Here is a 113,254-nt window from a genome sequence, read left to right as displayed (position 1 = left end):
GGCGAGGTACGAAACGCCTCGTCCCGTGGGTAGGAGGCGTCGATGGCGAGCTCGTCGAACACCCGGCCAGGCCGCGCCGCCATGACGACGACGCGGTTGGAGAGAAACACGCTTTCAAACACGCTGTGGGTGACGAAGACGACGGTGAAGCGTTCGTCCTGCCAAAGCTCCAGCAGATCGTTGTTGAGCTTGAAGCGGGTGATCTCATCAAGTGCCGCGAACGGCTCGTCCATCAGCAGCACCCGCGGCTTGGTCACCATGGCGCGCGCGATCGAAACGCGCATCTTCATGCCGCCCGAAAGTTCGCGCGGCACCGCGTCCTCGAAGCCGGTCAGATGCACCCGCGCCAGCATCTGCGTGATCGCCGGGGCGGCCTTGGCGCGGGAAATGCCTTTCAGCCTGAGCGGCAGCCAGACATTGTCGAAGACGCTGGCCCAGGGCAGCAGTGTCGGCTCCTGGAAGACGAAGCCGATATTGGCGCGGTCGAGCGAACCGCCGCCGCGCCAGTCGAGCACGCCGGAGGTCGGCGTCGACAGGCCAGCGATCAGCCGCAGCGCCGTTGACTTGCCGCAGCCCGACGGCCCCAGCAGGCTGAGGAAATCGCCTTCCCGGATCGTAAGGTCGACAGAACTCAGCGCCGTCACGCCGTTGGAAAACACCTTGCCGACGCCGCGCAGCGCCAGCAAGGTCGGAGCGACGTCCGATGCCGGCGCTTGCGCCACCTTTTCCCTTATCATGCCGGGACCGGCCTATTTCTTCAGGTCCAGCCCGACGCCCTTGTTGACGAAGGCAAGCGTGTAGGCCTTCGAGATGTCGATGCCGTCAGGCGTGACCTTGGCCTTGACCATCTTGTCGTAAAAACTCTTGATCCGCGCATCGGTCATGGCGCCGATGCCGAGCTTCTCGGTGTCGCCGGAATCGGCAAGGCCGAACTTCTTCATCTGCTCGATCGAGAAAGCGATTTGCTCATCGCTCATGTCGGGATTGTCTTTCTTGATCATGTCGTTGGCGGCCTTGTTGTCGCCGTAGAGGTACTTGTACCAGCCCTTGGCCGAGCCATCGACGAAGCACTGGACCACCTCCGGCTTCTTGTCGATCGTGTCCTGCATTACCTCGATCGTCGTCGAATAGGTGTCCCAGCCATAGTCGGCGAGCAGGAACTGGTTCGGCACGAAGCCGCCTTCCTTCTTGACCGCGAACGGTTCCGAAGTGACGTAGCCCTGTTGGATCGACTTCTTGTTGGCGAGGAAGGGAGCGGTGTTGTAGGTGTAGGGCGCGCGCTTGGCGGCGTCGAAGCCGAGTGCCGTGACCATCCACTGGAAGAAGGTCTGCACGCCTTCGTCGCCCAGAATGTACTGGTCGGCGTTCTTCAGATCCTCCCATTTGTCGAGCCCCTCTCCGGGGTGGGACATGATGACCTGCGGATCCTTCTGGAAGTCGGCGGCCACCACGCGCATCGGAATGCCTTGCTGGACGGCATCGAAGGCCGACAGCAGATTGCCGCCCATGTAGAAATCGATCTTGCCGGCCAGGAGCATCGGCCGGCCGCTGACCTGCGGACCGCCCTGCATGATGGTGACGTCGAGGCCGCAGGCGGCATAGGTGCCGTCCGCCACGGCCTGGTAATAGCCACCATGTTCCGGTTCGGCCAACCAGTTGGTGCCGAAGGTGACTTTCTCGTTCGCCGCGGCACCCAGCGTGCTCGCCGCCATGAGCGCCACCACCGCCACCGAAATCTTCTGTTTTGCGTACATAGACACCGCCCTTTGTTTGCTCCGGCGCCGCGCGCCAGGCTTCGACACCAGAGATTCAAGAAGCAAGACACATGCCACCGGCGTCTCGCGCCGGGACCCGCCCGCCTGCACCACAGCCATCTGCGAAAGCCGGAAAGGTCGTGCTGCACCGGAGAGCATCGTGCCTATTTTTTGAACGCATGTCCACAATCGCACCGGCGACATCCCACGCCATCTTGAAGCTGTAGTGAATCCGGTCTTAGGCTGGCGGCATCCAGGAGATTGCCATGTTCAAGTTCCTCACCCCCAAGTCGATCAAGCCGCCCTTTGCCCGGTACAGCCACGGCGTCGAAGTGCCCCCTGGCAAGCGACTGGTGCTGTGCTCCGGCCAGGTTGCGATCACGGCGCACGACCAGATTCCGGAGGATGCCGGCGCGCAGGCCGAGCTCTGCTTCCGCAACATCGAGGCAATCCTTGCGGAAGCGGGGCTGGGGCTCGGGGATATCGTGCGAATCAACGCCTATGTCACCGATCGCGCACATCTGCGGCCCTATATGGATGTCCGCGACCGGCTGTTTTCAAGCCCGGCGCCGGCTTCGACGCTGATGATCGTTTCCGGCTTTGCCCGCCCCGAATTCAAGGTCGAGGTGGAGGTCATCGCGGCCGGGTGATCGACAGCAGGCCCTTCCCGCGCTAGGTCTCACCGATCACCGAGAGGCATGACATGACTGTTGCGAAAAGACGCGTGTGGTGGGGCGATTACCGGACCACCGAATATGCCTCGATCGATCCGGAGGCGACGATCGCCGTGCTGCCGTTGGCGGCGATCGAGCAGCATGGACCGCATCTGCCAGTCTCGACCGACACCTCGATCATGAACGGCATGCTCGACACCGTGATCGCCCGCCTACCCGACGATCTCGATATCCGTATCCTGCCTGTGCAGGCGGTGGGCAAGTCGAACGAGCATCTGCACGCGCCGGGCACGCTCACTCTGCCGGCAACGACGCTGGTCGACGCGTGGACCGAGCTTGGCCTGTCGATCGCGCGCGCCAGCGTGCGTAAGCTCGTCGTCGTCAACTCGCATGGCGGCAACGAAGAGATCATGGGCATCATCACGCGCGAATTGCGCGTGCGCGAAAAGATGCTTGCCGTGAAGACCAGCTGGCAGCGCTTTGGCCGCCCGGCTGGCATGTACACCGAACTCGAGGACCGCCACGGCATCCATGGCGGCGATGTCGAGACGTCGCTGATGCTGCATTTCCGACCTGAACTGGTCGACATGGCCAAGGCGGACAATTTCGTTTCCAACGTCGCCAGGGCCGAAAAGGAATTCTCGCTGCTGCGCCACACCGGCACCCACGCCTTCGCCTGGATCGCCAGCGACTTGAACCCGAACGGCGTGGTCGGCGATGCCAGCATCGCGACAGCGGAGAAAGGCCGGCTGACGGCAGAACATCAGGCCGACGGTTTTATCAGCCTGCTCAGGGACGTGCGCAAGGCGAAGCTCGCAGAGTGGCTGAAGTAGGCCCTACCCTTCGAGCTTCAGCGCGAACGGCGTGCCTTCGAAGGCATCGGCGCCACGGCCGATCGACTGGATCGCCTCGATCATGCGGCCGTTGCGATCAAGCAGCGCATCGGCCACCGCGATCAGTCGGGGGTTGGGCGTTGCCGAAGGCGACAATGCCCTCAACGTTTGCGCCAATTCCATCTCATCGCGTTGCGGCGCCAGCGCCGCGGCGATGATGTAGGCCGAAGCGGTCGAGCGGCTGATGCCGGCGTAGCAATGCACCACCATCGGCTTGGCCCGATCCCAGCCGCGGGCAAAATCGAGCAGGCTGCGCACATGTTCCTCGCCCGGCATGGTCATGCCGTCCTGCGCCACGGCGATGTCGTGCATGACCAGATGCAGATGATTTTCCCTCGCAATCGAGGCCGGACGCGTCACATCGGTTCCGACCGAGAGCAGCGACAGCATGCGGTCGGCGCCGGTCCGGGCCACCGTTTCCTCGATCTTCGCCAGGGAGCAGACATGGATCATTGTTCGCAACCTTTCGACCGATCCTCGCGCCGCGCGGCCCATCCGGCAAGAGCGGATTCGAGCCGCTGCCATTCCTCCTGACATCCCGGCAAGCCGGCACGCAGGACATGCGGCCGGTCGGGAAAATGCCGCAGCAGGACGCCGCGCTCGCCAAGCGCTGAAAACAGGCCGGCGGCATCCGGCAGTTGAAGGTAGCGGAACAACGTCGTGCCCCCTGCAACGGGAACGCCGAAACGGCCGAACAGTCCGTCGAGCCGCGCCGCTGCCTCGGTTAGCGATGCCCGCATCGCATCCTGCCAGCCAATGTCGGCAAGCGCGCGGATGCCGTATTCCAGCGCCGGTCCGGCGACGGCCCAGGGCCCGAATTGCGTTTCCAGAAATTCCACCGTCGCTGCATCCGAAAGCGCGAAGCCAAGCCGCACCCCGGCCAGGCCGAAGAATTTGCCGAACGAGCGCAGCACGACAATGCCGCCTCGATCGACATCGCCAGCGAGGCTGTGCTGGCGCGGGCCGACATCCATGAACGCCTCGTCGACGACAAGCCGCCCGCCCCTGGCGCGCAGTCCGGCGGCCAGCGCCAGCAGCCGGTCGCGCTCGATGACGCGTCCATCGGGATTGTTCGGATTGACCACGATGGCAAGATCGGCCTCTGCCAATGCCGCGAAATCCCCGACTTCGCTCACCTCATGCCCGGCAATCGCCGCGGCGCGGGCATGTTCGGCATAGGTCGGGCCCAGAACAAGTGCCTTGCCGGGTCGGACCAGCGATGCCACGCGCGGCAACAGTATCTGCGTGCCGGGCGCCGCGACGACATTGGCCGGCGATGGCGCGCTATAGGTTCTGGCGGCGATCTCTGTCAGTTCGCGCCCGCGCGCGGCTTCCGGCAATCGCGCCAACGAGGTGGCGGGCAGGTCGAAAAGCGGGTAGGAGTGCGGATTGATACCGGTCGAGAGGTCGACGAAAGGCAGCAAGGCGTTGGGAAAAAGCGCCCTCGCCCGGCCGAGACTTCCACCATGGTCCACCGCTCCTTCAAGAAGCCTCATGTCAGTCCTTATCGCTTTCCTGTCACTGGCCGTCGAATCGGTCCTGGGTTATCCGGACTGGCTGTTCCGAGCCATCGGCCATCCGGTGACGTGGTTCGGCAGGCTGATATCCTTTCTCGACATCAGGCTCAACCGCGCCACCGATCCCGATGCGCTGCGTCGCCAACGCGGCGTCCAGGCGCTGCTGGTCATCGTGCTTGTGCCGGCGGTGATCGGCCTCTGCATACAGCTTGTCCTCATCTGGTTCGTTCCCCTGGGACTGGTTGTCGCGGCTCTCCTGGCGACATCGCTGCTGTCGCAGAAGAGCCTTTACGAACATGTCGAGGCGGTGGCCGACGCCCTCGACTCGGGCGGCCTCGCCATGGGCCGTGTCGCCGTCTCGCGCATCGTCGGCCGCGACCCCGAAGCGCTCGACCGCGCCGCCGTCTGCCGCGCGGCGATCGAAAGCCTGGCCGAGAACTTTTCCGACGGTATCGTCGCCCCTGCCTTCTGGACCGGTGTCGGCGGACTGGCCGGCGGCGCTGCCTACAAGGCCGCCAACACCGCCGATTCGATGATCGGCCACCGCACCCCGCGCCACGAGGCTTTCGGCTGGGCGGCGGCGCGTTTCGACGACTGGATCAACCTGCCGGCATCGCGGCTGACGGCGCTGCTGATCGTGCTGGCGGCTTTCCTGGTCAAGGGCGCTGATCCCGGCAGCGCCAGGCAGGCCGTGTGGCGCGATGCCAAGAAGCACCGCTCGCCCAATGCCGGCTGGCCAGAAGCGGCTATGGCCGGCGCGCTTGGTCTAGCACTTGCCGGGCCACGAAGCTATGGCGGCATCGTCGTCGACGACGTCTTCATGGGCGAAGGCGGCCGCCGCGACGTCGACAGCGGCGACATCAGGCGGGCGCTGAAGCTCTACCGCGTCGCCGACTATCTGCTGATCGCGTTGTTTGGCGTGGTTTCGGCAATCGCCGTTCTTGCGTTTTAAAGCGCGTCGCGCGGCAAGGGATTCAGGCGGCGCGCTTTAAGTCTTTGTCTTGATGCATGTCGTTGTCCCAGAACCGCTGCACACTTCTGGGCGACATGCATTAGAACTCTATTCCCTGCTGCGCCTTCACGCCCGCCGAAAAATGATGCTTGGTCACGCCCATCTCGGTGACCAGGTCGGCTGCCTCGACCAATGCCGGCTTGGCATTGCGGCCGGTGACGACGACATGCAGGTCCTCGCGGCGGCTCTTCAGCCCCGCAACCACCTTGTCGAGATCGAGATAATCGTAGCGCAGGGCGATGTTGAGCTCGTCGAGCACGACGAGGCTGATCGAGGGGTCGGCGATCAGCTCCAGCGCCTTGGCCCAGGCAGCTTCCGCCGCCGCGATGTCGCGCTTCAGATCCTGCGTCTCCCAGGTAAAACCCTCGCCCATCGCATGCCAGACGACACGGTCGCCGAAGGCAGCAAACGCATCCTTCTCGCCCGTATGCCACTTGCCCTTGATGAACTGGACGACGCCGACACGCTTGCCGTAGCCGAGCATGCGAAGCGCGAGGCCGAAGGCGGCAGTGGTCTTGCCCTTGCCGGGTCCGGTGTTGACGATGAGCAGCCCTTTTTCGATCGTCTTGGCCGCCACCTCGGCGTCCTGCACCGCCTTGCGCTTGGCCATCTTGGCGCGGTGGCGCTCTTCGTCCCGGTCTTCTGTGGGCTCGTTGTCCAGGTCGGTCATCTCATTTCACCTTGAGCGGCAGTCCCGCCACCATCAGCAGCACCGTGTCGGCAATCGCCGCAATCTGCTGGTTGAGCCGTCCGGCGTCATCGCGAAAACGGCGCGCCAGCGCATTGTCAGGCACGATGCCTTGCCCGACCTCGTTGGAGACAACGAACCAAGGCCCGCGCGTCCGCGACAGCACATCCGCCAGCCGCCGGCACTCGGCGCCAACGTCGTGATCGGCCAGCATGTGATTGGTCAGCCACAGCGTCAGGCAGTCGACCAGCACCGGCTGGTTGTCGGGCAAGGCCTCGAGCGCGCCGGCAAGGTCTAGCGGTGCGTCGATGGTCGTCCAGCCCTCGCCACGCCGCGAGCGGTGCAATGCGATACGCTCACGCATCTCGTCGTCATAGGCTTGGGCCGTGGCGATATAGGTCCAGGGCGACGCCAACGCCGTCGCCAGGGCTTCGGCATGCGCGCTCTTGCCGGAGCGCGCACCGCCGACGATGAAGGTCAGCTTGCCTTGATCAGGCAAAGCTGTCGCGCAGGCTGGTCGCGCTGCCGGTGAAGCGTCCGCGTACCACGCCGACGACAGCGCCAAGCACCAGCCAGAACACCAGATTGGTCACGGTCACCGCCACCACGAACTGGTGGTGCAAGCCTTCCGGGATCGGCGTCTCGAAGCTGTCCGGCTGCGGCGCGCCGACGATGTGCGGGGCAACGATCAGCGCCACGCCGAGAATGGCCAGCGGCAGCGACTTGCGGAACGCGATCAGGCCGAGCCCGATGGCGGTCGCGACGACGGTTGCCACCCACCAGATCTGTCGCTGCGTCAGGTCGGCGGCAGGCATGGCCGGCAGTTCCGGCGGCAGGCCGAGCCCAGGCGCCAGCGTGAACACGGCAAAGCCGGCCAGCCCCCAAAACACGCCCTGGCGCCAATTGCCGATGCCGCCGGCGAATTCCGAAACCGCGACCAGGATCAATGCGAAGCCGATGCCCGTGACGACGTTGGAGACGACGTTGAACGCAAAGCGCTCGAAGCCGTCGGCCGGCGCCCAGCCCTCGTCTTCGGCCGGAGCGGCAGCTTCGGCCGGTGCCGGCGTGGCAGTGCTCATGGTATTTGATGCCGCCGGTGCGGCGGAGCTCATTGCGTTGCCGCTGGCGGCATCAGCCGGCGCCGCGGCGTGTTCATGCTTGTGGCCGCCTTCAGCCTGTTCGTAGACTTCCGCCTTGAGGATCAGCGGCACGGTGGCATAGGCCTGCATGCAGGCAAGAGCGACGCCGGCCACGAGCCCTGCGATCGCCGCGATGAACACGACGTTGCGAAACAGATTCATGATGTCAGACCCTCGTCAGTGGCAGGGAAACGCCATCGAATGCCGGTTGTCATGACCGGCATTGTGGACCGCATCGATATGCGAGAAGCCGACAAAGCCGATGATGAACGTGCCGAGCAGCGCGGCGAGCGCCAGCTGCATGAAGCGCGACTGCGAGGAGACGGAAGCGCCGAGGGAGACGGAAGCGGTATTCATGTCTTGTCCTTTCACCCTCCACCCGAGGGCCTGTCAGTTTTGCCGTCGTCGGCAGGTCTCCTGGCTCACGGATCAGCGCCCTTCTCCACCTTCCCGAAGACGAGTCTTCAGTGGCATATGGAGAGGACTACCGCACACAGTTGCGGGGGCAGCCGCGGCATTGGGCAAGACTTTTGCCCGCACCACATTCCCTCTTGGCTCCAAAGTGGAACCGACGACCGGATGACTATAGGGAAAATCACGAGACGCGGCAAACCAAATTCCGCCGGCGAACAGCGAGATTGCGCCATGCCGTCTCCAGGCACGACAATTGACAATTCGCCCGGCCAGGTGTCGGCTGGCGCCTTCACAGGAAGCCAGCCATGCATCCCACTGCCAGCGAGCGCGATCCCTATAATGGCCTGACCCAGGCCGAACCGACCCTGCCCTCATCTGCCTATTGGGACGGTGCGAGCTACCAGCGCGACCTCGATGCCATCTGGTACAAGAGCTGGCTGCTCGTCTGCCGAGAGGCCGATCTGGCCCAGCCGCTGGCCTTCCGCCGATTCCGCATCGGTACGCAGGACATTGTCGTGCTGCGTGACGACACCGGCGAACTGCGCGCCTTCCACAACACCTGCCGCCATCGCGGCTCGCAGCTTTGCCAGGAAAGCGAGGGCCGGCTGAAGGCGCGGCTGATCACGTGCCCCTATCATGCCTGGTCCTATTCGCTGCGCGGCGACCTCGTGCGGGTGCCGTCGAAATCGCTGCCGGACGGCTTCGACAAATCAGACCATCCGCTCTACCGCGTCGCGCTCTCGGTCTGGCGCGGCTTCGTGTTCATCAATCTGCAGGAGGGCGCGGCGGGCTCCGCGCAGGCATCCTTCGACCCCACCTCCGGCAATCTCGGCAACTGGCCGCTGGAAACGCTGGTGACCGGCCATGTGCTGCGCAAGGTGATGCACTGCAATTGGAAGATATTTTGGGAAAACTTCAACGAGTGCCTGCACTGTCCGGGCGTCCACAAGGACCTGTCGCGGCTGGTGCCGATCTATGGCCGCGGCCTGATGAGCCGGCATGACGACCCCGAATGGACGCGCCACGCCGACAATGACGCGCCCGAGTTTTCCGGCGGCCTGCGCGCCGGGGCCGAGACCTGGTCGCGCGACGGCCAGACGCATGGGCCGGTCTTTCCGGGGCTGACACCAACCGAACGCGCCTCCGGCCAGACCTACGCCACCAGCCTGCCCTCGATGTTCATCGTTGGTCATGTCGACTATGTCAGGACCGTGCGCCTGGTGCCGCTCGACCCCGAACAGACGGAGCTTGTCGCCGAATGGCTGTTCGCGCCCGAGGCGCTGGCCACGACCGACATCGACAATATCGTCGCCTTCGGCACACAGGTGCTGGAAGAGGATGCAGCGATCTGCGAGGTCAACCAGAGGGGCCTGCGTTCGATGCGGCACGAAGCCGGCGTGCTGATGCCCGAGGAATATGAGCTGCACCGCTTCCACAATTGGGTGCGCGAAGGGCATGCGACGCTTTCGCCGTGATCCTCACAGCGACTTCGGCAGATACCGCCATGTCACGAAGCCGCATACGGCCGCCAGCAGGCCGAGCGTGACGAACACCGAGCCCAGGCCGAAGAAGATCAGCACGACGGAGTAGACCAGCGGCGGGGTCAGCTCGGAAAAATCGAGATAGGTGCGGTAGACCGCCGCCATCTGCGCCCGTTCATAGGAGCGCACCGAGCGCATGAAGGCGGTCGAACCCAGCGCGTCGAGCGCGATGGTGAAGAACGCGCCGCCAAGCAGGAAAGCCCCGGTCAGCAACGGTGCGCTCGCTCCCACCGTGCCCGCGGCCAGCAGCATTGCCGACATGGCGAAATAGGCAAATGTCATGGTGCGGCGGCCGCCGAAGCGCTTCCCGGCCTTGCCCCAGAAGATGGCCATGAACAAAAGCGCGTTGCCGGCCGAGACCAGCAGGCCGCCGGCCAGCTTGCCCTCGCCCGTGATGACCATGAACAGTGGCCCGTAGACGAAGAAGGTCGTCCAGAAGCAGGAGCGCCCGAAGGCGATCAGCCAGGCCAGCCTCAATCTGGGCTGTGCGATGAAGCGACCGATATTGGCGAGCGGATTGGCCGGCCGGGTCTTGCCTGGCCGTATCGACTGGTTGTCGCCCAGCCGATAGGTCCAGAACAGCGCCAGCAGGGCCAGCGCGAAAACCGCCACCGCACCATGCGCGGCGTAGATGCCGAAGCGCGTGTAGAGGAAGATGCCGAGCGTCGGCCCGCCGGTCCAGGCGAGCATCGACCACGCCATGCGCAGCGATTCGGCCTGCATGAAGTCGGTCTTGCGGATGTGGTCCATGATGTAGAGGTTGAGCGTGATCGACAGCGCGCTGGCGCCCATCACCCGGCACAACATGCCCGCCAATTGTCCGGCAAGCGTATGGGTGACGAAGAACAGCGAGCCGATGGCGAGCAGGCAGGCGCCGGCGGTATAGACCCAGCGCCGGGCAAAGCGGCGGATCAGCAGCGGCATGAATAAGGTCACAGACAGGCCGAGCAGCGCCACGATCGTGTAGAGGATCGAGACGATCTGCTCGTTATGCAGGATCTCGTAGGCCTGGATCGGAATGACGCTCGACACCGTGGCGCGGGCGAAGGATTCGACCGCGTAGAGCGAGGCGAAGGTGCGCGCATCCGCGGCCTTGAGGGCCGGGAGCCAGATCGGGTGGCGCACATGGGTGGACATTGCTTCCCCAAAGCAGAATCACCGGTCGAATCTGCCGTGGTCAGTCCCGGTCCGATAAGAGGAAACCGACGCCTACCCGGCCAAAAGCGAAGCCGGTCAATGTCTTCCCGGCTCTGGCCTAAAGCGTCGCTTGATCCGATGGGCCGGCCTTCATCTGTCCCGTCCAACCGTGATAGTCCTCACGCAGGGCTGAATCAGATCGCGAGCACATGACCATCCAAACGCCGACCGCACCCGTTCCGGGCCAAACCAGGCGCATCGTCGCCATCGATGTCGTGCGCGGCATCGCGCTGCTGGCCATGGCGAGCTACCATTTCACCTGGGATCTGGAGAATTTCCACTACACCGATCCGGGCTTGACCGCGTTCGGCTGGTGGAAATTCTACGCGCGCTGCATCGCCTCGACCTTCCTGTTCCTGGTCGGCGTCAGCCTGTTTCTTGCCCACGGCAAACAGATCCGCTGGACCGGCTTCTGGAAGCGTTTCGCCATGGTCGCGGCGGCGGCGATCGCCATATCGGTCGTCACCTGGTTCGTCACGCCGGGCGGCTTCATCTTCTTCGGCATCCTGCATGAGATCGCGATCGCCAGCCTGCTCGGCCTCGCCTTCCTGCGCTTGCCGGCACTGCTTACCTTGCTGGTCGCGGCGGTGGTTATAGCTGTTCCCTTCTATGTCAGCCTGGAGTCCTTCGACCATCCCTGGCTGTGGTGGGTCGGCCTTTCCGCAATCAACCCGCGTTCCAACGACTACGTGCCGTTGTTCCCGTGGTTTGGCGTGGTGCTGGCCGGTCTTGGGGCGGCCAAGCTTGCCTCCACATCGGGTCTGCTGGGGCGGCTGGCCAGCCTTACGCCCGGCCGCTGGGCCAATCCCCTGCTCTTCATCGGCCGGCACAGTCTTGCTTTCTACCTGATCCACCAGCCGCTGCTGTTCGGCTGCGTCTGGCTGTTTTCGCAAGTGATGCCCGCACCCGCCGAAACCCCTCAGGTGGAATTCCTGAAAACCTGCCAGGTTTCATGCGAGCAGACGCGCAACGCGACCTTCTGTTCGAGCTATTGCGGCTGCATGCTCCAGACGCTTCAAGGCGAAGGCTCTCTTGATCGGCTCTACAACAACGACCAGACTGCGGATTTCAGGGCGCATCTGGGCGATCTGGCCGGCAGTTGCACGGCCCAGACCGACGAGAAGCTGGACGAGGGAGGAACGCAGTGACCGAAAAGCAGCCGAAGCCCGGGCTGATACCCTGGCCGCCGGTGATCTACACCGCGGCGATCGCCATCAGCGTCATCCTCGGCCTGGTCTATCCCCTGCCCTGGATCGGCGACCTTCTGGGCGACGTCCTGTTCGCTGCCGGCTGGGTGGCCCTGTTCGGTGTCGCCGCACTCTGGTTTACCGCCATCCGCACCATGATGCGGGCCAGGACGACGCTGAACCCCAACGGGGTGCCGGACCACCTCGTCACCACGGGTCCCTTCGGCATCACCCGCAACCCCATGTATCTCGCCAACACGCTGCTGCTGATCGGCGTCGCCTTTGTCACCGGCATCGTCTGGTTCCTGCCGCTAGCCTTCATCGCGGCGTTCCTCACCCAGAAACTGGCGATCGAGGGCGAAGAAAAGATACTGGCGACGAAATTCGGTAAGAAATACCGGGACTACGCCAAGAGGGTGCGACGCTGGATTTGAACGGCGTCAGGTATTCACGCCGAGTTCCACCAGCCGCTCGACACAGGATTCCTCGGCCTGGTCGAGTTCGGCCAGCGTCTCTTCGAGGTCGCGGCGTTTCTGCCTGAGATCCTCGCGCTTTTCCTCGATGCGCTTGATCATCAGCTTGAGCTGCCCGACCTCGCCCGGCGGCTCTTTGTACATCTGGATGATTTCGCGGATCTCGTTGATCGAGAAGCCGAGCCTTTTGCCGCGCATGATCTGCCGGATGAGATGCCGGTCGGACGGACGAAACAGTCGCGTGCGGCCGCGCCGCACCGGCTGCACCAGCCCCTCGTCCTCATAGAAACGCAGTGTTCGCGTCGACACGTCGAATTCGCGGGTCAGTTCGGTGATCGAATAATATTCCCGCATTGTCACTCCATGCCGAAATCCCGGGCAACGCCACGTGGCGCCGCCTCCCCGTCCCGAACCAACCTTTGCCCGTCGGAATCGACACGGCCCCCGCGCGAGCCTCGCACGGCATTTACGTAAAAGTCAATTGAGACCGATCACCGGACGCTGAACCACCAGGTTGCCAGGCCGAGGAAGGCAAAGAAGCCGACGACATCGGTGACTGTGGTGACGAAGACCGCCGACGCCACCGCCGGATCGATCTTGAACCGGTCGAGCAGCAGCGGGATCAGGATGCCGGCAAGTGCGGCGACGAACATGTTGATGATCATCGCCGCCGCGATGATGCCGCCCAGATTGGGATCATGGAACCAGACTGACGCGACAATGCCGATCAGGATGGCAAAGACAATGCCGTTGATGAAACCGACGCCCATCTCGCGGCGGATGATGCGGCCGGCATTGTAGATGTCGAGGTCTTTCGTCGCCAGCGCGCGCACGGTGACGGTCATGGTCTGCGACCCCGCATTGCCGCCCATGCCGGCCACGATCGGCATCAGCACGGCGAGCGCCACGATGCGCTCGATCGTGTGGTCGAACAGGCCGATCACCGATGCCGCCAGGAATGCGGTCAAGAGATTGATCAGCAACCAGGGGACACGCGAGCGCGATGTCGAAAGAATGCTGTCGGAGAGCTCTTCGTCGCCGACGCCGCCCATGCGCAGCAGATCTTCCTCTGCTTCCTGCTGGATGACGTCGACGACGTCGTCGATGGTCAGCACGCCGACCAGCCGCTCATTCTCGTCGACGACGGCGGCTGAAAGCAGATCGTACTGCTCGAATTCGCGCGCGGCCTCTTCCTGATCCATGGTGGCCGGGATGAGATGCCGCGTCTCATGCATGACATCCTCGACCTTGACGGCGCGCTTGGTGCGCAGGATCTGGTCGAGATCGATGGCCCCTAACAGCTTGAAGGTCGGGTCGATGACGAAGATCTGGCTGAAGCGGTCGGGAAGGTTCTTGTCCTCGCGCATATAGTCGATGGTCTGGCCGATGGTCCAGAACGGCGGCACCGCGACGAACTCCGTCTGCATGCGCCGCCCGGCGGTCTCTTCGGGATAGTCGAGCGAGCGGCGCAGCCTGATTCGTTCGGTGAACGGCAGCTGCGACAGGATCTCGTCCTGGTCTTCCTTTTCGAGATCTTCGAGAATGTAGACCGCGTCGTCGGAATCGAGTTCCTGCACCGCCTGCGCGATCTGCGCATTGGGCATATGATCGACGATCTCCATGCGGATCGCCTCGTCGACCTCGGTCAGCGCGGAAAGGTCGAAATCGGCGCCCAGGAGTTCGACCAGGGCCTGCCGCTGCTCGGGATGCAGCGCCTCGATCAGGTCGCCGAGTTCCGACTGGTGCAGATCGTCGACTTCCTGCTTGAGGGTCAGCGGATCGCGGTCGGCGATCGCAGCCCCGATCTGGGCAAGGAAGGACGAGAGGACCGCACCGTCCTCGCCATAGATATCGGCGTGGGCGTCGTCGGTCGCTTTGGCGGAGGCCGTCTGCTTGTCCTCCACCGCCGCCTCCCGCCATCCCGGAAAAAATTGCGTCTCAGATTCAGAGCATCGGACGTTAACGCGGAAACCGGTTTCGCGGAAATCCGATGCATCTCGCGTGCAGGCGCGATTCGATTTGAGAACTTATCGCCCTAAGGCACGGGATATCAAACGAAACGCTTGTTGCACGCCACACGGCGAACGCATCGCGGATGCCTGACTCTGCGATGTCTGACCCATCAAGAACCGGCGAACCCCTGCTTCAGACGGCGCGACAGCCGATGTCGCTGGGGAAAGAGCACCCCGGCGCGATTGGGGCAGAATTGTCATGATACGGGTCCAGGCCTGAAGCCTGGCCCTTGAGTTGCGGCACAATCAGCTCAGGACAAAAACGGCCCTTGAACAGCAAGCCCGGGAAAACGAGCAATGCAGTTGGCGACCGGCGCATGCGCATTGTCGTCGCCGAGCGCAATCCGTTCGTCATATCGGCGCTGCGCGAAATGCTCGAATGCGACGGCCGTTTCGACTTGCTGAGCACCGTTCAGAGCGGCAAACAATTCCTGGATCTAGCGGCGACGGGCGGATTCGACGTCGCGGTCATCGGCTGGAAGCTCGCCGACATGGACGGGGCCGATGTGCTGGCCGAGGTCCAGAGCCGCAAGCTCGATGTGCGCATCACCGTCTTTTCCAACGACCATGACATCGGCATCCTGAAGCAATGCGTGCGGCTGGGGGCCCAGGGCTATTGCTTCCAGTTCGACGACCCGGCCATCATCTTCGACACCATCCTGGCAGTCGCGCATGGCCGCATCTGCATCCCCTATATCGACATCAACAAGGTCAACGACACGCCCCTGGCGCAGCTCACGGTGCGTGAGCGCGAGCTGCTGGCGGTGCTTTCCGACGGCTGGACCAATCTGCAGATCGCGACGCGGACGGGCATTTCCGAGAACACGGTGAAGTACCACCTGAAGAATCTCTACGACAAGCTCGACGTCCGCAACCGGGCGATGGCCGTCGCGCTCTATTCCCGAGAGAGGCGCACCCAGAAGCAGCCCTTCGGGTAGGCCGACCGGGTAGGCTTCTCCCACCCGCGCGCGGCGAGATGTTACCCGCTGAGGTGTTGTTGGCTTTGGCCGTAGAAACGAAACTCCCCTCACCGCTTTGCTGGATCAGGAGGAGTTCGCATCATGGCCGGTTTCACCCATCTTTTCATTCCCGGACCGACCAACATTCCCGAACAGGTCCGGCAGGCGATGAACCTGCCGATGGAGGACATGCGCGCCGCGTCCTTCCCCGATCTCACGCTGCCGCTGTTCGAGGACATCAAAAAAGTCTTCAAGAACGAGACCGGCCGCGTCTTCATCTACCCGTCGTCGGGCACCGGCGCCTGGGAAGCGGCGATGACCAATGTACTCAGCCCCGGCGACAGCGTGCTGATGTCGCGCTTCGGCCAGTTCTCGCATCTGTGGGTCGACATGGCCGAGCGCCTCGGCTTCGAGGTCGAAGTCATCGACTGCGAATGGGGAACCGGCGTCCCGCTCGAGCTCTATGCCGAGCGGCTGAAGGCTGACAAGGCGCACCGCATCAAGGCCGTCTTCTGCACGCAGAACGAGACAGCGACCGGCGTGACCAGCGACGTCGCGGGCTGCCGCGCCGTCCTCGACGAGGCAAACCACCCTGCCCTGCTCTTCGTCGACGGCGTGTCGTCGATCGGTTCGATCGACTTCCGCCAGGAAGAATGGGGCGTCGACTGCGCCGTCTCGGGTTCGCAGAAAGGTTTCATGCTGCCCGCCGGCCTCGGCTTCCTCTCGGTCAGCAAGAAGGCGCTCGTCGCTTCGAGGAGCGCCACCCACCGGCGCTGCTTCTTCTCCTTCGAGGACATGATCCGCGCCAACGATGCGGGCTATTTCCCTTATACGCCGGCTACCCAGTTGCTGCGCGGCCTGCGCGCTTCGCTCGACCTCATCGCCGAGGAAGGGCTCGAAAACATCTTCGTCCGCCATCATCGCCTGGCCGAAGGCGTGCGCAAGGCGGTCGACGCCTGGGGCCTAAAGCTCTGCGCCAGGGCGCCGAAATGGCACTCCGATACGGTCAGCGCCATCCTGGTGCCGGACGGCATCGACAGTGGCGACGTCGTCAAGCGCGCCTACCGCAGCTACCAGACCTCGCTCGGCGGCGGCCTCAACAAGGTGTTCGGCAAGGTCTTCCGCATCGGCCATCTCGGCTGGCTGAACGAGGTGATGGTGCTGGCCTCGCTGTCGGCCGCCGAAATGGCGCTGCTCGATTGCGGCGTCAGGCTGGCGCCCGGCTCCGGCGTCGGCGCCGCCATCCAGCATTTCCGCGCGTCGGCCGCCCTGCCGGTCGCCGAAGCCGCCTGACGGAGCCGACGATGAGCCACACCATCAACCATTTGAAGAAACTGCGGCTGCAGCGCAGCGAGCTGGCGGTTCCCGGATCCAGCCCGGAGATGATCGACAAGGCGGCAAACAGCGCCGCCGACTTCGTCTTCCTCGACATCGAGGACGCGGTCGCGCCACCGGACAAGGAGCGCGCCCGCAAGAACATCATCCAGGCGCTCAACGACATCGACTGGCGCGCCAAGGGCAAGACCGTGTCGGTGCGCATCAACGGCCTCGACACCCACTACATGTACCGCGACGTGGTCGACGTGATGGAGCAGGCCGGGGATCGGCTCGACACCATCCTGGTGCCGAAAGTCGGCGTGCCGGCCGACCTTTACATGGTCGAGGCCATGGTCAACCAGATCGAGATGGCCAAAGGATACAAGACCCGCGTCGGGCTGGAAGCGCTGATCGAGACCGCGCTCGGCATGGCCAATGTCGAGGCTATCGCGGCAACCCCGGGCCGACTGGAAGCCATGCATTTCGGCGTCGCCGACTATGCGGCAAGCTGCAAGGCGCGCACCGTCAACATCGGCGGCCTCAATCCCGACTATCCCGGCGACCAGTGGCATTTCGCCCTGTCGCGGATGACCGTCGCCTGCCGCGCCTACGGCCTGCGCGCCATTGACGGCCCGTTCGGCGATTTCTCCGATCCGGAAGGGTATATCGCCGGTGCCAGGCGCGCCGCGGCCCTCGGCATCGAAGGCAAATGGGCGATCCACCCCTCGCAGATAGCGCTCGCCAACGACGTCTTCTCGCCGCCGGAGAAAGAGGTGACGCGCGCCAGGCGCATCCTCGAAGTGCTGAAGGAGGCCGAGGCGGCGGGCAAGGGAGCGGCAGCCCTCGACGGCAAGATGATCGACGCCGCGTCGGAGCGCATGGCGAGGAATGTTCTGGTGGTCAACGAGGCCATCGAACGCGCCGGCCAACTTGATAACAAAAAAGAGCCGCGCGTCGCGGCGCACTGACAATATCCGGGAGGACAACAATGGACATCCACGAATATCAGGCCAAGGAACTGCTCGCCCGGCACGGCGTGCATGTGCCGCGCGGCGGGCTGGCCTACAGCCCCGAGCAGGCAACCTACAGGGCGCGCGAGATCGGCGGCGGCAAATGGGTGCTGAAGGCGCAGGTTCACTCCGGCGCCCGCGGCAAGGCCGGCGGCATCAAGCTATGCACGAACGACGACGAGATTTCCAACGCCGCGGAAGCCATGCTCGGCCGCAAGCTGGTGACCAGTCAGACCGGCCCGCGTGGCAAGCTGATCTCGCGCCTCTATCTCGAGGAAGCGGTCGACATCGCCCAGGAACTTTATCTCGGCTTTGTCCTCGACCGTAAGGAAGAGCGCGTCATGATCGTGGCATCGGCCGCCGGCGGCATGGAGATCGAGGAGATCGCCGAGACGGCCCCGGATTCGATCATTCGCGCGGCGGTCGATCCTGGCGTCGGCATGCAGCGCTTCCAGGCGCGCGAGATCGCTTTCGGGCTTGGGCTCGAGGACAATCTGATCGGCAAGGCGACCGAAACCATCTTCAGCTGCTACCAGGTGTTCCGCGACTACGACGCCTCGATGCTGGAGATCAATCCGCTGGTCGTCACTCGCGACGGCAATCTGATCGCGCTCGACGCAAAAATGTCGTTCGATGAGAACGCGCTGTTCCGGCGCCCGGAAATCTCCGAACTGCGCGACAAGAGCCAGGAAGATCCGCGCGAAACCTTCGCCAGCGACCGCGGCCTCTCCTATGTCGGCCTCGACGGCAACATCGGCTGCATCATCAATGGCGCGGGCTTGGCCATGGCGACGATGGACATGATCAAGATCGCCGGCGGCGAGCCGGCCAACTTCCTCGACATTGGCGGTGGCGCTTCGCCCGAGCGGGTGGCGAAATCGTTCCGTGCCGTGCTTGGCGACAAGAATGTCGAGACCATCCTCGTCAACATCTTCGCCGGCATCAACCGCTGCGACTGGGTGGCCGAAGGCGTCGTCAAGGCGATCCGCGAGGTCGGCGTCACCGTGCCGCTGGTGGTGCGCCTCTCAGGCACCAAGGCCGAGGAAGGACGCCGCATCCTGGCCGATTCCGGGGAAGCGGTGATCGTCGCCGACACGCTGGCCGAAGCCGCCGAAAAAGCCGTCGCCGCCTGGCACGCGGCCGCCAAGAAAAAAGCAGCCTAGAGCCGAATGATTTCAGGTCGAACGGCCTGAAATCTGAATCCGTCTCTAAAATCAAACAGATAGAGCATGATGCCTGGACAGACGGAAACCTTTGTCCGCGAAAACCGCTTCACACTTTTCGGCATCATGCGCTAGGGAGGTCTAAAAAATGGCAATCCTGCTCAACCGCAGCACCCGCGTTATCGTCCAGGGTTTCACCGGCAAGATCGGCAGTTTCCACGCCGAGGACATGAAGCGCTACGGCACCAAGCTGGTCGGCGGTGTCACGCCCGGCAAGGGCGGCCAGACACATCTCGGCCTGCCCGTCTTCAACACGGTCAAGGGCGCGGTGCGCGAGACCCGCGCCGAGGCGAGCATCGTCTTCGTGCCGCCGCCCTTCGCCGCCGATTCGATCATGGAAGCGGCGGACGCCGGGATAAAACTCTGCGTTTGCATCACCGACGGCATCCCCTCGCAGGACATGATGCAGGTCAAGCGCTACATGCGCCGCTACCGCTTCGAGGACCGCATGCGGCTGATCGGGCCAAACTGCGCCGGCGTCATCACGCCCGGACAGGCGCTGATGGGCATCATGCCGGGCAGCATCTACCTGCCTGGACGCGTCGGCATCGTCGGCCGTTCCGGCACGCTGGGCTACGAGGCCGCCTCGCAGATGAAGGCGCTGGGCATCGGCGTTTCGACCAGCGTCGGCATCGGCGGCGACCCGATCAACGGCTCGTCCTTCAAGGACATACTGCAGCTCTTCGAGCGCGACGAGGATACCGACGCCGTGGTGATGATCGGCGAGATCGGCGGACCGCAGGAAGCCGAAGCCGCGATCTGGGCGCGCGACAACATGCGCAAGCCGCTGATCGCCTACATCGCCGGCCTTTCCGCCCCCAAAGGCCGCCGCATGGGCCATGCCGGAGCCATCATCTCGGCCTTCGGCGAGTCGGCGCAGGAGAAGGTCGAGATCCTGAAGGAGGCCGGCGTCGTGATCGTGCCGACACCGTCGTCCTTCGGCGAAGTGGTGGCGGATACGTTGGCGCGGATGAAGAAGGCTGCGTGATTTCCGCGCCTCTCCGCGTTGGGAGGCCGTCACATACGCCCGCGCGAACCTTCCGGGTCATAGGGAGAGCCGGCGATCACCCTTGCCGGGCGCCGCTCGCCGAGAATTGAAACTCCAGCGCCGTACCGGGCGTGCCAAGCCCGGCGGCAGTGCCAATGTTATGTCATGGCCCAAATGCGTGGGCGTAACCTGTCGCCTGAGGCGTCACCATGAGCTTAGTGCGCGCATTCGCGTAGCAGGGTTGTGATTTTCGCATCAAGATCGCGAGCGACGGCAAGAGCCTCCAAACTGCCATAAGGAAGCAGACAACTCTCCATTTTGTCGTAGGAGACATGAACGCCATCGAGACGTTCATCAACAAGGACTGTGACCGGAGCGTAAGATCCAGCATCGGGAACGTGCTTGACCATTTCTTTCATGATCAGTGGATTGCCCACCAGGAAGCGCATGCTCTTGGGAGTCTCGGTTCCAGTTTCGCGGCGCAGAATGGCGCCCAAGTCGAATTCCGCGAAAAGCATGAGACCTGTTCGACCTAGGCCGCTTTGCACAACGCGCTCCAAATCCGAGAAGGAATTTGCAGCCCTCGTCGCCTTGAAAAATTTCGACCATGGCAGGTTGCCCGACCGCTGACTTGAGCGCGGCCACAACGGCGTCGAATGGTTTGGAACACGTCAGGCTGAAACGCTCAACCTCGACCTTTGCGATTGTCATTTCTTTCTCCGCAACAGCTCTCAAGAAGAAAGGCGCGACCGATCGCGCCGGGATTGTGCACCGCCGATTAGGCTTCCAGGAAGGTCCGGACGTGGCTGACGAACAATTCGTGGTACTGAAACAGGGCGCCGTGGCTGGAATCGGGATAGAGGATCAGCTGGGCGCTGCTTAGCGCCTTGAACATTGCGTAGGCGTTGTCCGCCGGCAGCATCGTGTCGTGGTTGCCGCTCACCACAAGGGCGGGCTGGTGGATGGCGCGCAGAATGGTGTGCTCGGGATCAGGTGTGGCGCACCAGGTAATAAGCGCCTTGGCCTGTGGATCCGTCACCGCGCCGCCATTATCGGTGTCCCGATCTTCCTTACGCACCTTCGCCCGTTTCAGGAACGCCAGGCCGGCCGACTGGCTGGCGGACGACTTCGTGAAGAACAGCGGCAGGCGAACGTCCGGCGCCTCGGTTTGGGAAAACGCGTCTTGCAGAACCGCCAATAGGTGTTCCTCTCCGCCCTTCGGAGCGGTGCCGACGAGGATGAGCTTGCGGACCAGCGTTCCATGCTCGGCGGCGATCTGCTGCGCGACGCAGCCGCCGAGGGAAAAGCCCAGCAGGTCGACTTGGGAGAGGCCGAGCAGGTTGATAAAAGCGACCGCGTCTCGAGCCATTGCCCCGATATTGTCCGGCGTTTGGCCTGTAGAGCGGCCGACGCCGGCGTTGTCAAAAGCGATCACCGGGCGATCGGCGGCCAGGACATTCACGACGGCGGGATCCCATGCATCGATGTTGCCCGAGAAATGCTGCAGGAGAACCAGCGGCGTTCCGGTCGATGGGCCAAGGCGGCGATATGCGAAACGGATTCCGCCGCCTTCGATGTATCGGGTGGGCGCCGTTTCTAGCGTGGCGGCGTCATGGCTCCCAGGGTCGGACTCAGTCATGTCATCCTCCGGATGCTTGGCATCAAATAATTGAATGGGAGTAGCTGGCGGGGTTTTGGCTAGGTCTGAGCCGCTCGCGGTCCAAGCCATTCCGTGGTCCGTCGAGCACGCGTGGTGCTCCCGGCACGAAGGTGCCGGGAGCGGTATCGTCACTTCACGAGTGCGGCCTTTTCAATCACCGCGGCGACTTCCTTGGCGTGGACGACCAGGGAGGCATGGCTGCCGGCGACCTCCGTCGTCTGGGCCTTCATCCTTTCGGCGAATATGTTCTGGACCTCGGGTGCGATGACCTTGTCCTTCGTGCTGATCACATAGAACGTTGGCTTGTCGTGCCAGGCTGCCGTATCGACCGGAGCCTCGAACGCTGTGTGGTTCAACGGGAGCTGATGGTTTGCCAGGGATTCGGCGATCTCCGGAGGAAGGTCAGCCGCGACTGCCGAAGGGAACACTTTGGGATCGATGTAGAGGTTGCCCTTTTCGTCGGGATGAATCGCCGCGCCGCCTTCGGTTGCCGGACCACTCTGTGCCAGGATCGCCAGTGATTGCCCTACGTCGGGAGCGAATGCGGAGACATATACGAGCGCCGAGACTTTCGGATCGTCACCTGCTTGCGTAATGACAACGCCGCCCCAGGAGTGGCCAACGAGAACGGTCTTGCCGTTCAGTTTGGCGAGCGCCTGTTTGGTGGCATCGACGTCCGCTGCGAGGGAGGTGAGCGGGTTTTCGACGAGCGTGACGTTATACCCCTTCTTCGTGAGGATATCGGCAACCGGCTGCCAGCTCGTCTGGTCGACGAATGCACCATGGACGAGCACGATATTGTGAGCCGCCCCCTTCGGCAGTTGAGCCGATTGGGCGGGGGCCGCAACTGCTGCTCCGGCCATGAGGACGGTGGCGACCGAGAGTAGAAGATTTCGCATTGATTGCTCCTGTTGAGATCACGGACGACGCGGTCCGGGGAAGGCGTGTAGGCAGAGTTCCGGATCTTCCATCTGCCGATTTGCGAAATGGTTTGCCGCGCGACCTGTCGCCTCGCCTTGAGATCACCTAGTACGTGGAGCTCTCGGACGTTAGGCCTCAATCGTCCGAATATTGTGTCTGATCGTCCGTCGTATTAAGATCGGGAGGATGGACATCCTCGCTGAAGTGCTCGATCGAGTTCGTCTCGGCGGAACCTTGCTGTTCCACTTCGAGCTCGGCCATCCTTGGAATCTGGCGTTGCCACAGCGCCCCTACGCCCTGTTCCACTATCTCAGCCGTGGCTCGGCTACCCTCGCGCTCGAACAGGGACGAGAGCTCCACATGAACGAGGGCGACTTTGTTGTCGTCACGCGTGGCGAGCCCCATGTGATCTACTCGGACAGCCGGGCGGAGCCGTTACCGATTTTCGACATCGATCGATTAGCCGGGCGTCTTGGCCTCGTTCGTCACGGAGGCGGAGAGCAGCCGCTCGCGACGATGATCTGTGGTAATTTCGCTGTGGCACGGCCCTCGCGCGGCAGCGTTTTGGAATTGCTTCCGCCAGTTCTTCTCCTGAAGCCGACGGAAGATGGCGGATGGCTCGAGGCGATTCTGCAACGCATGGTGAGCGAGGCGGCGCTCGAGCGTCCCGGACAAGGCGTCGCGCTCTCACGCCTGACCGAAGTGCTCTTCGTTGAGGTGTTGCGAAGCTGGATCAAGTCGCTCCGCCCCGGAGAAGGCGGGTGGCTGGGGGCGATGGCGGACCCGCACATAGGACCGGCGCTTCAGTTGATTCACGAACGACCGGACCGGCCCTGGACCCTTGGCGAGCTCGGGCAAAGCGTGGGACTTGGCCGGTCGGCGTTTTCGGCTCGCTTCACCAAGCTCGTTGGCGAATCCATGTACCGTTATCTGATCTCGCGCCGGATGTCGGAGGCCGCATTTCTGCTCGAAACAAGCGACGAGGGGATTGCACGGATTGCGGCCCGTGTCGGCTATGAGACCGCAACCGCATTTTCGAAGCTGTTCCATCGACATCACGGCCTATCGCCTGGCCGCTACCGAGAATTTCGCCGCTCTGACGGCGGCCGGAGGCAAGGGGATGATCTGGAAGGAGAAGTCGTCGATTGACCTCCCGCGGTTGTGGCCGCGCGGTGATCGACAACGTCGACGTTGGACGGCACGGAAATCTGTACTCTCGGAAGGCAGACGGTTCTGGAAATCTGGTGATGGGCGGCAAGATCGAATTGTGACCGTCGATCTGCCGAATGGACCGAAGGTGCAGCCCTTGTTGGAGGGCCAGCAGTTGCACGAGCGTCTGATGACCGACAGATTGCCGGCGGGGCGTCCGAAGGCTTGCTTCAGAAAGATGTTGGTGCGGTCGAGAAGACTCGAACTTCCACGGGTTGCCCCACAGCGACCTCAACGCTGCGCGTCTACCAATTCCGCCACGACCGCACGTGGTAGGAGCCGGAACCGACCGGCTCGCGGCGTGTAGCAAATCGTTTCCGGCGAAACAAGTGCGCGGCACGCAATAATCTCAGGGCGATTGGCACAATGGTCCACAGGATAGGAAAGCAGGGCAGGAACTGGACGTTTGCGCCCGATATCGCCATATGGAAGGCGATGCATGTCGCCCAGAACAGCGAAACGGTTTCGGGACCGTGACGTGCACGAACGAAAAAACGAAAATCATGACAGAACGCAGCCAGATTGCCACGTCGTTCCTGCCTATGCCCGGCTCGGCGCCGGTCGAGTGGCGCATCGAGCCTGGCATTACGGCTTACCCCGATGCGCTGGCCTTCATGGAGGCGCGCGCCGAGGCGATCCGCGGCGGGGCCGCCGGCGAGATGGTCTGGCTGGTCGAACATCCCCCGCTCTACACCGCCGGTACCAGCGCCCGCATCGAGGACCTGATCGAGCCTGACCGCTTTCCGGTCTTCGCGGCCGGGCGCGGCGGCGAATACACCTATCATGGGCCTGGCCAGCGGATCGCCTATGTCATGCTCGACCTGAAGCGGCGGCGCGAGGATGTGCGCGCTTTCGTCGCCGCGCTCGAACAGTGGATTATCGGCACCCTCGCCGCCTTCAACGTCCATGGCGAGCGCCGCGAGGACCGGGTTGGCGTCTGGGTGGTGCGGCCGGATCGCCCTGCTCTGCCGGATGGATCGCGGGCCGAGGACAAGATCGCGGCAATCGGCATTCGGCTGCGGCGCTGGGTGAGCTTTCACGGTATCGCCATCAATGTTGAGCCGGATCTCTCCCATTTCGGCGGCATCGTGCCGTGCGGCGTCCAGGATCACGGCGTCACCAGCCTCGTCGACCTTGGCCTTCCCGTCGGCATGGCCGACCTTGATCTGGCGCTGAAATCAGCCTTCGAGGATGTGTTCGGTCCCGCGGCGGCCTTGCCTGCCGAGGTCGCTCGCAAGACCGGTTGAACCTTCCAGGTTCAACTCAAGCCAAAAACAATTGCGCCGACGCCCACAAAACTCCGCAACCATGGATGACGAACACTGCCAGCAGCGCACCGGCGATGGCGAAGCGGTCGACTGTGCGGATCGGCTCCAGCTCGTGTCGCGGCTTCACCCCGCTGCCCATCGTCAGCAGGCTGAGGACTGAAAAGACCGCGCCCGTCGCGAGCAGAAAGCTGGATGAAAAGCCGGCCCGCCAGCCCACCGCCAGGAACGCCGAAAGCAGGAAGAACGAGGCCAGCGCCAGCGCCACCGGCCCCGGGCAAATCTGGCGCAGCACCTGGCCGCCGTCGAACTTCCACACAGGCACCAGATTGGCGATGTTGAAAAGGGCCGCACAGCCTGCCAGCGCCGCCAGCAGAGCGGCCGCGGCCTTGTGCCCCTCGCCGCTCGCAAACGCGCTGGCGGCAATAACGATCGGCACCAGGAAGGCGGAGAAGCCCGCCCCCATCAGAGCCACGAAGGCTACCTCGAAGCGGCTGTTGTAGGGCCGGCCGCCAATGGCGATGCCGCCGAGCAGCGGGATGAAGATCATCCGCGCCTTGCGGTGGCCCATCAGCCGGAACGCCGCCATGTGGCCGAGCTCGTGCAGCGCGACCACCGAGGTCAGGATCGCGGCCAGCGCCAGGCCGCCGAGATGGAGACCGAAGAACGGCCACAGGATCAGTGCCGACAGCACCGCAAAGCCGACCTGGCTCAGCGGATGCTCGAACCAGCCGCCCTTGCGATACTGCCCGGTCACAGCCCAGCGCTGCAGCTTGGACAGTTCGCGGCGCATGGCGAAATAACGGAACACCAGAAAGGCAACACCGCGGTAACGATCCGTCTGGCCCAGCGTCACGCGTGTGCCGCTGCCTTCGGAGACGAGTTCGGCCGTTTCGCGATAGTCTTTCCAGAACGAGACATCGAGCGCGGTATCATCGAGGACGCGCATCGAGAAGCGGCTGCCCTCAACGACATCGTCAAAACGAGCCCGGCGCTCGATCGGCTTGCCGTCGCGGCCTTCCCACGACAGCATGATACGGGCCACACCATCCCCGTCCAGCGGCTGCGCCGAGAGGATCTCGCCGGACCATCCGGCATCGCTGCCAAGCGGCCACAACGCCTGCCAGAGGCGCTCACGGTCCATGGCGATCAAGCGGTTCATCCTGACCGTGCGCAAACCAAGCGGCGCGGTCATCAAGAGAAAGATCAGCCCGAGATTGCTGGCCACCAGAATGGCCGTGACGATGGGCGACACCTGGACCTTGCTCCCTGCCTCGGAAACGCACCCTAGCGTCACGGCGGCAAGAAAGACTTAACGGCGGAGCGGTTTTCGCCGGCGGAAACCAAGGCGGCGAGAGCCGCCAAATCACATCGCTCCGATCCAGATCGCCATGGAAACCAGAAACGCGCTCATGCAAACCAGTGAGATGACATCCTGAACCAGATCGGTCATAACTCTCTCCTGTTGTTGATATGTTCGCAATTTGTTCTAATTTTGTTTCAATGTCAACGAACAGAATCCAGGCGCAGCCGGAATCTGCGGGCGATCAGATCCGCAAGGTTAAGAAAAGGTTGACGGCTCGGCGCCTATCAACAGGTCAGGAAGATGTCGGGCGACGCCATCGTCCCGTTGCGCCTGGTTGCACTCAACCGAGCAATGGACGTGGGGCAACACGAGGCGCCAATCAAGCTGATCGCTGGCGAAAGCGCATGAGACAGGGCCGCCAGTGGCGCCTCTCTCGCAACTTTGTAACCTGGCTGCTCATCCTAGGGATGATCGCGATCTCTTCCGCCCTGATCGCACTGAATTCTCACTGGCGGTTCTAAGCCTGAGTGGCTCTCGGAGAGACGGGCCTACAGCGGCACCACCTTGCCGTCGGCGAGCGTGACACGCCGGTCCATGCGTGATGCCAGCTCGTGATTGTGGGTGGCGATCAGCGCCGCGAGACCCGATTGCCGAACCAGTGCCTCCAACGCCTCGAACACATAGGAAGCGGTGACCGGATCGAGATTGCCAGTCGGCTCATCGGCCAGCAGCACCAGCGGTGCGTTGGCAACCGCACGAGCGATGGCAACGCGTTGCTGCTCACCACCGGAGAGTTCCGACGGCCGGTGCGAAGCGCGCTTGCCGATCTGCATGTAGTCGAGCAACTGCGCCGCGCGCTCGGTCGCCTCCTTACGTGGCAGCCCCTTGATCAGCTGCGGCATCATGATGTTTTCCAGCGCCGTGAATTCCGGCAGGAGATGATGGAACTGGTAGACGAAGCCGACATCGTTGCGGCGTATCGACGTGCGTTCATCGTCGGATAGCCGCCCGCAGGCGCGGCCGGACAGGATCACGTCGCCGGCGTCGGGGCGTTCCAGCAGGCCGGCCGTGTGCAGCAGCGTCGACTTGCCGGTGCCGGAGGGCGCCACCAGCGCCACCATCTCGCCGCGTCTCAGCGAAAAATCGGCGCCGTTCAGGATGGTGAGCTTGCGCGGCCCCTGGACATAGTGCCGCTCGACGCTCTTCAGCTCGATAATGACCTCAGCCACTACTCGTACCTCAAGGCTTCGACCGGATCGAGGCGGGCGGCCCGCCATGCCGGAAATACCGTTGCCAGGAAGGATAGGCCGAGCGCCATGATGATGACATAGGTCGTCTCGCGCGGATCCATCTTCGCCGGCAGCTGGCTGAGGAAATAGAGCTCCGGATTGAACAGCACCTTGCCGGTCATCCAGGAGAAGAACTGCCGGATCGATTCGATGTTGGTGCAGATGACGACGCCGAGCAGCACACCGGCAAGCGTGCCGGTGACGCCGATCGCCGCCCCTGTCATAAGGAAGATGCGCAGGATGGCGCCGCGCGACGCGCCCATGGTGCGCAGGATGGCAATGTCGTGCCCCTTGTCCTTCACCAGCATGATCAGTCCGGAAATGATGTTGAGCGCCGCAACCAGCACGATCAGCGTCAGGATCATGAACATGACGTTGCGCTCGACCTGCAGGGCGGAAAAGAAGGTCTCGTTGCGCTGGCGCCAGTCGACCATGTCGATCGGACGCTGTGCCGCCTCCTCCACCTTCGGTTTCAGCGCGTCGACATTGTCGGGATTGTCGACATAGATCTCGATCGTCTGGGCGCGGCCGTCCATGTTGAAATAGAGCTGCGCTTCGGAGAACGGCATGTAGACGATGGACGTGTCATATTCCGACATGCCGACCTCGAAGATCGCGGAGATCTTGTAGCCCTTCATGCGCGGCGTCGTGCCGATCGGCGTCACGTCGCCGTCGGGCGAGATGAGCGTAATGGTGTCGCCGAGCGTCAGGCCGAGATTCTCGGCCATGCGCTTGCCGATGGCGACACCCTCACCGCTATCGAAATTGGCGAGCGAGCCCTGCTTGATGTTGTTGGCGACGATAGCGATCTTTCCGAGATCCTCACCGCGTATGCCGCGCACCAGCGCGCCGGTGCCGCCGCCGACATTGCCTTGCGCCAGCACCTGGCCGTCGATCAGCGGGATGGCGTATTTGACGCCGGGCACCCCGTTGATGCGGCCGGCGACCTGGGCGTAATCCTCGAGCGGCGAATCGAGCGGCTGCACGATCAAATGGCCGTTGACGCCGAGAATGCGTGTCAAAAGCTCCGCGCGAAACCCGTTCATCACGGCCATGACGACGATCAGCGTCGCCACGCCAAGCATGATTCCGAGGAAGGAGATGGAGGCGATGACCGAGATCACCGTCTCCTTGCGCCGCGAACGCAAATAGCGCCACGCTACCGTGCGTTCGAAGATGGAGAACGGGCCGGCGCCCGCCGATCTTGCCGCCGCCACTTCGCTCATGTGGCAGCACCGAAGCGTTTTTTCGCATCGGCCACCGGAAGCGTTTCGCGCTCGCCGGTCTTGCGATTCTTGATCTCGATCTCGCCGGCAGCCACGCCGCGCGGCCCGACGATCACCTGCCAGGGCAAGCCGATCAGGTCGGCGGTAGCGAATTTGCCGCCCGGCCGCTGGTCGGTATCGTCGTAAAGCACATCCTTGCCGCTGGCTGCGAAGGCGGCATAAAGCTCGTCGCAGACGCGGTCGCAGTCGGTGTCGCCCACCTTCATGTTGATCAGGCCGATGTCGAACGGCGCCACGGCGTCGGGCCAGATGATGCCGTTCTCGTCATGGCTGGCTTCGATGATCGCCGCGACAAGCCGTGACGGGCCGATACCGTAGGAGCCGCCGGAAACGAAATGATCCTTGCCGTCGGGCCCGGTCACCTTGGCACCCATCGGCTTGGAATATTTGTCGCCGAAATGGAAGATGTGGCCGACTTCAATGCCCCGCGCCGAGACCCGGTCGGTTTCGCCAAGCTTGTCCCACGCCGCCTCGTCATGCATCTCGTCGGTGGCGGCGTAAGGCGTCGTCCACGTCTTGACGATGTCCGATATCTCGGCGTCATTGGCGAAGTCGGTGTTTTCGCCAGGCACCTCGAGCGACAGATAATTGCGATCGCAATAGACCTGGCTCTCGCCGGTGTCGGCTAGAATGATGAATTCGTGGCTGAGATCGCCGCCGATCGGCCCGGTATCGGCCCGCATCGGTATCGCCTGCAGGCCCATGCGCGTGAACGTCCTGAGGTAGGACACGAACATTCTGTTATAGGCCGCCCTGGCGCCTTCGAAATCGAGGTCGAAGGAATAGGCGTCCTTCATCAGGAATTCGCGCGAGCGCATGACGCCGAAGCGCGGCCGCACCTCGTCACGGAACTTCCACTGGATGTGGTAGAGATTGAGCGGCAGGTCCTTGTAGGACTTGACGTAAGCGCGGACGATTTCGGTGACCACTTCCTCGTTGGTTGGACCGTAGAGCATGTCGCGATCTTGTCGATCCTTGATGCGCAGCATCTCCTTGCCGTAATCGTCATAGCGACCGCTTTCGCGCCACAGGTCGGCCGACTGGATTGTCGGCATCAGGATCTCCAGCGCGCCGGCTCGATTCTGCTCCTCGCGAATGATCTGGCAGACCTTGTCCAGCACCCGCTTGCCTAGTGGCAGCCAGGAAAAACTGCCCTGCCCCTGCTGGCGGATCATGCCGGCACGCAGCATCAGCCGGTGCGAGACGATCTCGGCCTCGCGAGGATTTTCTTTGAGTATGGGCAGGAAATAGCGCGACAAACGCATGGACTGGTCCGTGAATGAGAACGGCCACGCCAGAATCGGCGCGACGCAGGCTTGCTTGACCCGGCTTCATAGCCATTTCATGACGGAATGGGAACCCGGCCATGGCGGCACATTGACGCCTTCATGCCCGGAATCCTTGAGTTTCTGGATCATTTCGCGCCGGCTTGCCTGAGTTGAAAAGCCGTGGGACGCTGTGCGCTTGGGGCGGATCGGTCATTGCGGTTTTTCCTGTCGATCATCCTGGCGATCTTTTTCGTCTCGGCGGCACATGCCGAGCGGCGGGTCGCGCTCATCATCGCGGCCGACGAATACCGCAATGTGCGCCCATTGAAGAATGCGGTAAACGACAGCCGCACGATCGAATCCGCCCTGCAAAAGCTCGGCTTCGACGTCACCACCGAAGCGAACCGCGACCTGAAGCGCATGCGCCGCGCCCTGGAGGATTTCCGCAACGACGCGGCCGGCGCGGATGTCGCGCTGATCTACTTCTCCGGCCATGGCGTCGAGATCGCCGGCGACAACCGTCTTCTGCCGGTCGATGCCGATCCGTCTTCGCTGAACCGGCTGAAGGCCACCACCCTTCCGCTCGAAGAGGTGCGCGAGACAGTGACCGCGGTCGGCAAGATCGGTCTTGTCGTGCTTGATGCTTGCCGCAACGATCCTTTCGGCCAATCCGAGGGTGGCGAATCCGCGGTCGGCAAATCCGGCGAAGGGCGCGGCGTGATCTCCATCGCGCCAGAGGTGAAAGCCGAGGCCAAGCCGGGGCTCGGACGCATGGGCCGCGCGGAAAACGTGCTGTTCGCCTTTTCCGCGGCGCCCGGACAGACAGCCTCTGACGGCGCGTCCGGCAACTCCGAATTCTCCGCCGCACTGGCTAGGTTCCTGCCCACTGACGGGTTGGAAATACGCTCCGTGCTGACGCTGGTGCAGCAGCAGGTCTACGACCTCTCGCGCGGCAAGCAGCTTCCTTATGTCGAGAGCGGCTTGCCGCGGCTTTTCTTCGCCGCGCAAGCCAGCAAGGACGCCCTGCCCGAGCGCGATCGGCTGCTGCTCGCCATGGCCGATGTCACGCCGGACCTGCGCGTCGAGGTCGAGACGGTGGCGGCCAATGCCGACATGCCGCTGGCGCCACTCTACGCCGCGCTCATCACTTCCGACGGCAAGGCGATGGCACCAAGGCAGCGCCAGCAAAAACTCCAGGAAGCGGCCGACGCGTTCATCAAGGTGCGGGCCGATTTGCGCAACTTCGCCTCCTCCGATCCGGAAGTGACGGCGCTGCGCCAACAGGCCGAGGCGCAATTGGCACTCGGCTCGTTCGACGAGGCCCGCGCGTTGCTTGGCAAGGCGGCTGATATCGACGGCAAATCGCGCGACGATCTGAAAAACCGCTTCATCGAACGTACGCTGTCGGAGGCGACGACGCATTATCTTGCCGGCGGTGCCTCGCAGGCGCAATTGCGCTACGACCTCGCCATCGAGGACTACCGCAAGGCCGTGGCGCTCTACGCCGATGTCGAGGGTTTCCAAATACCGGACGAGGCGCGCTACCAGCAGACACTGTCCTGGGAGTTTATCGGCACCCTGGAAACGACCGTCGGTCATTTGCAGGAAGCCGGAAGAGCCTATGATTCGATGGTCCGGTCGGCTGAGAAACGCGCGGCCGCCGAGCCTGGCAAGATCGACCATCAGCGCGATCTTGTCGTGGCTCAGAACAAGGTCGCCGACGTCAGGAAGGCGATGGGGGATACAGCCGGCGCGATCGCGCTTTACCAGCAGGCGCTCGCCACGATGAAAGCGATCCTCGAAAAGGAGCCTACGTTTGGCTATCTGCGCGACTACGCCGTCGGCTTCAACCGCATCGGCGACGCCATGCGGATTTCGGGCGACGGCCCCGGCGCGCTGGCGAATTACCGTTCGGCGCTCAAGGTCGCCGAATTCCTGGCCGAGAAAGCACCGGACGATGACGGCTTTCGGCGCGACCTTTCCGTCAGCCATTCCAAGGTCGGGCTGGCGCTCAGGCTGACCAACGATCTGCAGGGTTCGATCGCCGAATATGAAGTCGCCTTGCGGATCACCGAGGCGCTGGCGAAGAAGAAGCCCGACGACAGTGAGCTCCAGCGCGACATCAGCGTCAGCTTGAACGCCATCGGCGATGTGCAGCGGCTGTCCGGGCACAATGACAGGGCTTTCGACCCCTACCAGCGCAGCGTCGAGATCGCGAAGACGCTGGTGGCACGAGATCCTGGGAACACCTTGTGGCGGCGTGACCTCGAGCTCGCGCTGGGCAAGGTGGCCGATGCCATGAACGAGGCCGGCAACTCGGATGGGGCACTTGCCAACCACCGTTCCGCGCAGGCCATTGCCGAATATCTGGCCGAACTCGACCCCGATAATGCCGAATGGCAGCGCGACCTTGCAGTCGGCCACAACCGGATCGGCGATGTGCTGATGAGCAAGGGGGACAAAAGCGGCGCGGCTGCCGAGTACCGGGCCGGTTTCGTGATCGCCGACACGCAATTGCACGCCGACCCGGGCAATGCGCAGCGAACGGTGGACGCCGCCTACAGCCGATACAAGCTGGCCGTTGCTGGCGTTGATTCGTCGACAAACTTCAAAGCCGCGCTAGCCATGCTGACGGGCCTGAAATCGCAGGGACGACTGCCGGGTGCCAACGAAGGCTGGATCGGCATGGTCGAGAAAGCGATGGCCGAGGCCGGTGTCGCAAAATAGGGTCCAGCCGACTGCGCGGAGAGCAGAACGTCTTCGGATTTGGCCGCCAATTCTTTGCGCGCGTCAATTCAAGATATGCCGCGAAGGCTCCGCCGCACCTGGCTGGCCGTTTCAAAAGCAAAGCATGCCATACTATTGTGCAGTGCAGCACGAGAATGCCTGTTTCGAGGCAAAATTCTTCGTGACATTGTCATTTGGCTTAGGCTAATGTGCCGCGATAACCGAGAGGGCGGAGAAAAATCTGCTCTCCTACGCGGTCAAAGTCTTGGGAGGATGCGATCTAGGCGCGGTAACTCGCTGCCGCCGGATACCGGAAACAGATCGGACGCGTTTAATTGCAAGGCCTCGTGCCTTGCATTTTTTTTGTGCAATCATCTGGTTAGCGCGGTGAGGTGCCAAGCTGCATGACGTTGCGTCAGCAGCGCGCGATCACGAAAGATGGCAGCCTCTCGACCGCCTCCGCACCCAGGTCGTCAGAGCACCCTGTCGAAAATCTACTTTGCCGGGCTGAAATCCGGCATGACGCGCGAGAGGTCGTCGATGCTGTATCCCAGCCCGTGCGTCAGGCCATAGAAAATGCCCATGAGGATCGCCGTGACGATGGTGGTACGGATCACGGCGCGCAGCATGTGCGGCCCGCGCGGCGCGCTCGCCACCGTGCCCAGCGTCACGTCGTGATCGTCGTCCTGCGTCCTGACGCTGAACGGCAGCACGACGAACAGCACCACCCACCAGGTCGCGAAAAACAGGGCGGTGAACGAAATCCAGCTCATGATTGTTCCAGTTCGATCAGCGTGCCGAAGAAATCCTTCGGATGCAGGAACAGCACCGGCTTGCCATGCGCGCCGAGCTTCGGGTTGCCGTCACCCAGCACGCGGGCACCGGCGGCCTTGAGCTGGTCGCGCGCGGCCAGGATATCGCCGACCTCGTAGCAGAGATGATGCATGCCGCCGGACGGGTTCTTCACGAGGAACGCGGCGATCGGCGAGCCCTCGCCCAAGGGCTCCAGAAGTTCGATCTTGGTGTTGCCGACATTGACGAACACGACCGTGACACCATGCTCCGGCAAAGCCTGCGGCTCAGTCACCTCGGCGCCGAGCGTATTGCGGTAAGCAGCAGCGGCCGCGGCCAGATCCGGCACAGCAAGCGCGACATGGTTGAGGCGTCCAAGCATAGAGCACTCCGCTTCAGGGGAGTAAGGGAGTAGGCAGTATGGGAGTAGGGACAACAAGACAGAAGAAAAGCAACCGCTCACCCCCCTACTGCCTACTCCCTTACTCCCCTATTTCCCTGTTCGTCACCTCGTGACAAACACAGTCACCAGCGGCTTCTTGCCCCAGGCTTCGTTGGCTGCACCGCGCACCGCGCGACGCACCGCCTCTTGCACGAGGTCGAGATCTTTTCGCCGCTGACGGGGAATGGATTCCACAGCGCCAACTGCGGCATCGATCATCAGGTCCTCAAGCGTCTCGCCACTGGCGTCCGCCTCGGCGACGCCGATCGCGACCAAATCGGGATCCCCGGCCAACTCATACTTGTCGTCGAGCACGACATTGACCGCGACGTGGCCGGCAAAGGAGAGCTTGCGCCGGTCGCGAATGCCCATCGCCTGGTCGGTGCCGATCAGATTGCCATCCTTGTAAATGCGGCCGAACGGCACCTGGTCGATGATGGTGGCGGGACCAGGCGCAAGCCTCAGCATGTCGCCGTCGCGCACCTGCGCCACTTGGCCAATGCCGGAGGTCGACATCAGCGACCCCTGCCCCACCAGATGCGCCGCCTCGCCATGCACGGGTACGCCGATCTGCGGGCGCACCCATTCGTACATCTTGCGCAACTCGCTGCGGCGGGGGTGGCCGGAGACGTGCACGAGCGCGTCGCCATCCTCGATGATCTTGATGCCGAGATCGATGAGACGATTCTTGATCTCGAGGATCGCCTTCTCGTTGCCGGGGATGGTGCGCGAGGAAAACACCACCGTGTCGCCCGCCGTCAGCGACACCGACTTCATCTCGTCGCGCGACAGTTTCGCCAGCGCCGCCAGCGGCTCTCCCTGGCTGCCGGTGCAGATGATGACCAGGTTCTCGCGCGGGATGAAGCCGAAATCTTCCTCGGCGATAAATTCCGGCAGCCCATCCATATAGCCGAGTTCGTCGGCGACATCGATGACGCGCTTCAACGACCGGCCAAGCACCAGGCACTGGCGCCCGGCATCGCGCGCCGCCCTGGCGATGGAGACGATACGCCCGACATTGGAGGAGAAAGTGGTGACGGCGACGCGGCCCTTGGCTGACTGGATGACGCCCTTGAGTCCTTCGCCGACGGCGACTTCCGAAGGCGACTCCCCTTCCCGCAACGCGTTGGTCGAATCGCAGATCAGCGCCAGCACGCCCTTGTCGCCATAGGCCCGGAAGCGCGCCTCGTCGGTCTTGGGTCCGATCGTCGGTTCCGGATCGATCTTCCAGTCGCCGGTGTGAATGACGGTACCGGCCGGCGAGGTGATCGCCAGCGACATCGGCTCCGGTATCGAGTGAGCCACCGGAATGGCTTCGATCTCAAACGGGCCGACGGTGAATTTCTCGCCCGCCCGGTAGATCGTCAGCGGGATTTTCGCTGCCCCCTGCTCCCCCTGCCGCTTGGCTTCCAAGAGCCCGGCGCTGAACGGTGTCATCCACACCGGCGCCTTCAGCTTCGGCCAGATGTCGAGCAATGCGCCATAGTGGTCTTCATGCGCGTGGGTGATGATGATGCCGCGCAGATTGGCGAGGTTCTCCTCGATGAAGCGTGTGTCGGGCAGGATCAGGTCGACGCCCGGATGCGCCGCGTCGGGAAAGGTGACGCCGACATCGATGACGATCCATTCGCGCGCGCTCGGCGGGCCGTAGCCGTAGAGGGCGAAGTTCATGCCGATCTCGCCGACGCCGCCGAGCGGCACGAAGACGAGTTCGGCGTTTTCCGCTTTCGCCATTATTCTTTCCTTCCTGACCCTCGGGCCAAGTCCACTACTAGGCTCTGGCCGAAGCGACCGCACCGAAATGCACGTCGCCAGCCGCGATCGTCAGAACCGACCCCTCATCGTCGCGGATCACGAAACGGCAGTCCTCGTCAATGGTCTCGAACACTCCACGCACCACATTACCGTCAATTCTGACGGCAACCTCGCCGCCAAGCCCCGCCGCGAGCGCCAGCCAGCGCCGTCTGACGGCGGCAAGGCCGCGGCCCTCATCCCAAAGGCGGGCATTCTCGCTCCAGGCATCCGACAGCGCCAGGAACAGCGTCTCGGCATCGCATGTCGCACCCAGAGCTTGCAGCGATGTCGCGGGATAAGGCAAATCGCTGGGGTGCGCCACCACATTGACGCCGATGCCGACCGCGACCGCGAAACGGCCGCCCTCCAGTATCGCCGACTCGAGCAGGATGCCGGCGAGCTTCGCTCCGGAAGCTAGCACGTCGTTCGGCCATTTCAGCTCGAAGCGGTTTTGTCCCTGGCTCGCGCCATCGAGGCCGATTGATATCCGGCCCTTCGGCACCACCGCGTCGAGCGCATCGGCAAGCGACAGGCCGGCGACGAAACCCAGCGTCGCGGCAAGGCGAAGTTCACCGCCGGTGATGACGAGCAAGGTCGCCGCCAGATTGCCTTCGGGCGACACCCAGGCGCGACCGCGCCGGCCACGCCCGCTTTCCTGCTTTTTGGAAACGACCCAGAGCCTGCCCGTGTCGCCGGCCCGGGCGTGGTCGAGCGCCACCGTATTGGTGGAACCGATGCTGTCATGGGCCTCGAGCCGGAACCCTTCCGACGCCGAGGTTGGGGCCAGTCGAAACGCCATCCCGTCAGAAAAATGTCTTGGCCGCGGCTTCGGCATAGGTGCCGATCGGCCCGCCGATCAGCACATAGAACAGCACGAAGGCGCCACAGACGCCGAGCACGACACGCAGTTCGCTCGCCATCGGCACGAAGCCGCCGACCGGTTCGTCGAACCACATAATCTTGATGATGCGCAGATAGTAGTAGGCGCCCACCACCGAGGCCAGCACGCCGATGATCGCCAGCGCGTAGAGGTTGGCATTGATGGCGGCGAGGAAGACGTACCACTTCCCCCAGAAGCCGGCGAGCGGCGGAATGCCGGCCAGCGAGAACATCAGGATGGTGAGAATGGTCGCCATGATCGGATTGGTCGAGGACAGCCCGGCCAGGTCACTGATCTGCTCGACATTGCCTTCCTTGCGCCGCATGGCGAGGATGAAGGCGAAGGTGCCGAGCGTCATTACCAGGTAGATCAGCATGTAGATGGCGACACCACGCACGCCGGCCTGGCTGTTGGCGGCAAGGCCGACCAGCGCGTAGCCCATATGACCGATCGAGGAATAGGCCATCAGCCGCTTGATGTTGGTCTGGCCGATCGCGGCGAAGGCGCCGAGCGCCATCGAGGCGATCGAGATGAAGACGACGATCTGCTGCCAGTCGGCGGCGATCGGTTTGAAGGCGCCCATGGTGACGCGCACGATCAGCGCCATCGCCGCCATCTTGGGGGCCGCCGCCAGGAAGGCCGTCACCGGCGTCGGCGCGCCCTCATAGACGTCGGGCGTCCACATGTGGAACGGCACCGCCGAGATCTTGAAGGCAAGGCCGGCCAGCACGAAGACGAGGCCGAAAACCAGGCCAAGCTGGCGCTCGCCGCTGCCCAGCGCCGTGGCGATCTCCTGGAAACCGGTATTGCCGGTGTAGCCATAGACCAGGCTGATGCCGTAGAGCAGCATGCCCGACGACAGAGCGCCGAGGACGAAGTACTTCAGGCCAGCTTCTGTCGAACGCAGATTGTCACGGTTGATCGCCGCCAGCACGTAGATCGCCAGTGACTGCAGCTCGAGGCCGAGATAGAGCCCGATCATGCCGTTGGCCGAGATCATCAGCATCATGCCCAGCGTGCAGAGCAGGATCAGCACCGGATATTCGAACTTGTCGAAACGCTCGGCCTTGGCAAAACGCATCGACATGACGAGCGTCACCGCGGAGCCGACCAGGGCCAGCACCTTCATGAAGCGGGCGAAGGGATCCTGGATGAAGGCGTTGCCATAGGCGCTGCCCTGCCCGGTGTGAAAGATCAGCCAGGCGCCGGCGACCACCAGCACGGCAACCGCGAGGCCGGTCACGGTGTTGGCGGTGTTGGCGCGCGAATAGGCGCCGACCATCAGCAGCGCGAGCGCGCCGATGGCAAGGATCAGCTCGGGCGTCGAGAGCGACAGGCTGGAGAGAAGGTCCGGCGTCATGGTTCGCAAAACCCCTGGGTCAGTTCGCCGCCGCGGTCTGCGCGGCGCCGATGGATGCGGTGACATTGGTGACGAGCGATTTGACCGATTGGGCCGTCGCGTCGAAGACGGGAGCGGGATAGACGCCGAAGAAGATGACGAGGATCACCAGCGGATAGATGATGACCTTCTCACGCGGCGACAGGTCCAGCAGCCCCTTGAGGCTGTCCTTGGTCAGCGCGCCGAAGATCACCCGGCGGTACAGCCAAAGCGCATAGGCAGCCGACAGGATGACGCCGGTGGCGGCGAAGAACGCCACCCAGGTGTTGACCCGGAAGACGCCCAGCATGGTCAGGAACTCGCCGATGAAGCCCGATGTGCCCGGCAGGCCGACATTGGCCATCGTGAAGATCAGGAACACCGTGGCGTATTTCGGCATGTTGTTGACGAGGCCGCCATAGGCCGCGATCTCACGCGTATGCATGCGGTCGTAGATGACGCCGACGCACAGGAACAGAGCGCCCGAGACGAGGCCGTGGCTCAGCATCTGGAAGATCGCGCCCTGCACGCCTTCCTGGTTCATGGCGAAGATACCCATGGTGACGAAGCCCATATGGGCGACGGACGAATAGGCGATCAGCTTCTTCATGTCCTCCTGCATCAGCGCCACCAGTGAAGTGTAGATGATGGCGACGACCGAGAGCGTGAACACCAGCGGCGCGAACATTTCGGACGCCAGCGGGAACATCGGCAAGGAGAAGCGCAGGAAACCGTATCCGCCCATCTTCAAGAGGATGCCGGCCAGGATGACCGAACCCGCCGTCGGCGCCTCGACGTGGGCATCCGGCAGCCAGGTATGCACCGGCCACATCGGCATCTTCACCGCGAAGGAGGCGAAGAAGGCAAGCCATAGCCAGGTCTGCATGTTGGCCGGGAAGCTGTGCGTCAACAGCGTCGGAATGTCGGTCGTGCCGGACTGATAGAACATCGCCATGATGGCGAGCAGCATCAGCACCGAGCCGGCCAGCGTGTAGAGGAAGAACTTGAACGAGGCGTAGACGCGCCGCTTGCCGCCCCACACGCCGATGATGATGAACATCGGGATCAGACCGGCTTCGAAGAAGACGTAGAACAGCACGATGTCGAGCGCGCAGAACACGCCGATCATCAGCGTCTCGAGCAGCAGGAAGGCGATCATATAGGCCTTGACGCGCTTCTCGATCGATTCCCACGACGCCAGGATGCAGAGCGGCATCAGGAACGTCGTCAGGATGACGAACAGCATCGAAATGCCGTCGACGCCCATATGGTAGGAAATGCCGGAATCGAGCCAGGCGAATTTCTCGACGAACTGGAAGCCGGCCTGCGAATTGTCGAAGCCGGTCCAGATGAACAACGAGACGATGAAGGTGAACGTCGTCGTCAATAGCGCGATGGCGCGGATGTTGCGGCGTGCGTTTTCGCTGTCGTCCCTGATGAACAGGATCAGCAGCACACCAACCAGCGGCAGGAAGGTGACCAGCGAGAGGATTGGCCAGGCGGTCATCAGAGCATCATCCAGGTGACGAGTGCGGCAACGCCGATCAGCATGGCGAAGGCATAATGATAGAGGTAGCCGGTCTGCAGCTTGACGACTCGGTTGGTGACATCGACGACGCGCGCCGAAATGCCGTCCGGCCCGAGCCCGTCGATGATTGTGCCGTCACCGGTCTTCCACAGGAAATGGCCAAGGCGCTTGGCGGGCCGCACGAACAGGAAGTCGTAGAGCTCGTCGAAATACCATTTGTTGAGCAGGAAGGCGTAGAGCCCGCGATTCTGCTGCGCAAGGTTCACCGGCATCTCCGGCGAGCGGATGTAGAACTTCCAGGCCAGCGCGAACCCGATCAGCATGGCGATGAAGGGCGACAGTTCGACCCACAGCGGCAGTTCATGGATCTCGTGCAGGATATGGTTGTCCGGCAGCGTGAACAGCGACGCCTTCCAGAACTCGGCGTAGCCCTCGCCGATGAAGGAATTATGGAAGATGATGCCGGCAAACAGCGCACCGGCGGCCAGCACGAACAACGGCACCAGCATCACCGGCGGCGATTCATGGACATGGTGCATCACGTCATGGCTCGCCCGCGGCTTGCCGTGGAAGGTCATGAAGATCAGCCGCCAGGAATAGAAGGCCGTGAAGCAGGCGGCGATGACCAGCAGTATGAAGGCAAGGCCGGCGACTGAATTGTGGCTGGCAAAGGCGCTCTCGATGATGGCGTCCTTGGAGAAGAAGCCGGCGGTGCCGATGACGGTCACCGGAATGCCGACGCCGGTCAGCGCCAGCGTGCCGATCACCATCATCCAGTAGGTGGTCGGGATCAACTTTCGCAGACCGCCCATCTTGCGCATATCCTGCTCATCGGAGACGGCATGGATGACCGAGCCCGAGCCGAGGAACAGCAGCGCCTTGAAGAAGGCATGCGTGAACAGGTGGAAGATTGCCGCGCCGTAGGCGCCGACGCCGAGTGCCACGAACATGTAGCCGAGCTGTGAGCAGGTCGAATAGGCGATGACGCGCTTGATGTCGTTCTGGACCAGACCGACGGTGGCGGCGAAGAAGGCGGTGAAGGCGCCAATGAAGGTCACCACGGTCAGCGCGGAATGCGACAGTTCGAACAGCGGTGACAGCCGCGCCAGCATGAAGACGCCCGCCGTCACCATGGTGGCGGCATGGATGAGCGCGGAGACCGGCGTCGGGCCTTCCATGGCGTCTGGCAGCCAGGTGTGCAGCGGCACCTGCGCCGACTTGCCCATGGCGCCCATGAAGAGCAGCAGGCAGACGACGGTCATGGCCGACTGCTTGTCCAGCGCATGGCCGAGGAAGGTCAGCACGGCAGCACCCTGCGGCGCGCCTTCAGCCGGAATGAACGTTGCCGCGTTGGCGAAGATGGTGCCGAGATTGACCGAGCCGAACAGCACGAACACGCCGAAAATGCCAAGCGCAAAACCGAAATCGCCGACACGGTTGACGACAAAGGCCTTGATGGCGGCGGCATTGGCCGAAGGCTTCTTGTACCAGAAGCCGATCAGCAGGTAGGACGCGAGACCGACCCCTTCCCAGCCGAAGAACATCTGCACCAGATTGTCGGCCGTCACCAGCATCAGCATGGCGAAGGTGAACAGCGACAGATAGGCGAAGAAACGCGGCCGGTTCGGATCGTGATGCATGTAGCCGATCGAATAGATGTGGACCAGCGCCGACACGGTGTTGACCACCACCAGCATCACCACCGTCAGCGTGTCGATGCGCAGCGCCCAGGAAACGTCCAGCCCGCCGGACTGGATCCAGTGCAGCACCGGCACGGTGAACACCTCGCCACGGCCGAAGCCGACGCTGAAGAAGGCAACCCACGACAGCACCGCCGAAATCACCAGGAAGCCGGAGGTGATGTACTCGGAAGCCTTGGCGCCGAGCGACGTGCCGAACAGGCCGACGATCAGGAAGCCGAGCAGTGGAAGGAAGACGATGGCCTGATACATGGTGGTTCCGTCAACCCTTCATCATGTTCACGTCTTCGACCGCGATCGAGCCGCGGTTGCGGAAGAAGACGACGAGAATGGCAAGTCCGATGGCGGCCTCTGCCGCCGCGACCGTCAGCACGAACAGCGCGAACACCTGGCCGACCAGATCGCCGAGTGCCGCCGAAAAGGCGACGAAGTTGATGTTGACCGCAAGCAGGATCAACTCGACCGACATCAGGATGACGATGACGTTCTTGCGGTTCAGGAAGATGCCGAACACGCCGAGCGTGAACAGGATCGCCGATACGGTCAGATAATGTGCGATGCCGACGACCATCTCAGACTCCTTCGCCCGACTTGACCTTGCGGATTTCCATGCCGGTGGCCGGCGTGCGGCCGACCTGGGCTGCGATCGACTGCCGCTTGACCCCTTCCTTGTGGCGCAGCGTCAAAACGATGGCGCCGATCATGGCAACCAGCAGGATGAGGCCCGAAATCTGGAAGTAGTAGAGGTAGTCGGTATAGAGGATGTCGCCGAGCGCGGCCGTGTTCGAACGCGCGGCGAGATCGGGAATGGGCTTGGCCACCGTCGAGGCGAGTTTCGGCGCGAATGTGTAGCCGCCCAGCACGACGATCAGTTCCGCCGCCAGGATCAGCCCGACCAGCGCGCCGATCGGTGCGTATTGCAAGGCGCCGCTCTTCAATTCGGCGAAGTCGACGTCGAGCATCATGACCACGAACAGGAACAGCACCATGACCGCGCCGACATAGACGACGAGCAGGATCATCGCCAGGAACTCGGCGCCGGTCAGCATGAACAGGCCGGCGGCATTGAAGAAGGTCAGGATCAGGAACAGCACCGAATGCACGGGGTTGCGCGACGAAATGACCATGAACGCCGATGCCACGGCGACAAAGGCGAAGAGGTAGAAGAAGGCCGCCTCTAGTCCACTCAGCATTGGGGATCCCCCGGGTTCCAAATTTCGACTCCGACCCGCCTCCGGTTCGAAATCGCGTGTTCCATAGACGGGCGACGTTGCGCCGTCCACTTTCTTGTTCCTTCTCCCCGTTTACGGGGAGAAGCGCGCCAACTACCGGTACGGCGCATCCAGCGAGATGTTGCGTGCCAGTTCGCGCTCCCACCGGTCGCCATTCGCCAGCAGCTTGTCCTTGTCGTAGTAGAGTTCCTCGCGGGTCTCCGTCGCGAACTCGAAATTCGGTCCCTCGACGATGGCGTCGACCGGGCAGGCTTCCTGGCAGAAGCCGCAATAAATGCACTTCACCATGTCGATGTCGTAACGCACCGTCCGGCGCGTGCCGTCGTTGCGGCGCGGGCCGGCCTCGATGGTGATGGCCTGCGCCGGGCAGATCGCCTCGCACAATTTGCAGGCGATGCAGCGTTCCTCGCCATTGGGATAGCGACGCAACGCATGCTCGCCACGGAAGCGCGGGCTGGTCGGCCCCTTCTCGTGCGGATAGTTGATCGTCTCCTTCGGCGCGAAGAACTGGCGCATCGACAGGAAGAAGGCGCTGACGAAATCCTGCAGCAGCAGGGATTTTGCGGCCTGGGACAGAGCGGACATCACGCAAACCCCGTGATCTTGAGGAAGGCTGCGGTGGCGACCACCATGAACAGCGAGATCGGCAGGAATACTTTCCAGCCCAGCCGCATCAACTGGTCGTAGCGGTAGCGCGGCACGAAGGCCTTCACCATGGAGATGCCGAAAAACACGAAGCACACCTTCAGCACGAACCAGATGACCCCGGGAACCCAGGTGAACGGGGCGAAGTCGAAGGGCGGCAGCCAACCGCCGAGGAACAGGATGGTGGCCAGCGCGCACATCAGGACGATGGCGACATATTCGCCGAGGAAGAACAGCAGGAACGGCGTCGATGAATACTCGACCATGTGGCCGGCGACGAGTTCCGATTCAGCTTCGACCAGGTCGAAAGGCGGCCGGTTCGTCTCGGCCAGTGCCGAGATGAAGAAGATGATGAACATCGGGAACAGCGCCAGCCAGTTCCAGTCGAGGAAGGTGTTGGGCAGGCCAAGCCGCGTGCCAAGTCCACCTTGCTGCGACAACACGATGTCGCTGAGGTTGAGCGAACCGGCGGTGAGCAGCACGGTGACGATGACGAAGCCGATCGAGACTTCGTAGGACACCATCTGCGCCGCCGAGCGCAGCGCGCCGAGGAACGGATATTTCGAGTTGGATGCCCAGCCGCCCATGATAACGCCATAGACCTCGAGAGAGGAGATGGCGAAGACATAGAGGATGCCTACATTGACGTTGGCGATCGCCCAGCCCTGGTTGACGGGAATGACCGCCCAGGCCGAGATCGCAAGCACCGCCGACACCAGCGGCGCCAACAGGAAGACGCCCTTGTTGGCGCCGGACGGGATGACCGGTTCCTTGAAGACGAACTTCAACAGATCGGCGAAGGCCTGCAGCGTGCCCCAGGGCCCGACGACGTTCGGGCCACGGCGCAACTGAACCGCCGCCCAGATCTTGCGGTCAGCGTAGAGGATGTAGGCGACGAAGACCAGAAGCACGACGATCAGCACGACCGACTTCAGGAGGATCAGCAGCGCCGGCAGCACGTAGAAGGAGAAGAAGGTATCCATGCTTATTCCGCCGCCTGCTTGAAGCCGCTCTTGGCCAATGCCGAACATTCCGCCATCACGGCCGATGCCCGCGCGATCGGGTTGGTCAGGTAGAAATCCTTGACCGGCGAAGTGAAGGTGCCCTTGTTCAGCCGCCCGCCGAGCTTCGCCACGCGGGCGATATCCCCGGCATTGCCGGCCGCGACCTGGTCGATGCGCGCCAGATGCGGATATTCGCCATAAAGTTTCGCGCGCAGTTGCGGCAGCGAATCGAACGGCAGCTTCTTGCCCAGCACGTCGGAAAGAGCCCTGAGAATCGCCCAGTCCTCGCGCGCGTCGCCCGGGGCGAAACCGGCGCGGTTGGTCTGCTGGACGCGCCCTTCGGTGTTGACGTAGGTGCCCGACTTTTCCGTGTAGGCGGCGCCCGGCAGGATGACATTGGCGCGGTGCGCGCCGGCATCACCATGGGTGCCGACATAGACGACGAAGGCGCCGCCGGTCTCGCTCATGTCGATCTCGTCGGCGCCGAGCAGGAACAGCACGTCCGTCTCGCCCAGCATGCCGGAGACGTCCTTGCCGCCCTCGCCCGGCACGAAGCCGAGATCAAGGCCGCCGACACGCGCCGCCGCATTGTGCAGCACGGCAAAGCCGTTCCAGTCGGCGCGAGCGGCGTTCACGGCACCAGCGAGCTTGGCAGCCTGGCCGAGCACCGCCGCGCCATCGGCGCGCGCCAGCGCGCCCTGGCCGACGATAACAAGCGGATGCGTCGCCTTCTTCAGCGTCTGGAAGAACTTGCCATTGCCGTCAGCCAGATCCTTCAGCGACTCCGGCCCGGCGCCCAGCAATTCATACTCGTAGCGCGTATCGCCGACATCGCCGACGACGCCGACCGGCAGATTGCCGACCCGCCAGCGCTTGCGGATGCGAGCATTGAGCACCGAGGCTTCGAAGCGCGGATTGGCGCCGATGATCAGCACCGCGTCGGCCTGCTCGATGCCTTCGATGGTCGGGTTGAAGATGTAGCTTGCGCGGCCGAGCGCCGGATCGAGTGCGGCGCCATCCTGGCGGCAATCGGTGTTCCTGGAGCCGAGCGAAGCCATCAGCAGCTTCAGCGCGTAGATTTCCTCGACCGCCGCGAGATCGCCTGATATGGCGCCGATCTTCTCGGGCGTCGTCTTCGACACCGCATCCTTGATTGCGGCGAACGCTTCGGCCCAGCTCGCCGGAACCAGCTTGCCGTCCTTGCGCACATAGGGGCGGTCGAGGCGCTGCGTGCGCAGGCCGTCCCAGATGAAACGGGTCTTGTCGGAGATCCACTCCTCGTTCACCTGCTCGTTGACGCGCGGCAGGATGCGCATCACTTCGCGGCCGCGGCTGTCGATGCGGATCGCCGAGCCGACCGCGTCCATCACGTCGATGGATTCGGTCTTGGTCAGTTCCCACGGCCGCGCCTGGAAGGCGAAGGGCTTGGAGGTCAGCGCGCCGACGGGGCACAGGTCGATGACGTTGCCCTGCAGTTCCGAGGTCATCGCTTGTTCGAGATAGGTGGTGATCTCGGCGTCCTCGCCGCGACCGATCAGGCCGAGTTCGGAGATGCCGGCGACTTCGGTGGTGAAGCGGACGCAACGCGTGCAGTGGATGCAGCGGTTCATCACCGTCTTCACCAGCGGGCCGATATACTTGTCTTCGACAGCGCGCTTGTTCTCATGATAGCGCGAGGAATCGACGCCGAAAGCCATCGCCTGGTCCTGCAGGTCGCACTCGCCGCCCTGGTCGCAGATCGGACAGTCCAGCGGATGATTGATCAGCAGGAACTCCATCACGCCTTCCCGGGCCTTCTTGACCATCGGCGTGTTGGTGAAGATTTCAGGCGGTTCGCCATTCGGGCCGGGGCGCAGGTCGCGCACGCCCATAGCGCAGGAAGCTTGCGGCTTGGGCGGCCCGCCCTTCACCTCGATCAGGCACATGCGGCAATTGCCGGCGATCGACAGCCGCTCATGGAAGCAGAAGCGCGGCACTTCCGCGCCCGCGTCTTCCGCCGCCTGCAGCAGCGTGTAGTGGTCGGGTACAGTGATCTCTTTCCCGTCGACCTTGAGCTTTGCCATTCGCCTCAAACCTCTGCGGATTTCCCGCAATCTCATTTCCCGGGCGCGACAGACGCGGCGCCCGGCATTTCATTCACTTCTTCTTCGTTGCCAGCACGGCGGCTTGGGCAGTCCAGTCGTCGCGGCCGATGCGGCCGTTGAACGACAGATAGTCGTCGACCCAGGCGATCTCCTGCGGCGACCAGGCGGCGATCTGGGCATAGGTCCAGATACCAAGCCCGTTCAGAACCTTTTCCAGCTTCGGGCCGATGCCCGAGATCGCCTTGAGGTCGGACGGCTTCACCGGCTTGTCGATTGCCTTGGGCTGCCTGAAGTCCTCGGGCAGCAGCATATCGGCGGCCTCGCCGGCTGCCGGCGCCACATTCACCGCCGGCGCCGTGATGGCGGCTTCCTTGGCGGCGATGTCGGTGACCTCCTGGGCGAAGGACTGCGCCTCGGCAATCAAGGTCTTGGCCGTCACCCGCGCCTTGGTCGACGACGAGTTCGCGTCCTCGAACTGCTCGACGCGCGCCTCGAACTCCTCGATCAGCGGCTGTATCAGCCGCTGCGACGCCTCGGCGGCTCCCGAAAGTGCCCCCATCCAGACGCCGAATGCATGGTTGGCGAGCCCGACGCCAAGCGCCGACATCGCTGCCGCCCCGGCGACAGGATGCACGAAAAGGTTGACGGCGCTGGCCATCTCCTTCGGCATCATCCTGGTCAGGTCCTGGTTCATCTTCTCGAGCTGGTCCAAATTGGGCATCATTGGGTAGGGTGTCGAATACGGCGCCATAGAGTTCTCCTGGTCGTTTCTTCGTTCGCCCCGCCCCGTTATTCCGCAGTCACAAATCGGTCTATTCCGCCGCCACCATCGCTGGTTCGGCCCGGTGCGCGTTGCGCGAAAACTCGTCGATGCGGCGCTCCACCTCGCCGCGGAAATGCCGCATCAAGCCCTGGATCGGCCACGCCGCCGCATCACCCAGCGCACAGATCGTATGGCCCTCGACCTGCTTGGTGACGTCGAGCAGCATGTCGATCTCGCGCTTCTGCGCCTCGCCGCGCACCAGCCGCTCCATCACCCTCCACATCCAGCCGGTGCCTTCGCGGCACGGCGTGCACTGACCGCAGCTCTCATGTTTGTAGAAGTAGGACAGCCGCGCGATCGCCTTCACGACGTCAGTCGACTTGTCCATGACGATGACGGCCGCCGTGCCGAGGCCTGATTTCAGGTCGCGCAGTGCGTCGAAATCCATCGGCGTGTCGATGATCTGCTCGGCCGGCACCAGCGGCACCGAGGCACCGCCCGGAATCACCGCCAGGAGATTGTCCCAGCCGCCGCGAATACCGCCGCAATGCGTCTCGATCAGCTCGCGGAACGGGATCGACATCGCCTCTTCGACGGTGCACGGATTGTTGACGTGGCCGGAGACGCAGAACAGCTTTGTGCCGACATTGTTGGGCCGGCCGAAGGACGAGAACCACGCCGCACCCCGGCGCAGGATGGTCGGTGCCACTGCGATCGATTCGACATTGTTGACGGTGGTCGGGCAGCCATAGAGGCCGACATTGGCCGGGAATGGCGGCTTCAGCCTGGGCTGGCCCTTCTTGCCTTCAAGGCTTTCCAGCAGCGCTGTTTCCTCGCCGCAGATGTAGGCGCCGGCACCGTGATGCATGTAGACGTCGAAATCATAGCCCGAAGTGTTGTTCTTGCCGATCAGCTTGGCCTCATAGGCTTCCTCGATCGCGCGCTGCAGCGCCTCGCGCTCGCGGATGAACTCGCCGCGCACATAGATGTAGGCCGCGATAGCGCCCATGGCGAAACCGGCGAGCAACGCGCCCTCGACCAGCGTGTGCGGGTCATTGCGCAGGATGTCGCGGTCCTTGCAGGTGCCGGGCTCGGATTCGTCGGCATTGATGACGAGGTAGCTCGGCCGGCCGTCGCTCTGCTTCGGCATGAAAGACCATTTGAGGCCGGTCGGGAAGCCGGCGCCGCCACGGCCGCGCAGGCCCGACGCCTTCATCTCGTTGACAATCCACTCGCGCCCCTTGGCGACGAGGCCGGGCGTGTTGTCCCAGGCGCCGCGGGCCATCGCGCCGGCCAGCGACTTGTCGAAGAGGCCGTAGATGTTGGTGAAGATGCGGTCTTTGTCCTGAAGCATTTTTTGTATCCTCAGACCGGCTTCTTGCCGAAAACGCGGATGTATTCGGCGACGCCGCCCTTGGCGAGCGCCTTGGCCTGTTTGACCCAGTCGTCGCGCTCGATGCGTCCCTGGAAGGAGAGATAGCCGTCCACCCATTCACGCTCGGCCTTCTTCCAGGATGCGACCTGCGCGAAGGTGAAGATGCCCAGCTCGTGCAAAATGCCCTGGATCTTCGGGCCGACGCCGGAGATCAGCTTGAGGTCGTCGACCGCGGCCGGCCTGTCGATACCGGCCGGACGGTTCTTGTCCTCCAGCGACGGTTTCGCCGGCTTTGCCACCGGCACCTTGGCTTCCGGCGCCTTGAAGGCAGCAGCCGGCTCGGCCTTGGCCGTCGGCCCATTGCGTTGCTTGGCGACCTTCTCGACTTCCGGAGCCGCCTTGTTGGCGTTGGCGGCCGAATGCAGCGGCGCAGAAACGCTCGCGGCGTTCTCCGCAGCTGGTGCCACCTTGGCTTTCGAAGGCGTTTTCAAGGCAGGGCTGGTTTCCGGCGCATCGGTCTTCGGCTTGCTGGCATTGGACGGCGCGACGGGAGCGGCGGCGGGTGCCGGAACGGGCGCGGCGATGATCGCGTCAGGCGCCGCCTTGGCTGCCTTGGCTGCTTCCCTTGCTTCCCTGTCACGGGTCGACTTGAGAATCGCTTTTTCGCTCTTCAGCGTCGTCAGGCCGGAGGCCGGCTCCGAGCCGGTGCGGCCGTTTTGCGGCCCCGGCGCCACCGAAGCGCCCTTGCCGGCGTCATAGAGGTCGATGATTTCGGCCAGACGCTCCGGCGTCAGATCCTCGAACGTATCCTTGAACACCATGACCATCGGCGCATTGACGCAAGCGCCGAGACATTCGACCTCTTCCCACGACAAGGTGCCCTTGTCGTTGGTGTGGAACTGGTCGTGATGGATTTTGGAGCGGCACACATCCATCAGCGCTTCCGAGCCGCGCAGCATGCAGGGCGTGGTACCGCAGACCTGGATGTGCGCCCTAGTGCCCACCGGGTTGAGCTGGTATTGCGTGTAGAACGTCGCGACCTCGAGCCCGCGGATACGCGGCATGCCGAGCATATCGGAAATCGTCTCGATCGCCGCCTTGGTAACCCAGCCTTCCTGCTCCTGCGCAATCATCAGCAACGGTATGATCGCCGACTGCTCGCGGCCTTTCGGGTACTTCTTGATCCACTGCTTCGCAGCCGCGGCGTTCGCCCGGTTGAAGGCGAAGGACGCTGGCTGGACGCTGGCTTCTGCGAGACGGCGGACTGACATTTAGCGATCGACCTCACCAAACACGATGTCGAGGGAGCCGAGAACGGCGGTGACGTCGGCCAGCATGTGGCCGCGGCAGAGGAAATCCATGGCTTGCAGATGCGCGAAACCTGGTGCGCGCAGCTTGCAGCGGTAGGGCTTGTTGGAACCGTCGGAGACCAGATAGACGCCGAACTCGCCTTTCGGCGCCTCGACGGCGGCATAGACCTCGCCGGCCGGCACGCGATAGCCCTCGGTGTAGAGCTTGAAATGATGGATCAGCGCTTCCATCGAGCGCTTCATCGCCGCGCGCTTCGGCGGCACCACCTTGCCGTCGAGGTTCGACACCGGGCCGGTGCTTTCCTTACCGAGCAAGAGATCGACGCACTGGCGCATGATCCGCGCCGACTGGCGCATTTCTTCCATGCGCACGAGATAACGGTCGTAGCAGTCGCCGTTCTTGCCGATGGGGATGTCGAAATCCATTTCCGAATAGCATTCATAGGGCTGCGACTTGCGCAGATCCCACGGCGAGCCGGAACCGCGCACCATGACGCCCGAAAAACCCCAGGCCCAGGCATCGGCCAGCGATACGATGCCGATATCGACATTGCGCTGCTTGAAGATGCGGTTGCCGGTCAGCAACTTGTCCAGGTCGTCGATCGACTTGAGGAACGGGTCGATCCACTTGCCGATGTCCTCGACCAGCTGGCGCGGCAGGTCCTGGTGGACGCCGCCGGGGCGGAAATAGGCGGCATGCATGCGCGAGCCGGAGGCGCGCTCATAGAACACCATCAGCTTTTCGCGTTCGACGAAGCCCCATAGCGGCGGCGTCAGCGCGCCGACGTCCATGGCCTGCGTCGTCACATTGAGGATGTGCGACATGATGCGGCCGATTTCGCAATAGAGCACGCGGATCAGCTGGCCGCGCTTCGGCACCTCGATGCCGAGCAGGCGCTCGGCGGCGAGCGCGAAGGCATGCTCCTGGTTCATCGGCGCGCAATAGTCGAGCCGGTCGAGGTAAGGCACCGCCTGCAGATAGGTTTTTGCCTCGATCAGCTTTTCGGTGCCGCGATGCAAAAGTCCGATATGCGGATCGACGCGATCGACGACTTCGCCGTCCAGCTCCAGCACCAGGCGCAAAACGCCGTGCGCCGCAGGGTGTTGCGGGCCAAAGTTGATGTTGAAATTGCGGACGGAGGTTTCAGCCATTGTGGCGCCTCAATTCGTCTTGGCTTTTTCGTCCCCGGGCAGCACGTAGTCGGTGCCTTCCCAAGGGGAAAGAAAATCGAAATTGCGGAATTCCTGCTTGAGCTCGACCGGCTCATAGATGACGCGCTTGGCTTCGTCGTCGTAGCGCACCTCGACGAAACCGGTCAGCGGGAAATCCTTGCGCAGCGGATGGCCTTCGAAACCGTAGTCGGTCAAAAGCCGGCGCAGGTCGGGATGGCCCGAGAACAGCACGCCATAGAGATCGTAAGTCTCGCGCTCGAACCAGTCGGCACCCGGGAAAACGCCGGTGATCGACGGCACCATCGTGTCTTCGTCGGCCTGCACCTTGACGCGGATGCGCACGTTCTGCTTCGGCGACAGCAGGTGGTAGACGACGTCGAAGCGCTTGGCCCGCGACGGATAGTCGGCGCCGCAGACATCGATGATGGAGATGAACTGGCAGCGCGCGTCGTCACGCAGGAAGGTCACCACTTCGATGAGGTCGCCCGGGTCGACATGGATGGTGAGTTCGCCATAGGCCAGCACCGCGTCATTGACGCGGTCGATCAGCTTCTCGCCGAGATAAGTCGACAGTTCGCTTAGGGAAGCAGCCATGGATTTACCGTTCGATCGTGCCGGTGCGGCGGATTTTCTTCTGCAGGAGAAGAATGCCGTAGAGCAAAGCTTCGGCGCTCGGCGGGCAGCCGGGCACATAGATGTCGACCGGCACGACGCGGTCGCAGCCGCGCACCACCGAATAGGAATAGTGGTAATAGCCGCCGCCATTGGCGCACGAGCCCATCGAGATGACGTAGCGCGGCTCCGGCATCTGGTCGTAGACCTTGCGCAGCGCTGGCGCCATCTTGTTGGTAAGCGTGCCGGCGACGATCATGATGTCGGACTGGCGCGGGGACGCGCGCGGCGCGACGCCGAAGCGCTCCGAATCGTAGCGCGGCATCGAGGTGTGGATCATTTCGACCGCGCAGCACGCCAGACCGAAGGTCATGAACATCAGCGAGCCGCTACGCGCCCAGGTGATCAGCGCCTCGGTCGAGGTGACCAGGAACCCCTTGTCGGCGAGCTCATTGTTGATTTCGAGGAAGAAGGGATCGTCCTCCCCCACCGGCCGGCCGGTGTTGGGATCGATAATGCCCTTCGGCTTCGGCGCGACGAGGGTGCCTGAACTGTCGTTCAATCCCATTCCAGCGCTCCTTTTTTCCATTCATAGGCAAAGCCGATGGTCAGCACTGCCAAAAACACCATCATCGACCAGAAGCCGAGCATGCCTATCTTCGAGAAGGACACCGCCCAGGGAAACAGGAAGGCCACTTCGAGGTCGAAGATGATGAACAGGATCGACACCAGGTAGAAGCGGATGTCGAATTTCATGCGGGCGTCGTCGAACGAGTTGAAACCGCACTCGTAGGCGGAAAGCTTTTCGGGATCGGGATTGCGGTAGGCCACCAGGAACGGTGCGGCCAGCAGCGCCAGGCCGACGACCAGTGCCACGCCGATGAACAGGACGATGGGCAGGTACGAACTGAGGAGTGCGTTCATGCAGCGGCTTTCCGTTGGCGCCAATCCACTTTGATTACAGCACCGGACCTTAATGCGGAAGCGTGACAGTTTAACCGCTGAACCGTTTTAAGGGCCTATGCTGCAACGCGGCGAGGGTTAGCGCAGCACTTCCAGCGAAGCAAGTCAAACCTTGTTCAAAACACCGAGCTGGACGGCATTACAGGAGAAACTGGTACGATCGGCTCCTGTTTGATTTCCTTCATTTTTTACTCCACTTTTCTCTCCTGACAGGATAGCCGCCAAAACCCTGCTAGCATGGGCTGGAATCACCATCCAAATCACCCGCAGAGTGACGTTTGCATGAAGGAAAAGATCTCGCTCGCCACCGCCCGGCGCATCGCGCTTGCCGCCCAGGGGTTTCTCGATCCCCGCCCAAGTGGCACACCCGACCGCCGCCACTTCGCCCGGGTGCTCTCGCGCACCGGCCTGCTGCAGATCGATTCCGTCAGCGCCGTGGTGCGCGCTCACTACATGCCGCTCTACTCGCGGCTCGGCCCCTACCCGCTCGCTCTGCTCGACAATGCCGCCGTGACGCGCAAGCGCACGGTTTTCGAATACTGGGCGCACGAAGCCTCGTTCCTGCCGGTCGAGACCTACCCGCTGATGCGCTGGCGCATGAAGCGTGCCGAGCAGGGCGACGAGATGTATCTGGGGCTGGCCAAATGGGGCCGCGAGCACGCCGCGTATATAGAAGAGATCTACCGCGAGGTCGTCGCGCGCGGCCCGATCGCCGCTTCGGCGCTGGAAGGCCAGAAAGGTTCGGGCGGCTGGTGGGGCTGGAGCCATGCCAAGCATGCCTTCGAATGGCTGTTCTGGGCCGGCCGCATCACCACCGCGCACCGCCGCGGCTTCGAGCGCTTCTATGATCTGCCCGAGCGCGTGCTGCCGCAGGCGATCCTCGATCTGCCGGTGCCGGCAGCCGAGGACGCGCACCGCGAACTGCTGCGAATTTCCGCCCGCGCCCACGGCATCGCGACATCGGGCGATTTGCGCGACTATTTCCGCCTGTCGCCGGCCGACATGAAGGGCCGGCTGGAGGAGTTGGTCGAGTTGGGCGAGTTGCTGCCGGTGCGTGTCGAAGGCTGGGACAAGCCGGCTTACCTTCACAAGGACGCCCGTCTGCCCCGGAAAGTCGAAGCTCGTGCCCTTCTCGCCCCCTTCGATCCCGTCGTCTTCGAACGCTCGCGCTCGGAGCGGCTGTTCGACTTCCACTACCGCATCGAGATCTACACGCCCGCCGAGAAACGCCAATACGGCTACTACGTCCTGCCCTTCCTGCTCGGCGACCGGATCGTCGCGCGCGTCGATCTCAAGGCCGACCGGCCAGCGAGCGTGCTGCGCGTCCACGCCGCCTACGCCGAGCCCGGCGCACCGCCCGAAACGGCGGCTCCGCTGTTCGAGGAACTGAAGCAGATGCAGGACTGGCTTGGCCTTGAGCGTATGGAAGTGACGCCGGCCGGCGATCTGGGCCCGGCGCTGGCCGACATCGCAGTGTCGTAAGCCCGCGTTGACACCGCCACCCGCAAAAGCCTAAATCCGATCCAGACGGTCCCTTGCCCGCAACGGCAAGGGCTAAGAGGGAATGCGGTGCGGGATGAAAATCTCAAATCCGTGGCTGTCCCCGCAACTGTAAGCGAAGAGCCAAGGCCGAAAGCCACTGGGAGGTTCCCGGGAAGGCGGCACCAAGGCGATGACCCGCGAGCCAGGAGACCTGCCGTCTGCGACAAAAGAATCCGATCGCCCGGCGGGTTTCCGGGCAAGGAGCCCGGCTTTTTGGACCAGAACAGCAGTTTTTCGGCTGGCACAGCGGATATCCGGTCCGCCAACGGCGACGCCTTGGCCGAGGTCACGGTCATTGTCTGTGCTTCCTGCCGTGACGAAACCGGCTCGGATGCCCATCCTCGCGCCGGCGAACTGCTGGCTGATGACACACGGCGAGCCGCATCGGGCGAAGTCCGCGTCCGCACCGTCGAGTGTCTCGGCAATTGCAAGCGAAGGCTTAGTGCCGCGATCCTTCGCGACGGTTGCTGGAGCTATGTCTTCGGCGACCTGACCGCGGCCAGCGGCGCCGACCTCGTCACCGGCGCCAAACTTTTCGCCACGTCGACCGACGGCCTCATCCCTTGGCGCGGCCGGCCCGATTCCCTCAAGCGCGGCCTCGTGGCCCGCATTCCTCCCCTCGACCTGTTGAAGGATTGATCATGAGCGCCTCCCTATCCCGCGTCCCGTGCACCGTCGTCACCGGCTTCCTCGGCGCCGGCAAGACGACGCTGGTCCGCCATCTCCTGGAGAACGCCGGCGGCAAGCGCATTGCCATCATCGTCAACGAGTTCGGAGACATCGGCATCGACGGCGAAATCCTCAAAGGTTGCGGCATCGACACCTGCCCGGAGGAAAATATCGTCGAACTGGCCAATGGCTGCATCTGCTGCACCGTCGCCGACGATTTCGTGCCGGCGCTCGACCAGATCCTGTCGCTGACGCCGAAGGTTGACCACATCCTGATCGAGACCTCGGGCCTGGCTTTGCCCAAGCCCCTGGTCCAGGCTTTCCAGTGGCCGACGGTGAAGAGCCGCGTGACCGTCGACGGCGTCATTGCCGTGGTCGATGGTCCCGCACTTGCCGAAGGCCGTGTCGCCAACGACATGGACGCCCTGCAGGCGCAGCGTGCCGGAGATGACAGCCTCGACCATGACGACCCGGTGGAGGAAGTGTTCGAAGATCAGATCGCCTGCGCCGACCTGATCATCCTGTCTAAAAGCGACCTTATGGACGCCGCCGGCTCGGCCCGCGCCAACGCCATTATCGGCGAACATTCCGCCCGCGCCGTGCAGGTCGTGCCGACCTCGCACGGCAAGGTCGATCCTTCGGTTCTGCTTGGGCTCGGTCTCGCCGTCGAGGATGACATCGAGAACCGCAAGTCGCATCACGACGGCGCATTCGACCATGAGCATGACGATTTCGACACCTTCATCGTCGACATCCCCTCGATCGCCAATCCGGACGAACTGGCCAAGCGCGTCGCCACTGCGGCCGAACAGGAAAACGTTCTGCGCGTGAAAGGCTTCGTAGAGGTCGGCGGCAAGCCGATGAGGCTCCTGCTGCAGGCCGTCGGCCCACGCGTCAATCACTATTACGACCGCGCCTGGACGGCCGAGGACGACCGGCGGTCGCGCCTCGTCGTCATCGGCCTCAAGGGGCTGAACCGCCCGGCGATCGAGCGTATACTCGCCGGCTGATTTTCAGGCACGGGCCGCGATGCACATTCTCACCACGACATCCGCCTCGCTCGACGATCTCGCCGAGCCGGTCGATCTGCGGCAGACCCCGGCGGATATCGTGGCGCTGTCCTTCACCGACAGCGACCTCGCCGGCCTGGCGACAGCGTGGAAGGCGGATGCCGGCCGCTTGCCGTCTATGCGGCTCGCGGCATTGCGCGACCTGCGCCATCCCATGTCGGTCGACCTCTGGATCGACAGCGTCGCCCGTCACGCCAAGATCATCCTGGTGCGCATTCTCGGCGGCTACGACTGGTGGCGCTATGGATGCGACCAGCTTGCATCGATCGCCCACGAACGCGGCATAAAACTGGCGTTGCTTCCCGGTGAAAGCCACGACGAGGATGTCAGGCTGATCGAGGCCTCGACGCTGCCGCGCGAGGAATTGGACGGTCTGCTCAGCTATTTTCGCGAGGGCGGCCCGGCTAATATGGCAGCGCTGATGCAGCGGCTGGCGGGGCTGGCCGGGTCGCAAGTGGATATCGTCGAGCCCGTCGCAGTACCAAAAGCTGGTTACTACGAGCCCAACCGCGGCGTCATCCCCCTCCCCCTTGAGGGGAGGGTCCGGCCGCAGGCCGGGGGTGGGGTCCTCTCCGAGGCGCGCCTGCCTAAAGGAGCGCCGAACCCGGTCGCACCGACCCCACCCGGCCCTGCGGGCCACCCTCCCCTCGAGGGGGAGGGAAAGGTCGTGCCGATCCTCTTTTATCGCTCGATGCTGTTGGCCGCCGACGTCGCGCCGATCGACGCCCTCGTTGAAGCGCTGCGCCAACGCGGCATGCGCGCCGTCCCCATCTTCGTCTCCAGCCTGAAGGACCCGGCGTCACTCGCCGTCGTGGAAACAGCCCTCGCCACGCTTCAGCCCGCCGCCATCATTACAGCCACGGCCTTCGCCTCAGGCGCCGAACCGGGCGTCGAAACCCTGTTCGACCGGGCCGGCGTGCCTGTCTTCCAGGTCATCGTCGCCACCACCCGCCGCGATGCCTGGGAAAACAACCAGCGCGGCCTGGCGCCAGCCGACCTCGCCATGCATGTCGTGCTGCCCGAGCTCGACGGCCGCATCCTGGCCGGCGCCATTTCCTTCAAGGGCGAGAGCGATGTCGATCCAGCCCTTGGGCACCGCGCCTTCGCCAACCGGCCGGAACCGGATCGCGTGGCGCAGGTGGCGGACCGCGTCGCGGCGTTCATCAAGTTGCGGGAGACGGCCCGGGCGTCGCGCAAGCTGGCCATCCTTATCCCAGATTATCCGAGCGCGCCGGGGCGAACCGGCTACGCCGTCGGATTGGATGTGCCGTCCAGCGTGCTGGCCATGCTGCAAGACCTCCGCGAACATGGTTATGCGGTTGAGGGGATTCCGGAGACGCCGCGTGAGTTGCTGGGGTTGCTGGGTGTGGGCGATCAGGGTTTGAGCCTGGACGACTATATCGAGTTCTCGAAAGGCTTGCCGCCTGAGGCTAGTGCTGCGGTAGAAGCCGCTTGGGGCAAGGCAGAAGAGACACAAAGCTTCCCCTTCCGCGCCGCCACCTTCGGTAACATCACTGTCGCCCTGGCCCCCGATCGTGGCCGATCCGCCGATCGCCGCGCCGATTACCATGATCCAACGCTCCCCCCGCGCCATGCCTTGCTTGCCTTCGGCCTGTGGCTGCGCAAATCGCTCGGCATCCATGCGCTGATCCATGTCGGCGCCCATGGCACGCTGGAATGGCTTCCGGGAAAGACCGTTGCGCTGTCGCAAGCCTGCTTCCCCGAGATCGTCACCGGTGCCGTGCCGGTCATCTATCCCTTCATTGTCTCCAATCCCGGCGAGGCGGCACAGGCGAAGCGCCGCATCGCCGCCGTCACCCTCGGCCATCTGCCGCCTTCGCTGACCGGCGCCGGGCTCGACGAGGATCAGCACAAGCTCGAACGCCTGGTCGACGAATATGCCCAGGCCGATGGCCTCGACCGCCGTCGCCGCGACCGCTTGGCGAAACTGATCGTCGACACGGCGCAGAAAACCGGCCTCGCCTCCGAAGCCGGTGTCGCCACAACCGACGCGCCGGACGAGGCGCTGCGCCGCATCGATGCCTGGCTCTGCGACCTCAAGGATTTCGCCATCAAGGACGGGCTGCATGTCTATGGCCGCGCGGCCGAAGGCGAACCCGACGCCATGCGCCGGCAAAGCGCGGAGGTCGAGAAGGCGGCGCTGCTTGCCGCGCTCGATGGCCGTCACGTCAAGGCCGGCCCGGCCGGCGCCCCGGCGCGTGGACGCTCCGACGTGCTGCCGACGGGCCGCAACCTGTTCACCTCGGACCCGCGCACCATGCCGACGCCGACCGCCTATGATCTCGGCAGGGCCGCGGCGGAGGAAGTGGTGCGCGGCTACATGCAATCGCATGGTGACTGGCCGCGTTCGCTGGTCATCGACCTCTGGGGGTCGGCCTCGCTGCGCACCGGCGGCGAGGAGATCGCGCAAGGCCTGGCGCTGATGGGCTGCCGGCCGCAGTGGGATGCCGCCACCGGCCGCGTCACCGGCATCGAGGTACTGCCGCCGGCCACGCTCGGCCGCCCGCGCGTCGACGTCACGTGGCGCATATCGGGCCTGTTCCGCGACATGTTTCCGACCCAGATCGCGCTGATCGATGCCGCCGCCAACGCCGTTGCCGCGCGCGACGAGGACGATTCGGAAAACCCGCTGGCGGCAAAAACCCGCGCCGACGGCAAGGTAAGCCCGCGTATCTTCGGCACCTCGCCCGGGACCTATGGCGCGGGCGTCGAGGATCTCCTGTCGAGTGGCGATTGGGGCGCGCGCGAAGAGATCGGTCGCGCCTATCTCGACGCGACATCGCATGCCTATGGTGGCGCCGGCGGTGAAGGCATCCCCGCGCCTGGCGCTTTCGAAGGGCGCCTCGCCGAGGCCGACCTGCTTGTCCACACCGGCGACGATCCCGGCCGCGACATCCTGGAAGGCTCCGCCGACGTCGCCTTCATCGGCGGTTTTTCGGCAGCACTCGTCGCGCTGGGCCGCAATGCCGACGTCATCGTGCTCGACACGACGGACCCGCAAAAGCCGAAACCGCGCTCGGTCGGCGAGGCCGTGTCGCGCGTCGTGCGCGCCCGCGCCGTCAATGCCCGCTTCATATCGGGCCAGATGCGCCACGGCCCGCGCGGCGCCTCCGAATTCGCCGAGACGGTCGACCGCCTGGTAGGCTTCGCCGAAACCACTCACGCTATTTCGGGCGCGCTGATCGAGGCCGTGCACGATGCCTATGTCGGGGATCCCGAGGTGCGCGCCTTCATCCTGCGCGAAAACCCTGCCGCCGCGAAAGTCATTGCCGAGCGTTTCCTGTCGGCGCGCCGGCGCGGCCTCTGGCACCCCTTGCGCAATTCCATCGACGACGATCTGGCCGCGCTGATTGCCGAGGCCGAGGCACTGGGAGTGGCGGCATGAATGCCTTCTCGCGCCGTGGCGCCTGCCCCGCTTTGTCAGCGCCTATGCAGACCGGGGACGGGCTGCTGGTGCGGCTCAACCCAGTCGATGGAGGCTTCACGGCGAAGCTGTTGATCGCACTGGCCGAATCCGCCCTGCGGCACGGCAACGGCATCATGGAAGTCACCGCGCGCGGCAGTTTGCAGATACGTGGCCTCACAGCGCAGACCGCGCCGCTCTTGGCGGCGGAAGTCGATGCGCTGGGCATTGCGGTGCGGACCGGCGTGCCGGTGGAGACAGGGCCGCTGGCGGGTATCGACCCGCGGGAGATCGCCAATCCACGACCCGTGGCTGAGCGGATCAGGGCGGCGATCGAGGAAGCGGGGCTGACGCAACGGCTCGGGCCGAAAGTGTCGGTGGTTGTCGACGGCGGCGGGCAACTCACGCTCGATGAGGTGACGGCCGATGTACGGCTCTTGGCGGTTCGCGCCGACAAAGACACCGTTTGGCGCGTGTCGGTTGCCGGCGACGGTCGAAACGCGACGCTTCTGGCAATGGTCGATGCGGGTGCTGCTAGGGATATCGCCGTTGCTGCGCTCAGGATGATCGCTGAAAAAGGCCGTGAAGCGCATGCGAGGGACTTGTCGGAGAGGCAGATGATGTCTCTGGCGGGTTGGCTACGCTTGACAGGTTTGCGCGAGGCGCCCCCCTCTGTCCTGCCGGACATCTCCCCCACAAGGGGGGAGATTGCTCATTCCCGCTCGCCTTCGCCAATTTCCATGGCTGAGGAGGAAAAGCCGACGCCGGAACTGCCGATCTCCCCCCAAGTGGGGGAGATGTCCGGCAGGACAGAGGGGGGCGCCTCGCGCAGCCCTATCGGCCTTTTCAACTTAGCAGGCCACGCCCTAGCCCTCGGCATAGCCCTGCCCTTCGGTAGCATGCCTGCGCAGAAGATGATCGCTCTCGCAAAAAGTGCCCTCACCCTCGGCACGACCGAAATCCGCCTCGCCCCGGGCCGCGCCTTGCTCTTCCTCGGCCAGCCGCCGCATGCCAACCAGTCCCTCCAGGACACAGCCGCCGCCCTCGGCTTCGTCACCTCCCCCACCGACCCGCGAACCCGCGTCGCCGCTTGCCCCGGCACGCCCGCCTGCGCTTCCGGCCGTATCGCAACGCGCGACCTCGCCGAAACCATCGCCGCCGAAAACGCCGATATTCTCGACTTCATTTTGCACATTTCCGGCTGCGCCAAGGGCTGCGCCCACCCCGGCCCGGCACCGCTGACAATCGTCGGCGGCGAAAATGGAGCCGGACTTGTCGTGAACGCGACGGCAAAGGCCCTTCCTGCGGGCTACAGGCCGGGCTATGACGCCGCGCGCGGCATAAGCCGCGTCGCGGCGATGATCAGCAGCGCACGATTTCAGGGCGAAACCGCCGCCGCTTGCCTGACAAGGCTCGGGCCGGCGGCAATCGCCAAAACTTACCAGCAGGAATGAGCATGGCCGCCTACGACTACATCCATGACGGTACGGCGATCTACGAGCGCTCTTTCGCCATCATCCGCGCCGAGGCGGACCTCAAGCGTTTTTCCGAAGCCGAGGCCGATGTCGCGATCCGCATGATCCATGCCTGCGGCCAGGTCGAAGCATCGAGCCATTTCGTTTTCTCGTCTGATTTTGTCACCGCCGCGCGCAAGGCGCTCGCCGCCGGCGCGCCGATCTTCTGCGATGCGGAGATGGTCTCGCATGGCGTCACCCGCGCCAGGCTGCCGGCCGGCAACGAAGTGATCTGCACGCTGCGCGACCCGCGCACGCATGACATCGCCAGGGAGATCTGCAACACCCGCTCGGCCGCCGCGATCGACCTGTGGGGCGAGCGCATGGCCGGCTCCGTCGTCGCCATCGGCAATGCGCCGACAGCGCTGTTCTATCTCCTGGAAAAGCTGCGCGACGGCGCGCCGAAGCCGGCGGCCATCATCGGCATGCCAGTGGGCTTTGTCGGCGCCGCCGAATCCAAGGATGCGCTGGCCGAGAATTCTTATGGTGTCCCCTATGCCATCGTGCGCGGCCGGCTTGGCGGCAGCGCCATGACCGCCGCCGCGCTCAATTCGCTGGCGAGGCCCGGCCTGTGAACGCGTATGCCAAAGGAAAGCTTGTCGGCGTCGGCACCGGTCCCGGCGATCCCGAATTGTTGACGCTGAAGGGCGCGCGGGCCCTGGCTGAGGCCGATGTCGTCGCCTACTTCGCCAAGCGCGGCAACAACAGCAACGCCCGCGCCATCGTCGAAACGCGCTTCCGGCCGGACATGCTGGAACTGCCGCTGCTCTATCCAGTGACGACGGAAATCGACAAGGATCACGAGGACTACCGCTCGCAGATCACCGGTTTCTACGAGGAGTCGGCCGAAAAGGTCGCCGAACACCTCGAAGCCGGCAGGATGGTTGCCGTCTTGTCCGAAGGCGATCCGCTGTTCTACGGCTCCTACATGCATCTGCATGTGCGCCTCGCCCATCGCTTCCCGACCGAAGTCATTCCAGGCGTCACAGCCATGTCCGGCTGCTGGTCGCAGACCGGTGTGCCGATCGTCCAGGGCGATGACGTGCTGACGGTTTTGCCCGGCACGATGAGCGAGTTCGAGCTGACCCGCCGGCTGGCGGACACCGATGCAGCCGTCATCATGAAGGTCGGCCGCAACCTGCCCAAGATCAGGCGCGCACTGGAAGCCACCGGCAAGCTGACGCGTGCCGTCTATGTCGAGCGCGGCACGATGGCCGGCAGCATCTCGATGAAGCTCGCCGACAAACAGGACGACAAGGCGCCCTATTTCGCCATCGTGCTGGTTGCCGGCTGGTCCGGCCGGCCCGGCGCGCTGGGGGCGCAGGCATGAGCGGCCGTCTCACCGTCATCGGCCTCGGGCCTGGCAATGCCGACCAGGTCACGCCTGAAGCCAGCCGCGCCGTTGCCGAGGCGAAATTCTTCTATGGCTACAAACCCTATCTCGATCGGCTGGAGCTGCGCCCGGACCAGACCCGCGTCGCCTCCGACAATCGCGAGGAACTCGCCCGCTCCAAGGATGCCTTGATCAAAGCCGCCGAGGGTCATGACGTGGCCGTGGTTTCCGGTGGCGATCCCGGCGTCTTTGCCATGGCGGCCGCCGTCTGCGAGGCGATCGAGGCCGGGCCGGCCGAATGGCGCGCGGTCGATATCGCCGTCGTGCCCGGCATTACCGCAATGCTCGCGGTCGCCGCCCGTATCGGCGCCCCGCTCGGCCATGATTTCTGCGCCATCTCGCTATCCGACAATCTCAAGCCCTGGGACCTGATAGAATTGCGCCTCCTGGCGGCGGCTGGCGCCGGCTTCGTCATCGCGCTCTACAACCCGATCAGCAAAGCCCGCCCCTGGCAGCTTGGCCGCGCCTTCGAGTGCCTGACCGCGATCCTGCCCGGCACCACGCCTGTCATTTTCGGCCGCGCCGCCGGCCGCCCGGACGAACGCATCGAGGTTTATCTGCTGGCCGACGTCGACGCGCAAAAGGCCGACATGGCGACCTGCATCATCATCGGCTCGCCGGAGACCCGCATCATCAAGCGCTCAGACAAGCCGGCGCTGGTCTACACGCCGCGTTCGGTGTCGGGCCCAAGAAAATGACCGGCGACGAAATGATCGACCATCGCGGTCAGCTCATCGATGGTTCCGGCCGAGGGCACGTTTGGCAAAGCCGGCCTGCGGACCACGACCACCTCGATGCCAAGCGCCCTGGCAGCGGCAATCTTGCCGTAGGTGGCGGCACCACCGCTGTTCTTGGACACGACAACATCGATGCTGTGTCTTTCCAGCAGCGCGCGCTCGTCCGATTCATGGAACGGGCCGCGCGCCAGCAGGTAGTCAGCGTCGGGCACAGACAGTTTCGGCTCGACAGGATCGACGCTGCGGATGAGATAGTGATGCTGCGGTGCCGCTTCGAAAGCAGCGACTTCTTGCCGCCCGAGCGCCAGGAAAACTCGGCGCGGTGCGGGTCCAAGCGCTTGCACGGCATCGCCGACCGTGTCGACTTCAGTCCAGCGCTCGCCCTCGACAAGCTCCCAGCCCGGACGACGCAAAGCAAGGATCGGCACGCCGGTGAGCCGTGCGGCTTGCGCGGCATTGGCGGAAATGCGCGCCGCATAGGGGTGCGTGGCGTCGATCAAAAGATCGGTGCCGGTCTCCCGGAGATAAACGGCCAGGCCGTCGGCGCCGCCAAAGCCTCCGCTTCGCACCGGGACCCCTTGCGCGACCGGGCTTTCGGTGCGGCCGGCCAGCGACAGCGTGATCGCGCAATCGGCGCGCGTGGCCAGCTTCCCGGCCAGTTGCCGGGCTTCCGTGGTGCCGCCGAGGATCAGAATGCGGTGGGTCATCATGCCTGCTGAGAGTCCGCGCGGTGCCAAGCTCAACTCACCATGGCTGACGGTCATTGGCATCGGCGAGGACGGTTTAGCGGGTCTCGGCGACCAGGCCAAGCAGCGGATCGCGGAGGCGGAATTCATTTTCGGCGGCAAGCGCCATCTGGCGCTCGTTGCCCCCTTCGCCAAGGGCAAGCCGTGCCCCTGGCCGATACCTTTCGATGCGGGAATGGGCGACGTGCTGGCACTTGCCGGCAACAAAGTCTGCGTGCTCGCTTCAGGCGATCCTTTCTTCCACGGCGTCGGCGCCACCCTCGCCCGCAAGGTCGAGCCACAGGCGATGCATGTCATTCCCGCACCGTCGGCCATTTCGCTGGCGGCCGCCCGTCTTGGCTGGGCGCTGCAGGACATCGAGACCGTCTCGCTGCATGGCCGGCCGCTCGACCTGATCCGGCCGCTGCTGCAGCCCAACGCGCGCATCCTGGCGCTGACCTCGGATGCCAAAGCGCCGTCGGCAATTGCCCGCCTGCTCACGGAACTCGATTTCGGCGCATCACAGCTGACGATCCTCGAGGCTTTGGGTGGACCGAACGAGAAACAGCGCATGGCCCGCGCCGACGCCTTCGACCTCGAAAACGTCAATCCGCTCAACGTGCTGGCCATCGGAATTGATTCGGCACCGCAGGCGCGCGTGCTGCCGCTCACGGTTGGCCTGGCCGATCATCTGTTCGAGCATGACGGTCAGATCACCAAACGCGAGATCCGTGCCGTCACCCTGTCGTCGCTGGCGCCGAGGCGTGGCGAATTGCTGTGGGACATCGGCGCCGGCTCGGGATCCATCGCCGTCGAATGGATGCTCGCCCACCCCTTGATGCGCGCTATAGCCATCGAGGCCGACCCTGACCGCGCAGCCCGCATCGGCCGCAATGCCGCTGCCTGCGGCGTTCCCGGACTGGTCGTGATCGAAGGCAGCGCACCCAAGGCGCTGGCCAAGCTGAAGACCCCCGACGCGATCTTCATCGGCGGCGGCGGCAGTGATGCCGGCGTGCTAAGCGCCGCCATCAAGGCGCTGCGCACGGGCGGCCGTCTCGTCGTCAATGCGGTGACGCTGGAGATGGAGGCCCTGCTTCTCGCCCAGCACACAAAACTGGGCGGCGATCTTACCCGGATGAACATTTCGCGCGCCTCGCCGGTCGGTTCGATGCAGGCATGGCGGCCGGCGATGCCGGTCACGCAATGGAGCTGGGTGAAGCCATGATGGTCGCGGGCATAGGCAGCCGCAAAGGCGTTAGCGTCGAAGACGTGCTTGCCGCGATTGAAACCGCGCTCGAAGCCCACGGGCTGACGATGACGGCGCTTTCGGCACTGGCCACCGCCGTGCTCAAGAAGGATGACGACGCAATCGCAGCCGCTGGCCGCGCACTGAATCTTCCGGTCATCATCGTCGATGATACAGCGCTTCAAGCCGCCGCGCCGGGGACGCTCAGCCATTCCGAGCTTTCGCAGGAATTGGCCGGCACACCCTCGGTTTCCGAAGCATCGGCCCTCGCCGTCGCCGGCGCCGGGGCAAAACTTCTCGGCCCCCGCACCGTGCTCGGCCCGGTCACCTGCGCCATCGCCGTCAGCGGAGATGCTGAATGACCGTCCATTTCATCGGCGCCGGTCCGGGCGCAGCCGACCTCATCACGTTGCGTGGCGCGAAACTCCTGGCAAGCTGCCCGGTCTGCCTGCATGCCGGCTCGATCGTCGCGCCCGAATTGCTGCAGCATTGCGCGCCGGGGACGAAGCTGATCGATACCGCGCCGATGTCGCTCGACGAGATCGAGGCCGCCTATCTCGATGCCCACAAGGCCGGCCACGATGTCGCGCGGCTGCATTCGGGCGACCTGTCGGTGTGGAGCGCCGTCGCCGAGCAGATCCGCCGGTTGGAAAAGCACGGCATCCCCTACACGCTGACACCGGGCGTGCCCTCCTTTGCCGCCGCTGCCGCGGCACTGCGTCGCGAACTGACCATTCCCGAGATCGCGCAGAGCCTGGTGCTGACGCGCGTCTCAGGCCGCGCCTCAAAAATGCCGCCAGGCGAAACGCTGGCCGGCTTCGGCCGCACTGGGGCCACGCTGGCCATTCATCTCGCCATCCACGCCATCGACCGCGTCGTCGCCGAACTCACGCCGCATTATGGCGGCGATTGCCCGGTGGCGATCGTCTTCCGCGCCTCCTGGCCGGACGAGCGCGTGCTGACGGGGACGCTGGCAACCATCGAGGCGCAGCTAGCCGCCGATCCGATGGAGCGCACCGCGATTATCTTTGTCGGCAGCTCGCTGGCGGCGGAAGGATTTGGCGAGAGTTCATTGTACGACGCCCACTATCAGCGGCGTTTTCGCGGACGGGACGGATTGTGAGCGGCAGCACTAAAAACAAGGGCGACAACGCCACGCTCGAACAGGCCCTTTCGCGGCTGAACTTCAAGCCGCGCCCTTTGGAGCCGGGCCATGTCTGGCTGGCCGGCGCCGGCCCCGGCGACCCCGGTTGCCTGACCCTGGAGGTGCTGGCGGCCTTGGCCGAGGCGGACGCGCTGGTCTATGACGCGCTGGTCTCATCAGATGTTGTCGCCGTTGCCGCGAATGCCGAGCTGTTCTTTGCGGGAAAACGCGGCGGCAAGCCGTCGATGAAGCAGGACGACATCACCGCTTTGCTGGTACGGCTGGCACGTGAGGGCCGCCGCGTCGTCAGGCTGAAGGGCGGCGACCCCTATATTTTCGGCCGGGGCGGCGAAGAAGCCTTGGCATTGGCGCGTGAAAACATCCCGTTCCGCGTGCTGCCCGGCCTGACCTCGGGCCTCAGCGCGCTGGCCGCCACCGGCATCCCGGCCACCATGCGCGGCATCAACAAGGCGGTGATCCTGGCGACCGGTCACGCCGCCGGCACCGACGACGACATCGACTGGGCAGCGATCGCCCGCACCGGCCAGCCTGTCGTGGTGTATATGGGCATGGCCAATCTGCCGCTGATCGCGGCGGCTCTGCTCGATGGCGGGCTGGCGCCGTCGACGCCGGCGGCGGTGATCGTCGCCGCCACCATGCCGCAGGAACGCACCGTGGTTGCCACGCTGGCCACCATCGCCGAGGCGGCAGCCGCCGCCGGCCTGGCCTCGCCGGCGCTGATCGTCGTCGGCGGCATCGTCGCCATGCGCGCGGCATTGATGGGGCAAGCATGACCGCCCGCGCCATCATCATCGGCGCGCCGCGCTCAGGCTCGGGCAAGACCAGCGTCACCATTGGCATTTTGCGCGCGCTGACCCGGCGCGGCCTAAAAGTGCGCGGTGCCAAATCCGGCCCCGACTATATCGACCCCGGTTTCCACACTGCTGCCACGGGCCTGTCCGGGGTCAACCTCGACAGCTGGGCGATGCCGCCATCGCTGCTCAATGCGCTCGCGGCACGACAGGCCGACGACACCGATTTCGTCATCCTCGAAAGCGCCATGGGCCTGTTCGACGGCATTCCGGCCGCGCCGGGGCGCACCGGCTCGGCCGCCGATCTCGCCCGCCTCTACGGCCTGCCAGTGTTGCTGGTGCTCGACGTGTCCGGCCAGTCGACAACGGCGGCGGCTGTAGCCAAGGGCTTTGCCACCTACGATCCGGACGTGCGCATGGCCGGCGTCGTGCTCAACCGGCTGGGCAGCGAACGCCACCGTCGGCTCTCCGGCGACGCCATCGAAGCCATCGGCCTGCCCGTCGTCGGCGCCATCCTGCGCGATCCCACGCTCAATTTGCCCGAACGCCATCTCGGCCTCGTCCAGGCCGGCGAGTATGATGATCTGATGGCGCATCTCGACCGGCTGGCGGACATGGCGGAGAAATCGCTCGACCTCGACGCGGTCATGGCGCTGGCAACGCCCCTCGCCCCGGCGGAAGGCGACTTCGCCGACGCACTGCAGCCGCCCGGCCAACGCATCGCGCTGGCCGAGGACGCCGCCTTCACTTTCCTCTACCCACATGTCGTCGCCTATTGGCGCAAGGCCGGCGTGGAAATTGTACCGTTCTCGCCGCTTGCCGACGAAGCGCCCGACGACAGCTGCGATGTCTGCTGGCTGCCCGGCGGCTATCCCGAGCTTCACGCCGGCCGGCTCGCGGCATCGGAGACTTTCAAAACCGGAATGGCGCGTTTTGCCGCGACAAAGCCCGTCCATGGCGAGTGCGGCGGCTTCATGGTGCTTGGCGAAGCGCTCGAGGATGCTTCGGGCGAAACGCACGGAATGCTCGGCCTGCTTGGCCATTCCACGAGTTTTGCAAAGCGCAAGATGAACCTCGGCTATCGCGAGGCGCGGCTGCGCGCCGATTGCCCGCTGGGCGCGCAAGGCGCGCTGGTCCGCGGCCACGAATTCCACTATGCGCAGATGACGGCCACCGGCAATGACGAGCCGCTGGCCGACCTTGCCGACGGCCAGGGCAATCCGATCGGCGCCTCCGGCTATCGGCGCGGCCATGTCAGCGGTACCTTCTTCCATGCGATAGCAAAGGCCGGCGCATGAAACTCCCGAACATCACCCTGTCGCCCAGGCAAGTCCTCGACGACATCGCGCTCTGCCTGGTCTTCTTCACACGCCTGCCCTTGCCCGAACTCGACTTTCGCGGCCGCAGCCTCGCCGCCGCGATCTGGGCCGCACCGGTCGCCGGCCTCGTCGTCGGCCTGATCGGCGCAATCGTCTTTGCTACGGCGGAACGGTTTGGCCTTGCCATGGGGCCGGCGGCCGCCCTCGCCCTGGTAGCAACGGTGGTCACCACCGGCTGCCTGCACGAGGACGGATTGTCCGACGTCGCCGACGGTTTTGGCGGCGGCAAATCGCGCGGCCGCAAACTCGACATCATGCGCGACAGCCGCATCGGCGCTTACGGCGCCATGGCGCTGGTGCTGTCGCTGTTGATCCGCTGGAACGTGCTTTCGGAACTGGTGGACCCCACTCAGGCGCTGTTTGCCCTTGTTGCCGCGCATGCGGCCTCGCGCGGCGTGCTGGGCGCCTTCATGCACCTCTTGCCCCCGGCGCGTTCCGATGGCCTCTCGGCCGGTGCTGGTACCGTCTCGCTGGAAACAGCGATTGCCGGCGCGGTGCTTGGCGCGATCCCGCTCCTGCTGCTTGGGCTCGGCGGCGCCATCGCCGCGCTGATCCTGCTTGGCCTGCTGTTTGCCGCCTTCCACGCCCTTTGCCTCAACCAGATCGGTGGCCAGACCGGCGACACGATCGGCGCCTTGCAGCAGGTCAGCGAAATCGCCGTGCTTCTAGTCGCTTCCGTAGCGCTTTCCTGATTCCCTCTAGCTGAATCCCTTCCGGAGACCTTGCCCCCATGCCCTTCAAATCCCTCCAAGAATTGCGCGCCGCCTGCCTCGATCTTCCGGCCGGCAGCGATACCGCCGCGAAGGCCGTTGCCAGCCGCCAGGACACGCTGACCAAGCCGCAAGGCAGTCTCGGCCGGCTGGAGACCATCGCCGCCTGGCTAGCGCGCTGGCAGGGCCGCGACATGCCGAAACTCGATCGGGTGAAAGTGTTCGTCTTCGCCGGCAACCATGGCGTCACCGCGCAAGGCGTGTCGGCCTATCCGTCAGAGGTCACCGTGCAGATGGTGGCGAATTTCGCCGGCGGCGGGGCGGCCATCAACCAACTCGCCCGCATCGCCGGCGCCGAACTGGATGTCATACCGCTCGATCTCGACCATCCCACCGGCGATTTCACGCAAGTCCCGGCAATGGGTGAGAAGGCGTTCCTTGCCGCCGTCTCAGGCGGCTACGATGCCGTGACCAAAGACCTCGACCTCGTCTGCTTCGGCGAAATGGGCATCGGCAACACCACGCCGGCGGCCGCCATTTCAGCCGCCCTGTTCGGCGGCGGTGCCGAAAGATGGACGGGGCGCGGCACCGGCGTCGACGATGCCGGCCTGAAGCGCAAGGTGGTCGCCATCGAAGCCGGCCTCAAGCGTCACGCCGCCGCCCTTGCCGACCCGCTCGGCATTGCCGCAGCGCTCGGCGGGCGCGAACTCGCCGCCATCTTCGGCGCGACGCTTGCCGCCCGTCACCTCGGCATACCCGTGCTGCTCGACGGCTTCGTGTGTACCGCGGCGGCCGCCCCGCTGGCCAAACTGCACCCGACAGGCCTCGCCCACACCATCGCCGCGCATGTGTCGGCCGAATCAGGCCATCGCGGCCTGCTCGAAGCGCTCGGCATGCCGCCGCTGCTCGATCTCGGCATGCGGCTCGGCGAAGGCTCCGGCGCCTGCCTTGCCGTCAACATCGTCCGCTCAGCGCTGGAGTGCCATGCAAGGATGGCAAGTTTTGCCGAGGCTGGGGTGTCGGAGAAGTAGTGCGCGGATCGCCTTGATATACAAACCCGCATAGATGTTCGGGGTCCCCGAAAGGGGGCTCGCTATGGCCCTGCTTGGACCGCTTGAAATTTCGACCGCGAAAGGAGGCACCGGGGGCATTTCGGCCTTTCAGCTCCTGCGGCGGCAACATATTAGAAAAGAAGAATATATTAACGGCTGTGATGCAGAATTCCAGGCGAGGATGAGAAATGCATCCTCATCGGACGTTCCAAACGCGCGCATTCGAGCGTCGGGACGCTCGACCAATGCGGAGCAAACGCATGAACATCGGAGCAACTGTCCAACTATTGCTGCGGTTGATTCAAAACCGAGCCATGAAGCTGGCGGCATTGCCGGAGGATGAAAGGGATATACACTACGATCTCATCCGCCGCTCATGTTGCGAAGCCGCCGAGCACATCGGGCAAAATCCCGATGTGGCAGCCATCACGGCAAACGATATGGTTGCGTTTGTTCGCGCACTGGTGGGGATCATCGAAGTGGGCTGTGGAACAAACGACGGGCCAAGCGTCGATCGTCCGCCGCCAGCGCAACATTTTGGCAGCCGGGAGAACGGCATGACGCGCATCTAGAGGCGGATGAGTGTCGCAAGCCTCAAACTTCCGCGGAGGCCGACCGGGCTTTTGGTCGAATTGAGCGGGAAAGAAATCCAGTACCCGATTTCGGTGCTGGCCCAAATACTTTGGACCCTAAATACTTGGACATAGCGCGGACACGGACTTCCGCCTGCATCCGTCAGGGTCCTCACCTCGTCCAACAAATTGATTTTGTTAGAATTTGGTGGGTGCGCACAGGATTGAACTGTGGACCCGCTGATTAAGAGTCAGCTGCTCTACCAACTGAGCTACGCACCCACTCGGCCGGCAAAAACCGGCGTTGGCGGGCATATAGCCGCCACCGTCGGTCCTGTCCAGCCCTGCTGGAATCATTTCCCGACAAATCGCATCATGGCTTGTCGTGCCGGGAAAGAATGCGGAGGCGATCAGACGAAAATCTTGCCTTCCGCCACCTTCACCGCATGGCCGCCAATGCGCGCCGAGGCCAGTTTTCCGCCTTCCACGTTGAGTTCCAGGCGGATGCGCGACGGCCGGCCCATCTCCAGCCCCTGCTCGATCCACAGCTGTGAAATGCCGTCCGTCGGGCCGTCGAAATGCATGATGGCGCCGGCGAAGGCCGCTGCGGCCGAGCCGGTCGCCGGGTCTTCATAGGAAGGCGTGCCGGGCACGATCATGCGGACATGGAACGCGCTTTCATGGTTCACCGTCTCGCGGCAATAGACGTACGGACTGGCGAAGGCCCATTCGCTCTTGCGCGGCGCCAGTTCCGACCACGCCTGGTTGTCCAGCCGGATCCGGCCCGCCGCTTCGAGATTGGCGACCGGAATGGTGACATAGGGCACGCCCGCCGACCAAAAGGCGACGCGGTGATTCTCGAAGCCGATCTCATGCGGCGCCAAGCCAAGTGCGGCTCCGATCGCCTGCGGGTCGGCCTCCAGCTTCAGCGGTTCCGGCAGCTTCGCCAGGTCGAATTCGGCGAAGGTGGCGCCATCATGCGTGCTGACCGCGCAACGCACCGGGCCGATGTTCTCCTCCAGCACGAAAATGCCGGCGCCGCCCTCGCCCGCGAGTTCGGCCAGCGCGATAGCCGAACCCACCGTCGGGTGACCGGCGAACGGCATTTCATAGTCGGGCGTGAAGATGCGGATGCGGTTCTTGTGTTTGGGGTTGTCCGGCGGCAGCACAAAAACCGATTCGGACAGGTTGAATTCGCGCGCGATGGCCTGCATCGCGGCCGTGTCCAGACCTTTGCAATCCAACACGACGGCCAGCGGGTTGCCGGCCAGTCGCTCGGTCGTAAACACATCGTAAAGCAAGTAATTCCGGGTTTTCATTCCTGCCTCAATCCCAACATGGGCGAAATTTAATTTGATATTCGAACCATCAAGCCTGATCTGTCTACAGATAGGGACATTGCGCATCATAGGGGTCTGGCGTGGACCAGATTGTCAATCTGCCAAAGACGGAATCGGATTCCGCCATCGAGACGGCACTTGGGCTCGATAAAAAGGGGCGGAGCAAGACGCGCCGGCGTGGCTGGCTCTATGCGCTGCTGACCCTGATCGTTCTTGCCGCCTGCCTCGGCGCCTATCAATGGTATGCGGGCACCCCGGCCAGGATCGACTACACCACCGTGCCGGCCGCCAAGGCCGACCTCACCGTCCAGGTGTCGGCGACAGGCACGCTGCAGCCGCTCACCCAGGTCGATATTTCCAGCCAGCTCTCCGGCATTATCCGCTCGGTCTCGGTCAACGAGAACCAGCAGGTGAAGAAAGGCGATGTGCTGGCGGCCCTCGACACCACCAAGCTGCAGGTCCAGATCGAGCGGGCCGAGGCGTCCGCCAAGGGCGCGGCGGCGAATGTCGAGGATGCCACGGTGACACTGGCGGAGAACGAGAGCGCGCTGGTGCGCGCCGCCGCCTTGACCAAGCGCGGCATGGCGACCGACCAGTCGCTCGAGGCTGCAACCGCGACGCGCGACCGCTCCAAGGCGGCGCTTGATAGTGCGCAAGCCAATCTCGCCATCGCCAATGCCGATCTCAAATCGCAGCAGACCGACCTAGCCAACAGCACCATCTACGCGCCGATCGACGGCATCGTGCTGACGCGCTCGGTCGATCCCGGCCAGACGGTCGCCTCTTCGCTGCAGGCGCCGGTGCTGTTCATCATCGCCGCTGATTTGAGAAACATGGAACTGGTGGCGGCGGTCGACGAGGCCGACATCGGCGCGGTCAAGCCAGGCCAGCATGCGCGTTTCACCGTCGACGCTTTCCCGGACCGCCCGTTCGATGCCGCGATCCGCGACATCTCCTATGCCTCGGTCACCACGGATGGCGTCGTCACCTACAATGCGCGGCTGGAAGTCGATAATAGCGAACTGTTGCTGCGCCCCGGCATGACCGCCACCGTTTCGGTCGTCACCAGGCAAGCCAAGGATGTGCTCACCGTGCCGGCCAGCGCCTTCCGCTACCGCCCGGCGCAACAGCCGGCGCGGGCATGGAGCTTCAGCGACCTGTTCACCGGCCGCATGGGGCGTCCCGGCGGCAATCGCCAGCGCCAGGCCGCAACGGCCCCCACCGACGGCTCGCGCACGCTCTATGTGCTGGAGAACGGCCGGCCGCATCCGGTCAACGTCAAGATCGGTTCGACCGACGGTGAAATGACCGAGATCACTTCCGGCCTGGAGGAAGGCGCGCAGGTCATCACCGCATCGCAGTTGCGGAGCTGAGGCGGTGGCCGCGGGCGCGCCTCTCATCACCTTCGACAAGGTCTGGAAGAGCTATGGCCAGGGCGAAGCCAAGGTCCATGCGCTGGCCGGCGTCGACCTTGCCATCCGGCGGGGCGAGTTCGTCGCCATCATGGGTCCGTCGGGCTCCGGCAAATCGACGGCGATGAACATCATCGGCTGCCTCGACACGCCGACGGCCGGCACCTACTCCTTCATGGGTGTCGATGCCGGCCGGCTCGACCGCAACCGCCGCGCCATGTTGCGCAACCTCTATGTCGGCTTCGTCTTCCAGGGCTACAATCTCCTGGCGCGCACCACCGCGGCCGAAAATGTCGAACTGCCGCTGATCTACCGCGGCGTGGCCAGCCGCGAGCGCCGCGACCTCGCCATGCAGGCGCTCGCCCAGGTCGGCCTGGTGGGCCGCGAACACCATACGCCGGCCGAACTCTCCGGCGGCCAGCAGCAGCGCGTGGCGATCGCGCGCGCCATCGTCACCCGGCCGACGCTGCTCGTCGCCGACGAGCCGACCGGCAATCTCGACACCGCCCGCACGCACGAGATCATGGAGTTGCTGACAAAACTCAACAAGGAGCTCGGCCTGACCGTCACCATGGTCACCCACGAGGCGGACGTCGCCGAATATGCCGGGCGCACCATCCGCTTCCTCGACGGCCATGTCGCGTCTGATTCCATGAATGTCGAGGTGGCCTGACAATGATCTGGGAAACCGTCCGCCTCTCGCTGCGTTCGATCCGCCGCAACGTGCTGCGCTCGTTCCTGACGCTGCTTGGCATCGTCATCGGCGTCGCCGCCGTCATTGCCATGCTGACCATCGGCTCCGGCACGACCGAGAAGGTCAAAGCCGACATTTCCAAGCTTGGCAGCAACCTGCTGGTTGTCAGGTCCGGTCGCCCCGCCGGTCCCGGTGGCCCGGGCGGGCTCGACCAGGTGGTGCGCCCGCTGGCAGAAAAGGATCTTGCGGCGCTTGTCGCGCATTTGACCGGTGCGCGCGCCATTTCGCCGGCCTCGCAAAAGCAGGTCCGCGTCATCTTCGGCACCGAAAGCCTGACCTCGGGCGTCACCGGCACGGACAGCGCCTATCTCGATGCACGCGACTGGAAGCTGGTCTCCGGCCGTCCGTTCAGCGATTCCGAAACCCGCTCAGGCACCGGCGTCTGCCTGATCGGCGAGACGGTGCGCCAGCAATTCTTCGGTGCCGGCGATCCCGAAGGCGAGATCATCCGCGTCAACCGCACCTCCTGCAAGATCATCGGCCTGCTCGAGCCCAAGGGCTATACCGGCTTCGGCCAGGATCAGGACAATGTCGTCCTGATGCCCCTTCACGCCTATCAGCGCCGCATCGCCGGCAACCGCGACATCGACAACATCTACATCGCCGCCGACGACCGCACGCCGACCAGCGAGTTGCAGCCGCGTGTCGAGGACATTTTGCGCGATGCGCGCCGCATGACGCCCGACCGTGAAAGCGATTTCGCCATCCGCGACATGACGCAGATCGCCGACGCCATGGCCAGCGCCACCACCACAATGACCGGCATGCTGGGCGCGGTCGCCGGCGTCAGCCTTTTGGTCGGCGGCATCGGCATCATGAACATCATGCTGGTCTCGGTCACCGAGCGGACGCGCGAGATCGGCATCAGGCTCGCCATCGGCGCGCATGAAAAGCACATCCTCATCCAGTTCCTGGTCGAGGCGACGGTGCTGTCGCTGCTCGGCGGCATCATCGGCATCCTGATCGGCCTGGCACTGGCCGGCCTCGCCTCGGTGACGCTGACGATCCCCTTCGCGCCGAGCCCGGCGGTCATCCTGCTCGCCGTCGGCTTTTCGGCGCTGATCGGCATGGTGTTCGGCTTCTTCCCGGCCCTGCGCGGCGCCAGGCTCGACCCGATCGACGCGCTGCGGCACGAGTAAGCGCCGGCTCCATCCGGCACCGAGTCGCTTCTGCACAAGTTTGTGTTTCGGCGTGCAAGTTTGACCCCGTCAACTTTGAAGCCATTTGGGATACTCAAACTTCGCCCCGAGCGATTCGGTACCGAGCCGTCACGCCATCTAGGATCCTCACATGGACAAAGCGACGACCATCCTTGGAATAGACTGCAGCCCACGCGCGTCCAGTAACTCAGCGCGGATGCTCGGCGAGGTTCTTCGGTCGCTCGAGAGTGATCGGCTGGTGACGGTCGTGGAACAGGTGCGTCTGGCCGATGAGCGTATCGACTGTCTCGGGTGCGAACAGTGCTATCAAACGTTCGGATACCACTGCGACGGGATCGATCGTGTTCTGTCACTCATCAGAGAGTCGGACATGATTCTGATGGCTACCCCCACCTGCTTCGGAATGCCGCCGGCCCTGGGCGTCGTCTTGCTCGACAGATCGGATCCCCTGTGGCGCGACGGACAACAGCTCAAGGGAAAACTCGGAGCGGTCATCGTCAACGGCGCCTCCGATCCCGCTGACGATCCGAGTGTGCGCCTATGCGCGGACAACATCATGAAGTTTTTCGTCCAGCACGAGATGCCCTGCGCCCAGCCCGTCCATCTAGGGGGAACGCTCGCATATCCGGAGCAACGGTTTCCAGACCCTCTCCCCGCCGCCACGACGGTCGCTCTCGAGCAACTGGCTGCCGAGATCCGGCAATGGGTCGGGAGCAGGTGACGCCGGCCCATATCTTGCCCCTCGCGCGATGACACACGAGGCGGCAAACGGTCTCTGGTCAAGGAAGTGCGAATGAGCAAGAAGACGCGCCTGATCCTGACAATGGTGGTCATGGAAGCCGCCCTTGCCAGCATCTGGTGGTACCTCGCCCGCTACGGCTTGGACAATCCCGACCGCGTCACCCCGGATTTCCAGGCGATTGTCGGCCAGACGATGGGAATGGCCATGGGTGCCTTGCTGGGCGTCGGCGTGGTCTTGTTATTCTTCGCCGCCGGCAAAGACCGCAAGGCGATGGCCGACAAAATCCGTCGCTAACCCTCCCCGGCGAAATGCCACTCGACCAGCGGCTTCATATGCGGCGACAGCCCTTCCGGAAGGTCGGCGGCATGGCGGATGATCACCGGCCCTTCGATCTCCGGATCGGTTTCGCTGGTGACGAAGGACGAGATTCGGCGTGCTATCTCATCGGCCGGCGCATCGACATGATAGCGGCGGAAAATGACCGTGCCGCTCGGAATCGAAAGAGCATGCCAGCGCACGCCGCGTCTGGCAGCCGACAGGTCGAGGCCCGTTTCCTCGCGCACCTCGCGGATCATGTTGAAGTCGACATCGACCAACCCGTCGCGGAAATCGATCGGCTCGAACGAGCCGGCGGCAAAATAGACGCTGCCGGCACCCACCGTATGCGAGCCCATGCGGATCGCCACCAGCGCATTGTCGCCGGCCACCAGCATGGCATGAGCATAGGCATGCTCGGCGCCGGAATTTTCGCGCCGCTTCCGCCACAGCATGAAGGTTGAGTAGTTGACCGCATGACAGCGGCCGATCAGGCGACTGTTCCGGTAAGCAAGCTGCGAGAGCAGCACCACGGTTCCGTCGAACAGCGCCGGATTGGCTGCTGTCTCCTGTTGCCAGTTCTCGGCGATCGCCTCTGCATTATCCCTGGCGAAAGGATGCGGGCCGGGATCAAGCCGGACGTCTATGGCATCGACCGGCAAGATGACATTGCGCGGCAGGTCGAAACTCATGCGGTTCAAGCTCCAATCCTGCTTATCGAGCCCAGCCCTGCTTATCGAGCCATGTCCAGCGTGATCGCCACCGGGCAATGGTCCGATGCTTTCGGCCGGTCCCAGCCAGCGCGCGGGAAGCGCTCGACCTCCTGTCCCGCCGGAAAGATCGTGCGCCACGGCTGGCCGTTGCGGATGATGTCGGGGACCGCGGTGGCGTTCCTGGCCGCCAATCCCTTGGACAGCAGGATATAGTCGAGTTGGCAGAGATGCCGCTCCGCGGGTCCACGTGTGTGATAGAAGGTCCAGCGATTCATTTCCGGCCGCCGTTCGACGACGTTCTCGCAGAACCCGCCCGCCGTCAGCACGTCGATGCAGGACTGGGCCTCGTCGACCACATCGAAGCGGTAGCCGTCGACATCGTCGCCGGCGATCTTCACGCGCTGGCGGTAGTCGTTCATGTCACCGCAGATCGCCCAGCGCTTGTCGGCGGCATGCTCCTTGCCGAAGCGCTCCTCGATGATGCGGCGCACGGCCAGCGCCTCGGCGACGCGCACTGGCATCGTCGCCTCGCGCCCGTCAAGCCCGTTTCGGGGTGAGCCCATCGACTTGAAGTGCACGAGGTAGAGCGTCAGCGGCACGCCGCCGACGGTGAGGTCGACTTCCAGGCAGTCGCGGCGGAAGATGCGCTCATTGGCCTGGTTGCCGAGATCGGCCAGCTCCGCTGTGTGCAGCCCGAACTGTTCATAGGTGACATAGGCGTGGCTGGTCATGCGCACGAATTCGATCGGCTGTCCCTGCGCGGTCTCGTTGCGCATCATCACGGCGACGTCGATGCCGCGTGAATCATTGCCGGACGTGGTGTATTTCTGCCGGTAGCCCTGCCCCACCATCTTGAACAGATAGCCGTATTCGAAGGCCTTCAGCGCCTCGATGTTGTCCACCTCCTGCATGCAGATGATGTCGGCGCGTGTGGCGGCGATGGCCAGCGCGGTCAACTGCCGCGTGTCGTCGGACTGCGCGATGGCGCGGGCCTGCTCCAGCATCTTGTACTCGGCCTCGCTCTGGATCTCGAACAGCGCCAGCGTCCGATCCTCGTTGAGCTGATTGCGATAGCCGGAAAAATCGAACCTGTTCATCAGGTTCTCGACATTGAAGGTGGCTAGGCGCAGCGACATGCCCTGACCTTTGCCCGCAAGTGCCGCAGAAAACAAGATCGCAGGACCACAAGCAGGGATCGATTGGTCCTAGGGGCATTCGCGCCATGGTTGACGGAACCTTTCCGTTCATGCGCCGTTCAGACGCAAACCCCCACAGTGTGCCCATTCCAGGGTAGGCGTGGGGCCTGTAACTCTTGGAGAGTGCAATGAATTCGCTCTTTTCTTCCACCATCAAGTCCGGGCTGATTGCGCTCGGCATTGTCTCCGGCGTCACGGCACCGTCTGCCGCCGGCCCGATCCTGCAACCGGATCTGTCAGTGCCGGCCGGCACGGTCGCGCCGACGGTCACGCCGGTCCGCGACGGCTGGGCAGGCGGCAATGACCGCCAGTTCAACAATGACAATTGGAGATGGCGCCGGTCGGGCAATTGGAATGGAAACCGGCATTGGAACGGTGGGGGTGGCGGCGACTGGCGCTGGCGTCATGGCCGCCGCCACTATCACGGCGGCTACTACGACGATGGCGCCGCCGCGGTCCTCGGCCTTGGCCTGGGTCTCGGCCTTGGCAGCATGTACAATAACTACAACAACTACGACTACTATGCGCCGCCGCCGCGCCGCTATTACCGCGCCGGCCGGCTGTCGAACGCCCATGTGCAATGGTGCTACAACCGCTACCGGTCGTATCGAGCCTGGGACAATACGTTCCAGCCCTATAACGGCCCGCGCCAGCAATGCTGGTCGCCTTACAGCTGAGATCCAAGTCAGGGCGAAAAAGAAACGGCGCCTCGCGGCGCCGTTTCTATTGGTGAGCGTGAAACGCTCAGTTTTTGGCCTTGTCGACCAGCTTGTTCTTGGAAATCCACGGCATCATCGCGCGCAGCTTGGCACCGACTTCCTCGATCTGGTGGCTGTCATTCATGCGGCGGATGCCCTTGAAGCGCGACAGGCCGGCACGGTATTCCTGCATCCATTCCGACGTGAACTTGCCGGTCTGGATGTCCTTCAGCACGCGCTTCATCTCGGCCTTGGTCTCGGCGGTGATGATGCGCGGGCCCGAAACGTATTCGCCCCATTCGGCGGTGTTGGAGATCGAATAGTTCATGTTGGCGATGCCGCCTTCATAGATCAGGTCGACGATCAGCTTGACCTCGTGCAGGCACTCGAAATAGGCCATTTCGGGCGCGTAGCCGGCTTCCACCAGCGTCTCGAAGCCGGCGCGGATCAGTTCGACCAGGCCGCCGCACAGCACGACCTGCTCGCCGAACAGATCGGTCTCGCATTCCTCGCGGAAATTGGTCTCGATGATGCCCGAACGGCCGCCGCCGACGCCGCAGGCGTAGGACAGCGCCAGGTCGAGCGCATTGCCCGAGGCATCCTGGTTGACGGCGACCAGGCACGGCACGCCGCCGCCCTTCTGGTACTCGCCGCGCACCGTGTGGCCCGGGCCCTTCGGCGCGATCATGACGACGTCGACGGTCGACTTCGGCTCGATCAGGCCGAAATGCACGTTGAGGCCGTGCGCGAAGGCGATCGCCGCACCGTCGCGGATGTTCGGCGCGATCTCGTTCTTGTAGATATCGGCCTGCAGTTCGTCGGGCGTTGCCATCATCATCAGGTCGGCCCATTTGGCGGCGTCCGCCACGCTCATCACCTTGAGCCCGTCGGCCTCGACCTTCTTGGCGGTCGCCGAGCCGGCCTTGAGGCCGATGGCGATCTCCTTGGCGCCGGAATCTTTGAGGTTGAGCGCATGCGCCCTGCCTTGGCTGCCATAGCCGATGATGGCGACCTTCTTGCCCTTGATCAGGTTCAGATCGGCATCACGATCGTAATAAACACGCATTTTGTCTTCCTTCCCGTTTTAGAAATCAGAGGCCTTGCGGCCGGTTTTTGCTCCATGAAGAGCGAGAAACTGCTGCGTCGCCCGCGCGGCATCGCCGCCGATCGCCGCCTCAGTCAATTCCAGCCGGTCACCCAACAGCAGACGGATCTGCACGTCTCGGGCGACCAGCCCGAAAAAAGTGCGGAACGCCGTCTCGGCATCCGCGAAATCGAGAAGCCCGGCCCGGCGCCCGGCCTCGAGCACCGGCTTCAGCCGCCTTGCCAACGCGAAACGGCCATTTTCCAGCACGACGGCGCCGAGATTATCCTTGCCCTCTTTGCGCCTAGTTGGCCCGGCATGGCCGACCGCGACCCGGTTGAGCGCAATGGAGGTGTCGCTGGAGATCACCTTGAGCCAGTCGGAAGCGAAGCGCTGGAGGCTTGCCGCCAGCGAGGCAAGGTCGAGCCCCTTTCCGTCGACCGGAGCCACCCGCACCTTGGAGGCTTGCCACTGCACGGTTGCCGTCAACAGCCCGTCGCGGTCGCCGAACCATTTGTAGAGCGTTTCCTTGGAACAGCTGGCGCGCCTCGCTACGGCGGTCATGGTCAGCTGATCACCCTCCTCGACCAACAGCCGTAGCACTGCGTCCAGAACGGCTTTCTGCCGTTCCGTCAGCGCTTCGCTGTTGTCGATGTCGGCGGCTGCCAGCAACACGTTCGGTTCCCGTTGGATGGGTACGGTCGCCGTCAAAGCGAGGCGTACCGTACGTTACGGTTCGGCATATTGCGCAATCCGGCAACCGGCGCAAGGGCAAAAGTAGAAATACCGCACTGCAAAAAGGCGATGGTGCGCAAAGGCCGCTTGGTGCTGGCCAGCTTCAATCGTCCGCCGGCGGATGGCGCAGCCGGCCAAGCAACGCCGACACCGTGTTCAGCTCGTCCGTCGAGAGTTTGGCGCCAACCAATTCCTCGATCGACCGCCCATAGACGGCCCACATCCGGCGGCGTGTCTCGCGGCCCTTGGTCGAGATGCGGATGGTTTGCCCGCGGCCATCATCGGCCACCGGCAGTTTTTCGACCAGCCCATCGGCCTCGAGCCGGGCCAGCAGCCGCGAGATGTTGTATTGCGCGAACAGAGTGCGCTCGATCAATTGAAACGGCCGCAACCCGCCCTCGCCTGCCTCGGCAAGCTCATGCAGCACGTCGTACCAGGCCAGCGGCGGCAGGCCGCCCTCTTTCAGCGCATCTTCCGTGCTCTCCACCAGCTGGCGCGACACGCGCATCAGGCGAGCCCAGGCCTTGATGGCTTCCGGCGAAGGCGTGGCTTTTTCGGTCATGAGCCATTCTAGGCGATAGATGCATATGCATCAAGCTTGACGACTAATGCGAATGCATCTACATAGATGCAACTGCATCGATAATCGAGGAGCAAACCCCATGAAGCTCATTCTCGTGAGCCACCCTCTCTGCCCCTATGTCCAGCGCGCGGCGATCTCGTTGACCGAGAAAGGCGTGCCGTTCGAGCGCGTCGACATCGACCTCGCCGACAAGCCGGACTGGTTCAAGGCGATCTCGCCGCTCGGCAAGGTGCCGCTGCTGCGCGTATGGCGGAACGGCGAGGAAACGACGATCTTCGAATCCGCCGTCATCCTCGAATTCCTCGAAGAGACACACGCCGATCCGCTGCACCCCACGGATCCCTATGCCCGTGCCCGGCATCGGGCCTGGATCGAGTTCGGCTCGGCCATTCTCAACGCCATCGGCCGATTCTATTCAGCGTCGACCGAGGCTGGATTTCTCGCCGAGTCCCGCGCGCTGTCGGGGATGTTCGATCGCATCGAGGCCGAACTGGCTGACGGCACCGATCGGAGCGGTCCATGGTTCGGCGGCGCCAGCTTCTCGCTCGTCGACGCGGTCTACGGGCCTATTTTCAGATACATGGACGCCATCGACAAGATCGGCGATTTCGGCATCCTCGACAACAAGCCGGGCGTAAAGGCCTGGCGGCAGGCGTTGGGTGATCGTGTATCGATCCGGGACGCCGTGGCGCCGGACTATCCGCACCGTCTGCACGCTTTCTTGCAAGCGAAGGGCTCATTTCTGTCGACCCTCATGCATCGCAACGATCAAGCCGGGTCATTTGCGTTGGCGCGGTCGGCCTGAGGGCGCGCGGGTCGCGAACCAGAGGCGCTTGAACGGCCTCAGTTCTCGAACATGACAAAGGCGGCCCAGACCCGCGGGTCCTGCGCACCCGATATCTTGCCGTCGCGAGCATCGCGGCGGGTCTGGCGCAGCGCTTCCGGATAAGTCTGCCCTGCGGCAAGCTGACGGTAGAACCCGACCATGAAGGCTGCGGTGCCGGCGTCGTCCACCGGCCACAATGTCAGCAGCGAGCGTTTGGCGCCGGCAATGTCGATCGCCGTCGGCAGGCCGCGCAAACCGCCGACGAATGTCTCCTGGCCACGGGCGGTCTCGCAAGCCGACAGGACAAGCAGGTCGAGGCCCGACAGATCCCAGTTCATCAGTTCCATGCCATAGAGCCGGCCGTCATCATCGTCCCGTTTCATCGACTGCCGGTCTCCCGACTGCGACAGCACGACCTGGCTCTGCCAAAGCGCGTTCACGGCGCCCAGGCCACCCTCTTTCTCGTCACGGTAAGCGCCGTGGGTGGCCAGATGCGCGACCGTCGCCTGCTCCATATCCTGGCGCAGCGTCCGCTCGCTCGCCGCCGTTCCGGTCAGCACTTCGACCGAATAGTCATCGCCGCGCAGGATCGAGGCGATCGCGTCGACCTCCTTGCGGGTACCCGGCAGCGGCTCCGCCCCCTTTTCCGGACCTCGTGCATAGTCAAGACCGCCGGCCAGCAAGGCTTTGCCGGTCCTGGGAAAACTCTGATCGACGCCAGCATTCAACAGCGATTCCGGCCGCGTCAGCATGCGCACCACGAAACGGTCGTCGAGCGACGCGCCCTTGCTGTCCTGCAGCAGCGGGAACGGCACGGAAAACAGCTTTCCGTCCGGCACCACGAAAAGCGTGTCGGCACCGCCAAGCGACGGCTCCAAAGGCGCGATCAGGCCGGCGTAAAGCCCGGTGAAGGTGGCGTGCAGGTCGATCAAGGTCACGGCGCCGCGTTCCTGTGAGGAACGCGTCGACCTCAGACCTGCCATGCGTGTCTCGCGAGCCGCAGGGATGAGTCGGCGCGGATCGCCGAGATCGTAGAGACGCGGCGGCTGGTCCTTGCGGGTGACGATCGCATAGAGGCGCTCGTCTTCCAAAGGATCGGCGCTCTCCCGATCCGCCCGCCACTTGCGGGTGATGAAATAGGCGATCAGGGCTTCGTTGGACTTCAGCAGAGTGTTGGCCGATGGCAGCGGTTTGTCCACCAGGCTCTGGCTGAAACTGTACTTGGCCATGACTTTGGCGGTGTCCTTTTGGTAAGCCGCCTCGACCTGTTCGGGCTGTACCGCGCCCGGATCGTCGGAGCTGTAGCCGCTGGACGACGCCTCCTGATAGGCCAGGGACAGCCGTATTCCGGTCTGGATCAATGACCGTGTCTCGACATCGCTCGGATCGATCAGGCGGGCGAGCCTTCGCAGCAGATCGCGTTTCTCGTTTTCAAGCGTCGGCCAGCGGCGTACGGCTTCAGCAAACGCCGGCACCACCGACGCATTGTCTTTTGCCAGGCGCGCATAGTCGTACAGCATGTCGTCGGCCAGGGCACGGCTGGCCTCGGCGACAACGGGATTGCCCGATGTGCTGACCTGGAACCAATTCCAGCGCAGCATGTCATCGTCAAGAGTGGCGAAATCGGCGGCCGCCGCCTCCGGCTTCGTCTTCGCCTTGAGATTGGCCATCGCCTGACGCGCTGCAAACGTCAGCGGGTGCACGGAGCCGTAGGTCGATCCGGCGACGCGGTAGGCTCGGTCGAGTTGGGCCATGCTGCTTTCGGTGTCACCCAAGGTTGCGAAATGCGCTGCGAGCAGGTTGGCGATCTTGATTGCCAGTATTTCGGGATAGTTCGGGTCGGTGGTCAGTAGTTGCAGCCGTGCCATCGTCGGCTGATCGAGCGGCTGCGCACCGGAGAGCGCCTTGGTGTACAGGAGCCAGGCGTCGGCCTGTTCGACCAGATTGCCTTCCTGCTTCAGAACGACGGCAATGTCGCGGTTCTGCTGAAAGTGGCGCAAGGCCTCGTCGTATTGGCCAAGGTCCAGATAATCCTGCGCGGCGTTGTTGGCGCTGACCAGAACATTGAAATGATTTGCGCCGTAGTAGCCAGTCCGCTTCTCCAGCACGGCCAGGTCGTACTGCAAGGCGCGAGTTGGAGCCCCCATCTGGCGCAGCATGTCGGCCAGATTGTTCTGCAGCTTCCAGATGAAACGATCATCCGTGCCGGTCACCTGCCCGGCCAACTTCAGATTGCGCTGCTCGATATTGATGGCGGAAGCGATCTGACCGAATGCCGCGACCCCGGTCGCAAGCACATCGTTGGCATATAGGAGCTCCTGCGACTCCTTGCCGTGGTAGCGGGCGTATAAATTGGTGGCTGTCGCGCACATAGACACGAACCCCTGATAGTCCTTCTCGGCCTGCTTCAGCATCGCATAGTTGAGATAGAAGTCGGCGCGCTTGGCGACATCCTGCTGCATCGCTCGGGTTTTCAGGCCTTCGGCAAAAATCTCTTCGGCGTCGTCGAGGATCTGGTTGTTGAGGAAGGTCGCGCCGGCGTTCGAATAACTCTCCACGGTGAATTCGTAGAGGTCGCTTCTGGCGGCATCGAGCAGCGTTGCCCGCAACTGTGCGTAGCCTTCATCGAAGCGCCCGGCATCCATCATCAGTCTGTAGGCCGCGTCGATGCGGGCTCTCAGGGTCTCCTCGCTGTCCGCCGGCGCCTGCTGGCTGGTCTGACCTGGTGTCTGGGCTTGCGCTTGCAGTGAAGGAAACGCCACCGCCAGCATCAACAGGACAGATGCGACGACGCGCATCAGATGTTGCGATTTTCGCGCTTTGAACATGGTGTGCATTCGGAGCCGGCCTGAGCGAAAACTGTCATGCGTTCGTATCATGGCCAGGATCTCGTCCGAAATCCCATCGCACCTCGGCAAGCCCCGCCCGCTTGAACGGGTCGATCGCCGTGCCGGCCACCATCGACGCGAGGAACTGTGGTGCCGGCGGGATTTTTGCGATGGTCGCCACCAGCCTGTCGCGGATGAAGGGCAGCGCCACGGAATCCGACTGGTAGAACGGCGTGAACGCCAGCGACAGCGCCTGGAAGACACGCACGTGCCAACGTCGCGCCTTGGCATAGGTTTCCAGCGCTGCCTCGATAGTTTCCGCGCACGCCAGCGCATGGCTGAGCGCAGCCGCGTCGAGCAGCGCCATGTTGGCCCCTTGTCCGAGCTGCGGGCTGGTCGAATGCGCGGCATCGCCGATGACGGCGAGCCTGCGGCCAATCGGGAGCTTCATCGTGTGGTGGCCGTAGCGGGCCAGCGACAATTGGTCGAAACTGTCGATCTGGCTGGCGTACGCCTCGCTTTGCGGCCAAAGCCGCACCACCCTCTCCTTCCAGGCCTCCAGGCCCCGGGCGCGCACCCTCTCGGCATCATCGGGCTTCAGGCTCCAGAAGAAGGCCGCCATCTTCCCGGCACCGGGCTCGGGCCTGCCGATCGGCAGCACGCCGATCATCACGCTGGCCTTGTCATAGCGCTGCGAAAGCGCGTGCTCATCAAAGCCCTCGCCGCGCCAATCGAGCGACGCCCAGAACGCGCCATAGGTTAGTGGCCGTGGCGCGCCTGCACTGCCCACACTCTGCCGCAGTTTCGAGCGCGAACCGCTGGCGTCGACGACCAGGTCGAACGGCCCAATCCTTCGTCCATTACCAGAGACCAACACCGCGCGTTCGCCGGTTCCCACCGTCTCGATCTCGACGCCGGTCTCGATGGAAATGGCCTCGCGCCGGGCAGCGCGAAACAGCACCCCGAACAGTGCCGCCCGGTGTACGGCCAAGCCGAAACGCCCGCCCCGTTGGGCGTCATAGCGGACGTCGAGCACGGTGCGCCCGGTCGAGGCATCGGCGCCATGCAGCCGGTCGATGCGAGCGCCGAGCGCCAGTATGTCGTCGAGCAGGTCGAGATCGGCGAGAACCGTCAAGCCGGTCGGTTGCAGGATCAGGCCGGAGCCGACCGGCTTCGGCGCCTCGAAGCGCTCGAAGATGGTGACCCGGTGCCCGGCGCGCTTGAGATAGAGCGCCATGGCCAACCCCGCCGGACCGGCGCCCGCAATTGCGATGTCGTAGGAAATGTCGATGCCCCCGCGCCAAACGGCGGCACAATCCCTTATGGATGCCACAGGCAAGCTGGCGCTTTGACGCTTCAATGGTGCAAGCCAGGCTCAGGCTTGGGCCGTATCAAACTCCTTGCGCGCCTCGCGCACCGCATCGTGGTTGAGCTCGGCCCACTGAAGCAAATGCTGCAAGGCGCCAAACATCGACCGCCCGAGGTCGGTGAGGCTGTATTCGACGCTCGGCGGCTTGGTCGGGAAGACTTCGCGATGCACGTAACCATCGCGCTGCAACTCATGGAGCGTCTGGGTCAGCATGCGCTGCGAAATATCGGGGACCAGCCGCCGCAACTCACCGAAGCGATAGGGCTGCTCGGCAAGTGCCGCCGTCAACAGCGAACTCCATTTGCCGTTCAACCCCTGGATCACGTCGCGAACCGGGCAGTCGGCGAGATTTCCGCCGCCGGTCATCGCTTTGTAGATTTCGAGCTTGGACTTCAGATTGATGACAGTGCTGTCCATGGCCGCTTCCCGGTGGTTCCCTGCGTGTGCCTACCTCCCGAAAAACTGCCTTCTTTACGGCATCGGGTCAATTCTTATTTTAGTGCTGGTCTCTTTTTGAGACCGACACCCGAACCGCCCTTTCGGCGCAACGTCAGGATCTCCCATGACCGCAACCCTCCTCGTCACCGGCGCGTCCGGCCAGCTCGGCCGAAGCGTCATCAACCATCTGCTCGACACCTTCAAGGAGCCGGCGTCCCGTATTATCGCCACCACCCGCACGCCGGCCAGCCTCGCTGATCTCGCCGCGCGCGGTGTTACTGTCCGCGAGGCGGATTTCGACGATCAGGCTTCGCTCGCCAAGGCCTTCGCGGGCGCCGATCGGGCGCTCATCATTTCAACCAACGAGTTGGCGATCCAGGGAAAGCGGCGAGAGCAGCAGCTGGCGGCAGTCGCCGCGGCCAGCAAGGCAGGCGTCGGCCACCTGCTTTACACCTCGATGCCCAACACGGAGCCCGGTTCCCCTGTCCTCTTCGCGCCCGACCATTACGACACCGAACAGGCGATCAAGGCGAGCGGCATCCCCTTCACGATCTTCCGCAATGGCTGGTACGGCGAGAACCTGTTCATGGCGATGCCGCAGGTCCTGGCGTCGGGCCAATGGTACACATCGGCCGGCGATGGCACCATTTCCTATGGCGCGCGTGACGACTATGCGGCGGCGATTGCTGCGGGTCTGGCGTCGGACACCAGCGAAAGCAAGACTTATACGCTGACTGGCCCCAAGGCCTACAAGACCGCCGAAGTTGCGGCGATCGTCACCGAACTCACCGGCAAGCCGATCCAGGTCATCCAGCTTTCCGACGAGGCCCTGACCGAGGGCATGAAGGGAGCCGGCCTGCCGGAGGGCATCGCCAAGGTTCTGGTGTCCTTCGACGCCGCCACACGCGCCGGCGACCTCGGCATGGTTACGGATTCGGTGGAGACGCTTTCCGGCCGAAAGTCGGCACCGTTGAAGCAGTTCCTGGAAGCCAACAAAGCCGCCCTGGCCGGCTGATATCCGCGCGGCGGGAGGTCGCCTTCCCGCCGCGCTACTTCGATGCCTTGACCAGGCCGAGCCGGACCAGGCTCTCGCCGGTCGCGGCCAGTGCGTCTTGCCGCGAGCGCGGCGCCCAGCCGAGCACACGCACCGCCTTGGCGTTGGTGGCATTCTTGACCTTGCCCAATTCCGTTACCAGCTGTGCGGCTTCCGGATTGAACAGTCCGACGACCCGCACCAGCCAATCGGGAAGCTCACGCGTCTTGACGCGTGCCGCCGCATCGCCGAGCCGCGTTTTCAGGGTCTGCGCGATCTCCCGCACGGTCATGAAATCGCCTGATACCGCCAGGAAGCGCTCGCCCGCGGCGGCCGGGTTGGTCATGGCACGCACATGCAGGTCCGCCACGTCGCGCGCATCGACGACGCCGAAGGACAGGCGCGGCAGCCCAGGCATGGCGCCGTTCATCATGCGCTGGACAAATTCGGTCGAGGTCGAATGGTCGGACCCCAGCACCGGGCCGAAAATGCCGACCGGATTGACGACCGACAGTTCCAGCCTGCCGCCCTCGGCGGCGATGAAATCCCAGGCGGCGCGCTCGGCAAGGGTCTTCGACTTCACATAGGCGCTGACCTTGGCGCTCGGATCGGTCCAGCTCTCCTCGGTGAAAGGCCGGCCGTCGGGCGGCATCTTGCCGTAGCCGATGGCCGCGAAGGACGAGGTCAGCACGACGCGTTTCACGCCTGCGTCCCGTACGGCCCGCAGCACCCGCAATGCACCCTCACGAGCCGGGATGATCAAATCGTCCTCATGCTTCGGCACGCCGGGCGGAAATGGCGAGGCGACATGGAGCACATAGTCGCAGCCGGCGACCGCCTGCGGCCAGCCGGCGTCGTTCATGAGGTCGGCCACGGCAAAGGACAGCCTGTCGCCCGGCCCGACGCCGCCCACCTTCAGCATAGCCAGCACATCGGCTTCACGCCTGGCGGAGCGCACCGTAGTGCGCACGCGGTAGCCCGCCTTCAGGAGTTCAAGGACACAGTGGGCGCCGAGGAAACCTGATCCGCCGGTGACAAGCACCAATTCGCCGCTCATGCCCGCCTCCCCAACTTCGTCAGGTCAGGTGTTCGTTCGACGCTTAGATCGCCACCTGCGTGCCGATCTCTACCACACGTCCGGTGGGGATCTGGAAATATTCGGTCGCGTCGGCCGCCGTTCTGGCCAGGCCGATGAACAGCCGATCCTGCCACATCGGCATGCCCGAATTGGGCGAAGCCTTGAGCGAGCGCCGTGACAGGAAGAAGGAGGTCGTCATGATGTCGAACTTCCAGCCTTGCTTGCGGCAAATCGCCAGCGCGCGTGGAATATTGGGCTGTTCCATATAGCCGAAGGTCAGCGTCACCCGCATGAACAGCTCGTTGACCATCTCCATCTTGACCCGGTCGCTGTCGGGCACCACCGGCTGCGGCGCCGTCACCACGGAAAGGATGACGTTCTGCTCATGCAGCACCTTGTAGTGCTTCAGGCTGTGCATCAGCGCTGTCGGCGCACTGAGCGGGTCGCTGGTCAGGAACACCGCGGTGCCCGACACCAGCTGCGGTTTCTTCTTCAGCAGATTGCCGGCCAGGAAATCGAGCGGGATCTCGTTGCGGCGGGTCTTGTCGAACAGATAGCGGCTGCCGCGCACCCAGGTCCACATGCCCAGCACGATGGTGAACGCCACCAGCAGCGACGCCCAGCCGCCTTCGAACACCTTGACGATGTTGGAGGCGAAGAAGCCTATATCGATGAGAGCGAATAGTACCGTCAGCGGGATCGCCAGCGACAGCTTCCACTTCCAGATGCGCGTCATGACGACGTAGAGCAGCACCGTCGTCACCAGCATGTTGCCGGTCACCGAAATGCCATAGGCCGACGCGAGCTTGCTGGATTCGCCGAAGCCAACCACCAGCATCATCACCACCAATGCCAGCAACAGGTTGACGCGCGGCATGTAGATCTGGCCGGACTGCTTTTCCGAAGTATGCAGGATTTCCAGCCGGGGCAGCATGTTGAGCTGCACCGCCTGGCGGGTTAGCGAAAAAGCCCCTGAAATGACCGCCTGGCTGGCGATGACTGTAGCCGCTGTCGCCAGCACCACCATCGGAATCAGCGCCCAGCCTTCGTTCATCTCGAAGAACGGATGGCCGACAACGCCATTCTTCGCCAGCACGAAGGCGCCCTGCCCGGCATAGTTCAAAAGCAGGCAGGGGAACACGATCGCCAGCCAGGCCAGCACGATCGGCTTGCGGCCGAAATGGCCGAGATCGGCATAGAGCGCCTCGGCACCGGTGACCGCAAGGAAGATGGCGCCGATGGTGACGAAGGCGACGTCGGGCGAATGGATCAGGAAGGCGACGATATAGTGCGGGCTGATCGCCCACAGGATTTCCGGATCGGCGACGATATGGTTCAGGCCGGAAAGGCCGATGGCCAGGAACCAGACCGCGGTTACCGGACCGAAAACCATTCCCACGCCGCCGGTGCCGAAACGTTGCACCGCGAACACCATGGCGAGAATGACCAGCGTCAGCGGCACGACATAGGGTTGGAAGGTGGGCGTGACGACATTCATCCCCTCGACTGCCGACAGGACCGAAATTGCCGGCGTGATGACCGCGTCGCCGAAAAACAGCGAGGCGCCGACGATACCAACGCCGAGCATCAGCGCCGAGCGCTTCGGAAAACTGCCGCGCGCCAGCGCCATCAGCGACAGCACACCGCCCTCGCCGCGATTGTCGGCGCGCAGCACGAACATGATGTATTTGATGGTGACGATGATCGTCAGCGACCAGATGATGAGCGACAGCACACCGAGAATATCTTCGCGTTGCGCAATGCTGCCGTGCGACGACGCCACCAGCGCCTCGCGAAAGGCATAGATCGGGCTGGTGCCGATATCGCCATAGACCACGCCCAGCGCGCCCAGCATCAGCACCTTGGTGCTATGCTGTTCGATTTCCGGATGGCTCGACTGTTCGACGGGTTCTGCCTCACTACCAGTGTTGGCAAGGGCCATGGACGACACTCCGATAAGCGCGCGGTGCTCTACGCTTGCTGCAATGCAATATCAAGTGCCGTCACGTGATATCTCCCCTGCAGGCAACGCTAGGCTCCTTGGGAAATGGCCTGAAATCCAATGGCCGCGGGCTGAATTCGCGGCTGAGGGACATGGCTGGCCCGCCCATAAGACCTGCCGCATCCGCCTTAAATAGCGACTTGTGTGCCGATTTCCACGACCCGTCCGGTCGGGATCTGGAAATATTCGGTCGCGTCGGCCGCTGTTCTGGCCAGACCGATGAACAACCGGTCCTGCCACACCGGCATGCCCGAATTGGGCGAGGCCTTGAGCGAGCGCCGTGACAGGAAGAAGGAGGTCGTCATGATGTCGAACTTCCAGCCTTGCTTGCGGCAAATCGCCAGAGCGCGGGGGACGTTGGGCTGTTCCATATAGCCGAAGGTCAGCGTCACCCGCATGAACAGCTCGTTGACCGTCTCCATCTTGACCCTGTCGCTGTCCGGCACCACCGGTTGCGGCGCCGTCACCACGGAAAGGATGACGTTGTGCTCGTGCAGCACCTTGTAGTGCTTCAGACTGTGCATCAGCGCCGTCGGTGCACTGAGCGGATCGCTGGTCAGGAACACCGCGGTGCCCGCCACCAGATGCGGCTTCTTCTTCAAAAGGTTGGCGGCGAGGAAATCGAGCGGAATCTCGTTGCGGCGAGTCTTGTCGAACAGATAGCGGGTGCCGCGTATCCAGGTCCACATGATCAGCCCCATCAGGCAGGCAACCGTGATCGAGACCCAGCCGCCTTCGAAGATCTTCACGATGTTTGCCAGGAAGAAGCCGCTGTCGATGATGCCGAACAGCAAGGTCAGAGGCAGGGCGACCGCCAACGTCCATTTCCACAGCTTGCGCATGACGACGAACAGCAGGATCGTCGTCATCAGCATTTCGCCGGTCACCGAGATGCCATAGGCGGAAGCCAGCGAACTCGAGCTGCCGAAACCGACGACCAGCAACATCACTCCCAAGGCGATGAGCAGATTGACGCGGGGCATGTAGATCTGGCCGAGTTGCATTTCGGAAGTATGCTGTACCTCGATGCGTGGCAGAAGGTTGAGCTGCACAGCCTGGCGGGTCAGCGAAAAAGCACCCGATATGACTGCCTGGCTGGCGATGACCGTCGCGGCCGTCGCCAGCCCCACCATCGGCATCAGTGCCCATTCAGGCAGCATCTGGAAGAATGGATTGGTCGGCCTTCCGCCATTGGCCAGCACAAATGCACCCTGCCCGAAATAGTTGAGCAGCAGGCAGGGGAAGACCACGGAAAACCACGCCAACACGATAGGCCTGCGCCCAAAATGGCCGAGATCGACATAGAGCGCCTCGGCCCCGGTCACCGCCAGGAACACCGCGCCGACAGTGACGAAGGCGGCCGTGGGCGTGCTGGCGAGATAGGCGACCGCGTAATACGGATTGATGGCCAGCAGGATCGATGGATCGTCCATCAGGTGATAAAGCCCCGCTACGCCGATAGCCACGAACCACAGCGCGGTCACCGGCCCGAACACGGCCGCCACCTTTCCAGTGCCGAAACGTTGCACCGAGAACAGGATGGCCAGGATGATCAGCGTGATCGGCACGACGTAAGCGTCCAGTGTCGGCGTCACCACCCTGAGGCCCTCGACCGCCGACAGCACCGAGATGGCCGGCGTGATGATCGAATCACCGAAGAACAACGCCGCGCCGCAAAGGCCGATCGCCAGGATCAGCCGCGCGCCTTTGGGATAGGCGCTGCGCGCCAGCGACATCAGCGACAGCGTGCCGCCTTCGCCCTTGTTGTCGGCCCGAAGCACGAAGGCGACATATTTTATGGTCACGATGATGGTCAGCGCCCAGACGATCAGTGACAACACGCCAAGCACGTGAGCGCGCGTATCGATGCCTGGCGAAGCGTGAAGCGCCTCACGAAAGGCGTAGATCGGACTGGTCCCGATATCGCCATAGACAACGCCAAGCGCACCCAGCATCAAAACCTTGGTGCTTTGCTTTTCGGCCTCGGAATGGCTCGATTGCTCGGCGGTTTCGGCCTCGCTACCGCGACTGGCAAGGTCCATGGACCACTCCCCGACAAGCGCGCGGTGCTTCACGCATGCCGCAACGCGATGTCAATTGCACGCCATGGCTGCCATACCTGCAAGGCGAAGCTCTACCCCTACCAGCCGCAGGCCTTGAGAAACCGACCCACCGTGCCGGCCATGCCATACTCCAACGCGTCGGCTGTCAACCCATGCCCGATCGACACTTCAGCCAATGCCGGAATGCGCCTTGCCAGAGCGGGCAGGTTGCCCACCGTCAGATCGTGGCCGGCATTGACCTGCAGACCGACGGCAAATGCCGCGTCGGCTGTTTTCCCCAATCTTTCCAGCTCATTGGCCGCCTTTGCGGAATCGGAATGGTAGCTTCCATAAGGGCCGGTATAAAGCTCGATCCGGTCGGCCCCGGTATCGCGCGCGGCCGTCATGCCGGCAGGGTCGGCGTCCGAAAAGAGCGACACCCTGAACCCGCCCTTCTTCAGACGTTTGACGATCGGCGCCAGGAATGCCGCATCGGCGACGAAGTTCCAGCCATGGTCGGAAGTTGCCTGTGCCGGATCATCGGGAACCAGCGTCACCTGTTCGGGCTGGTGCTTTTCGACAAGCGCCAGGAAATCCTCGCTCGGGTAGCCCTCGATGTTGAATTCGGCCTGCGGAAACTCATCGTCGATCAGCGCCCGGATCTCGGGCAGGTCGGAATGCCGTGTGTGACGCTCATCGGGACGCGGGTGGACGGTCAGCCCATGTGCCCCAGCGGCAAGCGCCAGCCGGCCTGTACCGATCACGCTGGGCCATGGCAGGTCGCGCCGGTTGCGCAGCATGGCGATGGCGTTGAGGTTGACGGAAAGCTTGGCGGGCATGGTCTGGCGTCCGTGAAATCAGGCGGTTAAGGCGCGCCACTGTTCAGCCGCGGTGCGCTTGAGACAGGGCATCTATAGCGTCTTTGACGGGAACAGATAGGGGTTTCGGGTGTTCCAGAAGACCAACGCTATTGCGCAAAAGGAGGCATCCGCCGTGAATTTCCTGCAATCCGTGCCGGCGATCCGTCGCATCGACACCGCTCGCGAGGACCTGTTCGCCATCGACGTGGTCGGTCATGTCTCGGCGGCAGATGCGGAAAACCTGTTCGGCCTGCTGGAAGCGGCCTATGCGCTCCACAAGCGAATCGACGTGGCCGTGCGCATGGTCGATCACGATGGCGTCGACTGGACCGACATATCCGACGACACGCTCAAGCAGGGCGCCGTCCACGCGCTGGAGCATATAGGCCGTTGCGCGGCGATCGGCGCGCCGGACTGGACGCCGGATGCGCGGCACGCTTTGCCCGCGTCGTCGCCCATCGAATTCCGCCATTTCAAAGCCGAGGATGAAGACGAGGCCTGGAAATGGCTCGAGGCCCGGCAAGTCGGCGCGCGAGAAAAGCCGTCGTCATAACTCTATCTGACAATGGTCAATCGTTCGGCAGCGCGAGTGATCGCGGTATAAAGCCAGCGCTGGCGGGTCTCCTTGAAGGCCCAGCTTTCATCGAACAGTACGATCTCGTTCCACTGCGAACCCTGCGCCTTGTGCACGGTCAACGCATAGCCATAGTCGAAATCGTCGAAGCGCTTCTTCTGCTGCCAGGGGATGTCGGCGTCGGGATCCTCGAACGCCGCCTTGAGCAGCTTGATCTTGGCTACGCCGCGGTCGGGATCGTCCTCTTCGGGCGAAACCAGCAGGTTAATGCCTGGCTTTATGGTCTCGCGCGACGAGGTCATCACCTTCCACAGCGAACCATTGAGCAGCCCCTTGGCGGGATCGTTGCGCAGGCAAACCAGCTTGTCACCGGCCTGCGGATAGTCGGCATTGAAGCCCTTGAGCTCGCGCAGACGCTGATTGTAGCGGCGACGCGTCCGGTTGGTGCCGACCAGCACCTGGTCGGCTTTCAGCACCAGCTCCTGATTGACGTCTTCCTTGCCGATCACCTGCGCGGTGCCATAGTCGCCGCGCATGAATTCGCGCCCTTCGCGCACATCGAGCGCCAGCCGCAGGATCGGGTTGTCACGCGCCTGCCGGTGGATTTCGGTGAGCAGGAAGTCTGGCTCGTGATCGGTGAAGAAGCCGCCGCCCGAAATCGGCGGCAACTGGCCGGGATCGCCCAGCACCAAGATCGGCGTGCCGAAACTCATCAAGTCGCGGCCGAGCTGCTCGTCGACCATCGAGCATTCGTCGATGACGACCAGTTTTGCGCGCGAGATCGGGCTTTGCCGGTTGAGCGAAAAAGTCGGCGACATCGAGGTCTTGCCGGTGACCTCGTCTTCCACCGATTCCTCGCCCTTGGGCCTGTAGATCAGCGAATGGATGGTGCGGGCATTGACCGCCCCCTTGGAGCGCAGCACCTGCGCCGCCTTGCCGGTAAAGGCGGCGAACTGTACCTGGCCGTCGACATGTTCGGCGAAATAGCGCGCCAGCGTCGTCTTGCCGGTGCCGGCATAGCCGAACAGCCGGAACAACTGCGGCTTACCTGCCTGCAGCCAGCGGGCGACGGCCTGCAGTGCCTCGTCCTGTTGGGGTGAAAATTCCATCTGATCGTGTGACCGGATTCGCGAGGGAAAGACAAGACAGCTGCCACCACCATCAATGTCGGCCGTAGCGAACTCCCCTACACTTCAGGCTATCAGCCGCCGACGAGAACGTAAAGGGAACACGCGCCGTTCGCGATCGCTTGGTGGCGTCGCGATCATCCAGTGATGTGCGGATCATTCTCCAGCAGGATCGGCTTGCCGTGCGGCGTGGCATGCGCAGCACGTTCCCAGGCCTGCGCCATTGCGTCGACATCTGGCTTGGCGGCCAGCCCCTTGGAGGCAAGCAGTGCTTCCAGCGCCGCCAGCCAGTGCTCGTAATAATCATGGCCATCGGCAGCCGCACCTGGCTTCTTCACTTCCGCCGACAGCGCATCCGCCCATTCGCCCCACGAAAACAGACCCTTGTCGTGCAGTGCCACGGTCATGGCGAAGGCTTCGGCCTGCCAGGGCTCGGCGAAAACCGGCGCATCGACGCCGGCAGGCAAATCGGCGACGATCCCGTCAGGCCGGCTCAAGATAGCTCTCCCAGGCATCGATCGAGACAACAACCGTCGGATCGGCGCCCTCGCCCCAGATCTCCGTGCCATCGAAAACCACCGTATAGACCCATTGCGGGTTCTCGCCCTGCCCGTGCGCATTGGTGTCGGGAAAGACGAAGCCGTCACGCACCGCCTCGATCGTGCCCCGCTTGCCGCGGGCGTAACGCGGCAGCCTCGTGTGGCCGGTCGGGTTGAAGTTCTTGGTCCGCACGGGATCGCCGGCCTTGAAGCGCGCCGGCTCCGCCATCGGCCGGTCGCAGGGACCGCCCTTGGCCAGCACGGCCGGAACGTTTTCGGCCTTCAGCACCCGTTTCGGGGTGGCCGCCGGGTCGATCGCCTCGCCCGCCTCGAGATCGCGTTCGCTGACGAAACCATGCCGCTTGAGCAGGGTCTCCAGCGCCTTGATCCAGATCTGATAGTAACTGGAGGAATAATAGTCGGCCGGATGCAGCGATTCCCGTGCGTGCCGGCTCTCGTCGATGTTCCAGGCGCCCATGGAGCCGGCCGTCAGCGTCACGCCGAGCGCTCGCCTCTCCCAGTCTGCGTGGAAATAGGGCTCGTCCTTTTCGGGCGCGACCGGGCCGAACCCCATCTGCCCGCCGAGATCCTGCGGTCCGTTCATGCCGCCTCCCCTTTAATCCGGTGCTTTGGCCAGCGCAGTGCCGATCATGGCATCGCGGCTCACCAACTCGGCCAGTTGCTCCTCGCTCCAGCCTTCGGTTCCCTCCGGCCGCATCGGCACCACGAGATAGCGCAATTCCGCCGTCGAATCCCAGACGCGCACCTTCGTCGAAGGCGACAGCGTCAGGCCGAATTCCTCGAGCACGCCGCGCGGATCGATCACCGCGCGCGACCGATAGGGCGGCGCCTTGTACCAGACCGGCGGCAGGCCGAGCACCGACCACGGATAGCAGGAGCACAGCGTGCAGACGACGAGGTTGTGGGTATCCACGCTGTTGAACACCGCCTGCATGTGCTCGCCCTGGCGGCCGGTATAGCTCAGCGATTCGATCGCCGCCGTCGCGTCGCGCTTCAGCCACTCGGCATAAGCGGGATCGCTCCAGGCCTTGGCCACCACCCTGGCGCCGTTGCGCGGGCCGATCTTGGTCTCGTAGGTGTCGACGATGACGTCGATCGCCGCCGGATCGATAAGCCCCTTGCGGGTGAGAATGGTTTCCAGCGCCCGCACCCGCGCCGCAAATGGATCGAGCTCGTTGTCGTGGTCATGATCATGGGACATGGCCGCAAATTACGTTTCCCATCCACCGGCCGCAAGCATGAGGGCTTGGGCCAGCGGAAAACCGCGTCTGCCGGCTATTCGGCGGCCGTCTTCTGCGGCTCGGCGGGGATGTCGTCGTTGATACCGAACAGCGAGGGCTGTTCGGCACTGTCGACCGCAGCCAACTCGGCCTTGCGCTTCGGCATCAGCCCGACCAGCCAGCCCGAGAAATTCTCCATGTAGACATAGACCACCGGTGTGACGAACAGGGTCAGCGCCTGCGAGGCGAGCAGGCCGCCGACCACGGCGACGCCCAGCGGCTGGCGCAACTCGGCGCTGGCGCCGGTGCCGAGCGCGATCGGGAACGTGCCCATCAGGGCGGCCAGCGTCGTCATCATGATCGGCCTGAAACGCATCAGGCAGGCCTTGTGGATGGACTCCTTGGCGGACATGCCCTCTCGTCGCAATTCGAGCGCGACGTCGACCATCATGATGCCGTTCTTCTTGACGATGCCGATCAGCATCAGGATGCCGATCACCGCGATGACGGACAGATCCATGCCGGCGAACCGCAAGGCAACGACCGCGCCGAGCACCGCCGACGGCAGGCCGGTGAGGATGGTGAGCGGGTGGATGAAGCTCTCGTAGAGAATGCCGAGCACGATATAGATGGTCAGGATCGCGCCGCCGACCAGCAGCCCCTGGTTGGCCAGCGAATCCTGGAAGGTCTTGGCCGTGCCGGCGAAGCTGGTCGAGATCGCCGTCGGCATGCCGATCTGCTCCTTGAGCGCGTTGATGCGGGTCACGCTGGCACCCAGCGCCACGCCTTGCGGCAGGTTGTAGGAGATAGTCACCGCCGGTAGCTGGCCGAGCTGGTTGACCGTCAACGCGCCCGCCGTGCGGTCGACCCGGGCGAAGGCGCCAAGCGGAACAAGGGAGCCGCTTGCCGTCCGCATCTGGATGGCGAGCATCCGCTCGGGCGACCACTCGATCTTGGGATCGAGCTCGGTAATGACTGCGTAGCTGTCGGCCGAACCGAAGATCGTCGAAACCTGGTCGGTGCCGAACCCGCCATAAAGGGCAGAGCGCAGCGTGTCGGTATCGATGCCAAGCTGTGCGGCCTTGTCGCGGTCAATGACCAGCGATGCCTGCAGGGCATTGTTCTGCAGGTCGCTGGTGACGTCGGTGAAGTTAGTATGGTCGGCCGCCATCGCATCGTTCAGTTTCTGCGCCCAAATGTCCGTCTGGCCCGTATCGAGGCCCTGCACGACGAGTTGGTAGGCGCTGGCCGACGAACGCGAACCAAGCCTGAGGTTCTGCACCGGCTGCATATAGGTCTCGATGCCGGCCACGCCGGCCAGTTGCTTGCGCAGATCCGCCTGCACCTTCTCGATGTCGGGGCGCAGGCTCTTGTCCTTCAATTGAACATAAAGCCGGCCCTGGTTGAGCGCGCTGCCCCCACCGCCCGCTGACCATGCGACATGCGTCACGTAGGGTGAATGCCTGAAAACGTCGGCGACCTTGTCCTGCAGCTTGACCATGGCGTCGAACGAAATATCCTGGCGGGCGATAGTCGTCACCGAAATCTGGCCGATATCCTCTTGCGGGAAGAAGCCCTTCGGCGAGATCTCAATCAGCCATACCGACGCCGCCGCCGTGCCGACAAAGACGAGGAATACCAGGAAAGTGTGCCGCAGGCAGAAGGTCAGAACCCGGTCGTAGCCGCGCGTGATCAGGTCCTGCTTGTGGCCAGGGCTGTGCTTGTCGCGGTCGGCCTTGGTCACCGACAGCAGCCGCGAGCACAGCATCGGCGTCAGCGTCAGCGACACGAACATCGACGCCAGGATGGCGACCGTCACCACGACGGCGAATTCGTTGAAGATGCGCCCGATGACGCCGCCCATCAGGAGCACGGGGATGAACACGGCGACCAGCGAGATCGAGATCGAAATGATGGTGAAGCCGATTTCGCGCGCGCCCTTCAGCGACGCATCGAAGGCCGACAATCCATCCTCTTCCATGTGCCGGAAGATGTTTTCCAGCATGACGATGGCATCGTCGACGACGAGGCCGACGGCGAGCGTCAGCCCCATCAGCGATATGTTGTCGATGGAAAAGCCGAACAGGAACATCGCACCGAGCGTGGCGATCAGCGAGATCGGCACCGCCACGGCCGGGATGATGGTCGCCGTGACCCGGCGCAGGAACACGAAGATCACCATCACCACCAGCGCGATGGTCAACAGCAGCGTGAACTGCACGTCATTGACAGCCTGGCGGATCGAGGTCGAGCGATCATTGAGCAGTTTGATGTTGGCCGCGGCCGGCATCTGATCCGTGAAGGACGGCAGCATCGCCTTGACGCGGTCAACGACGTCGACCGTGTTGGCGTCGGGCTGGCGCTGCACCGCCAGGATGATGGCGCGCGTACCGTCATACCAGCTTGCAGTCGTCGTGGTTTCGACTGAATCGATTACACGTGTGACCTCGCCCAGCCGTACCGGGTGCCCGTTCTTGGTGGCAATGATGAGATCCGAAAATCCCGCAGCATTGTTGAGTTGGGTGTTCGCCGTGATGGTGAGCTGCTGCTTGTTGTTCTGCAGCACGCCGAGCGGCGTGTTGCTGTTGGCCGACGCGATCGCTGCCTGCAACTGGTCGATCGAGATGCCGCGCGCGGCAAGCGCGGTCGGATCGATCTCGATGCGCACCGCGTATTTCTGCTGGCCGAAGATCGAGACCTGCGCCACCCCGTCGATGGTCGACAGCGACGGCGAGATGACGTTTTCTGCGAACGCATCGAGGTCGGTCAGCGGAACCGTGTCGCTGACCAGCGACATCAGCAGGATCGGCGCATCGGCCGGGTTGACCTTGCGATAGCTCGGCGGCGACGTCATTTGCGGCGGCAGCGATTTCTGCGTGCGCGCTATCGCCGCCTGCACGTCGGCCGCCGCGGCGTCGATATCACGGTTGAGCACGAACTGGATGGCGATCGAGGTCTGGCCGAGCGAGTTGGTGGTCGAGATGGAATCGATGCCGGCGATGGTGGCGAACTGCTTGATCAGTGGCGTCGCCACCGATGTCGCCATCGTCTCCGGCGAAGCGCCGGGCAGCGAGGCCGAAACGTTGACGACCGGGAATTCGGCGCTGGGGAGTGCCGCCACCGGCAGGAATTTGTAGGCAAACAGCCCGCCCAGCACGAGGGCGAACGACATCAGCAGCGTGGCGACAGGTCTACGGATACAAAATTCGGAGATCATTTGGCCGCCCCGCTTGCCTGGCCGGCTTCCGCGACCTTGGGGTTGGCCTGGTCACCGGCGCTGGCCGCTGCCTTGCCTTCATGCACGGCAGCTCCGTCCTTCAGCCTCGTCTGGCCTTCGGTGACGACCTTCTCACCGCTTTTCAGTCCCTGGCTGATGGCGCTGTTCTCGCCTTCGGTCAGCGCCACCTGCACCGGCCGCATCTCGACCGTGTTGTCCGGCTTGACGACATAGACGAACGGCCCCTTCTGGCTGGGCTGCACCGCGACGGTCGGAACGGAGGTCATTTGCGGCATGATGCCGGCCTCGAGGATGACATTCACATACTGGCCGGGCCACAACGAAAGATCGGCATTCGGAATGCTGGCCCGCGTGGCGATCGTGCCCGAGGCGGTGTCGACGCTGGAATCGACGAAATCGAGCGTGCCCTTGCCGACCGGCGTCGGGTCGCCGTCCTTGGTCAAGGTCACTGCCCCCTGTTGCGGATTGGCAAGCGCCTTGTGCAGCAGCGCTAGGTTGCTTTCGGGCAGATTGAAGTTCACCTGCAGCGGGTCCATCTGGGTGATGGTGACCAACGGGGTCGCCGTGCTGCTGTTGCCATTGCTGACGGTGACGAGGTCGCCCACGGCAACGTTGACCGCACCCAGCCTGCCGGCAATCGGCGCCTGTATGGTGGCAAAACCAAGCTGGACATTGTCGGCGTCGATTGTTGCCTTGTCGGCATCCACGGTGGCCGCCGCTGCCTTCTGCGCGGCAACGGCCTGATCATAGGTCTGCTGCGTACCGGCCTGCTTGGCAACGAGGTCCTTGGCGCGCTGAAGATCCGAATTCGAACTGGCAAGCAGCGCCTGGTCCTTGGCGAGCGTCGCCTGGTCCTTGGCGAGCTGCGCCTTGAGCGCGCGGTCGTCGAGCGAGAACAGCACGTCGCCGGCCTTCACCATCTGCCCGTCCTTGACGTCGATGGACACGATCTGGCTGGAGACCCGCGCGTTGATATTGACGACTGCCGGCGAAGAGACGAAGCCGATGGCGTAGCGCCGGATCGGGAAGTCGGCGGTCGTTGCCGCCGCCGAGACGATCGAGGCGGAGCGAGCGCCACCTGCGCCCTTGCCGCCACCCGCCTGCTTGTCGCCTGCCGATTTATCCGACGCAACCACCTGCTTTGCGCCGATGAGTTGCTGAGCCTTGCTCAGCGTATCGGGCGACATATAAAGCCAGGCCGCAGCGCCCGCACAGGCGACGGCAAGCAATGAAAGAACGACTTTTCCACGCATCGACAAAAGGCCCTCTCTGTCCGACACGCCATTGCGAGGTGGTCGTATTCTAGCGCAATTCACGGCTGACTGCCGCGATTTCGCCGAATAGATAGGACACGCCTTTGTCGGAAAAGGGCCAAAACACGGCATTACGAAGATTTAATGTGCACTGCACAATCGGTGAGCAGCCCGCCATGGCCTCCGGCCGAGGCCCCTCGTCGGCTCGAAAAGCTGGGCTCTAAGCCTTGCCCAGATGCTTCGGCCAGAAGGCCTGATGCACCTCGGCGGCTTCATCTTCGAGGTTCGGGCCAACCACGGTGACGAAGCGCGCGCCGGTTTGCAGCACCGCTCGGCTCGGCACGTTCAACCCGATCCCGGCGATCTCGCCAAGCCGCGCTTCGGAACACGCAAACACCATACGTCCGATGCCCGACCAGTAGATCGCCCCGGCGCACATCGCGCACGGCTCGGTACTGGTGTAGAGCGTGCAGTCGGCGAAAAAAGCGGTGTCGTAGTGTTGTGCCGCCAGTTTGACCAAGTTCATCTCGGCGTGGTTCGTCATATCGTGGCCCGTGAAGACGCTGTTTTCGGCGCGCAGGATTACGACGCCGTCCTTCACCAGCACCGCGCCAAACGGTTCGTCGCCGCGCTCCACTGCGGATTTCGAGAGCGCAATCGCCTCGCGTAAAAACAGCTCGTGGCTTTCCATCGGACACCCTCCCAAGAGGCTAATGCATGTCGCCCAGAAGTGTGCAGCGGTTCTGGGACAACGACATGCATCAAAGCAAAAGGCCTAAAGCGTGTCGCCTGAATCCGTTTCAGCGCGACGCGCTTTAGGCGGGATGATGTCTTTAAGCGGAGCGATTTCCAAGGGGCTGCAGATCAGATTCAAGGCACCGATCGGCATCCGGCCCCAATTAATGAGTCCCGCCCCCTATTTCAGCATCGGCCAAAGCGTCGCCGCCAAAAGCACACCCATGGCGATGTTGAACCATTTCAGCCGCACCTGATCCGACAGGAAACCGCGCAGCGCCGTGCCGAATCCGGCCCATATCGAAACGCTCGGCAGGTTGACGACGGCAAAGGCGATCGAGATGAGCGCTACCGAGATGAACGGGTGATCGGGGTTCGTGTAGACGGCCATGGCGTACAGCGCCATCACCCAAGCCTTTGGATTGACCCACTGGAACGCCGCCGCATCGATGAAACGCATCGGCTTGGCGGCCACCTCGCCCTTGGTGCTCAGCGAGCGCGACATGGCGATCTTCCAGGCAAGGTAGAGCAGATAGGCGGCGCCGGCGATCTTGAGGGCATTGTGCAGCGCCGGAAACGCCGTCAGCACCGCCCCAAGCCCGAAGCCGACGGCCAGCAACAGGATGAGAAAGCCGATGCTGATGCCCAGCATGTGCGGCACCGTCCTGGCAATGCCGAAATTGACGCCGGAGGCCAGCAGCATGAGGTTGTTGGGGCCCGGCGTGATCGAGGTCACGAAGGCATAGACGAGCAGTGCGAGGAATGCGTCGAGTGACATGATATCCTCCCAGATACGTCAGCATTATTGTCCTTTCCTGGTGGGCGCGCAAAAACCACCCGTAGACAAATGCCGGGCCAGAAATCTGGATTCGAGTGCGTGAGCGGCTTTACATCCCTTGCGGGCCGCGATTCATCGCCGCCACGCCGGTGCGGCAGATTTCGACCAGGCCAAGCGGCTTCATGATGGCGATGAACTGATCGAGCTTGGAACCCTTGCCGGTGATCTCGAAGATGAAATGCTCGGTGTTTGCGTCAATGACCGAAGCGCGGAAGGCGTCCGCCAGGCGTAGCGCCTCGACCCGGGCCTCGCCGGTGCCGGCGACCTTGACCAGCGCGAGTTCCCGCTCCAGCGGCCGCTCTTGCCCCAGTTCATGCGAACGCACGGTGAGGTCGACCACGCGATGCACCGGCACGATGCGCTCGAGCTGATGCTTGATCTGCTCCATCACATGCGGCGTGCCTCGCGTGACGATGGTGATGCGCGACAAGTGCTTTTCATGCTCTGTCTCGGAGACGGTCAGGCTCTCGATGTTGTAGCCGCGGCCGGAAAACAGGCCGATGACCCGGGCAAGCACGCCCGGCTCGTTGTCGACCAGTACCGACAGGGTATGCGTTTCCGGCTTTTCGGTTTCCTTGGCGATGAAGTAGGCGGAACCGGTCGGTTGAAGCTGTGCGTTCATAACATGAATCTCGATTTCAAACTTTTGATCTAACGCGTTGGCCAGGCAGGGCTTTTGACAAGCCCTGCCACATCCGCCTACACCAGTTCCCTACCTTTGGCGTCGATGGCGTTGGCCACGGCCTCGTCGGTGGCCTCGTCCGGCAGGAGCATCTCGTTATGCGCCTTGCCTGAAGGGATCATCGGGAAGCAGTTGGCGAGCGTCGCGACGCGGCAGTCGAACAGCACCGGCTTCTTGACCGCGATCATCTCCTTGATGGCGTCGTCGAGCTCGTCCGGCTTTTCGCAGCGTATGCCATGGCCGCCATAGGCCTCGGCCAGCTTGACGAAGTCGGGCATCGCCTCGGTGTACGAATGAGACAGCCGGTTGCCGTGCAGAAGCTGCTGCCACTGCCGCACCATGCCCATATACTGGTTGTTGAGGATGAAGATCTTGATCGGCGCGTTGTACTGCACCGCCGCGCTCATCTCCTGCATCGTCATCTGCACCGAAGCGTCGCCGGCGATATCGATGACCAGCGCGTTCGGATGCGCGATCTGCACGCCAAGCGCGGCCGGCAAGCCGTAGCCCATCGTACCCAGGCCACCCGATGTCATCCAGCGGTTCGGCTTGTCGAAATGATAATGCTGCGCCGCCCACATCTGGTGCTGGCCGACCTCGGTGGTGATGTAGGTGTCCTTGTCCTTGGTCAGTTCGTAGAGCCGCTGGATGGCGTATTGCGGCATGATCACGTCGTTGTTCATCTTGTAGGCGAGTGAATCGCGCGCGCGCCATTTGGCGATCTGCTCCCACCAGGGGTAGAGCGCCTTCTTGTCGGCCTTGGCGGTTGCCCGCCACAGCCGCACCATGTCCTCGAGCACCCGGCCGACGTCGCCGATGATCGGCACGTCGGTATGGACGTTCTTGTTGATCGACGACGGATCGATGTCGATGTGGATCTTCTTCGAGTTCGGCGAGAACGCGGTCAGCCTGCCGGTGATGCGGTCGTCGAAACGGGCGCCGATGCAGATCATCACGTCGCAGTCGTGCATGGCCATGTTGGCCTCATAGGTGCCGTGCATGCCCAGCATGCCCAGCCAGTTCTTGCCCGATGCCGGATAGGCGCCCAGCCCCATCAGCGTCGAGGTGATGGGAAAGCCGGTCAGATCCACCAGCTCGCGCAGCAGATGGCTCGCTTCCGGGCCGGAATTGATGACACCGCCACCCGAATAGATGATCGGCTTCTTGGCGGTGGCCATCAGTTCGACCGCGGCCTTCACCTTCTCCAGGTCGCCCTGCACTTTCGGCTGGTAGCTGGTGCGCGGCGCGATCTGCGGCGAGACATAGAACCCCTTGGCGAACTGCACGTCCTTGGGAATGTCGACCACCACCGGTCCGGGACGGCCGGTCGTGGCGACATGGAAGGCCTCGTGGATGGTCGCGGCGAGCTCGTTGACGTCCTTCACCAGCCAGTTGTGCTTGGTGCAGGGACGCGTGATGCCGACCGTGTCGCATTCCTGGAACGCGTCGGAGCCGATGAGCGAGGTCGGCACCTGTCCGGTCAGGCAGACCAGCGGGATCGAATCCATCAGCGCGTCCTGCAGCGGCGTCACCGCATTGGTGGCGCCGGGACCGGAGGTCACCAGCATGACGCCGGCCCTGCCGGTAGAGCGCGCATAACCTTCGGCCGCATGACCCGCGCCCTGCTCGTGGCGAACCAGAATGTGCTCGACCTCGTCCTGCTGGAAGATTTCGTCATAGATCGGGAGAACGGCGCCGCCCGGATAGCCGAAGACATGCTTGACGCCGTTGTCCTTCAGCGCCTGCACCACCATTTCGGCGCCCGTCATTTCGCGCCGTTCACTCTGTCCGTTGCTCATCGGTCTGGTCCCGTACTGTCGCCACCTGGGCGCTTGCCACTTGGGCGTTGTTGGTCGTTTAATCGTGTTTCAGGCAATAAAAAAGGCCCCCGAGGGAGCCTGTGTGTTGCGCATGGGAGGTTTTCGCCCGGCGGTTACACCGCCTTGCCCACGCGCCTTCCTACGAGAATGAGTGCCTTTTTCATGGTGGCGGACCATAAAGGCGGAATCGCGGGCTCGTCAATGGGGATAATGCGAATTCACTCGGCTGTGAGATCGGCGCCGTCTTGCGGTACCGCGATCAAGCCGCGCGCTACCATAGTACAGTTGAGCCGATGCCGCCGGCGCACCACTATGCCAGGCTAGAACGTTGCCTTGGGAGGAGGACGCGTGGCTGGCGAACGGGAGCATATCCGGGAGATAGAGCAGGTCCTGTCCGGCAGGACATCGGCCCGCGACGATGTCGTGGTCAAATCCTGGCTACGCTGTGTCGACACCCACCGGCTCGACCCGGCCCGGCCGACGGAAGCCTATATCGTCCCCGATACCCAATTGCGCGAACATCGCGAACAGTCCGAGCGGCTGATCGCGATCGCCCGCAGCGGCCTGGAAACCCTCTTCAAGCAGGTGGCGGGCCAGAACTACGTGCTGCTGCTGGCAAACGCCAAGGGCGTCACCGTCGACTTCCTCGGTGATCCCCTGTTCATGGACCAGTTGCGCACGGCAGGGCTTTATCTCGGCTCAGAATGGTCGGAAAGCCGCACCGGGACTTGCGGTGTCGGCTCCTGCATCGTCACCGGCGAGGCGATGACGATCCACCAGACCGACCATTTCGACACGACCCACACGCCGCTCTCCTGCACCGCCGCGCCGATCTTCGACACCAATGGCGAGCTCGCCGCCGTGCTCGACATTTCCCTGCTACGCTCACCACAACCGAAAATCAGCCAGAACCTGGCGCTGCATCTGGTGACGGCTTCCGCGCGGCGCATCGAGCTCGCCAATCTGATGGCACAGATGCACTCCGAATGGGTGCTGCGTTTTTCCCGTTCGCCAGAATTCCTCGACGTCGACCCCGAGGCAGCCATCGCCCTCGATGCCTCGGGCCGCATCCTTGGCACGACGCACGGCGGAGCGCTGCTTCTGGCGCAGGCCGGAGGCGTCGACTGGCGGCACGCGCCCTCCCCCATTGGCCAGTCGATCTCGCGCTATCTCGATGTCAGCGTCGACGATTTGCCGAGCCTGACACGCGGCCGCCCGACCGAGGAGCGGCTGGTGTTCGGCCGCAGCGGCAGCGCGCTGTTCGCGCACGCCATCGAGCCGCAGCCGACGACCGGACGCCGCGCGCCGGTCGAGGCGGTACCGAAGCCGATCGGCGACCTTTCCGGCGGCGATCCGGCGATGGCCGCCACGCAACTGCGTGCCGCCAAGCTGGCGCGCACGACCATGCCCATCCTGATTCATGGCGAGACCGGCTCCGGCAAGGAGTATCTCGCCCGCGCGATCCACGATTGCGCGCGGCGGCCCGGCCCGTTTGTCGCCATCAACTGCGCGGCCATTCCCGAGCATCTGATCGAGAGCGAACTTTTTGGCCATGTCGCCGGTGCTTTTACCGGAGCCGCCGCCAAGGGGCGCAAGGGACTGATCGAGGCTGCGAACGGCGGCACGCTGTTCCTCGACGAGATCGGCGACATGCCCTACCCCCTGCAATCGCGGCTGCTGCGCGTGATCGCCGAACGCGAACTGGTCCCGGTCGGCGGCATTGAGCCGCGGCAGGTCGACATCAAGATCATTTCGGCCTCGCACCATGATCTGCGTAAGCTGGTCGACGAGGGACATTTCCGCGAGGATCTGTTCTACCGGCTGAACGCGGCCTCGCTGAACTTGCCGGCGCTGCGCGAACGTACCGATTTCGAATGGCTGCTGGACCGGCTGGTGGATCAGCGCGCCCACCTTGCCGGCCGTACGGCGAGGCTCTCGCCCGCGGCGCGCCTGGCGCTGATTCGTCACCGCTGGCCCGGCAACATCCGCGAACTCGCAAACGCCATCGATCTGGCGGTGACGCTTTGCGAGGGCGGGATGATCGAGCCCGCCGACCTGCCCGACTTCGCATTGCCATACCTGACGCCACTTGCTTCGCCCGCCAGGCTGGTTGCCCTGCGTGCTCCGTCGCCCGAGGACGAGCGCGCCGCACTGCTGGATGCTCTCGTGGCCGCGGGCTGGAACATCTCCGAGGCCGCGCGGCGTCTGGGTGTCGACCGCACGACGGTGCATCGCCGCATGAAGCGGCTGCGGCTGGACGCGCCCAATTAGTGTTGCGTCCGCTGTGGCGCCGTGGCGCGCGCAACACCGCCGCCACAGTTTATGACAGCAGAAACCGCCACACGATGCTGATTTTATGATGATTTCTGATTCATCCGTATGGTTGGCATGCTGCTTGCTCCCTGTTCCAGGTACCCACATGGAACTTGGAGGAGAAGCCATGACACAGAACGCGGTCGATCGCGCAGCCACGGCGCGGAGCATGCAGGCCCTGCGCTTTCATGCCGCCAGGGATCTGCGCATCGAGGACATTCCCAGGCCGGCAAAGCCGGGGCCGGGACAGGTTGTTCTGCGCAACAGGTTTGTCGGAATCTGCGGGACCGACCTGCATGAATACAGTTACGGGCCGATCTTCATACCGACGAAGCCGCATCCGTTCACCGGCTCCAGCGGTGTGCAGGTGCTTGGACATGAATTCGGCGGCGTGATCGAGGCCGTCGGCGAAGGCGTGACGTCGGTCTCGGTTGGCGACCGCGTGGCCGTGCAGCCGCTGATCATGCCGCGCTCGGGCGATTATTATGCCGCGCGCGGCCTGTACCATCTGTCCGACAAGCTTGCCCTGGCGGGTCTGAGCTGGGTCGGCGGCGGCATGGCGGAAGCCGCCTTGCTCAACGACTACAATGTCGAGCGCATTCCAGATGAAATGTCCGATGAGGAAGCTGCATTGGTCGAGCCGACCGCGGTCGCCGTCTATGCCTGCGACCGTGGTGGGGTAAGCGCCGGGAGCTCGGTGCTGATCACCGGCGCCGGCCCCATCGGCATTCTGACGATGCTGGCCGCGCGCGCCGCGGGTGCAACGCAACTGTTTATCTCGGACCTGAACGACACCAGGCTGGAGATGGCGCGTTCGATCCTGCCTGGCGTGGTGACCCTCAATCCGAAGCGGGACGAAGTGGATGAGGCAGTGCGCGCCGCCAGCGAAGGCGGCGTCGGTTGCGATGTCGCGATCGAATGTGTCGGCAACGAGCATGCGCTGAAGGCCTGCCTCGCGGCTGTGCGCAAGCAAGGTGTCGTCGTTCAAACTGGCCTGCATCCGCACGAGAACCCGCTCGACTGGTTCCAGGTCACGTTCAAGGACGTCGATATCCGAGGCTCCTGGGCCTATCCGACGCATCTATGGCCGCGTGTCATCCGTCTCATCAGTTCGGGACAGTTGCCTGCCTCCAAGGTGGTCACGAGGCGCATACGTCTTCGGGAGGCGGTATCCGACGGTTTCGATGCTCTGCTCGATCCCGCCGGAACCCAGCTGAAAATCCTGATCGACCTTTCCTGATCAACTTAACAACCGGAGGAGAAACCATGCTTGAGAGAACTCCCACCACGAAGGCGCAGGCGCTGCTCGACAAGTTCGGCAAGGCGCTTGCGGACGGCGACATCGACGCGGCCGTCAACTGTTTCCAGGCGGATTGCTACTGGCGCGACCTCGTCACCTTTACCTGGAACCTGAAGACGATGGAGGGCCAGGACCAGATCCGCGACATGCTGAGCGCAACCTTGGCTGATACCGGACCGAGCGACTGGAAGGTTGCCGAAGGCGAGGAAGCGAGCGAGGCGGACGGCGTCACCACCGCCTGGATCACCTTCGAGACCAAGGCGGCGCGCGGCTTTGGCCTGGTGCGCTTCAAGGGCGACCTCATCTGGACCTTGCTAACCACCATGGCTGAGTTGAAGGGACACGAGGAGAAGTCCGGCTTCACGCGACCGCTCGGTGCCAAGCATGGTCACGGCAAGGACAGGAAATCCTGGCGCGAGGAGCGTGACGACGAGGTCGCCGAACTCGGCCACAGCCGACAGCCCTATGTCGTGATCATCGGCGGCGGCCAGGGCGGCATTGCGCTGGGTGCGCGCCTGCGCCAGCTCGGCGTGTCGGCCATCATCATCGAAAAGAACGAACGTCCGGGCGATTCCTGGCGCAAGCGTTACAAGTCGCTCTGCCTGCATGATCCGGTCTGGTACGACCATCTGCCCTATATCGACTTTCCCAAGAACTGGCCGGTCTTCGCGCCGAAGGACAAGATCGGCGACTGGCTCGAGATGTACACGAAGGTGATGGAGTTGAACTACTGGAGTTCGACCACGGCCAAGAGAGCAAGCTACGATGAGAAGGCCAAGGAATGGACCGTCGTCGTCGAGCGCGACGGCGAGGAGATCGTGCTCAAGCCCAAGCAGCTCGTGCTGGCCACCGGCATGTCCGGCAAAGCGAACTGGCCGAAATACAAGGGCCAGGACATCTTCAAGGGCGAGCAGCAGCATTCCTCGAACCATCCAGGCCCCGACAAGTACCGAGGCAAGAAGGTCGTGGTCATCGGCTCAAACAACTCCGCCCACGACATCTGCGCGGCACTGTGGGAGGGAGGCGCCGACGTCACCATGGTGCAGCGTTCCTCCACCCATATCGTCAGGTCCGACACGCTCATGGATATCGGTCTGGGCTCGCTCTATTCGGAGCAAGCGGTCGAGAATGGCATGACGACGCGCAAGGCCGACCTGATCTTCGCCTCCCTGCCCTACCGCATCCTGCACGAGTTCCAGATCCCGCTTTACCAGCAGATGAAGGAACGCGACGCGAAATTCTACGCGGACTTGGAAAAGGCCGGCTTCCTGCTCGACTGGGGCGATGACGGTTCGGGCCTGTTCATGAAATACCTGCGCCGTGGTTCGGGCTACTATATCGACGTCGGCGCCTGCGACCTGGTCATTGACGGCTCGATCAAGCTGAAGAGTGGTCCGGGTGCGGCGGTTCAGGAGCTGACCGAGGGCGGCGTGAAATTCGTGGATGGCACCGAATTGCCAGCCGATCTCATCATCTATGCCACAGGCTACGGCTCGATGAACGGCTGGGCAGCAGATCTCATCTCGCAGGAGGTGGCGGACAAGGTCGGCAAGGTCTGGGGTCTGGGCTCCGACACCGCCAAGGACCCTGGTCCCTGGGAAGGCGAGCAGCGCAACATGTGGAAGCCGACCCAGCAGGAGGCGCTGTGGTTCCATGGCGGCAACCTCCATCAATCGCGGCACTATTCGCAATATCTGGCGCTGCAGCTGAAAGCCCGGCAAGTCGGCTTGCCGACCCCGGTCTATGGGCTGCAACAGGTTCACCACAAGGCCTAGCTGCCAATCCCCAGGAGTTCCCTCCTCTCCTGGACCAGCAAGGCCGGCCCCGCGCGGCATATCCGCCGCGCGGGCACTTCGTTTCAGCCGCGGAGCATCACGCCCCTTGCCTTGGCCCAGCGCTCGATGATCTTGCGCTCGTCGGGCAAGGCGAGGCGATTGGAGAATCCACGCACCTGCACCGCACGGTTCTGCGGATCGAGTTCGATCGTCAGCAGCCGCTCGATCTTTCCAAGTGCCGTGCGCCGCAGAACCCAGATCGAGGCATTGCCGGCGATGCATTTGGCCGCGTAGGTCGAGACGCAATGATGCATTGCCCTGGATTCGCCGACCAGGTCCTCGGCGGTTTTCAACTGGCGGACGAAGAAGCGCTCACCAGGCGCCCTCGCTTCCTTGGCCGAAGGCTGCCAATCCCAGTCCTCAAGGCGCGAGCCATCCCACACGCCCTTTACCGTCGAACCCCGGCCGGCGACACGGCGGCGCATGGCCTCGATGCGCTCGACGGCCGCAATGTCGCGGTGCCACTCCGACATCTGCTTGCGCAGCGAGGCGAGCGTGCGCCCCTTCAGGCTGTAGGCTCGGTCATGCCGGTACATGGCGCCGATGTAGTCGCTGAGATCATCGGTCTCTTCCTTGGACGTCGGATGTGTGCAGAAGAACCGCGCCACTTCGCGCCAGAAGGTCAGATCGGCACGTGGCATGCGCGATATCTTCGTGCGGGCAAGGCTGGCCGCCAATCCGAAATCATCCGTGTAGGACCGGATGATCGCAACCCAGAACGCCTCGTCGAAGGTCAAGTCGCCCGACAGGTTCAGGAAGCAATGCACCTCCTTGCGCGACAGCCACGCATTGGCTCCTGCCTTGTAGAGCGAGTCACCACGCGCAACCGCGACATACCATGCCTTGCGGAGCGCAATCTCGCCGGCATCCAGCCCCGAACCATCGCGCCAGATGGCCTCGAGCGCGGCCGAGACCGGATAGCGAGCATAAAGATGACGTGCAGCAGCCAGCCGCAGCCGCGCAGGATCGCGCGTCTTCAGCTTTGGACGCCACAACGCGCCATCGCGGATCGCCATGCCGGCATAGCCCCGGCGTACCTCATCGAGCGCCCGCTCGAAATCCGGAGCGGGACGCGGCTTGGGAGAAACCCTCCGCAGCGTCGCGGTATATGCTTCAATTCGTTCGCGCTCGGCGTCCTGCCTGCGCTGGATCATGGACCTGGCCATGGCCGTTCTTCCCGATTGGAACCCTGTCAGCCGCACGCAATTCCAGCGTCGGCACGGAATGTGTCGATCTGGGTTGGCTTGACATTGACAGGTCTCCTCTGGGGTGACGGGTTGGAATGGGCGGGCTCTCTAGGCTCACGAGCAGTTGAGAGCAAGAGACATTCATTCAATGTTTACAACGACCTGAGGGAGTGTTGCGAAAGCGCATCTCAGGCCTCCGGGCAGCCATGATCGTCGGCCGGAAGCCTGTCGGCTCCCACCGTCTCATGGATATCGGCGGCGGCTAGGGCGCTGCTGCGCACGGAGAACAACCGCCGCAATGCAACGCTGCTTGGCCTTCGTCAGATCGTCAGGAAACTGGAATCCGCCGTAGCGCGGCTCAGCTCGTCCGACCGCCGTGGAGGCGCGAAATGCGTGAACAATAACTCATCATGCCTCCTTCAAGAGTGGGGGTCGATACGGGTGCGGCGAATAAAAGCCGCATGCCGGGCGTGGCTGATACTGCGAAACCATCCCGACAGCAATATGGTGAAGGTAGGCAGCATCGGTCGATTCGAACGAACCGGCCGCGCCGAACTGGCTTGGCTCCCATTGGGAAGCGGTCGGCCGTTCGGCGCGAATGCCGGCACCGGGCAAGCGTTCGCGGCAGTTCTCCGGTCGAAACGCAACCACCGCGCTTTCGCCATCGAAGCAGAAACACATGGGCTGTCTCCTCCCGGTGACGGGTTACGTCAGGCGCGATTGGCGAAGTCGTGCACGACGCGCTGCAGCAGCGGAACGTAGTCGCGAAAC

Annotated in this window: 104 protein-coding genes, 2 tRNA genes, 1 pseudogene and 2 riboswitches (2 of these 109 cut by a window edge); of the genes and pseudogenes, 42 read left to right on the top strand and 65 right to left on the bottom strand. The window is 63.8% G+C overall.

Annotated features, from left to right (window positions below; translation table 11 throughout):
- Positions 1-737, bottom strand: partial view of an ABC transporter ATP-binding protein gene (locus tag EB233_RS16775; protein ID WP_064988311.1) — the 5' portion only. 88 nt of this gene lie to the left of the window's left edge; only the first 737 of its 825 coding nucleotides appear in the window; its start codon is at positions 735-737; the stop codon falls past the left edge of the window.
- 12 nt (positions 738-749) lie between these two features.
- Positions 750-1,754 (bottom strand): ABC transporter substrate-binding protein, encoded by a 1,005-nt coding sequence (locus EB233_RS16770; RefSeq protein WP_027051289.1) that lies wholly within the window; start codon positions 1,752-1,754, stop codon positions 750-752.
- 266 nt (positions 1,755-2,020) lie between these two features.
- On the opposite strand from EB233_RS16770, the gene EB233_RS16765 reads away from it, so the two are divergent.
- Together EB233_RS16765 and EB233_RS16760 are read left to right on the top strand one after the other, a co-directional pair.
- Positions 2,021-2,404 (top strand): RidA family protein, encoded by a 384-nt coding sequence (locus EB233_RS16765; RefSeq protein ID WP_064988310.1) that lies wholly within the window; start codon positions 2,021-2,023, stop codon positions 2,402-2,404.
- A gap of 53 nt (positions 2,405-2,457) precedes the next feature.
- Positions 2,458-3,261, top strand: a complete 804-nt coding sequence (locus tag EB233_RS16760; RefSeq protein ID WP_064988309.1) for a creatininase family protein — start codon at positions 2,458-2,460, stop codon at positions 3,259-3,261.
- Positions 3,262-3,264: 3 nt separating this feature from the next.
- Here EB233_RS16760 and EB233_RS16755 read toward each other — a convergent pair whose 3' ends face one another.
- A complete protein-coding gene (locus tag EB233_RS16755; protein WP_064988308.1) occupies positions 3,265-3,774 on the bottom strand; it encodes a tyrosine phosphatase family protein in 510 nt (169 codons plus the stop codon).
- Positions 3,771-4,817 carry a threonine-phosphate decarboxylase CobD gene (gene cobD / locus EB233_RS16750; protein WP_081293936.1) on the bottom strand — a complete coding sequence of 349 codons (1,047 nt, stop codon included), beginning with the start codon at positions 4,815-4,817 and terminating at the stop codon, positions 3,771-3,773. Before cobD ends, EB233_RS16755 begins: the two co-directional genes overlap by 4 nt.
- Here cobD and cbiB point away from each other — a divergent pair.
- A complete protein-coding gene (cbiB, locus tag EB233_RS16745; protein ID WP_064988307.1) occupies positions 4,816-5,790 on the top strand; it encodes an adenosylcobinamide-phosphate synthase CbiB in 975 nt (324 codons plus the stop codon). The two genes, cobD and cbiB, sit on opposite strands and share 2 nt — an antisense overlap.
- A gap of 100 nt (positions 5,791-5,890) precedes the next feature.
- On the opposite strand, the gene cobO is transcribed toward cbiB, so the two are convergent.
- The 4 genes from cobO to EB233_RS16725 are packed head-to-tail and all read right to left on the bottom strand — an operon-like array spanning position 5,891 to position 8,034.
- Entirely contained in the window at positions 5,891-6,520 is a 630-nt protein-coding gene (gene cobO / locus EB233_RS16740; RefSeq protein ID WP_064988306.1) for a cob(I)yrinic acid a,c-diamide adenosyltransferase, read from the bottom strand.
- 1 nt (position 6,521) lies between these two features.
- Positions 6,522-7,037 (bottom strand): bifunctional adenosylcobinamide kinase/adenosylcobinamide-phosphate guanylyltransferase, encoded by a 516-nt coding sequence (gene cobU / locus EB233_RS16735; protein WP_064988305.1) that lies wholly within the window; start codon positions 7,035-7,037, stop codon positions 6,522-6,524.
- Positions 7,030-7,839: a CbtA family protein gene (locus tag EB233_RS16730; RefSeq protein WP_064988304.1), complete on the bottom strand. Its 810-nt coding sequence runs from the start codon at positions 7,837-7,839 to the stop codon at positions 7,030-7,032. The genes cobU and EB233_RS16730 overlap by 8 nt, the downstream gene beginning before the upstream one ends.
- Positions 7,840-7,854: 15 nt before the next feature.
- Positions 7,855-8,034: a CbtB domain-containing protein gene (locus tag EB233_RS16725; protein ID WP_027051280.1), complete on the bottom strand. Its 180-nt coding sequence runs from the start codon at positions 8,032-8,034 to the stop codon at positions 7,855-7,857.
- Positions 8,035-8,067: 33 nt separating this feature from the next.
- Positions 8,068-8,265, bottom strand: a riboswitch (cobalamin riboswitch).
- A 131-nt stretch (positions 8,266-8,396) separates the two neighbouring features.
- Here EB233_RS16725 and EB233_RS16720 point away from each other — a divergent pair.
- Positions 8,397-9,566 (top strand): aromatic ring-hydroxylating oxygenase subunit alpha, encoded by a 1,170-nt coding sequence (locus EB233_RS16720; protein WP_064988303.1) that lies wholly within the window; start codon positions 8,397-8,399, stop codon positions 9,564-9,566.
- A 3-nt stretch (positions 9,567-9,569) separates the two neighbouring features.
- On the opposite strand, the gene EB233_RS16715 is transcribed toward EB233_RS16720, so the two are convergent.
- Complete coding sequence (locus EB233_RS16715; RefSeq protein ID WP_064988302.1) at positions 9,570-10,769, bottom strand: MFS transporter; 1,200 nt, start codon at positions 10,767-10,769, stop codon at positions 9,570-9,572.
- A 209-nt stretch (positions 10,770-10,978) separates the two neighbouring features.
- Here EB233_RS16715 and EB233_RS16710 point away from each other — a divergent pair, with 209 nt between their 5' ends.
- Complete coding sequence (locus EB233_RS16710; protein ID WP_064988301.1) at positions 10,979-11,977, top strand: acetyltransferase domain-containing protein; 999 nt, start codon at positions 10,979-10,981, stop codon at positions 11,975-11,977.
- Complete coding sequence (locus EB233_RS16705) at positions 11,974-12,450, top strand: methyltransferase family protein (protein WP_064988300.1); 477 nt, start codon at positions 11,974-11,976, stop codon at positions 12,448-12,450. The genes EB233_RS16710 and EB233_RS16705 overlap by 4 nt, the downstream gene beginning before the upstream one ends.
- A gap of 6 nt (positions 12,451-12,456) precedes the next feature.
- Here EB233_RS16705 and EB233_RS16700 read toward each other — a convergent pair whose 3' ends face one another.
- Together EB233_RS16700 and mgtE are read right to left on the bottom strand one after the other, a co-directional pair.
- The gene (locus EB233_RS16700; protein WP_006203215.1) at positions 12,457-12,843 is read right to left on the bottom strand and encodes a MerR family transcriptional regulator; all 387 of its coding nucleotides are present in this window, start codon (positions 12,841-12,843) and stop codon (positions 12,457-12,459) included.
- Between the two features lie 137 nt (positions 12,844-12,980).
- Positions 12,981-14,393, bottom strand: a complete 1,413-nt coding sequence (mgtE, locus tag EB233_RS16695; protein ID WP_064988299.1) for a magnesium transporter — start codon at positions 14,391-14,393, stop codon at positions 12,981-12,983.
- 425 nt (positions 14,394-14,818) lie between these two features.
- Between mgtE and EB233_RS16690 the strand changes: the two genes are divergently transcribed.
- The 5 genes from EB233_RS16690 (at position 14,819) to sucD (ending at position 19,998) form a co-directional block, all read left to right on the top strand.
- Entirely contained in the window at positions 14,819-15,439 is a 621-nt protein-coding gene (locus EB233_RS16690; RefSeq protein ID WP_064988298.1) for a LuxR C-terminal-related transcriptional regulator, read from the top strand.
- 123 nt (positions 15,440-15,562) lie between these two features.
- A complete protein-coding gene (locus EB233_RS16685) occupies positions 15,563-16,753 on the top strand; it encodes an aminotransferase class V-fold PLP-dependent enzyme (RefSeq protein ID WP_064988297.1) in 1,191 nt (396 codons plus the stop codon).
- A gap of 11 nt (positions 16,754-16,764) precedes the next feature.
- Entirely contained in the window at positions 16,765-17,745 is a 981-nt protein-coding gene (locus EB233_RS16680) for an HpcH/HpaI aldolase/citrate lyase family protein (protein ID WP_064988296.1), read from the top strand.
- Between the two features lie 20 nt (positions 17,746-17,765).
- The gene (locus EB233_RS16675; protein WP_027051271.1) at positions 17,766-18,950 is read left to right on the top strand and encodes a malate--CoA ligase subunit beta; all 1,185 of its coding nucleotides are present in this window, start codon (positions 17,766-17,768) and stop codon (positions 18,948-18,950) included.
- A 148-nt stretch (positions 18,951-19,098) separates the two neighbouring features.
- Positions 19,099-19,998, top strand: coding sequence for a succinate--CoA ligase subunit alpha (gene sucD, locus EB233_RS16670; RefSeq protein ID WP_027051270.1), 900 nt, complete (start codon positions 19,099-19,101; stop codon positions 19,996-19,998).
- A 215-nt stretch (positions 19,999-20,213) separates the two neighbouring features.
- On the opposite strand, the pseudogene EB233_RS32265 reads toward sucD, so the two are convergent.
- The 3 genes and pseudogenes from EB233_RS32265 to EB233_RS16655 form a co-directional block, all read right to left on the bottom strand.
- Positions 20,214-20,709 (bottom strand): annotated as a pseudogene (locus EB233_RS32265) (DUF302 domain-containing protein).
- A 67-nt stretch (positions 20,710-20,776) separates the two neighbouring features.
- On the bottom strand, positions 20,777-21,637 hold the full coding sequence (locus tag EB233_RS16660) for an alpha/beta fold hydrolase (RefSeq protein ID WP_064988295.1): 861 nt from the start codon (positions 21,635-21,637) through the stop codon (positions 20,777-20,779).
- Between the two features lie 149 nt (positions 21,638-21,786).
- Entirely contained in the window at positions 21,787-22,557 is a 771-nt protein-coding gene (locus EB233_RS16655; protein WP_064988294.1) for an alpha/beta fold hydrolase, read from the bottom strand.
- Positions 22,558-22,765: 208 nt separating this feature from the next.
- Between EB233_RS16655 and EB233_RS16650 the strand changes: the two genes are divergently transcribed.
- Positions 22,766-23,728 (top strand): AraC family transcriptional regulator, encoded by a 963-nt coding sequence (locus EB233_RS16650; protein ID WP_064988293.1) that lies wholly within the window; start codon positions 22,766-22,768, stop codon positions 23,726-23,728.
- A gap of 242 nt (positions 23,729-23,970) precedes the next feature.
- Here the strand turns inward: EB233_RS16650 and EB233_RS16645 are convergent.
- Positions 23,971-24,055: transfer RNA gene (locus EB233_RS16645), tRNA-Leu, on the bottom strand.
- A 236-nt stretch (positions 24,056-24,291) separates the two neighbouring features.
- Between EB233_RS16645 and lipB the strand changes: the two genes are divergently transcribed.
- The gene (gene lipB, locus EB233_RS16640) at positions 24,292-25,035 is read left to right on the top strand and encodes a lipoyl(octanoyl) transferase LipB (RefSeq protein WP_064988292.1); all 744 of its coding nucleotides are present in this window, start codon (positions 24,292-24,294) and stop codon (positions 25,033-25,035) included.
- A gap of 16 nt (positions 25,036-25,051) precedes the next feature.
- Here the strand turns inward: lipB and EB233_RS16635 are convergent, their stop codons facing one another.
- The 4 genes from EB233_RS16635 to proS all read right to left on the bottom strand — a co-directional run bounded on the left by EB233_RS16635 (position 25,052) and on the right by proS (position 30,199).
- The gene (locus EB233_RS16635; protein WP_064988291.1) at positions 25,052-26,308 is read right to left on the bottom strand and encodes a peptidase M50; all 1,257 of its coding nucleotides are present in this window, start codon (positions 26,306-26,308) and stop codon (positions 25,052-25,054) included.
- 599 nt (positions 26,309-26,907) lie between these two features.
- Positions 26,908-27,636 (bottom strand): ABC transporter ATP-binding protein, encoded by a 729-nt coding sequence (locus EB233_RS16630; RefSeq protein WP_171892239.1) that lies wholly within the window; start codon positions 27,634-27,636, stop codon positions 26,908-26,910.
- Positions 27,588-28,874, bottom strand: coding sequence for a lipoprotein-releasing ABC transporter permease subunit (locus EB233_RS16625; RefSeq protein WP_064988290.1), 1,287 nt, complete (start codon positions 28,872-28,874; stop codon positions 27,588-27,590). Before EB233_RS16625 ends, EB233_RS16630 begins: the two co-directional genes overlap by 49 nt.
- On the bottom strand, positions 28,871-30,199 hold the full coding sequence (gene proS / locus EB233_RS16620) for a proline--tRNA ligase (RefSeq protein WP_064988289.1): 1,329 nt from the start codon (positions 30,197-30,199) through the stop codon (positions 28,871-28,873). Before proS ends, EB233_RS16625 begins: the two co-directional genes overlap by 4 nt.
- 216 nt (positions 30,200-30,415) lie before the next feature.
- Between proS and EB233_RS16615 the strand changes: the two genes are divergently transcribed.
- Complete coding sequence (locus tag EB233_RS16615) at positions 30,416-32,929, top strand: caspase family protein (protein WP_064988288.1); 2,514 nt, start codon at positions 30,416-30,418, stop codon at positions 32,927-32,929.
- A gap of 494 nt (positions 32,930-33,423) precedes the next feature.
- Here the strand turns inward: EB233_RS16615 and EB233_RS16610 are convergent, their stop codons facing one another.
- From EB233_RS16610 to EB233_RS16520, 19 genes are all read right to left on the bottom strand, one after another.
- A complete protein-coding gene (locus EB233_RS16610) occupies positions 33,424-33,702 on the bottom strand; it encodes a DUF1467 family protein (protein WP_064988287.1) in 279 nt (92 codons plus the stop codon).
- Entirely contained in the window at positions 33,699-34,103 is a 405-nt protein-coding gene (gene mce, locus EB233_RS16605) for a methylmalonyl-CoA epimerase (RefSeq protein WP_064988286.1), read from the bottom strand. Before mce ends, EB233_RS16610 begins: the two co-directional genes overlap by 4 nt.
- Before the next feature lie 123 nt (positions 34,104-34,226).
- Positions 34,227-35,897, bottom strand: a complete 1,671-nt coding sequence (locus tag EB233_RS16600) for a ribonuclease J (protein ID WP_027051258.1) — start codon at positions 35,895-35,897, stop codon at positions 34,227-34,229.
- A 37-nt stretch (positions 35,898-35,934) separates the two neighbouring features.
- Positions 35,935-36,756: a biotin--[acetyl-CoA-carboxylase] ligase gene (locus tag EB233_RS16595; RefSeq protein ID WP_064988285.1), complete on the bottom strand. Its 822-nt coding sequence runs from the start codon at positions 36,754-36,756 to the stop codon at positions 35,935-35,937.
- A gap of 4 nt (positions 36,757-36,760) precedes the next feature.
- On the bottom strand, positions 36,761-38,197 hold the full coding sequence (gene nuoN, locus EB233_RS16590; protein ID WP_064988284.1) for an NADH-quinone oxidoreductase subunit NuoN: 1,437 nt from the start codon (positions 38,195-38,197) through the stop codon (positions 36,761-36,763).
- Between the two features lie 19 nt (positions 38,198-38,216).
- Positions 38,217-39,722 carry an NADH-quinone oxidoreductase subunit M gene (locus EB233_RS16585; RefSeq protein ID WP_064988283.1) on the bottom strand — a complete coding sequence of 502 codons (1,506 nt, stop codon included), beginning with the start codon at positions 39,720-39,722 and terminating at the stop codon, positions 38,217-38,219.
- On the bottom strand, positions 39,722-41,695 hold the full coding sequence (gene nuoL / locus EB233_RS16580) for an NADH-quinone oxidoreductase subunit L (protein WP_064988282.1): 1,974 nt from the start codon (positions 41,693-41,695) through the stop codon (positions 39,722-39,724). The genes EB233_RS16585 and nuoL overlap by 1 nt, the downstream gene beginning before the upstream one ends.
- 10 nt (positions 41,696-41,705) lie before the next feature.
- On the bottom strand, positions 41,706-42,014 hold the full coding sequence (gene nuoK, locus EB233_RS16575) for an NADH-quinone oxidoreductase subunit NuoK (protein ID WP_019858930.1): 309 nt from the start codon (positions 42,012-42,014) through the stop codon (positions 41,706-41,708).
- Between the two features lies 1 nt (position 42,015).
- Positions 42,016-42,636, bottom strand: a complete 621-nt coding sequence (locus EB233_RS16570) for an NADH-quinone oxidoreductase subunit J (protein ID WP_027051253.1) — start codon at positions 42,634-42,636, stop codon at positions 42,016-42,018.
- 132 nt (positions 42,637-42,768) lie between these two features.
- Positions 42,769-43,260: an NADH-quinone oxidoreductase subunit NuoI gene (gene nuoI / locus EB233_RS16565; RefSeq protein ID WP_027046992.1), complete on the bottom strand. Its 492-nt coding sequence runs from the start codon at positions 43,258-43,260 to the stop codon at positions 42,769-42,771.
- Positions 43,260-44,303, bottom strand: a complete 1,044-nt coding sequence (gene nuoH / locus EB233_RS16560) for an NADH-quinone oxidoreductase subunit NuoH (protein ID WP_064988281.1) — start codon at positions 44,301-44,303, stop codon at positions 43,260-43,262. Before nuoH ends, nuoI begins: the two co-directional genes overlap by 1 nt.
- 2 nt (positions 44,304-44,305) lie before the next feature.
- Entirely contained in the window at positions 44,306-46,387 is a 2,082-nt protein-coding gene (nuoG, locus tag EB233_RS16555) for an NADH-quinone oxidoreductase subunit NuoG (RefSeq protein WP_064988280.1), read from the bottom strand.
- 73 nt (positions 46,388-46,460) lie between these two features.
- Positions 46,461-47,159, bottom strand: coding sequence for an NADH-quinone oxidoreductase subunit E (locus tag EB233_RS16550; RefSeq protein WP_064988279.1), 699 nt, complete (start codon positions 47,157-47,159; stop codon positions 46,461-46,463).
- A 61-nt stretch (positions 47,160-47,220) separates the two neighbouring features.
- The gene (nuoF, locus tag EB233_RS16545) at positions 47,221-48,525 is read right to left on the bottom strand and encodes an NADH-quinone oxidoreductase subunit NuoF (protein ID WP_064988278.1); all 1,305 of its coding nucleotides are present in this window, start codon (positions 48,523-48,525) and stop codon (positions 47,221-47,223) included.
- A gap of 11 nt (positions 48,526-48,536) precedes the next feature.
- Positions 48,537-49,817: an NADH-quinone oxidoreductase subunit E gene (locus tag EB233_RS16540; RefSeq protein WP_064988277.1), complete on the bottom strand. Its 1,281-nt coding sequence runs from the start codon at positions 49,815-49,817 to the stop codon at positions 48,537-48,539.
- Positions 49,818-51,008: an NADH-quinone oxidoreductase subunit D gene (locus EB233_RS16535; RefSeq protein ID WP_064988276.1), complete on the bottom strand. Its 1,191-nt coding sequence runs from the start codon at positions 51,006-51,008 to the stop codon at positions 49,818-49,820. It abuts the gene before it with no gap.
- A gap of 9 nt (positions 51,009-51,017) precedes the next feature.
- Entirely contained in the window at positions 51,018-51,623 is a 606-nt protein-coding gene (locus tag EB233_RS16530; protein ID WP_064988275.1) for an NADH-quinone oxidoreductase subunit C, read from the bottom strand.
- Positions 51,624-51,627: 4 nt separating this feature from the next.
- Positions 51,628-52,209 carry a NuoB/complex I 20 kDa subunit family protein gene (locus EB233_RS16525; protein ID WP_015317338.1) on the bottom strand — a complete coding sequence of 194 codons (582 nt, stop codon included), beginning with the start codon at positions 52,207-52,209 and terminating at the stop codon, positions 51,628-51,630.
- Complete coding sequence (locus EB233_RS16520) at positions 52,200-52,565, bottom strand: NADH-quinone oxidoreductase subunit A (RefSeq protein ID WP_010910112.1); 366 nt, start codon at positions 52,563-52,565, stop codon at positions 52,200-52,202. Before EB233_RS16520 ends, EB233_RS16525 begins: the two co-directional genes overlap by 10 nt.
- Before the next feature lie 321 nt (positions 52,566-52,886).
- Here EB233_RS16520 and EB233_RS16515 point away from each other — a divergent pair, with 321 nt between their 5' ends.
- The 8 genes from EB233_RS16515 (at position 52,887) to EB233_RS16480 (ending at position 62,914) form a co-directional block, all read left to right on the top strand.
- Positions 52,887-54,086: a winged helix-turn-helix domain-containing protein gene (locus EB233_RS16515; RefSeq protein ID WP_064988274.1), complete on the top strand. Its 1,200-nt coding sequence runs from the start codon at positions 52,887-52,889 to the stop codon at positions 54,084-54,086.
- Between the two features lie 29 nt (positions 54,087-54,115).
- Positions 54,116-54,319: riboswitch (cobalamin riboswitch) on the top strand.
- Between the two features lie 40 nt (positions 54,320-54,359).
- Positions 54,360-54,785: a DUF1636 family protein gene (locus tag EB233_RS16510; protein ID WP_064988802.1), complete on the top strand. Its 426-nt coding sequence runs from the start codon at positions 54,360-54,362 to the stop codon at positions 54,783-54,785.
- Positions 54,786-54,787: 2 nt separating this feature from the next.
- Positions 54,788-55,825 carry a cobalamin biosynthesis protein CobW gene (gene cobW / locus EB233_RS16505; RefSeq protein ID WP_027051243.1) on the top strand — a complete coding sequence of 346 codons (1,038 nt, stop codon included), beginning with the start codon at positions 54,788-54,790 and terminating at the stop codon, positions 55,823-55,825.
- Positions 55,826-55,844: 19 nt separating this feature from the next.
- Positions 55,845-59,291 carry a cobaltochelatase subunit CobN gene (cobN, locus tag EB233_RS16500; RefSeq protein ID WP_064988273.1) on the top strand — a complete coding sequence of 1,149 codons (3,447 nt, stop codon included), beginning with the start codon at positions 55,845-55,847 and terminating at the stop codon, positions 59,289-59,291.
- Positions 59,288-60,763, top strand: a complete 1,476-nt coding sequence (gene cobG, locus EB233_RS16495) for a precorrin-3B synthase (RefSeq protein WP_064988272.1) — start codon at positions 59,288-59,290, stop codon at positions 60,761-60,763. The genes cobN and cobG overlap by 4 nt, the downstream gene beginning before the upstream one ends.
- Before the next feature lie 2 nt (positions 60,764-60,765).
- Positions 60,766-61,398 carry a precorrin-8X methylmutase gene (locus EB233_RS16490; protein ID WP_064988271.1) on the top strand — a complete coding sequence of 211 codons (633 nt, stop codon included), beginning with the start codon at positions 60,766-60,768 and terminating at the stop codon, positions 61,396-61,398.
- The gene (locus EB233_RS16485) at positions 61,395-62,153 is read left to right on the top strand and encodes a precorrin-2 C(20)-methyltransferase (RefSeq protein WP_064988270.1); all 759 of its coding nucleotides are present in this window, start codon (positions 61,395-61,397) and stop codon (positions 62,151-62,153) included. The genes EB233_RS16490 and EB233_RS16485 overlap by 4 nt, the downstream gene beginning before the upstream one ends.
- Positions 62,150-62,914, top strand: a complete 765-nt coding sequence (locus EB233_RS16480) for a precorrin-3B C(17)-methyltransferase (protein WP_064988269.1) — start codon at positions 62,150-62,152, stop codon at positions 62,912-62,914. Before EB233_RS16485 ends, EB233_RS16480 begins: the two co-directional genes overlap by 4 nt.
- Here EB233_RS16480 and EB233_RS16475 read toward each other — a convergent pair.
- The gene (locus EB233_RS16475; RefSeq protein ID WP_064988801.1) at positions 62,878-63,660 is read right to left on the bottom strand and encodes a cobalt-precorrin-6A reductase; all 783 of its coding nucleotides are present in this window, start codon (positions 63,658-63,660) and stop codon (positions 62,878-62,880) included. The two genes, EB233_RS16480 and EB233_RS16475, sit on opposite strands and share 37 nt — an antisense overlap.
- A gap of 1 nt (position 63,661) precedes the next feature.
- Here EB233_RS16475 and EB233_RS16470 point away from each other — a divergent pair, with 1 nt between their 5' ends.
- From EB233_RS16470 to EB233_RS16435, 8 genes are all read left to right on the top strand, one after another.
- On the top strand, positions 63,662-64,903 hold the full coding sequence (locus EB233_RS16470) for a bifunctional cobalt-precorrin-7 (C(5))-methyltransferase/cobalt-precorrin-6B (C(15))-methyltransferase (RefSeq protein WP_064988800.1): 1,242 nt from the start codon (positions 63,662-63,664) through the stop codon (positions 64,901-64,903).
- Positions 64,900-65,286: a cobalamin biosynthesis protein gene (locus EB233_RS16465; RefSeq protein ID WP_064988799.1), complete on the top strand. Its 387-nt coding sequence runs from the start codon at positions 64,900-64,902 to the stop codon at positions 65,284-65,286. The genes EB233_RS16470 and EB233_RS16465 overlap by 4 nt, the downstream gene beginning before the upstream one ends.
- A complete protein-coding gene (gene cobM, locus EB233_RS16460; RefSeq protein ID WP_064988268.1) occupies positions 65,283-66,047 on the top strand; it encodes a precorrin-4 C(11)-methyltransferase in 765 nt (254 codons plus the stop codon). The genes EB233_RS16465 and cobM overlap by 4 nt, the downstream gene beginning before the upstream one ends.
- Positions 66,044-66,862 carry a uroporphyrinogen-III C-methyltransferase gene (cobA, locus tag EB233_RS16455; protein WP_064988267.1) on the top strand — a complete coding sequence of 273 codons (819 nt, stop codon included), beginning with the start codon at positions 66,044-66,046 and terminating at the stop codon, positions 66,860-66,862. The genes cobM and cobA overlap by 4 nt, the downstream gene beginning before the upstream one ends.
- Positions 66,859-68,178 (top strand): cobyrinic acid a,c-diamide synthase CobB, encoded by a 1,320-nt coding sequence (locus EB233_RS16450; protein ID WP_064988266.1) that lies wholly within the window; start codon positions 66,859-66,861, stop codon positions 68,176-68,178. The genes cobA and EB233_RS16450 overlap by 4 nt, the downstream gene beginning before the upstream one ends.
- Positions 68,175-68,951 (top strand): adenosylcobinamide-GDP ribazoletransferase, encoded by a 777-nt coding sequence (gene cobS / locus EB233_RS16445; protein WP_064988265.1) that lies wholly within the window; start codon positions 68,175-68,177, stop codon positions 68,949-68,951. Before EB233_RS16450 ends, cobS begins: the two co-directional genes overlap by 4 nt.
- Before the next feature lie 38 nt (positions 68,952-68,989).
- Positions 68,990-70,000 (top strand): nicotinate-nucleotide--dimethylbenzimidazole phosphoribosyltransferase, encoded by a 1,011-nt coding sequence (gene cobT / locus EB233_RS16440; protein ID WP_064988264.1) that lies wholly within the window; start codon positions 68,990-68,992, stop codon positions 69,998-70,000.
- A gap of 281 nt (positions 70,001-70,281) precedes the next feature.
- A complete protein-coding gene (locus tag EB233_RS16435) occupies positions 70,282-70,593 on the top strand; it encodes a hypothetical protein (protein WP_155765294.1) in 312 nt (103 codons plus the stop codon).
- 206 nt (positions 70,594-70,799) lie between these two features.
- Here EB233_RS16435 and EB233_RS16430 read toward each other — a convergent pair.
- Positions 70,800-70,875, bottom strand: a tRNA-Lys gene (locus tag EB233_RS16430).
- Positions 70,876-71,003: 128 nt separating this feature from the next.
- Positions 71,004-71,912, bottom strand: coding sequence for a PhzF family phenazine biosynthesis protein (locus tag EB233_RS16425; RefSeq protein ID WP_064988262.1), 909 nt, complete (start codon positions 71,910-71,912; stop codon positions 71,004-71,006).
- Positions 71,913-72,013: 101 nt separating this feature from the next.
- Here EB233_RS16425 and EB233_RS16420 point away from each other — a divergent pair, with 101 nt between their 5' ends.
- The 5 genes from EB233_RS16420 (at position 72,014) to EB233_RS16400 (ending at position 76,295) form a co-directional block, all read left to right on the top strand.
- The gene (locus EB233_RS16420) at positions 72,014-73,306 is read left to right on the top strand and encodes an efflux RND transporter periplasmic adaptor subunit (protein WP_064988261.1); all 1,293 of its coding nucleotides are present in this window, start codon (positions 72,014-72,016) and stop codon (positions 73,304-73,306) included.
- Positions 73,307-73,310: 4 nt separating this feature from the next.
- A complete protein-coding gene (locus tag EB233_RS16415; protein ID WP_064988260.1) occupies positions 73,311-74,018 on the top strand; it encodes an ABC transporter ATP-binding protein in 708 nt (235 codons plus the stop codon).
- 2 nt (positions 74,019-74,020) lie between these two features.
- Complete coding sequence (locus tag EB233_RS16410; protein ID WP_064988259.1) at positions 74,021-75,238, top strand: ABC transporter permease; 1,218 nt, start codon at positions 74,021-74,023, stop codon at positions 75,236-75,238.
- A gap of 151 nt (positions 75,239-75,389) precedes the next feature.
- A complete protein-coding gene (locus EB233_RS16405) occupies positions 75,390-75,980 on the top strand; it encodes a flavodoxin family protein (RefSeq protein ID WP_064988258.1) in 591 nt (196 codons plus the stop codon).
- Positions 75,981-76,052: 72 nt separating this feature from the next.
- Positions 76,053-76,295, top strand: coding sequence for a hypothetical protein (locus EB233_RS16400; protein ID WP_064988257.1), 243 nt, complete (start codon positions 76,053-76,055; stop codon positions 76,293-76,295).
- Here EB233_RS16400 and EB233_RS16395 read toward each other — a convergent pair.
- Together EB233_RS16395 and EB233_RS16390 are read right to left on the bottom strand one after the other, a co-directional pair.
- The gene (locus tag EB233_RS16395; RefSeq protein ID WP_064988256.1) at positions 76,292-77,008 is read right to left on the bottom strand and encodes a hypothetical protein; all 717 of its coding nucleotides are present in this window, start codon (positions 77,006-77,008) and stop codon (positions 76,292-76,294) included. The genes EB233_RS16400 and EB233_RS16395 overlap by 4 nt on opposite strands.
- 41 nt (positions 77,009-77,049) lie before the next feature.
- The gene (locus EB233_RS16390; protein ID WP_064988255.1) at positions 77,050-78,165 is read right to left on the bottom strand and encodes an endonuclease/exonuclease/phosphatase family protein; all 1,116 of its coding nucleotides are present in this window, start codon (positions 78,163-78,165) and stop codon (positions 77,050-77,052) included.
- Positions 78,166-78,353: 188 nt separating this feature from the next.
- Between EB233_RS16390 and EB233_RS16385 the strand changes: the two genes are divergently transcribed.
- Complete coding sequence (locus EB233_RS16385; RefSeq protein ID WP_064988254.1) at positions 78,354-78,902, top strand: BA14K family protein; 549 nt, start codon at positions 78,354-78,356, stop codon at positions 78,900-78,902.
- A gap of 67 nt (positions 78,903-78,969) precedes the next feature.
- Here EB233_RS16385 and ilvC read toward each other — a convergent pair whose 3' ends face one another.
- From ilvC to EB233_RS16370, 3 genes are all read right to left on the bottom strand, one after another.
- Positions 78,970-79,989, bottom strand: a complete 1,020-nt coding sequence (gene ilvC / locus EB233_RS16380; RefSeq protein WP_010910140.1) for a ketol-acid reductoisomerase — start codon at positions 79,987-79,989, stop codon at positions 78,970-78,972.
- Positions 79,990-80,007: 18 nt separating this feature from the next.
- Positions 80,008-80,679: a TetR/AcrR family transcriptional regulator gene (locus tag EB233_RS16375; RefSeq protein WP_425487736.1), complete on the bottom strand. Its 672-nt coding sequence runs from the start codon at positions 80,677-80,679 to the stop codon at positions 80,008-80,010.
- 166 nt (positions 80,680-80,845) lie between these two features.
- Positions 80,846-81,304 carry a MarR family winged helix-turn-helix transcriptional regulator gene (locus EB233_RS16370; RefSeq protein ID WP_064988252.1) on the bottom strand — a complete coding sequence of 153 codons (459 nt, stop codon included), beginning with the start codon at positions 81,302-81,304 and terminating at the stop codon, positions 80,846-80,848.
- A 100-nt stretch (positions 81,305-81,404) separates the two neighbouring features.
- Between EB233_RS16370 and EB233_RS16365 the strand changes: the two genes are divergently transcribed.
- The gene (locus EB233_RS16365; RefSeq protein ID WP_081293934.1) at positions 81,405-82,130 is read left to right on the top strand and encodes a glutathione S-transferase family protein; all 726 of its coding nucleotides are present in this window, start codon (positions 81,405-81,407) and stop codon (positions 82,128-82,130) included.
- A 38-nt stretch (positions 82,131-82,168) separates the two neighbouring features.
- On the opposite strand, the gene EB233_RS16360 is transcribed toward EB233_RS16365, so the two are convergent.
- From EB233_RS16360 to EB233_RS16350, 3 genes are all read right to left on the bottom strand, one after another.
- Entirely contained in the window at positions 82,169-84,979 is a 2,811-nt protein-coding gene (locus EB233_RS16360; protein ID WP_171892238.1) for a CHAT domain-containing protein, read from the bottom strand.
- Between the two features lie 34 nt (positions 84,980-85,013).
- Entirely contained in the window at positions 85,014-86,270 is a 1,257-nt protein-coding gene (locus EB233_RS16355; RefSeq protein ID WP_064988798.1) for an FAD-dependent oxidoreductase, read from the bottom strand.
- 84 nt (positions 86,271-86,354) lie between these two features.
- Positions 86,355-86,765 (bottom strand): winged helix-turn-helix transcriptional regulator, encoded by a 411-nt coding sequence (locus tag EB233_RS16350; protein WP_064988249.1) that lies wholly within the window; start codon positions 86,763-86,765, stop codon positions 86,355-86,357.
- Positions 86,766-86,910: 145 nt separating this feature from the next.
- Here EB233_RS16350 and EB233_RS16345 point away from each other — a divergent pair, with 145 nt between their 5' ends.
- Entirely contained in the window at positions 86,911-87,801 is an 891-nt protein-coding gene (locus tag EB233_RS16345) for an SDR family oxidoreductase (RefSeq protein WP_064988248.1), read from the top strand.
- Between the two features lie 34 nt (positions 87,802-87,835).
- Here the strand turns inward: EB233_RS16345 and EB233_RS16340 are convergent, their stop codons facing one another.
- The 4 genes from EB233_RS16340 to EB233_RS16325 form a co-directional block, all read right to left on the bottom strand.
- Complete coding sequence (locus EB233_RS16340) at positions 87,836-88,876, bottom strand: SDR family oxidoreductase (RefSeq protein ID WP_064988247.1); 1,041 nt, start codon at positions 88,874-88,876, stop codon at positions 87,836-87,838.
- 43 nt (positions 88,877-88,919) lie between these two features.
- Entirely contained in the window at positions 88,920-90,839 is a 1,920-nt protein-coding gene (locus tag EB233_RS16335) for a potassium transporter Kup (protein ID WP_064988246.1), read from the bottom strand.
- A 188-nt stretch (positions 90,840-91,027) separates the two neighbouring features.
- Entirely contained in the window at positions 91,028-92,941 is a 1,914-nt protein-coding gene (locus EB233_RS16330; protein WP_064988245.1) for a potassium transporter Kup, read from the bottom strand.
- 98 nt (positions 92,942-93,039) lie between these two features.
- Positions 93,040-93,780 carry a pyridoxine 5'-phosphate synthase gene (locus EB233_RS16325; protein WP_064988244.1) on the bottom strand — a complete coding sequence of 247 codons (741 nt, stop codon included), beginning with the start codon at positions 93,778-93,780 and terminating at the stop codon, positions 93,040-93,042.
- 154 nt (positions 93,781-93,934) lie between these two features.
- On the opposite strand from EB233_RS16325, the gene EB233_RS16320 reads away from it, so the two are divergent.
- On the top strand, positions 93,935-94,354 hold the full coding sequence (locus EB233_RS16320) for a SpoIIAA family protein (protein ID WP_064988797.1): 420 nt from the start codon (positions 93,935-93,937) through the stop codon (positions 94,352-94,354).
- Between the two features lie 2 nt (positions 94,355-94,356).
- Here the strand turns inward: EB233_RS16320 and EB233_RS16315 are convergent, their stop codons facing one another.
- From EB233_RS16315 to EB233_RS16270, 10 genes are all read right to left on the bottom strand, one after another.
- Positions 94,357-95,484 carry an ATP-dependent DNA helicase gene (locus tag EB233_RS16315; RefSeq protein ID WP_027051209.1) on the bottom strand — a complete coding sequence of 376 codons (1,128 nt, stop codon included), beginning with the start codon at positions 95,482-95,484 and terminating at the stop codon, positions 94,357-94,359.
- 155 nt (positions 95,485-95,639) lie between these two features.
- Entirely contained in the window at positions 95,640-96,017 is a 378-nt protein-coding gene (locus EB233_RS16310; protein WP_155765292.1) for a nitrile hydratase accessory protein, read from the bottom strand.
- The gene (gene nthB, locus EB233_RS16305) at positions 95,986-96,645 is read right to left on the bottom strand and encodes a nitrile hydratase subunit beta (RefSeq protein WP_064988242.1); all 660 of its coding nucleotides are present in this window, start codon (positions 96,643-96,645) and stop codon (positions 95,986-95,988) included. The genes EB233_RS16310 and nthB overlap by 32 nt, the downstream gene beginning before the upstream one ends.
- A gap of 12 nt (positions 96,646-96,657) precedes the next feature.
- Positions 96,658-97,263, bottom strand: a complete 606-nt coding sequence (gene nthA, locus EB233_RS16300; protein ID WP_064988241.1) for a nitrile hydratase subunit alpha — start codon at positions 97,261-97,263, stop codon at positions 96,658-96,660.
- 74 nt (positions 97,264-97,337) lie between these two features.
- Positions 97,338-100,499 carry an efflux RND transporter permease subunit gene (locus tag EB233_RS16295; RefSeq protein WP_027051205.1) on the bottom strand — a complete coding sequence of 1,054 codons (3,162 nt, stop codon included), beginning with the start codon at positions 100,497-100,499 and terminating at the stop codon, positions 97,338-97,340.
- Entirely contained in the window at positions 100,496-101,773 is a 1,278-nt protein-coding gene (locus EB233_RS16290) for an efflux RND transporter periplasmic adaptor subunit (protein ID WP_064988240.1), read from the bottom strand. Before EB233_RS16290 ends, EB233_RS16295 begins: the two co-directional genes overlap by 4 nt.
- A 220-nt stretch (positions 101,774-101,993) precedes the next feature.
- Complete coding sequence (locus EB233_RS16285; RefSeq protein WP_064988239.1) at positions 101,994-102,464, bottom strand: nucleoside deaminase; 471 nt, start codon at positions 102,462-102,464, stop codon at positions 101,994-101,996.
- A gap of 225 nt (positions 102,465-102,689) precedes the next feature.
- Entirely contained in the window at positions 102,690-103,286 is a 597-nt protein-coding gene (locus EB233_RS16280; protein WP_064988238.1) for a LysE family translocator, read from the bottom strand.
- 109 nt (positions 103,287-103,395) lie between these two features.
- Entirely contained in the window at positions 103,396-103,968 is a 573-nt protein-coding gene (gene ilvN / locus EB233_RS16275; RefSeq protein WP_027051201.1) for an acetolactate synthase small subunit, read from the bottom strand.
- Between the two features lie 77 nt (positions 103,969-104,045).
- The gene (locus EB233_RS16270) at positions 104,046-105,827 is read right to left on the bottom strand and encodes an acetolactate synthase 3 large subunit (RefSeq protein WP_027051200.1); all 1,782 of its coding nucleotides are present in this window, start codon (positions 105,825-105,827) and stop codon (positions 104,046-104,048) included.
- A gap of 369 nt (positions 105,828-106,196) precedes the next feature.
- Here EB233_RS16270 and EB233_RS16265 point away from each other — a divergent pair, with 369 nt between their 5' ends.
- The 3 genes from EB233_RS16265 to EB233_RS16255 all read left to right on the top strand — a co-directional run bounded on the left by EB233_RS16265 (position 106,197) and on the right by EB233_RS16255 (position 111,236).
- Positions 106,197-108,119: a sigma-54-dependent Fis family transcriptional regulator gene (locus EB233_RS16265; RefSeq protein ID WP_064988237.1), complete on the top strand. Its 1,923-nt coding sequence runs from the start codon at positions 106,197-106,199 to the stop codon at positions 108,117-108,119.
- A gap of 211 nt (positions 108,120-108,330) precedes the next feature.
- Positions 108,331-109,401 (top strand): 2,3-butanediol dehydrogenase, encoded by a 1,071-nt coding sequence (locus EB233_RS16260; RefSeq protein ID WP_064988796.1) that lies wholly within the window; start codon positions 108,331-108,333, stop codon positions 109,399-109,401.
- A gap of 26 nt (positions 109,402-109,427) precedes the next feature.
- Positions 109,428-111,236: an NAD(P)/FAD-dependent oxidoreductase gene (locus EB233_RS16255; RefSeq protein WP_064988236.1), complete on the top strand. Its 1,809-nt coding sequence runs from the start codon at positions 109,428-109,430 to the stop codon at positions 111,234-111,236.
- 83 nt (positions 111,237-111,319) lie between these two features.
- Here the strand turns inward: EB233_RS16255 and EB233_RS16250 are convergent, their stop codons facing one another.
- Both EB233_RS16250 and tmpB read right to left on the bottom strand, forming a co-directional pair.
- Positions 111,320-112,462 (bottom strand): PcfJ domain-containing protein, encoded by a 1,143-nt coding sequence (locus tag EB233_RS16250; protein ID WP_064988235.1) that lies wholly within the window; start codon positions 112,460-112,462, stop codon positions 111,320-111,322.
- 731 nt (positions 112,463-113,193) lie between these two features.
- Positions 113,194-113,254, bottom strand: partial view of a (R)-1-hydroxy-2-trimethylaminoethylphosphonate oxygenase gene (gene tmpB / locus EB233_RS16245; RefSeq protein WP_064988234.1) — the 3' end only. Its footprint extends 524 nt past the window's final position; 61 of the gene's 585 nt are visible here — the last part of the coding sequence; its start codon lies beyond the right edge, outside the window — the gene reads right to left on this strand; the stop codon is at positions 113,194-113,196.

This window comes from Mesorhizobium erdmanii (assembly GCF_013170725.1).
GTDB classification, from domain to species: domain Bacteria; phylum Pseudomonadota; class Alphaproteobacteria; order Rhizobiales; family Rhizobiaceae; genus Mesorhizobium; species Mesorhizobium erdmanii.
This window is presented reverse-complemented; position numbering and strand designations above follow the sequence as displayed.

What these genes read in the sequence shown, in the direction of transcription:
- EB233_RS16770 (WP_027051289.1), bottom strand. Translation starts at nt 1,754, where the DNA reads ATGTACGCAAAACAGAAGATTTCGGTGGCGGTGGTGGCGCTCATGGCG.
- EB233_RS16765 (WP_064988310.1), top strand. Translation starts at nt 2,021, where the DNA reads ATGTTCAAGTTCCTCACCCCCAAGTCGATCAAGCCGCCCTTTGCCCGG.
- EB233_RS16760 (WP_064988309.1), top strand. Translation starts at nt 2,458, where the DNA reads ATGACTGTTGCGAAAAGACGCGTGTGGTGGGGCGATTACCGGACCACC.
- EB233_RS16755 (WP_064988308.1), bottom strand. Translation starts at nt 3,774, where the DNA reads ATGATCCATGTCTGCTCCCTGGCGAAGATCGAGGAAACGGTGGCCCGG.
- cbiB (WP_064988307.1), top strand. Translation starts at nt 4,816, where the DNA reads ATGTCAGTCCTTATCGCTTTCCTGTCACTGGCCGTCGAATCGGTCCTG.
- cobD (WP_081293936.1), bottom strand. Translation starts at nt 4,817, where the DNA reads ATGAGGCTTCTTGAAGGAGCGGTGGACCATGGTGGAAGTCTCGGCCGG.
- cobO (WP_064988306.1), bottom strand. Translation starts at nt 6,520, where the DNA reads ATGACCGACCTGGACAACGAGCCCACAGAAGACCGGGACGAAGAGCGC.
- EB233_RS16730 (WP_064988304.1), bottom strand. Translation starts at nt 7,839, where the DNA reads ATGAATCTGTTTCGCAACGTCGTGTTCATCGCGGCGATCGCAGGGCTC.
- EB233_RS16725 (WP_027051280.1), bottom strand. Translation starts at nt 8,034, where the DNA reads ATGAATACCGCTTCCGTCTCCCTCGGCGCTTCCGTCTCCTCGCAGTCG.
- EB233_RS16720 (WP_064988303.1), top strand. Translation starts at nt 8,397, where the DNA reads ATGCATCCCACTGCCAGCGAGCGCGATCCCTATAATGGCCTGACCCAG.
- EB233_RS16715 (WP_064988302.1), bottom strand. Translation starts at nt 10,769, where the DNA reads ATGTCCACCCATGTGCGCCACCCGATCTGGCTCCCGGCCCTCAAGGCC.
- EB233_RS16710 (WP_064988301.1), top strand. Translation starts at nt 10,979, where the DNA reads ATGACCATCCAAACGCCGACCGCACCCGTTCCGGGCCAAACCAGGCGC.
- EB233_RS16700 (WP_006203215.1), bottom strand. Translation starts at nt 12,843, where the DNA reads ATGCGGGAATATTATTCGATCACCGAACTGACCCGCGAATTCGACGTG.
- EB233_RS16690 (WP_064988298.1), top strand. Translation starts at nt 14,819, where the DNA reads ATGCGCATTGTCGTCGCCGAGCGCAATCCGTTCGTCATATCGGCGCTG.
- EB233_RS16685 (WP_064988297.1), top strand. Translation starts at nt 15,563, where the DNA reads ATGGCCGGTTTCACCCATCTTTTCATTCCCGGACCGACCAACATTCCC.
- EB233_RS16680 (WP_064988296.1), top strand. Translation starts at nt 16,765, where the DNA reads ATGAGCCACACCATCAACCATTTGAAGAAACTGCGGCTGCAGCGCAGC.
- EB233_RS16675 (WP_027051271.1), top strand. Translation starts at nt 17,766, where the DNA reads ATGGACATCCACGAATATCAGGCCAAGGAACTGCTCGCCCGGCACGGC.
- sucD (WP_027051270.1), top strand. Translation starts at nt 19,099, where the DNA reads ATGGCAATCCTGCTCAACCGCAGCACCCGCGTTATCGTCCAGGGTTTC.
- EB233_RS16660 (WP_064988295.1), bottom strand. Translation starts at nt 21,637, where the DNA reads ATGACTGAGTCCGACCCTGGGAGCCATGACGCCGCCACGCTAGAAACG.
- EB233_RS16655 (WP_064988294.1), bottom strand. Translation starts at nt 22,557, where the DNA reads ATGCGAAATCTTCTACTCTCGGTCGCCACCGTCCTCATGGCCGGAGCA.
- EB233_RS16650 (WP_064988293.1), top strand. Translation starts at nt 22,766, where the DNA reads ATGGACATCCTCGCTGAAGTGCTCGATCGAGTTCGTCTCGGCGGAACC.
- lipB (WP_064988292.1), top strand. Translation starts at nt 24,292, where the DNA reads ATGACAGAACGCAGCCAGATTGCCACGTCGTTCCTGCCTATGCCCGGC.
- EB233_RS16630 (WP_171892239.1), bottom strand. Translation starts at nt 27,636, where the DNA reads ATGGCGGGCCGCCCGCCTCGATCCGGTCGAAGCCTTGAGGTACGAGTA.
- EB233_RS16625 (WP_064988290.1), bottom strand. Translation starts at nt 28,874, where the DNA reads ATGAGCGAAGTGGCGGCGGCAAGATCGGCGGGCGCCGGCCCGTTCTCC.
- proS (WP_064988289.1), bottom strand. Translation starts at nt 30,199, where the DNA reads ATGCGTTTGTCGCGCTATTTCCTGCCCATACTCAAAGAAAATCCTCGC.
- EB233_RS16610 (WP_064988287.1), bottom strand. Translation starts at nt 33,702, where the DNA reads ATGAGCTGGATTTCGTTCACCGCCCTGTTTTTCGCGACCTGGTGGGTG.
- mce (WP_064988286.1), bottom strand. Translation starts at nt 34,103, where the DNA reads ATGCTTGGACGCCTCAACCATGTCGCGCTTGCTGTGCCGGATCTGGCC.
- EB233_RS16600 (WP_027051258.1), bottom strand. Translation starts at nt 35,897, where the DNA reads ATGGCGAAAGCGGAAAACGCCGAACTCGTCTTCGTGCCGCTCGGCGGC.
- EB233_RS16595 (WP_064988285.1), bottom strand. Translation starts at nt 36,756, where the DNA reads ATGGCGTTTCGACTGGCCCCAACCTCGGCGTCGGAAGGGTTCCGGCTC.
- nuoN (WP_064988284.1), bottom strand. Translation starts at nt 38,197, where the DNA reads ATGACGCCGGACCTTCTCTCCAGCCTGTCGCTCTCGACGCCCGAGCTG.
- EB233_RS16585 (WP_064988283.1), bottom strand. Translation starts at nt 39,722, where the DNA reads ATGACCGCCTGGCCAATCCTCTCGCTGGTCACCTTCCTGCCGCTGGTT.
- nuoL (WP_064988282.1), bottom strand. Translation starts at nt 41,695, where the DNA reads ATGTATCAGGCCATCGTCTTCCTTCCACTGCTCGGCTTCCTGATCGTC.
- nuoK (WP_019858930.1), bottom strand. Translation starts at nt 42,014, where the DNA reads ATGGTCGTCGGCATCGCACATTATCTGACCGTATCGGCGATCCTGTTC.
- EB233_RS16570 (WP_027051253.1), bottom strand. Translation starts at nt 42,636, where the DNA reads ATGCTGAGTGGACTAGAGGCGGCCTTCTTCTACCTCTTCGCCTTTGTC.
- nuoI (WP_027046992.1), bottom strand. Translation starts at nt 43,260, where the DNA reads ATGTCCGCTCTGTCCCAGGCCGCAAAATCCCTGCTGCTGCAGGATTTC.
- nuoH (WP_064988281.1), bottom strand. Translation starts at nt 44,303, where the DNA reads ATGGATACCTTCTTCTCCTTCTACGTGCTGCCGGCGCTGCTGATCCTC.
- nuoG (WP_064988280.1), bottom strand. Translation starts at nt 46,387, where the DNA reads ATGGCAAAGCTCAAGGTCGACGGGAAAGAGATCACTGTACCCGACCAC.
- EB233_RS16550 (WP_064988279.1), bottom strand. Translation starts at nt 47,159, where the DNA reads ATGGCGCCGTATTCGACACCCTACCCAATGATGCCCAATTTGGACCAG.
- nuoF (WP_064988278.1), bottom strand. Translation starts at nt 48,525, where the DNA reads ATGCTTCAGGACAAAGACCGCATCTTCACCAACATCTACGGCCTCTTC.
- EB233_RS16540 (WP_064988277.1), bottom strand. Translation starts at nt 49,817, where the DNA reads ATGTCAGTCCGCCGTCTCGCAGAAGCCAGCGTCCAGCCAGCGTCCTTC.
- EB233_RS16535 (WP_064988276.1), bottom strand. Translation starts at nt 51,008, where the DNA reads ATGGCTGAAACCTCCGTCCGCAATTTCAACATCAACTTTGGCCCGCAA.
- EB233_RS16530 (WP_064988275.1), bottom strand. Translation starts at nt 51,623, where the DNA reads ATGGCTGCTTCCCTAAGCGAACTGTCGACTTATCTCGGCGAGAAGCTG.
- EB233_RS16525 (WP_015317338.1), bottom strand. Translation starts at nt 52,209, where the DNA reads ATGGGATTGAACGACAGTTCAGGCACCCTCGTCGCGCCGAAGCCGAAG.
- EB233_RS16520 (WP_010910112.1), bottom strand. Translation starts at nt 52,565, where the DNA reads ATGAACGCACTCCTCAGTTCGTACCTGCCCATCGTCCTGTTCATCGGC.
- EB233_RS16515 (WP_064988274.1), top strand. Translation starts at nt 52,887, where the DNA reads ATGAAGGAAAAGATCTCGCTCGCCACCGCCCGGCGCATCGCGCTTGCC.
- cobW (WP_027051243.1), top strand. Translation starts at nt 54,788, where the DNA reads ATGAGCGCCTCCCTATCCCGCGTCCCGTGCACCGTCGTCACCGGCTTC.
- cobN (WP_064988273.1), top strand. Translation starts at nt 55,845, where the DNA reads ATGCACATTCTCACCACGACATCCGCCTCGCTCGACGATCTCGCCGAG.
- cobG (WP_064988272.1), top strand. Translation starts at nt 59,288, where the DNA reads ATGAATGCCTTCTCGCGCCGTGGCGCCTGCCCCGCTTTGTCAGCGCCT.
- EB233_RS16490 (WP_064988271.1), top strand. Translation starts at nt 60,766, where the DNA reads ATGGCCGCCTACGACTACATCCATGACGGTACGGCGATCTACGAGCGC.
- EB233_RS16480 (WP_064988269.1), top strand. Translation starts at nt 62,150, where the DNA reads ATGAGCGGCCGTCTCACCGTCATCGGCCTCGGGCCTGGCAATGCCGAC.
- EB233_RS16475 (WP_064988801.1), bottom strand. Translation starts at nt 63,660, where the DNA reads ATGACCCACCGCATTCTGATCCTCGGCGGCACCACGGAAGCCCGGCAA.
- EB233_RS16470 (WP_064988800.1), top strand. Translation starts at nt 63,662, where the DNA reads ATGCCTGCTGAGAGTCCGCGCGGTGCCAAGCTCAACTCACCATGGCTG.
- EB233_RS16465 (WP_064988799.1), top strand. Translation starts at nt 64,900, where the DNA reads ATGATGGTCGCGGGCATAGGCAGCCGCAAAGGCGTTAGCGTCGAAGAC.
- cobM (WP_064988268.1), top strand. Translation starts at nt 65,283, where the DNA reads ATGACCGTCCATTTCATCGGCGCCGGTCCGGGCGCAGCCGACCTCATC.
- EB233_RS16450 (WP_064988266.1), top strand. Translation starts at nt 66,859, where the DNA reads ATGACCGCCCGCGCCATCATCATCGGCGCGCCGCGCTCAGGCTCGGGC.
- cobS (WP_064988265.1), top strand. Translation starts at nt 68,175, where the DNA reads ATGAAACTCCCGAACATCACCCTGTCGCCCAGGCAAGTCCTCGACGAC.
- cobT (WP_064988264.1), top strand. Translation starts at nt 68,990, where the DNA reads ATGCCCTTCAAATCCCTCCAAGAATTGCGCGCCGCCTGCCTCGATCTT.
- EB233_RS16435 (WP_155765294.1), top strand. Translation starts at nt 70,282, where the DNA reads ATGAACATCGGAGCAACTGTCCAACTATTGCTGCGGTTGATTCAAAAC.
- EB233_RS16425 (WP_064988262.1), bottom strand. Translation starts at nt 71,912, where the DNA reads ATGAAAACCCGGAATTACTTGCTTTACGATGTGTTTACGACCGAGCGA.
- EB233_RS16410 (WP_064988259.1), top strand. Translation starts at nt 74,021, where the DNA reads ATGATCTGGGAAACCGTCCGCCTCTCGCTGCGTTCGATCCGCCGCAAC.
- EB233_RS16405 (WP_064988258.1), top strand. Translation starts at nt 75,390, where the DNA reads ATGGACAAAGCGACGACCATCCTTGGAATAGACTGCAGCCCACGCGCG.
- EB233_RS16400 (WP_064988257.1), top strand. Translation starts at nt 76,053, where the DNA reads ATGAGCAAGAAGACGCGCCTGATCCTGACAATGGTGGTCATGGAAGCC.
- EB233_RS16395 (WP_064988256.1), bottom strand. Translation starts at nt 77,008, where the DNA reads ATGAGTTTCGACCTGCCGCGCAATGTCATCTTGCCGGTCGATGCCATA.
- EB233_RS16390 (WP_064988255.1), bottom strand. Translation starts at nt 78,165, where the DNA reads ATGTCGCTGCGCCTAGCCACCTTCAATGTCGAGAACCTGATGAACAGG.
- EB233_RS16385 (WP_064988254.1), top strand. Translation starts at nt 78,354, where the DNA reads ATGAATTCGCTCTTTTCTTCCACCATCAAGTCCGGGCTGATTGCGCTC.
- ilvC (WP_010910140.1), bottom strand. Translation starts at nt 79,989, where the DNA reads ATGCGTGTTTATTACGATCGTGATGCCGATCTGAACCTGATCAAGGGC.
- EB233_RS16370 (WP_064988252.1), bottom strand. Translation starts at nt 81,304, where the DNA reads ATGACCGAAAAAGCCACGCCTTCGCCGGAAGCCATCAAGGCCTGGGCT.
- EB233_RS16365 (WP_081293934.1), top strand. Translation starts at nt 81,405, where the DNA reads ATGAAGCTCATTCTCGTGAGCCACCCTCTCTGCCCCTATGTCCAGCGC.
- EB233_RS16360 (WP_171892238.1), bottom strand. Translation starts at nt 84,979, where the DNA reads ATGTTCAAAGCGCGAAAATCGCAACATCTGATGCGCGTCGTCGCATCT.
- EB233_RS16350 (WP_064988249.1), bottom strand. Translation starts at nt 86,765, where the DNA reads ATGGACAGCACTGTCATCAATCTGAAGTCCAAGCTCGAAATCTACAAA.
- EB233_RS16345 (WP_064988248.1), top strand. Translation starts at nt 86,911, where the DNA reads ATGACCGCAACCCTCCTCGTCACCGGCGCGTCCGGCCAGCTCGGCCGA.
- EB233_RS16340 (WP_064988247.1), bottom strand. Translation starts at nt 88,876, where the DNA reads ATGAGCGGCGAATTGGTGCTTGTCACCGGCGGATCAGGTTTCCTCGGC.
- EB233_RS16335 (WP_064988246.1), bottom strand. Translation starts at nt 90,839, where the DNA reads ATGGCCCTTGCCAACACTGGTAGTGAGGCAGAACCCGTCGAACAGTCG.
- EB233_RS16330 (WP_064988245.1), bottom strand. Translation starts at nt 92,941, where the DNA reads ATGGACCTTGCCAGTCGCGGTAGCGAGGCCGAAACCGCCGAGCAATCG.
- EB233_RS16325 (WP_064988244.1), bottom strand. Translation starts at nt 93,780, where the DNA reads ATGCCCGCCAAGCTTTCCGTCAACCTCAACGCCATCGCCATGCTGCGC.
- EB233_RS16315 (WP_027051209.1), bottom strand. Translation starts at nt 95,484, where the DNA reads ATGGAATTTTCACCCCAACAGGACGAGGCACTGCAGGCCGTCGCCCGC.
- EB233_RS16310 (WP_155765292.1), bottom strand. Translation starts at nt 96,017, where the DNA reads ATGCCTGGGAGAGCTATCTTGAGCCGGCCTGACGGGATCGTCGCCGAT.
- nthB (WP_064988242.1), bottom strand. Translation starts at nt 96,645, where the DNA reads ATGAACGGACCGCAGGATCTCGGCGGGCAGATGGGGTTCGGCCCGGTC.
- nthA (WP_064988241.1), bottom strand. Translation starts at nt 97,263, where the DNA reads ATGTCCCATGATCATGACCACGACAACGAGCTCGATCCATTTGCGGCG.
- EB233_RS16295 (WP_027051205.1), bottom strand. Translation starts at nt 100,499, where the DNA reads ATGATCTCCGAATTTTGTATCCGTAGACCTGTCGCCACGCTGCTGATG.
- EB233_RS16290 (WP_064988240.1), bottom strand. Translation starts at nt 101,773, where the DNA reads ATGCGTGGAAAAGTCGTTCTTTCATTGCTTGCCGTCGCCTGTGCGGGC.
- EB233_RS16285 (WP_064988239.1), bottom strand. Translation starts at nt 102,464, where the DNA reads ATGGAAAGCCACGAGCTGTTTTTACGCGAGGCGATTGCGCTCTCGAAA.
- EB233_RS16280 (WP_064988238.1), bottom strand. Translation starts at nt 103,286, where the DNA reads ATGTCACTCGACGCATTCCTCGCACTGCTCGTCTATGCCTTCGTGACC.
- ilvN (WP_027051201.1), bottom strand. Translation starts at nt 103,968, where the DNA reads ATGAACGCACAGCTTCAACCGACCGGTTCCGCCTACTTCATCGCCAAG.
- EB233_RS16270 (WP_027051200.1), bottom strand. Translation starts at nt 105,827, where the DNA reads ATGAGCAACGGACAGAGTGAACGGCGCGAAATGACGGGCGCCGAAATG.
- EB233_RS16260 (WP_064988796.1), top strand. Translation starts at nt 108,331, where the DNA reads ATGCAGGCCCTGCGCTTTCATGCCGCCAGGGATCTGCGCATCGAGGAC.
- EB233_RS16255 (WP_064988236.1), top strand. Translation starts at nt 109,428, where the DNA reads ATGCTTGAGAGAACTCCCACCACGAAGGCGCAGGCGCTGCTCGACAAG.
- EB233_RS16250 (WP_064988235.1), bottom strand. Translation starts at nt 112,462, where the DNA reads ATGGCCAGGTCCATGATCCAGCGCAGGCAGGACGCCGAGCGCGAACGA.